At 43.4% G+C, this 94,393-nt stretch carries 56 protein-coding genes, 1 tRNA gene, 2 pseudogenes and 1 CRISPR repeat array; of the genes and pseudogenes, 19 read left to right on the forward strand and 40 right to left on the reverse strand.

Annotated elements, in window-relative coordinates; genetic code table 11:
- Positions 1-568: 568 nt before the first annotated feature.
- The 11 genes from D7D25_RS12805 to D7D25_RS12855 all read right to left on the reverse strand — a co-directional run bounded on the left by D7D25_RS12805 (position 569) and on the right by D7D25_RS12855 (position 22,136).
- Positions 569-1,648, reverse strand: coding sequence for an Ig-like domain-containing protein (locus tag D7D25_RS12805; RefSeq protein ID WP_158602617.1), 1,080 nt, complete (start codon positions 1,646-1,648; stop codon positions 569-571).
- Between the two features lie 23 nt (positions 1,649-1,671).
- Entirely contained in the window at positions 1,672-2,619 is a 948-nt protein-coding gene (locus D7D25_RS12810; protein ID WP_122969354.1) for a BT_3044 domain-containing protein, read from the reverse strand.
- Between the two features lie 154 nt (positions 2,620-2,773).
- A complete protein-coding gene (locus tag D7D25_RS12815; protein ID WP_122969398.1) occupies positions 2,774-4,801 on the reverse strand; it encodes a RagB/SusD family nutrient uptake outer membrane protein in 2,028 nt (675 codons plus the stop codon).
- Between the two features lie 43 nt (positions 4,802-4,844).
- On the reverse strand, positions 4,845-7,949 hold the full coding sequence (locus D7D25_RS12820; RefSeq protein WP_122969355.1) for a TonB-dependent receptor: 3,105 nt from the start codon (positions 7,947-7,949) through the stop codon (positions 4,845-4,847).
- Positions 7,950-7,975: 26 nt separating this feature from the next.
- A complete protein-coding gene (locus D7D25_RS12825; protein WP_122969356.1) occupies positions 7,976-9,613 on the reverse strand; it encodes an IPT/TIG domain-containing protein in 1,638 nt (545 codons plus the stop codon).
- Between the two features lie 799 nt (positions 9,614-10,412).
- Entirely contained in the window at positions 10,413-12,302 is a 1,890-nt protein-coding gene (locus tag D7D25_RS12830) for an FAD-dependent oxidoreductase (RefSeq protein WP_122969357.1), read from the reverse strand.
- A gap of 218 nt (positions 12,303-12,520) precedes the next feature.
- Complete coding sequence (locus D7D25_RS12835) at positions 12,521-14,992, reverse strand: hypothetical protein (protein WP_122969358.1); 2,472 nt, start codon at positions 14,990-14,992, stop codon at positions 12,521-12,523.
- Positions 14,993-15,159: 167 nt separating this feature from the next.
- Positions 15,160-16,953: a RagB/SusD family nutrient uptake outer membrane protein gene (locus D7D25_RS12840; protein ID WP_122969359.1), complete on the reverse strand. Its 1,794-nt coding sequence runs from the start codon at positions 16,951-16,953 to the stop codon at positions 15,160-15,162.
- A 12-nt stretch (positions 16,954-16,965) separates the two neighbouring features.
- Entirely contained in the window at positions 16,966-20,112 is a 3,147-nt protein-coding gene (locus tag D7D25_RS12845) for a TonB-dependent receptor (RefSeq protein WP_255417296.1), read from the reverse strand.
- Between the two features lie 344 nt (positions 20,113-20,456).
- A complete protein-coding gene (locus D7D25_RS12850) occupies positions 20,457-21,461 on the reverse strand; it encodes a FecR family protein (protein ID WP_122969360.1) in 1,005 nt (334 codons plus the stop codon).
- A gap of 123 nt (positions 21,462-21,584) precedes the next feature.
- Positions 21,585-22,136: an RNA polymerase sigma-70 factor gene (locus tag D7D25_RS12855; RefSeq protein WP_122969361.1), complete on the reverse strand. Its 552-nt coding sequence runs from the start codon at positions 22,134-22,136 to the stop codon at positions 21,585-21,587.
- A gap of 172 nt (positions 22,137-22,308) precedes the next feature.
- Here D7D25_RS12855 and D7D25_RS12860 point away from each other — a divergent pair, with 172 nt between their 5' ends.
- A complete protein-coding gene (locus tag D7D25_RS12860; protein WP_122969362.1) occupies positions 22,309-22,566 on the forward strand; it encodes a hypothetical protein in 258 nt (85 codons plus the stop codon).
- A 222-nt stretch (positions 22,567-22,788) separates the two neighbouring features.
- Here D7D25_RS12860 and D7D25_RS12865 read toward each other — a convergent pair whose 3' ends face one another.
- From D7D25_RS12865 to D7D25_RS12905, 9 genes and pseudogenes are all read right to left on the reverse strand, one after another.
- Positions 22,789-23,565 carry a Cof-type HAD-IIB family hydrolase gene (locus tag D7D25_RS12865; RefSeq protein WP_122969363.1) on the reverse strand — a complete coding sequence of 259 codons (777 nt, stop codon included), beginning with the start codon at positions 23,563-23,565 and terminating at the stop codon, positions 22,789-22,791.
- Between the two features lie 104 nt (positions 23,566-23,669).
- A pseudogene (locus D7D25_RS18560) lies at positions 23,670-23,969 on the reverse strand (prolyl oligopeptidase family serine peptidase); the annotation flags it as partial.
- A gap of 47 nt (positions 23,970-24,016) precedes the next feature.
- A complete protein-coding gene (locus D7D25_RS12875) occupies positions 24,017-26,710 on the reverse strand; it encodes a DUF5695 domain-containing protein (RefSeq protein ID WP_255417297.1) in 2,694 nt (897 codons plus the stop codon).
- Between the two features lie 276 nt (positions 26,711-26,986).
- Positions 26,987-27,547 (reverse strand): hypothetical protein, encoded by a 561-nt coding sequence (locus D7D25_RS12880; RefSeq protein ID WP_255417298.1) that lies wholly within the window; start codon positions 27,545-27,547, stop codon positions 26,987-26,989.
- Positions 27,548-27,560: 13 nt separating this feature from the next.
- Positions 27,561-30,878, reverse strand: a complete 3,318-nt coding sequence (locus tag D7D25_RS12885) for a beta-L-arabinofuranosidase domain-containing protein (RefSeq protein ID WP_255417299.1) — start codon at positions 30,876-30,878, stop codon at positions 27,561-27,563.
- A 9-nt stretch (positions 30,879-30,887) separates the two neighbouring features.
- A complete protein-coding gene (locus D7D25_RS12890) occupies positions 30,888-31,301 on the reverse strand; it encodes a hypothetical protein (RefSeq protein WP_148038926.1) in 414 nt (137 codons plus the stop codon).
- 78 nt (positions 31,302-31,379) lie between these two features.
- Complete coding sequence (locus tag D7D25_RS12895; protein WP_122969366.1) at positions 31,380-32,378, reverse strand: DUF4859 domain-containing protein; 999 nt, start codon at positions 32,376-32,378, stop codon at positions 31,380-31,382.
- A 27-nt stretch (positions 32,379-32,405) separates the two neighbouring features.
- Positions 32,406-34,079 carry a RagB/SusD family nutrient uptake outer membrane protein gene (locus D7D25_RS12900; protein ID WP_122969367.1) on the reverse strand — a complete coding sequence of 558 codons (1,674 nt, stop codon included), beginning with the start codon at positions 34,077-34,079 and terminating at the stop codon, positions 32,406-32,408.
- 9 nt (positions 34,080-34,088) lie between these two features.
- Positions 34,089-37,070 carry a TonB-dependent receptor gene (locus D7D25_RS12905; RefSeq protein WP_255417301.1) on the reverse strand — a complete coding sequence of 994 codons (2,982 nt, stop codon included), beginning with the start codon at positions 37,068-37,070 and terminating at the stop codon, positions 34,089-34,091.
- A gap of 401 nt (positions 37,071-37,471) precedes the next feature.
- On the opposite strand from D7D25_RS12905, the gene D7D25_RS12915 reads away from it, so the two are divergent.
- Positions 37,472-41,512: a hybrid sensor histidine kinase/response regulator transcription factor gene (locus tag D7D25_RS12915; protein WP_122969369.1), complete on the forward strand. Its 4,041-nt coding sequence runs from the start codon at positions 37,472-37,474 to the stop codon at positions 41,510-41,512.
- On the opposite strand, the gene D7D25_RS12920 is transcribed toward D7D25_RS12915, so the two are convergent.
- The 5 genes from D7D25_RS12920 to D7D25_RS12940 form a co-directional block, all read right to left on the reverse strand.
- A complete protein-coding gene (locus D7D25_RS12920) occupies positions 41,509-42,414 on the reverse strand; it encodes a glycyl-radical enzyme activating protein (protein ID WP_122969370.1) in 906 nt (301 codons plus the stop codon). The two genes, D7D25_RS12915 and D7D25_RS12920, sit on opposite strands and share 4 nt — an antisense overlap.
- Before the next feature lie 12 nt (positions 42,415-42,426).
- The gene (gene hypD / locus D7D25_RS12925) at positions 42,427-44,790 is read right to left on the reverse strand and encodes a trans-4-hydroxy-L-proline dehydratase (protein WP_122969402.1); all 2,364 of its coding nucleotides are present in this window, start codon (positions 44,788-44,790) and stop codon (positions 42,427-42,429) included.
- 367 nt (positions 44,791-45,157) lie between these two features.
- A complete protein-coding gene (locus D7D25_RS12930; protein ID WP_255417302.1) occupies positions 45,158-46,168 on the reverse strand; it encodes a S41 family peptidase in 1,011 nt (336 codons plus the stop codon).
- Positions 46,169-46,242: 74 nt separating this feature from the next.
- A complete protein-coding gene (rpiB, locus tag D7D25_RS12935; RefSeq protein ID WP_122969372.1) occupies positions 46,243-46,698 on the reverse strand; it encodes a ribose 5-phosphate isomerase B in 456 nt (151 codons plus the stop codon).
- A gap of 64 nt (positions 46,699-46,762) precedes the next feature.
- Complete coding sequence (locus D7D25_RS12940) at positions 46,763-48,787, reverse strand: transketolase (protein ID WP_122969373.1); 2,025 nt, start codon at positions 48,785-48,787, stop codon at positions 46,763-46,765.
- 202 nt (positions 48,788-48,989) lie between these two features.
- Between D7D25_RS12940 and D7D25_RS12945 the strand changes: the two genes are divergently transcribed.
- A complete protein-coding gene (locus D7D25_RS12945; protein ID WP_185140261.1) occupies positions 48,990-49,757 on the forward strand; it encodes an RNA methyltransferase in 768 nt (255 codons plus the stop codon).
- Positions 49,758-50,023: 266 nt separating this feature from the next.
- Here the strand turns inward: D7D25_RS12945 and D7D25_RS12950 are convergent.
- Positions 50,024-50,099 (reverse strand) — tRNA-His (locus D7D25_RS12950).
- A gap of 216 nt (positions 50,100-50,315) precedes the next feature.
- On the opposite strand from D7D25_RS12950, the gene D7D25_RS12955 reads away from it, so the two are divergent.
- On the forward strand, positions 50,316-50,909 hold the full coding sequence (locus tag D7D25_RS12955; protein ID WP_122969375.1) for a bifunctional nuclease family protein: 594 nt from the start codon (positions 50,316-50,318) through the stop codon (positions 50,907-50,909).
- Between the two features lie 10 nt (positions 50,910-50,919).
- Positions 50,920-51,627 (forward strand): 16S rRNA (uracil(1498)-N(3))-methyltransferase, encoded by a 708-nt coding sequence (locus tag D7D25_RS12960; RefSeq protein WP_122969376.1) that lies wholly within the window; start codon positions 50,920-50,922, stop codon positions 51,625-51,627.
- Positions 51,628-51,664: 37 nt separating this feature from the next.
- Here the strand turns inward: D7D25_RS12960 and D7D25_RS12965 are convergent, their stop codons facing one another.
- Complete coding sequence (locus D7D25_RS12965) at positions 51,665-54,304, reverse strand: MG2 domain-containing protein (RefSeq protein WP_122969377.1); 2,640 nt, start codon at positions 54,302-54,304, stop codon at positions 51,665-51,667.
- A 276-nt stretch (positions 54,305-54,580) separates the two neighbouring features.
- Between D7D25_RS12965 and D7D25_RS12970 the strand changes: the two genes are divergently transcribed.
- Positions 54,581-56,143, forward strand: coding sequence for a M81 family metallopeptidase (locus D7D25_RS12970; RefSeq protein ID WP_122969378.1), 1,563 nt, complete (start codon positions 54,581-54,583; stop codon positions 56,141-56,143).
- 132 nt (positions 56,144-56,275) lie between these two features.
- Positions 56,276-56,935, forward strand: a complete 660-nt coding sequence (nth, locus tag D7D25_RS12975) for an endonuclease III (RefSeq protein WP_122969379.1) — start codon at positions 56,276-56,278, stop codon at positions 56,933-56,935.
- A gap of 31 nt (positions 56,936-56,966) precedes the next feature.
- Here the strand turns inward: nth and D7D25_RS12980 are convergent, their stop codons facing one another.
- From D7D25_RS12980 to D7D25_RS18050, 10 genes are all read right to left on the reverse strand, one after another.
- Positions 56,967-57,185, reverse strand: coding sequence for a DUF5652 family protein (locus tag D7D25_RS12980; protein WP_122969380.1), 219 nt, complete (start codon positions 57,183-57,185; stop codon positions 56,967-56,969).
- 18 nt (positions 57,186-57,203) lie between these two features.
- Complete coding sequence (locus tag D7D25_RS12985) at positions 57,204-58,355, reverse strand: aldose epimerase family protein (RefSeq protein ID WP_122969381.1); 1,152 nt, start codon at positions 58,353-58,355, stop codon at positions 57,204-57,206.
- Between the two features lie 203 nt (positions 58,356-58,558).
- The gene (locus tag D7D25_RS12990; RefSeq protein WP_122969382.1) at positions 58,559-59,566 is read right to left on the reverse strand and encodes a family 43 glycosylhydrolase; all 1,008 of its coding nucleotides are present in this window, start codon (positions 59,564-59,566) and stop codon (positions 58,559-58,561) included.
- Between the two features lie 165 nt (positions 59,567-59,731).
- Positions 59,732-61,543: a glycoside hydrolase family 2 protein gene (locus D7D25_RS13000; protein ID WP_122969383.1), complete on the reverse strand. Its 1,812-nt coding sequence runs from the start codon at positions 61,541-61,543 to the stop codon at positions 59,732-59,734.
- 397 nt (positions 61,544-61,940) lie between these two features.
- Positions 61,941-65,948 carry a hybrid sensor histidine kinase/response regulator transcription factor gene (locus D7D25_RS13005; protein ID WP_158602618.1) on the reverse strand — a complete coding sequence of 1,336 codons (4,008 nt, stop codon included), beginning with the start codon at positions 65,946-65,948 and terminating at the stop codon, positions 61,941-61,943.
- A gap of 166 nt (positions 65,949-66,114) precedes the next feature.
- Entirely contained in the window at positions 66,115-67,068 is a 954-nt protein-coding gene (locus D7D25_RS13010) for a glycoside hydrolase family 43 protein (RefSeq protein ID WP_122969385.1), read from the reverse strand.
- Between the two features lie 58 nt (positions 67,069-67,126).
- Positions 67,127-68,692 (reverse strand): RagB/SusD family nutrient uptake outer membrane protein, encoded by a 1,566-nt coding sequence (locus D7D25_RS13015; RefSeq protein WP_019539916.1) that lies wholly within the window; start codon positions 68,690-68,692, stop codon positions 67,127-67,129.
- A 20-nt stretch (positions 68,693-68,712) separates the two neighbouring features.
- Entirely contained in the window at positions 68,713-71,733 is a 3,021-nt protein-coding gene (locus tag D7D25_RS13020) for a TonB-dependent receptor (protein ID WP_122969386.1), read from the reverse strand.
- A gap of 353 nt (positions 71,734-72,086) precedes the next feature.
- Positions 72,087-74,630, reverse strand: coding sequence for a glutaminase family protein (locus D7D25_RS13025; RefSeq protein WP_019539918.1), 2,544 nt, complete (start codon positions 74,628-74,630; stop codon positions 72,087-72,089).
- Positions 74,631-74,758: 128 nt separating this feature from the next.
- Positions 74,759-74,905 carry a hypothetical protein gene (locus D7D25_RS18050; RefSeq protein WP_019539919.1) on the reverse strand — a complete coding sequence of 49 codons (147 nt, stop codon included), beginning with the start codon at positions 74,903-74,905 and terminating at the stop codon, positions 74,759-74,761.
- A gap of 102 nt (positions 74,906-75,007) precedes the next feature.
- On the opposite strand from D7D25_RS18050, the gene D7D25_RS13030 reads away from it, so the two are divergent.
- Positions 75,008-75,727, forward strand: coding sequence for a TetR/AcrR family transcriptional regulator (locus tag D7D25_RS13030; RefSeq protein ID WP_019539920.1), 720 nt, complete (start codon positions 75,008-75,010; stop codon positions 75,725-75,727).
- Positions 75,728-75,877: 150 nt separating this feature from the next.
- Here the strand turns inward: D7D25_RS13030 and D7D25_RS13035 are convergent, their stop codons facing one another.
- From D7D25_RS13035 to D7D25_RS13045, 3 genes are read right to left on the reverse strand one after another with little or no spacing between them, the layout of a single operon-like run.
- A complete protein-coding gene (locus tag D7D25_RS13035; protein WP_026327383.1) occupies positions 75,878-76,549 on the reverse strand; it encodes a DUF3823 domain-containing protein in 672 nt (223 codons plus the stop codon).
- Positions 76,550-76,584: 35 nt separating this feature from the next.
- Complete coding sequence (locus D7D25_RS13040) at positions 76,585-78,426, reverse strand: RagB/SusD family nutrient uptake outer membrane protein (protein WP_019539922.1); 1,842 nt, start codon at positions 78,424-78,426, stop codon at positions 76,585-76,587.
- Positions 78,427-78,431: 5 nt separating this feature from the next.
- Positions 78,432-81,560: a SusC/RagA family TonB-linked outer membrane protein gene (locus tag D7D25_RS13045; RefSeq protein WP_019539923.1), complete on the reverse strand. Its 3,129-nt coding sequence runs from the start codon at positions 81,558-81,560 to the stop codon at positions 78,432-78,434.
- 937 nt (positions 81,561-82,497) lie between these two features.
- Here D7D25_RS13045 and cas6 point away from each other — a divergent pair.
- From cas6 to cas2, 11 genes and pseudogenes are all read left to right on the forward strand, one after another.
- Positions 82,498-83,271: a CRISPR-associated endoribonuclease Cas6 gene (cas6, locus tag D7D25_RS13050; RefSeq protein ID WP_122969388.1), complete on the forward strand. Its 774-nt coding sequence runs from the start codon at positions 82,498-82,500 to the stop codon at positions 83,269-83,271.
- Between the two features lie 15 nt (positions 83,272-83,286).
- On the forward strand, positions 83,287-83,910 hold the full coding sequence (locus D7D25_RS13055; RefSeq protein WP_122969389.1) for a plasmid pRiA4b ORF-3 family protein: 624 nt from the start codon (positions 83,287-83,289) through the stop codon (positions 83,908-83,910).
- A 68-nt stretch (positions 83,911-83,978) separates the two neighbouring features.
- Positions 83,979-84,704 carry a type I-PGING CRISPR-associated protein Cas5p gene (cas5p, locus tag D7D25_RS13060; protein ID WP_158602619.1) on the forward strand — a complete coding sequence of 242 codons (726 nt, stop codon included), beginning with the start codon at positions 83,979-83,981 and terminating at the stop codon, positions 84,702-84,704.
- Positions 84,697-86,238: a type I-PGING CRISPR-associated protein Cas8c/Csp2 gene (gene cas8c / locus D7D25_RS13065; RefSeq protein WP_122969391.1), complete on the forward strand. Its 1,542-nt coding sequence runs from the start codon at positions 84,697-84,699 to the stop codon at positions 86,236-86,238. Before cas5p ends, cas8c begins: the two co-directional genes overlap by 8 nt.
- A 21-nt stretch (positions 86,239-86,259) precedes the next feature.
- Positions 86,260-87,183 (forward strand): type I-PGING CRISPR-associated protein Cas7/Csp1, encoded by a 924-nt coding sequence (gene cas7p, locus D7D25_RS13070; protein WP_122969392.1) that lies wholly within the window; start codon positions 86,260-86,262, stop codon positions 87,181-87,183.
- The gene (gene cas3 / locus D7D25_RS13075; RefSeq protein WP_158602620.1) at positions 87,176-89,455 is read left to right on the forward strand and encodes a CRISPR-associated helicase Cas3'; all 2,280 of its coding nucleotides are present in this window, start codon (positions 87,176-87,178) and stop codon (positions 89,453-89,455) included. The genes cas7p and cas3 overlap by 8 nt, the downstream gene beginning before the upstream one ends.
- 34 nt (positions 89,456-89,489) lie before the next feature.
- The gene (locus tag D7D25_RS13080; RefSeq protein WP_122969393.1) at positions 89,490-90,044 is read left to right on the forward strand and encodes a DUF6155 family protein; all 555 of its coding nucleotides are present in this window, start codon (positions 89,490-89,492) and stop codon (positions 90,042-90,044) included.
- Between the two features lie 67 nt (positions 90,045-90,111).
- A pseudogene (rhuM, locus tag D7D25_RS13085) lies at positions 90,112-90,306 on the forward strand (RhuM family protein); the annotation flags it as partial.
- A 76-nt stretch (positions 90,307-90,382) separates the two neighbouring features.
- Positions 90,383-90,925, forward strand: a complete 543-nt coding sequence (gene cas4, locus D7D25_RS13090) for a CRISPR-associated protein Cas4 (RefSeq protein ID WP_122969395.1) — start codon at positions 90,383-90,385, stop codon at positions 90,923-90,925.
- A 14-nt stretch (positions 90,926-90,939) separates the two neighbouring features.
- Positions 90,940-91,956, forward strand: a complete 1,017-nt coding sequence (gene cas1b / locus D7D25_RS13095; RefSeq protein ID WP_122969396.1) for a type I-B CRISPR-associated endonuclease Cas1b — start codon at positions 90,940-90,942, stop codon at positions 91,954-91,956.
- Entirely contained in the window at positions 91,956-92,219 is a 264-nt protein-coding gene (gene cas2, locus D7D25_RS13100; RefSeq protein ID WP_122969397.1) for a CRISPR-associated endonuclease Cas2, read from the forward strand. Before cas1b ends, cas2 begins: the two co-directional genes overlap by 1 nt.
- Before the next feature lie 212 nt (positions 92,220-92,431).
- Positions 92,432-94,360: a CRISPR direct-repeat array (repeat unit 30 nt; unit sequence CTAATAATTGCACCACACTGGAATTGAAAT).
- The last annotated feature ends 33 nt before the right edge of the window (positions 94,361-94,393 follow it).

Here is a 94,393-nt window from a genome sequence, read left to right on the forward strand (position 1 = left end):
CGGGTTTTTTTTTTTTTTTTAAAAACAGAAACCGACAAAATTTTTTAAAATATCTGTCTAATTTAAGGGTAAAATTGACTGGTAAAAAACGGTTTTATCTATTAAATATTTCCCCCCCCCCCCCCGTTAACTTTAATTAACACAAAAGGGGGTTTGAATTTATTCTTGACTGTGTTTGTTCTCATTGACTACAAATTCAGTATGGCATTAATATCCTTAATTTCTGCAGTAAAAGCAGCTTTGCTTTCGTATAATTTATAAAGAAAAATAAAAAAAATTAAACAATAAAGACATATAAAAACAAATTATAAAAATATTTAGTGTATAAAGAAAACCTATAACTCGCCCTTTGCTACCGATTGTAAAAGCGTTTCAATGATAACAAAACGCTTGGTGACCTTCAGATGTCTTTATTTCCCATATAGAAAGCGTTTTATCTGTGATAACAGCCTGGATTAAGGGAAGAATAGATGATGAGAGACAACGTAATGGTAAGCGTTTTAAGGAATATGTATAAAAATATCGGGGGTATCATGATAGACACCCCCGATAGATATGTCAAACCTAATTAATCTTTAAAAATATAAACGCTGAAATCTCCGACCATGGCAAAATTATTACTACCTCTATATTTATCGTCTATAAATACCTTTATATAACGAGCCATTGGAAAATTGCTCAAAGGTTGTATCTGTATTCCATCTTTACCTGAATCGAAAGGAATATCGCCCTGATCCTGCCAATCCCATGTATCAGGATCTGTTAAATCTACTGCTCCTTCTTCCCTACAGGTAAAAACCTGATAGCCTTTTTGACCACGACCATCACCAGTGCGTCTGGCCATTCCTACCTGAGCTATTGTAACCTCTTCTCCCAAGTCAATGATAAACCAATGTGGATAATTGCTGGCAGATCCGCTCCATCTGGCATGCCAATATGTGTTTATATCTTCATCTATAATGGATGGTACACCACCGCCATCATTTCTTTGCTGCGAGCTATAACCGATAGTACCATCATCACTGTTCGGATCATAACCGGGAATGCTCCAACCCGATTTACTCATTTTCACCGGAGGTGCGGGAACCCAGACATCCACCGACTGCTCGATATCGCCATATTTTGCAGTTACAGTAGCTCTTCCTTCTTCCAATGTCTTAATCAACCCATTACTGTAAACTTCTGCAACACTTCGATCGGACGAAGACCATTCAATTGCCACATCGGTGGCATTATCAGGAATATATGTTACGAACACATATGTTGTATTTTGCCAAAATCCTATTACAGAATAAGTACTCAATGTAAAACCGGTAAGGGGAATATATTCCCTTACGTTCACGTCAATAATTATCTGGTCATCAGCCGACGCAACCGTAACAGTAGTAATACCCTCACCTACGGCTGTCAACAAACCCGATTGATTAACCGTAACCACGGAGGGATCCTGGCTGGTCCATAGATAGGATTTTCCTATAGGGCTACTTATAAGTTGAATTGTATTCCGATCGCCGGCATGTTCACCTATGTATAATTTTACTGATGTTTGATTCACATACGGTTTTTCGGTCACAACAAACGGATCGAAATTATTGCATCCTGCCATAATTGCAAGCATAACAATCGTTAGATATTTAAAATGCTTCATATTCATTGCTGATAAATGGTTTTTTAATATTTATCTCTCTCACTGAATTGCAATCTCAGTTCTTCCGACATTTCATACGTATTGCCATCATCCGGATCGATATAATTATACCGAAGCAGAAACGTTTTATATGTGTTGTATCCATCGTCGACTATACTGAATGTATTGGGAAAATCTGCATCTCCGTCTATTTGGGTAACTTTCATACCATACTCTGACTTATTCCAGGGCAGGATAGTTACTTTATTATCCTCACCCACCACGATTCGGATAGACCACCTGTTTATCAGCGCTTCCTCTGTTTGAAATTCCTTAATCCCTGCCATAATCCTCACCTCATTCCTTGCCGTAGGAAAGACTTTTTTCTGTACCATAGTGTTGGTCGTTCCTCTTTTCCCACGATGATTGTATATAGTAGCCCCATCTCCATCCTTCGTGGACGCATAATCATTTTTCAGATACAAGCGATACAGGACCGTACTCTTTTCAGAGTTAAATTCATAAGCAGAAAAAGTATTTACCCGGAAGGGGATAAAATAGACCGAATCGGGAGACAATCCTGCTGTATGCAGACGGATATGCATCCTACCCGTTCTTTCCCCGGCAGGTATGGTTATACTATACTTTTCGATCTCATACCTGTCAGAACTCAAATAAAGAGCATAACGTTCCGCATCAGTATCAAAATTACTCACATTGTATTGGTTAAGCAGGCTTGCGTCTTCAACGATACTTATGTCTATCGGCTCAGTCGTCGGCAGAACACCCCCGCAGGAAGCCGCAATATATCCGTCCGCTCCGTCTTCCGAAAATGGCAGTTCCTCTGCAAAAATATTAAAGCCGTCATCACTGAGTAAAGCAACCACAGCCTTGTATTGCTCCCGCTCAAAGATCTCGTCCCTGTTACATGACAACAAGACAAATACAAGGACAGGAACAAACAATAGGTGTATAAATCTTATATGTTTCATATTATTATTTTATTTTGGTATATGGAAACTTTGATGTTCAAAATAATCATTCCCTTCTGCTGTTTAATGATTATTTTAAACAGGCCGGTTTCACACGATTAATCCATTTATTTTCATTGTTCATTTTCATTGTTCATTAAAATATATGAATGAGTTACCAACCGGGATTCTGATCGAATGAAGGCAAACGCAGCATTTCTGCTTTGGGGATTGGCAAGAATATCATCTTCCGGTTGACAACCCTGTTAGAGATACGGTAACTGGTTGGCACAACACGCTGATAATAAGTATCCCTCGTACCCGCTGTGTTCATTCCTTTGATAGGTTCACTTTCTGATGTTTCATAATCGCCCCATCGGCGCACATCGAAATATCGTCGGTTCTCATACAGGAATTCCACCATACGTTCCTTTTTAATTTTATTCAGGACTATTGCTTGATCTGCTAAATCAGCATCCTGAAGTCCCGGCAGGCCGGCGCGATAACGCACTAGGTTAATCGCCTTTTTAATCTCGCCGATATCTCTGCTAAAAGTTTGTGCCTGTCCGTCAACCTCAATTGTAAAAGTTTCTCCTCCAAGCTGATTCACTGCCTCTGCGTATGACAACAGGATCTCGGCATAACGGATAATGGGGAATGGTTTATCAATCCTTCTCGCCGAAGTACCCGCCCATGCATCAATCGGGTTGACATATTTTCTCAAAACATAGCCCGTCATAGGATGGTCGTTCGGGTTAGGCGCTCCACTTTTCCCATTCGGAGAATCATTATAATAAGTAACTGTCAGGTTTTTTTGTGTATTGTCGGAGGTAGATCCCATCAACCAAAAGCCTTCACTAAAGCCGACTGATGCGTAGAAACGCGCCTCCCTGTTCACATACATATTGTAAACATTGGCATTCAGGTAATATTCGCGGTACAACTCTTTCCTCTCGTTTGTAAAACCGCTTTCGTCATAAGGATACTCTTCACTGGCATCATTGATAGTACGGCCGTCAACCATCTCATAGGCATCCACAATCTTCTGGGTCACGCACATACCATTCCAGCCTCCGTTGGCCACAGGGAAAGAATGTCTGGTATAATCTCTAAGAATAGTTGAATTTCTCGCCCAGATGAATTCCGGATTGATATTCATCACGGTTTCACCGTTAAACATATCCAGATAAGAATGGAAAGGATCGATACCCGCGGCTCCCTCCGGAAAAGTTTTAAGGTAATCCGGATCGTTCACATTGGTCGGTAACGGAGGCGTTTTGTCATCGGCCTCCACTGTGTGCAGACGGTACATTGGCAAACCATCCTGTTGAAGATCTATCACCCGTTTGGCGGCGGCGGCGGCAACTGCCCAGCGTCTTGGATCGTAAGTCTGCTGAATGTAGTGCTGTCCGTCCGTTTTCCGCGTCCAACTACCGAAATAGGTACGAGCCGAGCGCCCTCCATTGAAAAGGTCACTGGCATGTATTAGCCTGAGCCTGGCCACTAAAGCGAGCGCTGCACCTTTGGTAGGGCGTCCGTATTCCAATACCGAGTTGACTTTTGGCGGAAGATATAAGGCCGCTTCTTCAAACTCGGAACAGATATATTCCATACAATCGTCATACAGGTCACGCGGACGGTCATAATAGGTAATGTCTTCATTGTTGTTAAGCATCTCATCCCCAAGCAAAACAACCGGGCCGAAATTCATCAAGAGGTTATAATAGGCATAAGCCCTGATAAAGCGGGTATAAGATATCACATTCAGACGTTCCACGGCTGTCCAGTCGGAAGCCTCATCAATACGGGCAAAAATAGTATTACATTGCCGAATAATCCTGTACCATTGTCCCCATCTGTTGAAATTACCCAGATTCGCATCGTTCAGTTCGCCGAGGACAAACGCCATTCCCTGAAACTCCCCGGAACCAAACAGACAAAAAGCTTCGTCTGTCGCCATCGGCCCCGGTGTGTACATATTTCCACCACCGAATATGGCTCCCTCATCCGGGAATTGCGCTGCGGCATCCCACATAAAGGCCTCAATATACCGTTTGGACGCAAAGATTGAATCCAGTTTCAATTCATTGTCAACATAACCGTCGATATTCAAAAAATCGCAAGAGGATAGCGCCCATGCAACTGACAGAGAAAGAGTTATCAGCTTAATCACAACGGCTTTTTTTATATTATATATTTTCATATTCATCTTTGTATTTATTGCAATAATTATGTAATCCAATTCTTTAGAAATTCACATACATCTGAAAAGAATAAATGGCAGGGATAGGATAAACACGCCCCACCTTATCGGCCTGTTCCGGATCAAATATTTTCACCTTATCCCACACATAAAGATTATTGCCTACCAGTTGTAAATCCAGAGAAGTGATACCTGTTTTTTTCAGGAAGTCTTTTTTCAGGTTGTAGTTTATTGTCACCTCCTGGAGGCGCAGATAACGGGCATCCCCTTTCCAGAAATCTGACAATTGCGTATTGTTAGCGTTATTTCCATATTGCAGGCGCGGCAATTGAGCGTTCGGATTCTCTGCCAATGAAAGATCGATTCCATGCGCCTCGGCATAGGCTCTCGGGATCCATCGGGTGGAAGGATCTTTAAACTGAACCAGCACATTTCCCCTCTCTCCATCATTAAAAGGTATATACCCTGTATTATTTCTAAAATAATCAACTTTTCCCGTACCTTTAAACAGAATGCCTAACGTTATATTTTTATAACGGAACTGCCCTCCGAATCCATACATGAGTTGAGGATACATTTGTTGGTAAGAAATAGGAACTTGGTCGTTCTGGTCAACTTTTCCGTCCCCATTGATATCCTTGTATTTCAGGTCGCCGGGTTTCACTTCTCCCCAACTTTGTTTAGGGCTGTATTTTATATCATCCTCATCTTTAAAGAATCCAATGCACTGATATCCCCGCCATACATTGTTAGGCAATCCGGTATAATCCTGATAGGGATATTCATCATAAGTCTTTTCGTAGTTTAAGATTTTATTTTGCGCGAAAGTATAATTACCCCGCACAGTAAAATCCACATCTTTGTTGATTATATGAGTATAGGCAGCGTTACCGTCTGACCCCCAGCTCTCCATTTTTCCGACATTCCCGTATGGCATATTCGGAAGCCCTACAAAATCGGGAACCTGCACGCGTTGTTGGAAAATTCCATCCCGACGGTTTTTAAAAAACTCCACGGTACCCGTCAGGTTGCTATCAAAGAATGCGGTTTCAAGAGCTATATTCGCTTGTTTTGCAACTTCCCATATCAGATTATCGGCTCCAACACGGGCAATGCCGACTCTTTCCACTGAAGTTGAGGCACCCCATACAGAGGTGTACCCTTGGGAAACACGGTTCAGATAAGGGAAGCGTTCTCCACCGATACGATCGTTCCCCACCGTACCGTAAGATGCTCTGAATTTAATGAGATTGATCCATTTATAGTTATCCTGCATGTATTGATAGCCAGTCGGTATCCAACCTAAAGCTACAGAGGGGAAAAAACCAAATTGTTTGCCCGGTATAAAGTTTTCCGATCCGGTATATCCGAAGTTCACATCTACCATATAAGTATCCTGAAATCCATAGGTCAGGCGACTTGACACCCCCATATATCTTTTAGGAATTTGGGCAAGACTCATACTTAAATTTGCATTTTCATCATCTGAATATTGGTTAGTTCCCTGCTGATCACTGAGATAATAATAAACCAACCCTCCCACTCTGTGATCTTCATTGAATACCCGGTCGTAATTCAAAGTAGACTCAAAGTGAAATTTTCTCCACTGGGCCTGAGAACTTGCATATAAAGCGGAGGTGCTTTGCGATACTTGTTCCCGTGTCAATAATTCTCCATTTGGGTTACGTCCGATTGCCCTATATTGAGCCGGAAAGGTAAAACGCCTTTCCGTAAAGTCCCCATTCCGATTATAGGCTCCCTGGGCCCTTATCCTCAACCCTTCGGTAATATGTCCTAAATCCTGATTGACAGCTATGGTATACATGCTGCTGTTATGATTGATGGTGGTTTTACCCGTATGATTAATCAACACATAGGGAGACATACCGCTCCCTGTACCGGCAGCAGGAAGCTGGCCGTTGGAAAAACGTACTGGAAAGATCAAAGGAGTGAGACTTGCCTGTGATTCCCAAATATAATCCGTATTGATCTGTCCGGGACGATTATTGACGGAAATAAAGCCGTCCGCACCAAAATACAATACGGTGCTTTTGGTCAGATTAATATCCAAGTTCAAACGTAAAGAGTAGGTGTTATACCCTGTATTGGACGCATAAGGATTATTTTTTTCGGCTTTGTAAGCTGCAGATTCATTGGAGGCTGCAAGACTCACAAAATATTTTGCCACATTTCCTCCACCCCGAGCACTGACATAGTAATTCTGTTTAAACGATAAATCATTGATCATTTCATCCTGCCAACTGACATCCGGATATAAATCAGGATCCAAGCCATCCCTAATCACATTTAACTGAACATCATTATACATGGGATCTTCTCCGCGCACTTCCTTGGCCTCATTGACCAATAATGCATAATCATAAGCCCTCAGGTACTTGGGTAAACGGCGTATTTGCGAAATCGAATAATTTACCCTGGCAGTAAGGCTTAACTTGTCTGTTAATCCCCGTTTGGTAGTAATAAGTACCACCCCATTTGCGCCACGCACGCCATACACAGCTGTGGCCGAGGCATCTTTTAATACGGAGAAACTTTCGATATCTGCGGGGTCTATCGAGTTAATATTTCCTTCCAGACCATCTATCAGCACCAATGCGCTGCTATTTGCCCCAAAAGTACCTATGCCGCGAACCCAAAACTCGGCAAGATTCTTTCCCGGCTCACCACTGTTCACCATTGAAATAACTCCGGCCACACGCCCCCCCAACAGATTGGCGATGGAAGGTGTAGGCACTTGCAGTTCCTCTGGCGATACGGAGGAAATGGATGCCAGAGTAGAAATTTTACGCTGGGTCCCCATTGCCGTCACAACAACTTCATCTATCCCAATAGCAGTACTCTCAAGCTTGATTTCTAAATTCTGAACTTCTTCAGTTACCAGATACTCTACCGTTTCATAACCGACATATGAAAAAACCAATTTGTCTCCTTTGGATGCCCGAATTGTAAAACTTCCGTTCATATCGGTTACAGTACCTCCCATTTTTCCCTGTACCGTTATGGTCACACCGATCAATGGCTCCACATCGTCAGTGACTCTACCCTTAATCGTATAGAGGGTTTCCTGCGCTAACAATACTGAAGCTACCACTAAGAAAAAAATCAAGAAACAATATATTTTTTGCATATTATAAGAAATTTACCCGTTATTGTTTATTCAATAGCAATTCTGCGAATCCTTTTATTACCATAGTCAGATACAAAAATATTTCCTTCAGCATCCACAACAATCCCGTGAGGTTCACTAAAAAGGGCATCATCTTTGGAGCCGTCTTTAAATCCGCGTTGTTCAGGTATCCCTATCATCGTTTCCACCATCATTGTATGTGTGTTTATCATTCGAATACACTGATTTTGATTGTCTCCCACATATAAATTACCATCAGAATCGAAGCTGATTCCACGCGGTTGATTGAACTGAGCAATCGACAAAGGGCCATCACGGTGTGCACCGTTAGTAGCACCGGAGAGTTTTTGAAACGAGGCAAGTCGAACACCATCGCTTCCAACGGTACTATCGGTCACATCCACCTTGCAGATACTATTGGACACATCTCCTGCTCCGCTTGAATATGCAATCCACAATTCATTCTGATTGATCGGATGCATGGCCATACCATAGGCAATTCCACTCGGTGTCATCCCTACAATGGAAGCCTTCCACGTTGCCGGATTTATCCTTACCAATTCTCCACTGTTGTAACGGGTATAATAGTTTCCGTCCGCTTCGCTCAAAAGACAATGGTAATGAATAACACTGGTTGGCATATCATATTCTTTACCACTTACACTGTTAAAGCCCCGATCCCACTCTTTAATAAAATAAAGTTTTGGTATCCAGCCTGTCCTGGGATCCATAAAGCAAAAACGATCACGCTCTTGTTCCGAACCCGTCTGCAGTACATTTGTAAGAGGATTGGCGATAGGAGGACAACGATGGTTGTAGCCCTGTGCGCCGGTAGCCACAACCGTGGCGCTATTCTCTGCCACATTTAATCTTAACAGGTTATCATTTCCCAGCGACACGAAAATATTGAAATCTTTATCCATTCCAATATAAACTGGTACTAATTGTATCTTATCCAAACCTACTCCATAGTTAGGAGGATCAGTGGGATTATTCCCGTTACCGGCAACAGTGGTAACTGAAGCTGCGACTTTGTACAAGAAATGACCGGAATATTCCTTTTGCTGATCTCCAATTTCCACACTCAAAATACAGGTATCACCCGGAAGACGGGGAACCAATGCAAGTATACGCTTTCCATTGGAATTGACTACCGCGGCTTCCTTCGCATTGAAGAAAACTTTGATCTTAGAAGGATCCGTCCCAAAATTATCTCCATCTAACAGTACCATCTCGGAGATCCGCCCTGAATCGGGCATAAAGGAAGTAAGCACAATCGGCTTATTCGGATCGTGCGCTTCACCACCGGTTTCTTCCTCCCCTTTACAGGAACAAAGAAAAAACAACGGCACAACCATCCATAACAAGAACACAATATTCACATTTTTTCTCCTCTTTATTCCTGAAAAAAAATGAATCATTGTTTCCACATGTGTCGAAACATAATTTTGCTTGTTTTTCATATTCACCTTATTTATTAAAAAATATTTGTTTTTGTAATATGGAGTTATACTTTGTGCTTTCCCTGAACAGCCCAACAATCCGATCAGGATGACCACAGCCATGACAAAAGGCACGATCCACACAGAAACCCAGTTGTATGCACCCTGGGCGGTAATGTATTGATGCACCCCGTTCCCGGCAACCAGTGTTCCCAGGTACAAAAAACAAGCATTATCCAAACAGCAATTTGGATAGCTTTAGGTACTAGTTTGTGTGGGGCAGAAAAAGCTCGACAAATATTAATAAAAGATTGGTCGCCCAAAGGGAAGGAAAAAAATAAGAAATAAAGGTTTTGTTTTCCAAGTAAACACCTGGATAAAAGCAGATTATAAGTCAAATAAGGAGAATACCCCCCCCCCCGTTAACAGGTGTTAACATTCCAAGGGCTTTAAACTGGTTATCTATAGGACTTGTTCTCATCGAATAAGATTTTTATACGGTATTATAAACTTTTATTTCATGTATGAAAGGAAAAATTTTCATCCTCACAAAGAAAAATAAAAAAAATTAAACAATAAAGATATATAGAAATAAGCCATAAAACCTTTTCAACCATAAATAATATAAATAAGACATTATTAGCAAAAAGAAAGCCGAATTCCCGCATATTTATTCTTATTTAACCAAACAATCAGGAATAACTGAGAAACTGTGTTGAATTTGCCGAGAAATAATATCACACTTATTTCAAGACATTGTGGGCTTACCGGACGGACACTTTGATCCGCCCAGTAATATAACCGCCCAGTAATATAAGACAAGAAAGAATAAATAATTTAGAAGCTGTTTTGAATTTTTTCATCCATTGTTTTTTAGCCATTTTTTGATGGATTTGGATTTTCATTGATTGAAATGTGGCGGGCCACTTAAAAGAAATGAAAGTTCAAAGGCGCAAAAAAGAATATGAAAGAGTGGAAAAATAAGCGTAAAATAATCACTCGTAAAATTCAAAACAGTTTCTTAATCTTTATCATAAAGAGGTATCTCTATACTGTGTATTTTTGGCCCCAATGATCCGCCTAAATTATAATTTTGCATGTCCTCTACCTCATATTTCCCCACGCCCTTTTTCATCAGTTTTTTCAACTCACCCAGATAGTTATTATACACACCGCGCGGATTTGTATTGTTCCTGGCTGCTATCGACGCGGCCATTCCTACCACTTCTCCCATGATACCTGTCGTGCGCATTACCCTTACAGTACCTAAGGCGACATGAGTCACACTGATGTTCCTTCCCGCCATGAAAAGGTTGTCAATATTCCGTGAATAAAGACAGCGATAAGGAATCGGATAAGGATGAATGGGTTTATGTATGGCTATAGATAAAAATTCATTTTCAGGGAAATGTTCCGTGTTCTGAGGATCCGGATAATGCAGGTCAATTGTCCAGGTTGTGGGTGCGGAAGCATCGGGGTAAATAACGAAATCCGTCAGATCCTGTTCTTTCAAAATGTGGTCACCCAGCAACCGGCGGGATTCTCTTTTACCGGCAATATAAGCAACCCAATCCAGTCTCCGATTAGCGTATTTTTCTTTATCAGCACTGAAATTCTTCAACCATGACCAGTTGGAATAGACCACCATAAGGCCATAATCACGTATCCGTTCAAACTCATTGATCTGATCATAATTCATTCCGGTTTCCCATGTCCATTCACCCATAGCCACCTGTTTCACACTTTCGTCGTTGAATTCCACACCATATTGGAATACCGGGAAATCAACAGGTTGACTTTCTTCCGCCGAATACCATTGTACGGACGCACCCATGGTCATTTTGTCCGGTGTCTCGGGAGCAGTGGGTTCCCCGAACTCATCCTTGGACTCCCGCCCCATGGCATAATCGGCTCCGGCAAGGAACCCGATCGTCCCGTCGCCGGTACAATCCGCGAACAATGGTGCTGCAAAGGAGAGCTCTTCTGAAGTTTCAATATGCCGTGCCTGCACTTCGGTAATGGATGAACCTTCTGTTTTGACGGCAAATGCCCGGTAATTGGTAAAAAGCGAAATATTCTCCTCTGCCAGCACCATCTGCATTTTTTTCCCATCCTCATAATAATCTGCCGGCTGGGCATTCCCACCACGCGCGGGACCGATTTCCTTGACCACATCACCCAATGCAGGATAAGGTTCCACTTTAATTCTTCCCCCAAGATGCACACGCACTTCCGAGCTGTTGTTTCCTCCAAGTACGGGCCGATCCTGGATTAACGCGACTTTCAGTCCTGATCTTGCGGCAGATATGGCTGCTGTGGTCCCGGCCACTCCGCCGCCCACCACCACCAGATCAAATTCACCCGCTTGTTGCGGTTCTTCGGGTATATCCAGCATCTGTTTTCTGAAATGACCCAAAGTTGCCGGTTCGTTGGGAGGAGATATGTTATCCTGCGTAAAATAAATGGCATCCACCCGACCGTTAAAGCCAGTCAAATCCTGCAGGGTGATCACATTATCTTTTTTCCTGACCTCTACTTTTCCTGCTTTCTGCCAATACCATTCATTACCCCTACTACCCAGTACAGATCCTATTTTTTCTCCATTTAACCTGATTTGGAATTTGCCCGGTCCCTCACCCTCATACCATGGTGAGGTCCAGTTAAATGTACGGACATATACATCATATTCCCCGGTTGAGGGAAATTCGACAGATATTTCCGCATCGGCTACCGGCACGCCCATTCCATGCGCCATCAGGTAAGGAGAGCCCATCAGATCCATAAACTGTTGATCGACCACCCAACCGCCTTTCTTACTGAAATTCTCCGCCTCCACCAAAAGAGAAGGTGATTGTGCGATTATCCCATTCGCGACCATTGCGAACAATAAAACTAAACCATATTTCTTCATATAATTAAGGATTTAGACATAAGAATCAAGAACTAAGAACTAAGAACTAAGAACCAAGAGCCAAGAGCCAAGAGTCAAGAGCCAAGAGCCAAGAGCCAAGAGTCAAGAGCCAAGAACCAAGAGTCAAGAGCCAAGAACCAAGAGCCAAGAGCCAAGACTAGTACGATTATTTATTCAACTTTCTCATATTCATGGGTTGCGCATGCGACTAAGACGGGTTATCTATATTCCAACCATGCGGTTACGTTTGTATCGGTATCGGAAATAAACCGTATCCAGCGCGCATGGAAGGAGGAGGGGAACTGATGATGCTGCTGTTGTCCCGGTTCCACAGTATAAACCGCATATCCCATCCAGTCACCGTTTCCAGTCGGATCTACCTCGACTGAGATCTTTACCGCCTTTTCCGACGTATGAGACAAGGTTAATTCCCGTTGATCATAAAAACCGATCAGGTAAGGATCGGAAGCAACCTGTGCTTTTACGTTTGACCCCACCCACGGCCCCCCTTTTCCTGTGGGTTTTCCTAATTTCCACAGGTCGTCGATGACACCAGCCCATACGGCTGCTTTACCGTCTTGCGAAACAATGACATGAGCATTTCCCTTTCCTTCTTCCGGGCTAATACCCGTTAGTATAAGCATCCCGCGATAGGAAGCATAGTCATTGATACGGTAATGGTGGGTAGCTACCGGCCGGATCTTGGCATATCCGTCAGCATTCTCCGCCGGCAGCTCGTAAAAGGTTCCGTGGCAACTGAAAAGATCCCGCTCTGTGGCTACTTCACGACATACGCGTAACCGTCCCTCGTCGGTCAAAGAACTGTAAGCATCCTCCCCCAGGGGTAATCTCCACCGCCGGTTTTTATCATCGATCACCAGAACGGAACCTTTTTCTCTTTCCACTACCTGCCGGGGTATCGCAAATCGGTGACGGATAAAATCGGCTGTTGAAACATCCTCTTTTCGTTCCAGTTTCAGTTCTTCTCCCATTTCATAATATCCGGTTTCCCACACTTCCCCATCAGTAGTTGTATTCGCCAATAAGCCCAGTGCGCGGCGGTTTTCACCTAAACCATATAACAATCCGCCCAGATTAGATTCCGATTCCACATCAGCCAATCCCTTGAAAATTTTATCCGGAACAGTACTCCTTCTATCGTTATCTTTATAGGTAAAGGCAAGAGTAAGTGTAGCCGGCCTGTCCGGTTTGGCGCGTACCCACTCACCTGTTTCCGATGAAGAAAACTCAATGTGGGTCGATTCTCCCGCAGCCAGTTCTATATTTTTCAGCCTGCTCCATTCATTATTTCCCTTTTTATCCACTTCATAGGTGACCGTTACCGGAGCAGAGCCTTCATTCCTTATCCAACTGCCGCGATGCGGCCAACCGGAAAACAGGAATGGTTCCGAGTATTCATCAGCATCCACCTTCTCTGCCGCCCAAACAGCTCCCCCTGCCGTAGTAGGGCCCAACTCGTCTGGTGTGGAGACGGAAGTAAACCAGAGATTTGAATTGGATTGGCCAGGACCTTCAATATATCCTTTTGCCTCACGCCTGTTAAGGAATTCCCGTTGGGCCGAGTCATCACAGCCGAAAACCAACTGATTCTCCCATCTTGCAAAATCACCGATCACTTTCAGATAAGCGGAACGGGGACGTATGCCAGCGCTGTTCGTCGCTGTGAACGTACCGGGAAAATTCCAGAACATACCATGCATCATCATCAGATAATCCGGTCGCTTTTGGGTGCCTATATCGCGAATACGGGGCCACTCGGTATTCCATCCGTGTGCGCCGTCGTAACTGTGACTTGCTTTGGGCAAACGGTAAAATCTCCATCCCCGCGTCGCATCCCGCACACCGAGGAGAAGGGACTTATGGTCCCACCCCGTCGCCCAGATCGGGTCGGTTTCAGGATCCGAATTACCATATATTCCCCCCGGACCGGTTACCTCAACAAACTGATTCCGTCGCACTAATTTCCACTCTTTTCCGTCCCATTCGGAAAGGGATCCGGCCTCCACATCAAATTTATGCAACGCTTCCTGTGTGGCTTCCCCGTTATTGGAATAGACCAGTACTCCCTGCCCCGAATAAAGGCCTTTACCGTGCGCACCGGGCAACAACGCTGCTTCCTGAGCCATTTCCCCGGGCTTGCGATCCACATTACCGTCACGGAACAGTTCTTTTACTTCGAGCGTATTCACATCCACTTCATAAAATCCCTCTTCCATTGTGCCGTAGTAGATCTTATTGGCAGGGTCCGTCAAATGACGCGCGTTCCCCGTATGCCTTCCGGGCATAACGGTATATGGAATAACACGCACGTTCCCTTCCGCGCTAATGGCATAGGGTCCGATAAAAAGCTGGTTACTTTCTTTGTGTATCATCCGGTTCGCAGGAGTGCCTCCGACACTTTCTTCACGGACTATCTTCTCCAAACCCGACGTGATCTGGTATAATTTGTCGGATGAACCGAAGGGCAAATGAGGGCCATAGGTAATCATCCACAGGCTCCCCGCCCAGGGGACTACTGCCCCTGTACCACACTCGCCTTCGTCATTATAATAAGCCAATCGAGGATAAACACCCGAAATAGAACCAGATAATCCTGTATTGTTTTTTTGCGCCGTACATGCTAAGATCCATATCGTTCCAACTGCAAAAAACAATTTCTTTAAATCCATAAAATTTCTAATTTAGAAAATATCAGATCCCTCAAATTTAAGCATATAAATAGAGGGATCTGCATTCATTGATTAATTTTCGCCAAAATATGGCAATATTCCCATTGGACACCGTTATTTTGAATACCTATAAAATCTATCGGATAAGCACCGACAAGCATTTTCCACTACCATTCTGGATTTTGGTCGAGATTTTCGTTGATCAAACGGTCAGCAGCAGGCACAGGCCACAGGTAGTCGCGCTCGGCATTGAACTTACGCTCACTCGCCACAACGATATAACCCGCATTAACCATATACCTGAGATCCGCTATACCGTTTTCATCAATCGCGGGTATGCCCCCGATAGGATAGTTTCCGTCTTTCCAATTTTGGATCAACTGACGATATTCTACTGACACAGAGGATTCGTCACCATCCCATGAAGCTGAACCTGACCATGCGCGACGCAGGAAATAACTGGGCGTATTGTAAACCTTTTCGGCCAGTCTCCAACGTATCAAATCGGCATAGCGATGTCCCTCCCAGGCAAGTTCGATGAAGCGTTCAGTACGGAGGATCGTGCGCATAGCGCTCCGCGAGCCAACCATAACGCGAGGGTATGTAATTCCTGTACCGGCATAAGCTCTTTCACGCAGTTTGTTGATTGTGGCATCCAGCACGTCCTGAGTACATCTGTCAAGTTCGATCATAGCTTCGGCATACATCAGCAACACGTCACCGTAACGCAACATGGGATATGTGGTTGGCGCTCCCGCACGTCCGTTTTCAAGGAATGATTCATCAATATACTTTTTAAAGCAAAAGCCATTGTAAGCGGCGTGTTCGGCCCGTGCTTTCGAATCGGTGTTACTCACTTGCGCGCCGTCTGAAGCACGGTAGACAGTAGTCCGGGTCGGATCCGGAGAATATTCATAGCCAAGCCATACATAATCCCTGGGATCATACGTTCCGTCGAGAACGCTCTTATTGTAAGCCGTAGCAAAAGGTACAATGGTCATGGCCATACGCGGGTCCCGGTTTTCAAAAAAGTCTTTTGGATTATAAAGTGGCGACTTGTCGATAGGTTGGCCGTCGATACAGGGATAGGCGCATACCAATTCGAAAGAGGGAGCGGCCACGCCACCCCATCCTCCTGCAAGACGGGTAATACAGTTCAGTACGTCGGAAGCAGCCCAATAATACCTTCTCAGGGCCACATCACCACGGAAGAAAAATATCCATTCATCCGACCACGAGGCAGTGAATAAATCCCGGTAATTATCGTGGAGTTTATAGACATTCAGATCCATACAAGCTTTTGCTGCCGTTGCTGCCGTTTCGTAATCACCGTTTCTGAGGGCGATACGCGCTTTGAATGCAAGAGCCGCACCTTTTGTAGCTCTTTGTATTCCCGCGTAGCTGGTCGGTAGACGCTTGGCAGCCTCATCCAAACACTCGTAACTGTACGCCAGTACTTCAGCTTTTGGCGAACGTGACATAGCGTAGGCCTGATCAAGTGTCATACCTGACTTATCAAGGATGGCATCCCCCCAGTGGAACGCCAACATGCCATAAGCATATCCTATATAAAAATAAGCTTCACCCTCATACCGGGTGATATCCGCTTCCGGCACTCCCATGGCACGCGCATTATCCATATTATTCAGGAGGCGTAACGCACGGGCAATACCTTTATAGAAACTTTGCCAACGAGTGGCCACGGTACCATTCTCAGCCGTCATTGTCCCATTCTGCACGCTTGTACTGGTATTGCGCCACACCATATCGTCGCTCCAGCCCCAATGGTCAATAGGGAAAAAATCGGTACGGTAAAAGTCGTTCAGCGACATTTCGATCTCTTGCTGCGATGAATACCAACTTCCACTTGATCCTTCAGACAACGGATTAAGATCAAGATCGACACAACCCGAAAGGATGGACATTGATATTATGTTGATAATTAGCAATATCTTCTTCATATAAATAAGTATTTAAAATTTAACATTCACTCCCAAAACGAAAGAAGTTGATATGAAGTCTGACGATGAACCGACCTCGGGATCCCATCCTTTCGGAAAGTTACTAATGGCCGGCAGGTCATTTATACTGAGATATAAACGCATATCCTTGACCCTCATTCCACTCAACAGATCATTGGGCAGTGAGTAACCAAGCGTGATATTTTTCGCGCGGAAATAAGCACCATTGAAGAGCCAGTAATCTGATCCGGCATAAGTATTCGTTGTATTGGTATAGGTCAGACGCGGATACTTGGCATTGCGATTTTGCTCTTCGGTGTTGTGCTGGCTCCAGTAGTTACCCAATACAAGTTCCGGGACGGCGCCCCATTGTTCTTTGAGAGGTTGAATCCAGTCCGAATTAAACAACACACGCTGGTGACCTACACCTTGAAATGAAAAACTGAAATCAAAATTTCTCCAACCTAAAGAGATATTACCTCCATAAAGGTATTCCGGTTGCGAGTTTCCCAGAGGCACCTTGTCATCAGCGTTAATAATACCGTTTCCATCCACATCGACATACTTAATGTTACCTGCCTTATCATTCGGTGTAAGTGTCGGATACTTTTTGCCGTTCGCATCATAGAGATCCGCATCGGTCAGGAACAGACCATCACTTTTGTACATATACCATTCATAGTAATATGATCCCTTTTCGTAGATACGGTTACCATCGATAGTACGCTTGTCACCCAGGTAACCCATTTTTGAACGGTAATCCGACAGATTCGCCGAAACGCTATACCACAGATCACCCAGTCTGTCAGACCAGCCTACTTCCAGGTCCCAGCCTTTGGTATACATATCACCGGCATTCTGTTGAGGAGCTGAAAATCCGGCATAGGAGGGAAAACCGAGTTCAAGTAACATATCGGAAGTCTTTTTGTAATAATAATCGCCGGTAAAGCTCAAACGGTTATTCAACAATGCCAGGTCGAGACCCATCCCATAGGTTGTGGTGGTTTCCCATGTAATATTCTCAAATGCATAATGAACTTGTGCGGCATTCTGCAAAGCCGTCACGGTTTGTGACGATTTATCGTACATATAACTGTTTCCAAAGGTAATGGCAGCCAGATAAGGGAACTCCGAACCAATACGCTCGTTGCCGAGTTGACCGATAGAACCGCGTATCTTCAGGTAATCTGCCAGATTATTTTTGAACCACGACTCTTCCGACATGACCCATCCGGCAGATGCAGAATAGAATGTGCCCCAACGGTTTTCCTTGGCAAATCGTGACGACCCGTCGGTGCGTACATTACCCTGAAGCATGTACTTGTTTTTATAGGAATACATCAATCGCCCGAATACCGACTCATAAGCGTTGTGTCCGGCCTTACCCTTATTATATTGATAATCTTCTGGGCCAATATTGAGATAAGGATAGCTATCAAGCAGGTAGTTTGAGCGTGAAGCTTCCGTTTCTTCCCATTTATAGGAATACCCCTCGTAACCAACCATGGCGTTGAACGAGTGACTACCCCAGATATTCTGGTAATTACCATAGAACTGGTATGTCTGGCTGTTATTATCGTTTCTCTTTTCTTCAAGGTTCGTTGTCTTGTGCAGTTGCATATAGGTATAAGATCCGTCTTCGTAATAGACAGGGACGGCGCGTGAGAATTTCTTCCCTTTGGTGAACGAGAAGCGGGGAGCAAAGATAGCTGTCAGGGTAAGACCTTTCAATGGAGTGAGATCTATTTGCGCCTTACCCCCAAACTTATAATAACCTATTCTATTGGAACCTCCTTGTTGCAGCCCGGCAAGCGGATTGGCTCCATCTTTCGAATCGGCGTAGCGACCGTCTTTCCAGAATGGGGTATAATAAGGTGCCGCCAAATAGGCCCAATATATGACATCCATTTGCGAGGGACTGATCGAATTGGATTTTGAGAAATCGACGTCGATATTGGCACGAAGCCAATCCGTTATGTTATAATCATTGTTGACACGGCCAGCAATACGCTCATAGGATTTGTTTTCGTAATATCCGTCGCCTTTTTGATAATTGAAGGTTGATTTGGTCCGGAGTTTTTCAGTGCCCCCCGAAACACTCAACACATGTTGCTCATGTGTAGTCGACTTCTTCAATAGCAGATTAACCCAGTCCGTATTGGGATAATGATAAGGATCGGTAGCATTTTTATCGAGCCAGGAGGCAATAGTCTCCTGTGAATACTGAGAATAAGGATCCGCGGCACCGTCATTCCATTTTATTTCGTTTTGTATGTTCATCCAGTCGATCACGTCACCGTTTTTGGGTCGGGTTGTGGGTCTGTCAATGCCATATTCATAGTTGTAATCAAAAGTGAATTGGCGATCTTTGGCCCGCTTGGTAGTGATAAGGATGACACCTGCCGCTGCCCGTGATCCGTAAATGGAGGCAGAAGCAGCGTCCTTCAAGACAGTCATCGTTTCCACATCGGATGCCACCACATCATCAAGAGACGACGGCACACCGTCGACAATTACCAGAGGATCATTGTTCGAGAGTGTAGTAATACCCCGGATACGCACAGTGGCCGAAGCACCCGGCGCACCGGAATCCCGGGTCACCTGAACGCCCGCAATCTGTCCCTGCATGGCAGTAGATATCTGCTGGGTGGAACGATTAGTCAAAGTCTCGCCTTTTATACTTGATATGGCACCGGTGAGATCCCCCTTGCGGGCAGTACCGTAACCTACCACCACTACTTCTTCCAATGTTTTTGTATCTTCCTGAAGAATGATATCCATAGCCGTTTTACCAGCCGTACTGACATTTTGGGGCAAATAACCGATATAGGAGATATGAAGAACGGCATTATCTGCCACCTGCAGGGAGAAACTTCCACTTATATCGGTCACGGTACCGTTCGTTGTACCTTCCTCAACAATATTGGCCCCGATAATGGGATCTCCCTGTTCATCGACAATCGTGCCGTTTATGGTCTTTCTCACCACCTGTGACACTACCGGCGCCTTGGTGATAATTATATGGTTCTCACGCACGGCATAAATACATCCCGTATCCCGAAGTAATGCTGTCATAATATCAGCTAAGGAACCGTTTTTTTGAGGTATTGAAACCGTTTTGCTTACATCAATGATTTCACGATTATAGTCGACTGACATCTTCGTTTGCTTTTCTATCTCGGCAAAAGCGGTCCTGAGTGTTAATCGGGTATTTGTCAGGGAAACAGATTGTCCCCAAGAAAGTTGTGCCTGAAAAAAAGAAAAGGTTATTAACAGAAATAAGAACCGACACAAATAATTTATTCTTAATCTGCCTTTATTGTCATTTATTTTCATAATTTTGTAAGTTGATTGTTAGTATTTTATACAACTATCCCTGTATTGACTCCATGGATATGAACTGTGTAAATATTTAACGATTTCAATCCGGGGAGCTTTTCACGACACAAGCTTCCCGGATCTTTTTTTCATGAGCCTACCTCCTCTTGTTCAATTCATTATTTTTATTTTATATAAATCACATCATCTTCGATTGTCCACTGTAATTCCGGATTCAAAGCCTCCAAAACGGTCAATACCTGGTTTACATTTTCATAAGGCATGTATTTGATAGAAAAAACTCCTCCGCCGTATTTTCTTATGTCATAAGAGACGGTAACATTGAAGCGACGTTCCACAGTACGTATAATCTCCTCAAAGGATGCATCATTGAATACAAGATAGCCCTCTTTCCACTTCGAAACCAGTTCCGCATCAATCTCCAACTTTGATATTTTCCCTTTGCGATGATCGTAAACGAGCTGCTCGTTGGGACTGATTACTTCCGATACGCTCACTTTCCCGGCGACATCCACTCTCACCGATCCTTCTTCCAAGGTAACTGCCATAGTACCCAGATCCACGTATGACTTCACATTAAATGTTGTTCCCAGCGCCTCTATATCCATATATTGGGTTTTCACGATAAAAGGCCTTCCCGGATCTTTTTCAACCCGGAAAGTGGCTTCTCCATTCAGAAACAGGCGCCGTGTCGATCCCGAGAAGTCACCCGGGTACAGTAACATGGAGCCGGCATTCAACCACACTTCAGATCCGTCGGGCAAAACCACCTGCCTTATTTCTCCGTCGGGGACAATATGTTCCACCATTTCTGTCTGGGGTGTGGCCGGCACCGAAGACCCCGATTGATTATTCATCAGCCAACAGGTAAACAATCCACCTGCAACCGGCAACAGGAGTATGGAAGCGATGCGAAGCAACCTTCGGGATAATGGCGGTTTCACCGTTTTCTCGTCCCTCCCGATTCTTTTATTCATTTCCTTTAAAGCCAATAAGGTGCGGGCGTTAGCTTCAGCCGCTTCCCGGTTCCACACTTCTTCCAGCACCTCGTTCTTTACCACGTTGTCCTCATTACGTGTAAACCAATGTTGAAATTTAAGAATCGACTCTTTGGGAAAATCATTCTCGAAAAAACGGGTCATCAATATGCGGATACGGTGCTTATCCATTGTATATAATATCTATTCTTCACACCGGTTATTGAAAGATCGTTTCAATCATGCCGGATTCATTCTCTATATCATGGTAGACAAGAAACCCGGGAGTAACGCACAAACAAATGTGTGATTTTTTCAAAAAAATAAAAAAGAAATACGCTGAAGTGCTTTTCTCAAATCGCTCAACGCATGGGAAATATGATTCTCTACCGTTCGTTTATTGATATTAAGACGGCAGGCAATTTCATCACTTGAAAAGCCATCTTTGCGGCTCATCTTAAATACTCGCTGACGCTGTTCCGGCATTTGTGAAATCACCAGGTCGATTAATAGGGAAAGGTCTTTGGCAAACATATCCTGTTCCGGCTCATACGTCGCCGGCTGATCCAACCGGCTGAGGGTATATTTTTCCTCCACAAGATTATGTTCGTAGTGATTATAAATCATGTGCCTTGCCATGGTAAATAAATATGCTTTAAACGATTTGATTTCTCTCATCATTTCACGGTTCATCCATACTTTATAAAATATCTCCTGGGTCATATCATACGCCTCCTCTTCATTTTTTATAAAACCACATAAAAAATGATAAATCTTAGGGTGATATGCTAGAAATAATAATTCGTACGACCGATGGTCTCCCTCAGAAAGATTTGTCAGGCATTCTATTTCAAGTTGTTTGTCCATGTAAAACTACTCACATGCAAAAAGAGAGTTCCCATAGGGGATAGATCTCATAGATTATCATCAGGATATCAAACCAGAACTATTTCGTTAAGCAATGCAAACAGAAGACAAGTTCACTTGGATTATATAGTTACGAGAAAATGTCTGATGTAATCGAACATATTTTGCAAAGATGCAAAAATATTATGAAAATAAGAAAACGCTTACACCGATTTTGTACCTTTGGTATCTGGAACAACTTGAAAATAGGAATACATCATCCTTATTCCGTTGTGATTGGCTCTCAAAAGTTTGTACCTTTGTTTGGTATCTGGAACAACTGGATTTGAAGCGAAAGCACCACCTCTACTCCACTTACCTATATCAAGAGGCGGGGGCAGTCAGCCAGGTTAGAACCTTTACCGCCGGTGCAAAATATCAACTCAATTAAAAGAGGCGGGAGCGTCTCTTGTTATCCGATGAGACATTGCTGCCGCTCTTCAGGGCAGGCACACTCAAAGAAGCATCAAAATAAAAAAAACATTCAAACCTTGAACTCTCTAACCCCACTGTTCTGGTAAGGGAGCTTTTAGTGAAGTAGATATCCAGAGCTCAGAAATCGTAATAACCAGGCAATGTAATATTATTCTAAATACGGGATAGATGCTCGGTCTTACACCAACCCAAAATGTTGTAATGCTTTTAGCACGCCGTCATCATCGATAGAGTCGGTCACATGATCTGCCGCCTGTTTGACATCCTCCTTTGCATTTCCCATTGCCACCCCCACACCGGCATGACGGAGCATCTCAATGTCGTTTCCTCCATCACCGAAAGCCATGGTCTCTTCCAGGGAGAATCCATAATAATTACAGAATTGGTCTATTCCGACACCTTTATCCACCCCTTTGGCTATGACATCGGCAAAAGTAGGATACCATCGCATAGCTGAACAGTTCGGCAACAGGCTCATCACTTCCTCTTCCTGAGAATCTTTGAAAAACGCCGTCAATTGGAATAATTCCTTGTCCCGGTAATAATCAAGATCATTGATCTGAGGCATCTCCTGTTTCAACAAGCTTATCAGAAATTTCACATCTTCATCGATATAATTAAAAGAAAGACGATGTTCTTCCACAAAGAGGCAGGGAAATTCCCTTTCCTGTTGTAAGTAATCGATAAAGCGATTGACATCCGACCGATCGATACTTTTTTTGAATATGACATTATCGTTACCCTGCAAACAGTAACAACCGTTCAAGGTGATATATCCGTCAAACTCCAAGTTTCCCAGATTATTGATTACCGAAAAATGCCTGCCGGTGGCGATAAATACTTTGATCCCGTTACTCCTGATCGTCTCGATCGCTTTCCGGGTAGAATCGGGTATCCGATGCGTTTTGAAACTGACTAACGTGCCGTCAATATCAAAAAATATTGCTTTAACCATAAATGTCTATAACCTAAATTTTGTACAAAGATACAAAATATATAACGAACAATAGGTGTAAATATCAGAGTAATAATAAATTTAGGGTATGAACAGGAAGAATTCACCTTGCTCATGCCCTTTAAGTGGCAACCACAAGAGGCTACGCCCACCTTGTAAAAATCAGGATGGAACAAAAGCGCCGCCATGGCATTCTGCCCTCCGGCAGATCCGCCGTAGATCCCTACCCGATCGATATCCATCTCCGGATATTTCTCTGCAGCCGCCTTTATCCAAGCAATCCTGTCAGGGAAACCTGCATCTTTCAGGTTTTCATTATAACGATCTGCCAATTGGTATAAACTATCCGTGTTCTGTGCGGAAACGCATAGCACAAAAATAGGGAAGAAAAAAAACAGGTAAATACAAGCTTCATTTTATTCATTGTTTATGATTTTATTGTCTAACTGGTCTATTTAATTTTGACACTTAAAATATTTTTCTTTCCTTTTGAGGATTTTACTTCATAATATCCTCTTGTATTTTTTATAATTCCGGTTGGGAGTATTACTTCTTTGCCCTCAGGCACCTTTACCCCGAACAATGCATCTCCGTTAAATTCGACAATCGTTTCTCTCGTTTTCGGATTATAATCAACTTGTTGCATCTGTCCGGCAACAGTTGTCAGATGAAGGGATTCCGGTGCAATAAATACGCTGTTTTTCCCTGCCGTAGTAATTTCTGTCCTGACCCATTCTCCCTCTTTTTCAATATTGCCACTGAAGGCAACCCATCCGAATTCAGGATGATGATAGATATAGGTAGCTGAATTGACCGCATAGCCATAAAATCCGCTGCCGTAATCTCCGGCATAACCGTCGATAGCCAGCGTGGAAGGATAGGAATGGAAAGCGGCCGAGCCGAAGCCGTCTTCAGTCACATTGGCCAATGGCCCCATCGATCCGGCATGTCCCACCCTCAGCAGGTAGAAATCATCCGGATTAGCCCTATAGGCAGAGAGTACGGGTATCGCATTTAATCCTGAACCGTAATGATGTAACTGGCGTTCAATCCGGGCCAGTTTCCCGCCATACACAAAATCCCAGTATCTGCGGGCGCTCCCGTTATACCCCCAATGGGGAAGCGTTGGCATATAGGCGAGGATCGCGTTGAGGGTGACATCCGCTTTATCGGCATAACCGAAGTAGGATGTCCACATATACACTTCCTCCTGTCCGGTAGAATCCCACGGCATCTCACTTCCAAACGGATAGTTCAACGAACGCCAGTGATCCGCCCGTTTTTTCATTTCCGCCTCCAGATCGGCAGCCATTTCCGTAAATCCTTCCCGTTGCAGATCGAGGAGGATATAGAGGAAAACGGAACCTTCCATTTGTCCGAATTGTGCATAGTAGGGAGCGAATTTCATCATCGCAATGGCTGTATGATAAGCGTTTTCCAGACTTTGCCTCCAGTCGATACCGGTAAAACCTCGATTTCTACCCAAATGGTACATCACCCAATGGGCGGCGGCCACATGCGGATAGTTATAGGAACGGCCAAGGTCTTCGGCATTTTCTTTCGACCAAGCTTCCCATCCGCTAAACCGGATGGAATCGCTATAAGTACCTTTCGGCATCAATTCCGGTTCATAATAGAACAGGCTCTTTCTCACGCCGTATTTTGTTGAATCGGAGTTATGCTGGATCCGGCCCCACATTGTTTCATTGATGAATCTTTTTATTTTCTCAACCTCCTGATGGTCGGGCCGTACAAGCTGCTTCATCACGGCAGCCAGCCAACTCCCGGCTCCCGCTTCGTCACTCAGGCCAACAAACCAGGAACGCCTCTCCTGTGTAAGTATCTGTTTCCTGTCATAATCATAGTTTATAATGGAGGGTGAACGTCCGAAAGGATCATCCCTGTTTTCATACCATTGTGCTGTAGTAAGGAAGTTTCCCAAGTCATCCACCACTTCTTCCTGTGATTTAATTACCTTATAATTAATCGTCTGCAACGTATTGTCTTCATAACGGACGGAAAGCCGGGCTCTTCCCCAACTATTCCCTTTCACTTCATATTCCAACCATCCATTGGGTGTTTCTCCTTTTTTTGTCAATGTCAGCGCATTTTCGGGATGGACGGAAATGCTGCTTATCTTTTCCGGATATTTTATAAATAGCCTGCCTATTTCGTTTATGGGCAGAACATACCCGGGAAGTCCGATTGCCACAGGCCTTTTCCGACGGATCAACTCATCTTCTATTTTCCTGATAGAAGGTGCAAGTACAAACTTGAGAGAAAAGCTCTTCGATTCTCCCGGAACCAAGTCGGTCGAGGTCGGCTCGTTCCATTGTTCAACACCTTTCCATTCTGTCTCCGCATTTGCCTTGCTATGGATAAGCCATTCATGGAATCCCTCAAATACCACGCCTTTTGGCGTCGGATCGTCATTGAGAGGGTTGTAAGCCTCAAACGAAGCATTTTCCTGAGGTAGCACCAATAAACTGGGTCCCTCGCCATGTAAACGGTTTACCTGAAGATAGCCTGCATCTTTTCCTATATAAGGATCAAAAAATACATTTTCATGATGCGCCTGATCCAGATTTTTTCCTTCCAGTATATTATTAAAAACAAGTGGGATGCCCAACGAGCCTATTTCTATATTACCGGTAGAGATATTTGTAATCTCAAACCGCAGCACCAGGTCTCCGTTATCTGTCTCCCAGAATCTTTTTATGCCAACGGGTATGTCCGCGGGCAAAGTGGCGGCAAGGTCGGCCGCGGCAATTACATTGCCATTCACGGCCAATTTCACAACCGGTTTACGATTATACGCGGTAGCATATTGTTTCCAGTTCCCTTTTCCTGATTCTCTCAGAGTAATATTTATATCTCCCAAATGGTACAATCCATCTTTATCCCTTTGTGCTATCCTGTCAGCGGGTGTATAATCAAATGATGTATCTGAAAGCGGTTTCAGATGTTTCACCGTTTGGGAAGCATTCACTAAGGTCAGAGAGAAGTTTTTTGTCATAAACGTCTCCGCCCCCATCCCCATAAAAAGCGTCGAGGGCTTTTGTGCCATTCTTTCCCAGGGGGACTGGGCAAAAGAGACAAGGACAAAAGCAAAAACAGAAAAGATTATTACTGTTATTCGTTTCATACGATAATAAATTAGACACAAGACTTTATAAACTAAAAGCTAAAGTGATTTATTCCTATTCTCTATTGATTTCTCAATTTTTCACCACGCACGTGAATTTTCTGTCGTCACTCGGTATATTCGAATAAACTCAGTTGTTTTCTTTGCTCAACATAGTAAGACAAGTTTTTCCCCTCTGTTCGCTTATCAAAAACATTCAAAACAAGTTTTTTCCTCTGCCCTCATTCTTAAGAAAATTCACTATTAATTTTTCACTTTTAACTTTTCATTTTTCACTCAATTATCCCAATTATACAAATTTTCCGTTTTATGACGGCTGATCCTTTTATCCGTTTCAGGAAAGTATTCGGACAAGATCCCATACAATCCGGGATCATATACTTTCAGCTCTTCCCGGGTATTCACTTTATTATGCTTCCCGTCACCTCCGTCATTATCTACTTCAGCATTGACATTAAACCAACTCTGCACGCCTTCCGCCCAATATTCCCAGATATTGGTCGCGGCATACGTATTCAGCCATCGTCCGTTTTTGAGGGCGGTATCCAGCAATGTTTTCAGACGATCGTTGAAATCATGGTTTATCGGAGATATACCGACATCGTGTATCGTATGCGCGAATTCATGGATCAGAATATCTTCCGCATGATATTTATCGATCTGATACGCCAGGATATTCTCTTCGGCACAGGTAGTCAGTGGTAAATCAAGCGTTCCTCCCAATCCCCTGGCACGCACATCCCAATTCAGGGAAGTGTCATTGGCGAGATGGGCATGTTCGGGTATATCGGTGGTTCCTTCGTAACGCGCGATTGTCAAACAGTGATTGAAATCCATTGACATTCAATATTTAGTTAATAAATTTCCTCAACCTTTCAGTCGCATTTTGTATCATATCATGGGTACCGCTACCGTCGTTTACATAAGATACAACCATCCTGGCGTATTCAACAGCCTCATGCAAGTCCGTCGACGTCTCACTGGAAGTAAGCCTATCAGCCTGCCTGAGTAAAGTAGACAACGGATAAAGATCTTCCGGTTCGGGCAAATTCCCCGGCCTCATCGTGTTGATAGCGGCATTGAGGACCGAAGCCGCCAGGTTAACTTCATTTTGACTGTAGTTTTTACCCCTGTTCTCGTATATTTTTTGCGATTCCCGAAGTTGTTCCTCAAGACGTCTGAAAGCATGCGGGGCCCAAGGCGAATATTCCGGTATCTTTACAGTAAGGGCATTCCATGCTTCTTGCATCTTTTTTCTCTCGATAGCAAGGTTCAGTACTTCACCAAGGTAACTTTTATCGACGCTACTTGCCAATACCAAGTCGTTCATGGCTTTACGTACCAGTAGTATTTGTCTATCGACTGATAACTGAGATTTCCCTTTTTCTTCCACTTCCTTTGCCGCGGTTATTGCCATTTGCAGTGCGAGATACTTGTCCCATGTAAAATCCTTTGCATCCTTCGATTCTGCCTCTCTTATAGCGGCAGACAGTCGTGATTTATCCAGTTTGACAGGCTGCAGCCCATGCACGCTATTATCTATCGCAGCGATTTGGGCAACGATTTGTTTTTGGGTAGCGTTTTCGGAGCGACTCAGTTCCCGGCCGGCCTCAACAGATACTTTCAGGGCCTCATAAGACTCTTTGGTATAATTATCAGGCAGGAATACAGTCGCCTCTTGTAATTTGTCCGACAGCATTGTCTTGAACTCGGCAAGAAGGTCGTCAACAATATCTATCCTGAAATAATGGGTAGAATTCTTGTCCCTGTAATAATCCGGCTCAAACGTCCTATCGCCCACCGTCAATGTATAGAGGTTGCCATCAGTGCCGTGCGAACCGCCGCTGGGACCATTGAGCACAATATTATTCAAATAAGGATCGATCGCAAGCGTTGCCTCTTCCCAACTGTTTACGCCTGTAGCGGTCATGGCCAGCGGACCGTACATAATAGTACCTGTCCACATAGGATCAAACCGGATATCGGGTTGTTTTTCTCCAGCAGTGGCTGTCTCCATTTTATCGGGGCCATAATCGATATGCTTGCCAAAAGGCATGATGATCTCCACGATGTCGGAGTCTGTCCAGTCACGCGCGGGAATGGTCACATAAGAACTTGGCTGATAGGAGGAAGCAATGGGAACACCATTCAGCCGGATATCGAACCCTTCAGTAGCCCAATACGGCACACGCAGCTTCATCGCAAAATTCGCCTTACCATCTGTAACCCTGATAGTAGAGCTTTCAGCCGGCCATAAACAATCCTGCCGGATAGTGACACCTTTGGCATCCCACTGGAGGACAGTAGGCATATACAAAGCAAGCCAAAGCGTATTCTCCGACACGAAATACGTGGCTTCCTGATACTTGACATGGTTTTCGGATCCCGTACCTCCACAACATGTAGATTGAGGAGTTCTATTGCCCCAGGGCTTTGAAGCGTTGAGTCCCACTGCATAATGATAGATCGTAAGGTAGCAAGTACTGTGGAGTGATCCCACGAGTTGGTTATACAGGACACGTTCGTAGTAATCCATATATCGGGCATCGTCAGGATCAAAGCAGTTTAGGTCCTTAGTCAGTTTAGCCAAATTATAAGCACAACAAGTCTCGTTTAAAGTGGGGGTAGGATTGGTGGCCATGCTTAGTATCTGGGTATAAGGTTGCCTGAACATCTCACCATTACCCACACCGCCGGTAGAGTAGCGGTAACGCCCCTGTATCATTTCCCAAAAATTTTGAGACAAATGATAATAATACGGATTATGGTTTCCTCTGAAACTGCGAAGCGCGCTGGTGATCTTGGGAATATGTTGGTTGGCATGCCGCATGCGTATATCATCAATGTTGCTTGCCAACGGATCATAGAAAGCCGGACTATCGAAAAAATTCGATGCTTCGAGCAGGTGTGCTTTCTCAACGGGATCGTCCACCATTTCGGAGAGCCTCGCCAACGATTCTCCGGTTCCGCCATCTTCCCCCGCGATATACATATTCCACATTTCATAACGGTTGCCGGGGCGGGTCCTCCGCTCCTCCTGCGTCCCGTCTGTCATCACGTAGGTGCGGTAATGCAACCGGTTCCATATCCATAGGCCCATGTCTTTGGCTATGAGAAGGGCTTTGGCCGCCACTTCCGGATCATCGACATAGGTGGCGATATCGATCAGTCCGGCCAACTGTTTATGGATAGAGTAATAAGGCGCCCACACCCAACTCTCGTTGTTATACGCGCGGTACATCTCTATCAGAACCGCATGGTGTGCAGGAATTGCGTTGAGATAACCGTAACCGTATTTCGTCCATTCTGTTTTATGCACGTTGAAATCCTCCCAGGTACCCTTCATGTCCCGTAGTTCGGCTTCGGGTGCAAAGTCGCGTGCCTCCCAGTACCTGCCGAGCTCCTCATTCCAGACAAACGTCCTTTCCTGGCATTCCCGCAACTCGTTGACCATCCGGGTCATATTGTCACGCAGTTTATTTTTTTGTTCCGGGTCGGCAGCGCTGGCGAAAGCCAAAGCCAGCGCAGACATATAATGTCCCGACCCGTGTCCTTTCAGCTTGGTGGTGGGAGAATCCCAGCCATCGGATTTCGTGTACCCTTCGGTACTCAGGCCATACGTATCCCTGTAATTATAGAGTTGCTGGGTAACATCCCAGCTTATAATTTCACGGATGGCCAGTTCCCTATTGGAAGTCAGTCGGTTGTCGCCGATGATCATCACCTTGTTTAACGGAACCGCTTCAGCCACCGGAACAGGAGATGGAGCGGCCTGTCCTCCTGAAACCACTTTAACATTGGCCGTGACCGGATAACCGTGGGGCGTGGTATTATCGCCTGTGATAAAACCACTGACGGTATATTTATGGCCGACAGGGTTCATATCCGGATTGGCCTGGTCTTCTTCCACGTTACGCGCCGAATTGGACCATCGGGTCTGGCGGAATTCCGATTTCCCGTCGGAATAAGTCACCCAAAGCTGATAAGGTAATTTCGGCGCCGTACCAACCGGGCATTCCACTAACACCGGTTCAACCCGGACAATTTCCCTGGATCCGGAGGGATTGGAGATTGTTACAGCAAAAGAAATTGAAGCGACACCAAACAATGGTATCAGCAACAATACACCGGCCAATACAACCATTATACGGTTTGATCTGTTCATCATCACTTATTTTTATTTAAATGAATTTTCATTTTGCATATTCGCTCTAATCGCCTCCAAAGGATTAAAAATACAGGAATTTAACATCATTGCTGAATCCGACATATATCCGTAGACATTGCATCCGAACTGGCAATTGCCCATAAAATAATAATATTTCCCATCATCCCCTTTCAAGACGTCTGGTGCCCAACAGTTTGTCAACCCGTCGGGGAGGTCGATCTCCATCTCATAGTTATACCAATTCACAAAATCCTTACTGATCCAAACCTGAGGATCGAGGATCAGCACATCAGCTTCATCCGGTTGTTCCGCCTCTCCATTCCCTTCCGGTTTTTCCGGATCAATCAGTGGTTCATCTGAATTACAGTTATGAAAACTGATAAAGAGGCAGAATAAAAGATAACATGTAAGCCGTCTTTTCACAAAAAAAATCAATCAAGTTACATATCTATGCGTAGGAGGATAAATGCTTGTAGGCATATATCCTCCTGTTTAATTTAATTATGCCAAAGTAACGCCAATAATAAAGCGGAAGAAATAATTTACACTCTCCATATTCCGGTAACCGATGCTTATCGCATACTTATTCCCGGCAGTCAATTCCGGCGCTCTGCCTATATAGAGAAGCTGATCGTCTGTATTCAATTCGGCAAAGACGGTGAAGCCCGTATCTCCCCAATTGCATACAGCTCCCGAATTGTTCATCCAGTATCCGGGAGCATTTGCCGTATAACTACTGGTTTCATCCCATTCCCCACTTTGAGGATTGACGGCATACATACGAATTTTTCCTCCGTTCGTATCCATATTTGCAAGGAATTCCTCTACAGTCATCTCCATGCAAAGAGCGATCGTTTCCGCATAATTATTCAAGTCTATACCGTAGGATGCGTAATCGCCGGCAGGAATCGTTATATTTAACATTACGATTGTCGGATCAGTATAAGAAACCTGAAATGAGAAACGGACATAGTCGTCATAATCGTCCCCATTGACTGCAAATCCCACATTGAAAGCAACAGATGTCCCGACGGCCACATTTTCTATAGGAGTTACAATAAGGGTTTTGTTGTTGGTATCAATATCCAGACTGGCCGTTTTGGCGTTATCTGACTCTGTGGTTACTCCACCGGCTGTATTATAATACCACCCGGTGTTTCCCTTTGTTTTTCCGGACTTATTCCAATGGTTCCTCGTTGTATTGATGTTGTAAAACACAACCGAACCATTGTTTAAACCACTTATCACCTGTTCTACAGTCATACCCATTTTTTCCTGAAACAATTCATTGTGATCATCCAGACTGACAACATAAGGCTCTAAACGCTCAACCGCAAACTCAATATTTGTAGTGATGGTTGCCTCCTGGTCTACCCGTAAATATGGGTTTTCGTCTTCACCGTATACATGTTTACTCGTGGCCTCTTCGTAGTGGTCACTACATGTTAAAAAATTAAATGACAGTGAAATAGCAAATATATAAATTAAAATTCTTCTCATATGATTTATTTTTTACATTAATCTGAATTATTCACCATAACCAGGATTCTGCACCAGATTCGGATTTCCATCCAAGAATGTTTTATAAATGGGAAAAATATCACAATGGTTATCCGACGGATCTGTTTTAGCCGTTTTACAAAACCAGGACTTTCCATTGTATACATTCTGGTTTGTCCCTCTGATACGGAAACGGATCAGATCCTGCCGGCGGTGATGCTCCGCAACAAATTCCCAAGCCAGGTCGTCCAACAATCCCCCCAACTCAATATCGTCTCCGCCTTCATAGGTAGTGACCCATTTATCCTCTTCACCCATTTTCCCCTGGTTTTCCCGGTATCCGTAGGCATACACGCTTCCGCCTTTCAATTGCTCCACCGTACGAACCGCTTTGCCCGGATTATTCTTAAAAGCACGTTGCCGTACTGCCGTCACCAAGTCCGCAGCAGTTTGTTCAGTTTCTCCCTTATATCCTCCCAAACGAAGCAAACATTCGGCTTTGATCATGTAAGCATCTGCCAAGCGGAAGAAAGGAATATCATCATAAGCGGAACCAAAATCACCCGACAAAATTTCATATTTTATCAAACGTCCACCTTCAAACGGATAGCACCCCGGATTATCAATACTATGTATTTCTTTGGTATAGCTTAATGGCTCTCCTTCCACCATGATAGGGGCTCCGCTACGATCATATTGCTGTCCTAATGTCCAACACGCCGTATAGCGTCCGTCGTCTTCATCATAAGTATCAAGGAATTGGGGCAATGCGGTACTCCCTCCAGTAGCCCAACCGTTAAAATCCCAGACAGCCCTGCCAGCAACGTGTATCCATTTGTTGGCATAGTAATTTCCGCTTGCATATTTATTTTCAAAAGGAATTCCAAATATAATTTCAGGAGAACCGGAAATATCCTCCTTAAAGTTATCCGAATAATTGGCCGACAAAGAAAAACGTCCACTTTCAATAATCTCATTCACTTCATCGATGGCTTTTCCGTACCAAGAACTATCCGAATGATCATTAAACCAAGCATTGTGATTCAGGTACATTTTTGCAAGAAGCATATTGACGGCATAATCGTTAATTTGTCCCATTCCATTGTCCGGTCCGCATTTCCCTTTAATATCAGTCAATTCATCAATAACAAAATCCCATGTTTCCTGCGGATCTGCCTGTTCCGGCATCCAACCGGCCGGGTGATCATAGGTGGTATCCAAAGGAATATTGCGGAACAAATCAAACAAAATATAATAATACAAAGCGCGGTAAGCTCTTAACTGGGAAGTCGCCGCTTCCGAAGCCTGTACAGCTTTATCTGCCAGCAGTTTATTACAGGCATTGATACCGGCATACGAATAATTCCACTCTGTCCAGAAATGCCCTATCTGTGAATGAAACTGATGTTTATGTAAAGAGACATACAAGTCTCCCCAGCCAATACCGATACGGTAAGGGGTACACCAAAGGTCTGAGGATTCGTCCTGGATATCGCAATAGCCGTTCCATCCCCAATAAACATTTCTTAAATTACTGTATACCGGAGCAAACATACTGGCGGCATCTTTCTCCGTAAATTCATATTTCTCTGCGGCAAGTGTATCATAAATGGTCTCACTTAAATCAGTACAACTGTCGAAAGATAACACAGAAACCCCTATGACTATAGCTAAAATGGATTTATATATTTTCATGATCATTTTATTTTTTTAGAATGTAATATTCACTCCGAACGTAAATGAACGAATAGACGGGTATCTGTCGCGCCAGTCGATACCGGCAGAGCGCGGGTCGCTATTTGACAACTCTGGATCTAACCCGCTATATTCAGTAATGGTAAACAGGTTATCTCCTGATATATAAGCCCTCAAACCCTTCACATAGGTAGTATTACGCAAAGGCACGCTATATCCCAGTGTAAGATTAGTCAACTTCACAAAATCGCCTTTCTCCATGTAGTAACTTACAATGGTCTGTTTTTGCGCGGTTGAAAGCGTATATTGTCCGCCATAAGGAGCCTTTTCAACTGATTTCAGACGGTTATAGGCGATGGAGTTATTTTCATAAAATGCACGCGGTTCATTGAGTATATCGAATCCGAATTGCCCGGTAAACTGCATGGATAAGTCAAAATTCTTGTAATAGAAGGTATTGCTCCATCCCATGTATATTTTAGGAAGAGAATTTCCCAAATACTGGCGATAGTCATCGTTATTCAGCATGTTATCGGTAAATTCTTCCGCTTCTCCTGTTGCCGGGTTTTCAATCAACCAAAGTCCGTTCTCCGATACTCCTACCGATTTCAGGCCAAAGAACTGTCCGACGGTCTTCCCCACGATCAATCGTTGGGTTGCAATTGTAATGGGTTCTCCTAACCAGGCATCGTCCTTCTCGTTTGAGGTTTCATAAAGATCATTAGACAAACTCAACAGTTTATTAGTAGTATAAGATCCGGTAAGAACGCTCTTCCACTCAAAATCTTTCGAACGTACCGGCGTTGCGTTAATCGCGACTTCAATCCCTCTGTTCCACATTTCGCCTACATTCGCTAATGTTTCCGTATGCAAATTTGGAGGAGCAGGAACCGTGTACCACCATAACAAATCGGATGTTTTCTTGTGGAACACATCAACAGATGCCCCCAAACGGTCATTCAATACACTTAAATCGACTCCGATATTAATTTCTCCCGATTTTTCCCATTTAAGGTCTGGATTGGGATTGGAACCCACGACAAGGCCGGGCTTCCACACACCATTTTCATAATAGTAGGAAGTTCCCAGTTCATATCTTGTCAATGATTGATATGAATCATTGGGTATTACTCCGGTAACACCATATCCGGCACGTAGTTTCAGATGATTCAACCAAGTAAGGTTCTTCATGAACTCTTCATTGCTTACTGTCCAGCCCAGAGAAACGGAAGGGAAAGTACCCCATTTGTGATTTTCACCGAATTTGGATGACCCTTCCTGGCGAACACTTAGCAACACGTTGTATTTATCGGCGTAGCCATAACTGATGCGGCCGAAAAAACCGATCAGTTTATTGTCGTTCTTATAACTTCCCATTCCTGCTTTCCCGTCTTTGAGCGCTGCTCCTACACCCAGATTATTATATTGAAAAAAGTCATTCTGAAAATCATAGTTATTGGCATTGAATCCCTCATTTACATCATACTGGTAACTATAACCCACAAGTCCGTCAATACGGTGCTGTCCAAGAAGGTTGTGGTATTTTGAAGTTACCTCCAGATTGTCTGTACGGCTTCCTGAGAAAGAATGATACGCATACCCGGTGTGGTTTTCCATCTTTTGGCTGTAATACTCAGAAGTATAATACCCTTTATTGTGGGCATTGAATCGACGGGTAGCCACCATCAGATTTGTTTGCCAGCCGGAGATCGGCTCAAAGGTAATATTCCCTGTCATCCGGGTCCATTCAGTGTCGTATGAGCCGGTACGTTCCTTGATCATTCCTACGGGATTATAGTAATAGTTTACCTGAAAATTCTCAAAATAAGTACCGTCATTGTTCCATATCGGTTCTGTGGGATTGTGGATAATGGCCTGACGGTAGATGTTAGAGGCATCTGCATTACTCGCGTTTGTTGCACTGTTCTTGTGCAACCCCTTTACCACGTTCAGTTGAATCTTCAGCATATCATTGAACATCCAATGAGACAGGTCAAGATTTGCTTTTATATCCCTACTATAGGTATCCATGATTACCCCATCTTCATTGCGAAAGGTAAAATCGGCGGCATAGGTTGTTTTACTGGTTCCACCGCGCATATTGATGTTGTGGTTATGCGTCATGGCCGTTCGCGTTACGGCATCCAGCCAATCGGTATCATACCCTTTATCCACAAAATTAGTTTTCCCTAACCTGATATCTTCCGGACCGTAAAAATCCAGCGTTTTCCCAAACCGGGACAGGGAAGCATAAGCGGAATAATTGGCGATTGTCTCCGCGCTTCTGTTACCTGATTTCGTAGTAATTAGAATTACTCCGTTCGCTCCCCGGGTACCGTAAATTGCCGCGGCGGAAGCATCTTTCAAAACATCGATTGAAGCAATATTCTCTGGTGCCACAGTACCCAAATTACCCTCAATTCCATCGATCAGCACTAAAGGGGTGGAACTTCCCTCCAATGATATTACACCCCGCAGACGAATGGTAGAAGAGTGGTTTGGATCACCTGATCCTTTGGTAATGTTCAACCCTGCCACTTTACCTTTGATCAGATCTGCGGCATCACCAATCTTACCTACTGTAAAATCTTCCGATTTAATACTCGAAATGGCACTTGTCACATCCCCCTTTCGTTGCATACCATATCCAATCACCACCAGTTCATCGATCAATTCCGTATCTTCGGTGAGTGAAATATTCAGATTATCCGAAGCCGCTATCTCCACCGTTTGATAACCGATATAGGAAATGACAAGAGTAGCCCGACCATCCTTGACCGTCAGACTAAAAGAACCGTCGACATTCGTCACTGTTCCGTTTGAGGTTCCTTTTTCAATCACATTTGCTCCGATAAGCGGCTCTCCGGAGGCAGCATCCTCCACTCTTCCTTTTACCGTAAAAGGATTCTGTGACACCTCTTCATGTACTATACCGGTAGTGGCATACGAAGAGAAAACAGGTTCAACACTTCCAAAGAAAGCAAGTATTGAAATCATTAATACCAATTTTCCCATCTTTAAAGAATGGGAATGATGAATAGACGTGTCCACTTTCATAGATTTTAATCAATTTTACGTTATTTACTTTCCTTTCATTCTCTCTTTTCAGCTTTCGTTATCAAATGGTTACCCAATCGACACAAGATCCACTATTTATTTCATTCCATGTTTGTTGTTTTTTGAATTTGCTCTCATAGGGTTAAAAATATAAAAAAGTAAAAAAAATAATACTCGAAGCAATGTACAACTCCCTGATCCTGTTTGCAAATTTGAGGTAAAAAAAAAACTTGCAATACAAAAAAAATCCAAAAAAATAACACAATTCTATTTTAAGTGTCAATTCAACACTATATATTTGTAGAAAATTTAAAATGAGCCTGATATAGACGTAAAAATCCATGCGAACAATACTTTCCATATTCTTTCTATTTTCGATATCGTGTTTGAAATCATTCTCCATTGAACTGAATTTCAAATATTACAAGGTAGAGGACGGTTTATCCTCGAATACGGTGTATGCCGTTCTCCAAGACTCGAAAGGATTTATGTGGTTCGGGACCGAAAACGGGTTGAACCGATTCGACGGTTACACGTTTACCGCCTACCGGAATATACCCCGGAATGAAAATTCCCTGGTCAATAACTACGTATATTGTCTAATTGAAGATGAGGATCAAACACTCTGGATCGGAACCGAACGGGGCGTATGCACGTTTGACCTGGGAAAAGAGGGGTTCAATCCATTTATATTAAAAACTGAAAAAGGGACTCCGGTTTCAGGAAGAATACAAAACCTGATCTCCGATAACGGGAAAATATGGATCGCATCCGCAAGGCAAGGGGTTTTTGTGTATGAAAACAATAAGCTATTCCTCCATTCTTTCGAGAAATTCAAAACGAACCCGGACGAACAGATATGGGTAACATATATCTATAAAGACAAAGAAAATATTATTTGGACCTCGGTAGATAATACCCGGCATCAAATATACAAGTTTGACAGGAAATCAGGCCAATTTACTCCCGGCTTTCCGAATATGCCCTTCAACGAACAAAAGGAGTTACGCGCATACAGTATGCTGGAGGATACTTTCGGCACATTGTGGTTCGGAACATGGACAAACGGCCTGATCGCAGTAGATAAACACAAAGGGATCATCACCGAAAGACATTTACATATCCCCGGTAAAGACCGGATCCTGCATATCCATCAATTGACGGAATACGATGCGGGCACCCTACTGATCGGGTCGAACGACGGGCTTACTTCCTTCAAAATATCACCCATAGCTGGCAACCGGCCGGACCAGCATTTCCGGGAACCGATGCTCTCCAATTGTTTTGTGTATCCCATTTATAAGGATAACGAAGGCGGGCTCTGGATCGGGACATATTATGGTGGAATAAATTATGCGTCGCCCAACAGGAACTATTTCACAGGATATACGTATATCAAACATGAAAATTCTGTTACGGGAAACGTGGTCAGCTGTTTTTGCGAAGACCCGTACGGCAATATATGGATCGGAACGGAAGACGGGGGATTAAACGAAATGAATGTAAAAACCGGAAAATTCCACGCATATAGTTATAAGGATAAAACGAATGGCCTCTCCTTTGATAATGTGCATGCCCTCGTGATAGATAACAACAACCTGTGGGTCGGAACATATACGGGAGGACTCAATGTGATGGATCTTCACACGAAGAAGATCAAACATTATGTTTCGGTTCATGCAGATAAAAACACACTGGATGCGAATAACATCTATTCGATATATCGTGATTCGCTGGCAAATATCTGGATTGGCACCTCGTCAGGAATAAACCTGTATAACCGGCAATCGGATAATTTCACCCGTGTCCGTCTCCTGAATGAAATAGTAATGGATATTTTACAGACAGGAAACCATATCTGGTTTGCGACGATCAATAGGGGATTACAAAAGCTCGATCTCGAATCCGGCCAATGGACGGAATATCTGTTCGAATCTGATGACGAGAATTCATTAATCAGTAACGATGTGATTTGCCTGGGAACCGATGAAAAGCAACAACTATGGATCGGAACAAACCACGGCCTATGCCGGTATGACCCCGAAAAGGATATCTTTATCGATGAAAAGATGGAATTCCAAAGCAATTATATCTGTAAGATCTTAGCCGAAAACGAAAACCTGTGGATTGCCACGCTGAAGGGTTTGATCTGTTATACACCTTCCACAAAGCAATACCGCCAATTCACCAAAAGCGATGGATTGCTGAGCGACCTGTTCACGCCAAACTCCGGATTCAAAACCTCTTCAGGAAAAATTTATATAGGCACGCCAAACGGATTCAACACCTTCTACCCCAAACAAATACCTAAGAACACGCACGTGCCTCCTATCGCGATAACAGATTTTCAACTGTTCAACAAGCCGGTGAATATGGATAATTTTATCACCGGAAATAAACACAATCAACTTGTTCTTACACTGGCACACAATAAAAATTCATTCAGCTTTGGATTTACGGCGTTAAGTTTTTTTGCTCCCGAGAAAAACCTGTATTCCTTTATGTTGGAAGGATTCGACAAGAGCTGGAATGATGCCGGGAAAGAACGGAGAGCGACATACACGAACATTCCACCCGGAAACTACACTTTCAGGGTAAAAGCATCGAATAACGACGGGGTATGGAACGACGAAGGATATGCGCTGGGCGTCGTTGTAAAACCACCCCTCTGGTGGAATGGATGGTCGATTACGCTCTACATGCTGTTTCTCATTACCGGAATCTTATTCCTATTTCATTTTCTTCGGGAGAAAGAGAGACGGAAAAACGAGGAGAAAATCGCCAGTATCAGAAGCGAGCAGGAAAAAGAGATGTATCGCTCCAAGATAGAATTTTTCACCAATGTGGCCCATGAAATACGGACACCGCTAAGCCTGATCATTGCTCCTGCAGAACAAGTGATTGAAGCTTCAGGTGCAATGCCCGATACGATAACGGAAAACCTGGATATCATAAAAAGTAATAGCCAGAGGCTTTTAACATTAGTAAACCAGTTACTCGATTTTTCAAAGATTGAAAAGGGATGCGTTCAGATTTCATTATCATGGCAAAACATTCATCACTTACTGGTAGAGATATATAAACGATTCAGGCCGTTTGTGGAAAGTAAACATATCCGGTTCGAATATTTCTCCGACGACACAGATTTCGAAACGATGGCCGATGCGGAAAATCTGACAAAAGTGGTCAGTAACCTGCTGGGCAATGCATCAAAATACACGACCGACCTCATCGTTCTGAGACTCCAGGCCCATCTCGCCCCAGATTATTACAAAATCTCGGTAACTGATAACGGCATCGGCTTACCTGAATCGGAAACCGGACATATATTCAAGCCGTTTTATCAGGTATCGGGACAATACAATTCCGGCACGGGACTCGGGTTGTATCTGGTAAAATCGATCGTGGATGCGTTCGAAGGAAAAATAGAAACGGTGAATCATCCCGGTGAAGGCTTTTCCATTTCGATCATCCTTCCTAAAATGAACAGGCAGGATGAAGAGCATCTCCCAGGGGACTATTTCCCAGAGACACGGTTAAGTCACGATATAGAAACTGAAGATGATGATTCAGGAGAGGTCTGTTCCGGTCCGAATACCGGTGAAAAACCATCGTTGCTGATCGTGGAAGACGATGCGGACATGCAGGCTTTTATCCGTAAACAGTTCCTTAACGACTACCTCGTTTATATGGCAAACGATGGAAAGGAAGGCTTGAGCGTCCTGGAAAATCATCCAATAGATATCATCGTTACAGACATGATGATGCCGAATATGGACGGCATTGCATTTTGCAAAACCGTCAAACGAAATTTTCTATGGAGCCATATTCCGATTATTATGCTGACGGCAAAAACAAGCGTGGTTTCAAAGATCGAAGCGTTTGAAATAGGAGCGGACGCATATCTTGAAAAGCCTTTTCATATGTCTTATTTGTCCGCACGTATCCGTAATCTATTAAGATCAAGGCAATTGTTATTCCAAAAATTCACCCAGACCCCTTATGCCACCCTGAAAAGTATTGCCGGAAACAAAACAGATGAAGATTTTCTGGTAAAACTAAATGAGATCATTGAACGGAATATAGAAAATTCCGATTTTTCCATCGACGACTTGGCGAAAGAGATAGGCCTCAGCAGTTCGGGGCTGTTCGCAAAGATAAAGCAGATATCGGGAGTGACACCCAATAAGCTCATCCAGTCCATGCGGCTGAAAAAATCTGCCGAACTGTTAAGCGAAGGAAGATACCGGGTGAATGAAGTGTGTTACCGGGTAGGTTTTAACAATCCGTCTTACTTTGCAAAATGTTTCCAGAAACAATTCGGGAAACTTCCAAAAGATTTTATCAGTGATCTCGATCCGAATGAAAAAACGGAGGATTAACCTCCAATCACCGCATTCAACCCATTTGCTGTGAAAACAGAGAGAATTTGAGTCATACGTTCTTTGGATGGTTCCGCCATACCGTTTCCGTTGTAGGTCTTCCCCAGCTTCTCATATTTTTTGGAAGCGATATTATGATAAGGCAGCAATCCCACAACGGTCGGTTTTCGTTTCAACCCATTCAGAAAATCTATCGTCTTTATTATATTTTCATCATCGGTATTTACCCCTTCCACCAAAGGAATACGGATATGATATTCTTTATCGTGATCGGAAATGAGTGCGAGGTTTTTCAGAATGAGTGTGTTATCCACTCCCACCCATTTACGATGATTCTGTGCATTCATCAGTTTCAGGTCATACAGGAAAAGGTCGGCATGGGGCAGGATATCTTCCACCACCGGCGATTTCACACAGCCTGAGGTATCGATTGCCCGGTGGATACCCTCCATTCCGCACCGGATCAACAGGCTTTTCAATGCTTCGGGATACATCAACGGTTCACCGCCCGAGAAAGTAACCCCGCCGCCCGAAGCATCCATGATATGGGTCTCTTTTAAGACGGCAGTCATCACTTCATCTTCGGAATAATCCCGCCCGCTCATCTCAATGGCTTTGGTGGGACACACTTCGGCACATTTCCCGCAAAGGACACATTCCCCGGAATCCGTAACGACGCCACTCGTTTTAGTCAGCGTAAGTGCGTTTTCAGGGCATACGGCCACACACGATCCACATCCGATGCATTTGCTTTTATCATACAACTTCTCGGTTTTAAAGGAGATGCTCTCAGGATTATGACACCATCTGCACGAAAGCGGGCATCCCTTGAAAAAGACCGTCACCCTCACCCCGGGACCATCATTGATCGAATACCGTTTTATGTCAAATAGGAAAGGCATCGACTTTCGTTTTTAAAACGATTCGTTTTCGGTACGTTCGATGATCTCCTGCTTCAGGTTTTCGTGCATGTCATTGAAATAATCACTGTATCCCGCCATCCTCACCAACAGGTCCTTGTACTCTTCGGGATTGTCGCGGGCAGCAATCAACGTGGCCGTATCCACAATATTGAATTGCACATGGTGCCCTCCTTGGGCAAAATAACTCCGGATAAGATTCCCGAGTTTTACCACATCTTCGTCACGTCGAAGCAGACTGGGGAGGAATCGTAAATTCAACAGTGTTCCACCCGATTTCACCTGATCCAGTTTACTCAAAGACCGGATCACCGCGGAAGGACCATGCGTATCGCATCCGTGCGAGGGGGACGTACCATCTGAAATGGCTTTTCCGGCCAAACGTCCGTTGGGCATAGCTCCCATCACGTTCCCGAAATAGTTGTGGCAGGTGGTGGACAACATGTTCAGATGGTATTTACCGCCTGGCTTTCCATTCGGACGGTTATCAATCAGGTCGAACATATCATCATATACCTTCACCGCGATCTCATCAGCGTAATCGTCGTCGTTTCCGAAGAAAGGGGTATGGTTGATGATCCGCTGGCGCAACACCTCTTCTCCTTCAAAATTGACGGAAATCGCATACAGCAACTGATCCATTCCGATATCTTTCATCTCGAAGACATGTTTCTTGAGAGAAGAGAGGGAATCGGTTACTGTTCCCAGGCCGGTACATTGGATATAGGTGGTATTGTAACGCGGGCCGCCGTTGTAATAATCCCGCCCCTTTTTAATGCAATCGTCCATCACTACGGACAGGAACGTCGCCGGATAATAGCGGGCATACATCCGGTCAATATAGTGATTAATCCTTATCTTCAGGTCGATGATATATTTCAACTGGGCATGGAATGCGTCATACAACTCATCATACGAGGTAAAACCGCGCGGATCACCGGTTTCAATGCCCACCTTCTTGCCTGTCACCGGATCCACACCATTAAAGAGTGTGATTTCCAGTATCTTTGGGACATTCAGATAGCCGGTCAGCAGATAAGCCTCTTTCCCGAATGCGCCCACCTCGATACATCCGCTGCACCCTCCCTCCCGCGCGTCGCACAGTGATTTTCCGGAACGCAGCATCTCCTGGATGTAGACGTCGGGGTTGAACACCGACGGGTAACCATGCCCCTGACGGATTACTTTGATCGCCGCGTGCAGGAAACGGTTAGGGGTTACTGAGGCGATATGCACCGAATTGCCCGGTTGAAGGATATGCAACTCCTCGATCACCTCAAGCATCAGGTAGGAAACATCATTCACACCATCCGAGCCGTCAGGCTTCACACCTCCTATATTGATATTGGTGAAATCGTTATAGGTGCCGCTTTCATTGGCGGTAATTCCCACTTTCGGCGGAGCCGGCTGGTTGTTCACCTTGATCCAGAAACAGCAGAGCAGTTCCTTTGCCTCCTCGCGCGTCAACGTGCCGTTTTCAAGGTCGTTTTGATAGAACGGCGCCAGATGCTGGTCGAAATGTCCGGGATTGAACGCGTCCCATCCGTTCAGTTCGGTAATCACCCCCAGATGAATAAACCAATACATCTGGATCGCTTCCCAAAAGTTGCGCGGTGCATGGGCCGGCACCCTCCGGCATACCTCGGCGATACGGTTCAATTCTTCCACCCTTGCCGGGTTCTTTTCATGGCGGGCCATCTCTTCGGCTTTCCCGGCATGACGCTCGGCCAGCCGGATGATGGCATCGCAGGATATGGCCATGGCATGTAACTGGTCTTCTTTGTCGAGTGCTTCCGGATCATTGCAATAATCGAGTTTTGCCATTTCTTCCTCTATCTCCCTTTTGAAATCGAGCATCCCTTTCCGGTAGATCTTACCATCCATACAGGTATGTCCCGGTGCCCGCTGCTCCATGAACTCGGTGAACATGCCGGCTTCGTAAGCCGCTTTCCACTCGTGGGGGACATGCTCAAAAATACGGTCTCGCTGTGAACGGCCTTTCCAATAAGGGATCACCTCATGCCGGTAAATATCGATATCCTCCTCACTGATCACATAACGTTGCTGTTCACGTGTATTCAACACATGCAGATCTCCCACAGAATGGCAGGTCAGTTCGGGAAATGTGTATACTGCCTTGGGTTTCTCTCCGCGTTCACCGACGATCAGCTCATTCGTTCCGATGTAAATGCTCTTTTTTTCGCAGATCTCTAAAAAATTCAACGCGCGCATCACAGGAATAGCATATTTCCCGTCGTTCTCTTTATAGAATGCGGTTTCTATCAGTGCACGCTCGATAGAAAGGGACGCCGGGGTTGAGATACTCTCTTCCCTAAGAATACGTATCCGGTCGTTCATACCCGGCTTCAGAGAACTATTTTTATAGAAATTACCTTCTTGATTTGATTTTCGTTGAGGAATACGATTTTTTGTTTTAAGCTCTTCAAACATATTCGTAAGTTTTAAGATGGATGGATAAAAAGGAAACACCCGGACAGGTTCCGAGTAAACAAAAAGAACGAATATAAAGAGAGCATATCAACACATCCAACAGCAGAACAAGCGCTTGCCGTTGTTATGGTATAGGGATATTATGTGTTGACTACCTGTATTATTTGTTTTATGGTCTCTTGGCAAATCCATCATTACACAGTACTATATTATCGCACGAAACGCATGATCTTCCTATCGGTGAAGCCACATCAGGAACCGCTATTACGCGGGGTCACTGATTTTTCAACCATGTCCGTGCCCTCTCGATTATCGTATCCCGTTTTTTTTCCCTGTCTTCTCCCAGCATATCCACATAGATATGGGGTTCTACGCCAAATTCAATATGCTCTTTCTCCGCGTTGAACATGGGGGAGGCTGAGAAACGGATCGACCAGCCGTTGGGTAGTTCGGAGGTGAATGGCAATCCACTGCCTCCACCTGTCTTGTCGCCCATGACCGTTACATTCGGGGCGTATTTCATTATGCTGACAAATTCATTGGTGGCACTGTAACATCCCCTGTTGGTGAGAACGACTACCGGCTTCTGATAACGCACCCTGTCGGAACTCTCCACATATTTCGGATACAGGGAGGAGAAATCGTTATGACCGGGTCCGACTTTATGGGAGATATAACCGATAAGCCGGCGCTCGTTGAAAAAGCGGCTTGCAATCCTTTCCACATTGGTAAGGCTCCCTCCTCCGTTGTTTCTTATATCAATGATCAGTCCCTGGCAAATAGCCATCCTGTTCAACACCTGATCAAGGTTTCCATGTCCCACATCATTGGAAAAACTTCCGTAATAGAGATAACCGATGTTGTCTTCCAGTATCTTATACCTCATTCCGGAGGCAATACTGTAATCTTTCCCCAGATAATATTCCTGGATCGATGAGTCAAAATTAGCAGGATACTCCTCCTGCCATTCCCAATAACGGGTTACATCATGGGCAGCGGATAAATTCACATGTCCGTCCTTTAATTCTGCGAGCATCTGTCCCATGAGCTTAAAGAGGGCGTCATTGTCCATCTCGGAAGTAACGCGCGCGCTGTACTTCTTGTAGACTTCACCCCAATCGATATCCTTATATTCAAAAAAACAGTAATTCCTGTCCAGAATAGTCCATAACGCGTCGAAATTACCTTTCGGATGGTTATCGAATTGCATACCCATATCATTACAACCCAGCCAAAAGACAAGTTGCAATAATAAAAGTGCAACGTACATTCTCCTCTTCTTCATGCGCATATTGAATTAGGGGAAGAGAGTTCCAATGATAGAATTGAGCCGACTATATGAGCCGGACAGCATAACGTCTATCCGCAAGGGATCTTACTCACTCTCCTTCCGTGGCGTCCTCCTTCAAAAGGTGTATTCAGGAACATCACCAGTATTTCATAGATTTCCTCCTCACTCAGCAATCTGCCCGGCAGTGCCAGCACATTTGCATCATTATGTGCCCTTGCCAGGGAAGCCACTTCGGGATTCCAGCACAAAGCGGCGCGGACTCCCTGGTGTTTATTCAGCGCCATGCTGATTCCTATTCCTGTCCCGCAAATAGCCACTCCCGGGTAACATTCGCCCTCCTCGATAGCCTTTGCCAAAGGATGCGCGAAATCGGGATAGTCACTGCTTTCTTCAGAGTAGGCGCCAAAATCCCTGTAAGGGATTCCTTTTTCTTCAAACACCTTGATGATGAATTGCTTTACTTTATAGCCCGCATGATCGGACGCCAATCCTATAGGCTTTTCTGAATTATCGAATAAAGACATGCTGATCAGTTTAAGTGGGAACGGTCATCCGCCATAAACGCCGACAACCGTCCGAGTCTTCTTATTATAACAGTTTTTTCACCTGTTCGTAAACATTCTTTCCGGTATATCCCAGTTTCTCGTCGAGGACCTTATAAGGGGCGGAAAATCCAAAAGAGGTCATTCCCCATACTGCTCCGTCAGCACCGACCAACCCTTCCAAGGTCACGGGAAGTCCCGCGGTAAGGCCAAACTTTTTCTTTCCTTTGGGCAACACGGAATCCTGGTATTCGGCGGATTGAGCTCTGAATAATCCCTCTGAAGGAACGGAAACTATGCGTACTTTCACTCCATCGGCGCGTAACAGGTCCGCTCCTTCCACCAAAGTAGCCACTTCCGATCCTGACGCAAGCAATATCACCTCGTAATTCGTATCGTCCTGTACAATATAGGCTCCCTTTGCCGCATTCAGCGCCTCATTGAAACGCGACTCAACGGCCGGAAGGTCTTTGATATCCTGACGGGAGAGGATCAGCCCTGTTGGCGTTCCACTGTTTTCCATTGCCATTTTCCAGGCCACGGTCGTCTCATGGGCGTCGGCCGGACGAAGCACCAGCATGGAATTTCTACCGTGATGATTCTGCAATTTCTCCAGCAGGCGTATCTGCGCCTCTTGTTCTACCGGTTGATGGGTAGGCCCGTCTTCCCCCACACGGAACGCGTCGTGCGTCCAGATAAAAATAACCGGTGTTTCCATTAACGCTGCTACCCGGATGGATGGTTTCATATAATCGGAGAAAGCGAAAAATGTTCCGCAAGCGGGAATAACACCTCCGTGAAGGCTCATTCCGATGCACAGGCAGGACATGGTAAATTCAGAAACTCCAACCTGCAGGAAAGCGCCAGAAAAATCATCCTTTGCCAAAGCTTTGGTATATTTCAAAAAACCGTCTGTTTTATCGGAATTGGAAAGGTCGGCCGATGCCACCACCATATTTTCCACCTGTTTAGCCAATTCGCCCAACACCGCGGCCGAAGCTGCGCGGGTGGCGCAATTGGGTTTTTGCTGAATGGTTGACCAATCGATTCGCGGCAGTTCCCGGGCAAACCACTTACGTTTTTTCTCCGCCAGTCCGGGATTGGCTTTGGCCCATTCCTCCTGTTTCGCCCTTTTTGCCGATACGATCTCTTTCAGTTGCTCTTTCCGTCCGGCATACAGTTTTTCCGCCTCCGGGAAGATCACAAAAGGATTTTCGGGATCACCGCCTAAATTTTTGATTGTTTGGCCGAAATCAGCGCCCGCGGCACTTAATGGTTGTCCATGTGTGGATACCTGGCATTCGAACGAAGTACAGTCTGCCGCCAAGGCGCCGCGTCCCATCACGGTATCCCCTATGATCAGTGTCGGTTTCTCTTTTTCGGCTTTCGCCTCTGTCAATGCGCTGCGGATCTCCTCCACATCATTACCATCGATAGATATCACTTTCCAGTTCCATGCTTCATACTTTTTGGCCACATCTTCACTGGTGACCACGTCCGTGGTAGTGGAGAGCTGTATATTGTTGGAATCATAAAACATGATCAGGTTACCCAATCCCAAGTGGCCGGCAATACGCCCCACTCCCTGCGAAATTTCTTCCTGGATGCCTCCGTCGGAGATATAGGTGTAAATGGTATGATCTATGGGATCATCCAATCTCGCCTTCAAAAATCTGGCGGCAATAGCCGCACCGGCGGCGTACGCATGGCCTTGTCCCAACGGGCCGGATGTATTCTCCACACCCCGCATCACATCGATCTCGGGATGCCCCGGTGTGGGGCTACCCCACTGACGAAACTCTTTTAATTCATCCAGTGAAAATTTGCCGCTGAGACAAAGCACGGAGTACAGCATCGGCGACATATGTCCCGGATCGAGGAAAAACCGGTCTCTCGATTCCCATGCCGGATCTTCGGGATCATATTCCAAAAACTCAGAAAAAAGGACATTGATAAAATCGGCTCCCCCCATTGGTCCGCCGGGATGGCCTGATTTAGCCCGCTCTACCATCGATGCCGAAAGAATTCGAATATTATCGGCCGCTTTGTTCATTAAGGTGTTATCGTTCATAAAATATCGGTAAAATATAAAGTCTTAATTTACAATTCACATGTAATTTAATATCGAAAGGGTTATTATTCACAAAGGTAATTCTTTTTTTAATTTTCAAACTTAAATAATTGATATGTTTGAGACTTTTTTTGGCAGGATCTCACCGATTTTCATGTTAGATTGCCCATCTTACCAAGGAATATTGCTATTTTTGCGGGTGATGAGTTTAAGTAAAAGCAAAATAAAATATATCCGGTCGTTGAATGAAAAGAAATTCCGCAACGAACACAATACTTTCGTGGCCGAAGGGACAAAACTGGTTTTCGACCTGTTAACCACCTGCCGCTGTCAACTTATCGCGGCACTACCCTCCATCTTGTCGTCTCATCCCGAATTAAAGGCGGAGGAGGTTGTCACGGCGGATGAAAACGAATTAAAAAAGGCTACTTTTTTGAAAACAGCACCGCCAATCATGGCCGTCTTTTATCGTCCATCGCGACAGATTGAAAAAACTGATTTCGACAACCGGCTATCCCTTGTGCTGGATGGCATTCAGGATCCGGGCAATATGGGAGCCATTGTCCGTATTGCCGACTGGTTCGGGATTGAGCATATCATCAGCTCTTACGATACGGTGGATATCTTTAATCCCAAAACCGTACAAGCTACCATGGGAGCCATTGCCCGGGTAAACGTATTTCACACCGATCTTGTTGAGTTCCTTCGGCAACAATCGCATCTTCCCATTTACGGCACTTTCCTGGAAGGAGATGATATTTATTCTACCGCGCTTTCCGATAACGGTTTCATTGTGATGGGAAGTGAAGGCAGGGGTATTGGCAGTGAAACGAAGAAGTTGATCAACAAAAAACTTTTTATCCCGAATTTCCCGGAAGCAAGAGCTACTTCCGAATCATTGAACGTGGCGGCAGCCACGGCTATCACTTGCGCGGAGTTTCGGCGCAGGGCACGTTACAATTTACTGTAAAGTAAGCCGGCAGGTATATCCAAGATTTTGGCACGGTTATCCTTCCTTATTTCTCTGTTTTTACTGATTTCTTGTACTGGATCAAAGAAGGAGCATGCCGTTCAAACAACAAAGATCGAGGCCATGAATGTGGAACCGCCCCATACGAAAGCGGCTCCAACGGATACCTTGTCGGATGTGCGAAAGAACAAAAAAAATCACGTATGTAAAATACGTGATCACCTAAAACAAATCTAAAAAGGATAAAAACTCACTTCTGTGAGAGTGGGTGGAAAACGGGGCTCGAACCCGCGACCTTCGGAACCACAATCCGACGCTCTAACCAGCTGAGCTACATCCACCGTGTTTCAAATCGAGTGCAAAGGTACATATTTTTTATAAATTCCCATACAAATCAGCAAAAATTTCCTCTGATATATTCTTCTTGCACGAAAAAAATATTATATTTACAGAATATTAAATATTCGATGTGCCTGGGACAAGCTCCCACAAGTTTGGCTTGTCTGTCGGCATTCACTATATTTGAAGTTGTTTTAATCAAAAAAAAACGAATAGACTGTGTCAAAAAAAGTCAAACTGTCCGTATTGGGAATATCTTTCAGTCAGGTGCAGGCCGGAGCTTACGCGCTTATTTTTGCGGAGGAGAACGGTATACGCCGGCTACCGATTGTCATTGGTACACCTGAAGCACAATCCATTGCCATTGTAATGGAAGGAATTATCCCACCCCGACCTCTTTCGCACGACCTTATTTGTGCTATCTGGAATGAACTGGGAGTTGAATTGTTGGAAGTGCTGATCCATAAGTTTGAAGACGGTGCATTTTTCTCGGAATTACTCCTGTTGCAGAACGGCAAAGAGTACCGCATCGACTCCCGCACCTCCGACGCGGTGGCATTGGCGATCCGCACCCACTCCCCGATTTTCACCACGGAGGAGATCATGCAGAAAATGGCGATCGTATTTGACGAACAGACACCCGCTGGTTCACCGGAATTGAAAAGCAGCGAGCCCGTCCAGGAGGACGAGGAATTGTCGGATCTTCGGTTAGATGCCCTCAAAAATCGTCTTAATGATGCAGTGAAGGAAGAAAATTACGAGCTGGCGACCCGCTTACGTGATGAAATTAACCGAAGGGAGAATAAATCCTGAATGTAGGCTTATGGCTGATACACTCTTCTACTCTCCCGCCATCGGGCAAAACTCCCTGCTTCCCGAAAAGGAATCGCAACACTGTGTCAAAGTGCTCCGTATGCGGGAAGGGGACAAGTTGACCGTCACCGACGGGAAGGGTTTCTTTTACGAATGCATACTCGTCCAGGCCCATCCAAAGCAATGCATGGTGAGTATCCAAAACAGCATCGCGAAACGTAAAGGGTGGGATTATGATCTCCGGGTGGCTTTTGCCCCCGCCAAACAGACGGATCGAAACGAATGGTTTGTTGAAAAAGCCGTGGAAGTAGGGATTGACACCGTTATACCGATCCTTTGTCACTATTCCGAACGGAAAGAGATCAAAACAGAACGTTTGGAAAAAATTGCCGTTTCGGCAATGAAACAATCACAACAGGCCTTCCTTCCTGAGATTGAAAAGTTAAAAGGATTCAAGGATATCATATCCCGGCCGTTTAACGGTAAAAAATGTATCGCCCATTGTCATGATCTTCCCAAAGTCCCCCTGGCACAACACTACAAAAAGGGTGAAAACCTCCTTATCCTTATCGGGCCCGAAGGAGATTTCAGCCAGGAGGAGGTAGAAGAAGCAATTGCCGCCGGTTTTGAGCCTGTCACCCTAAGCGAATCGCGCCTTCGGACTGAAACGGCTTGCCTTGTGGCAGTACAGACTATACATGTGATAAACTCCCTATGATAACCTATCCCCTGACAAATCACCTTGCCACAGCAGCTTAATAGCTGCTTTCTACCGTGACTTCTTTTTCCCACCGGATTATTTTGCCGGCACTTGTAACGCCTTCGCCAATGAGCTGATAAGTGGTCGGCGTATCGGCAGAATAAAATTCCACCACCGCTTCCCCCTCCTTAGAGAACTGCACATTCGGTTTCCAAAAGATGGTCGTCCGCAGATCGGGTGTCGATGACTCTCGCTGCTCTTGTGTCTCATAGGCCGGCATATAAAATTCCGCGGGAAGCTGGTAGCCGAGGGGTCTTATCCTGTCGATATTCAACGATTTCACGTTTTTCTGAACAAAACCATGTTTTGTGGTTATTACAACAGCACCCTCGGTATTAGGAGCATAAGTAAACAAACCCAAATTATTTTTAAGAACAAACAAGTTATCGATATCACTTATATCAATCGATTCAATCTGGAAATCTTCGTATTTTACACCATCAATAATAAATAACACGGGCTTACCAGATTGAGTAGTAGTCACTTTATCGGAGCCACTGACAACCAGACTGGGGTTAGAGACCAGCAACGACCGGAAGCTGCTATAATTCCGTTTTTCCATATCTTCCGCGGTAACCAGTCCCGACGCATAGAGAGAAGAATAGTACATCGATTCTTTGTATTTTTCTAATTTTGGAGCAGAGACAGTAACCTCTTCCAGCATAATTGTACGTATACCGTATTTCAAACTATACTCTTCATTGGCCTTCTTCATATAAGCATCCAAATCAACAGTCGGCTGCTCCGCCCCCAGGCTGCCCAGGGGGATAGTAGAGAAAGTGTGATCAGGAAAAGTTTCCTGGTCTAAATGAATAGTATTACCTCTTCCTCCCTTCTTACTCAAGGATTGCACCGTAATTTCGGTGTTTTCAGGATATTCCACTTTAAACATAAAGCGCCCTTTCTCATCCGCCGTCGTTGTTTCCCCGCTATACAGCGAGTCCAGGGTGGCATACAGGCTAATCTCTCCTTCCTTCAAACTGCCAAACAAAGCTTCAGATCTTCCACTTACTTCCTGAAATTCCTCAGGACGAAACTGACCGGGAACAGCTATATTCCCCTTAAGTACTTCTGGAATATCGTATCGTCTCCATCCCTGGGTCAGCATTAACGCATCGAGCGCATATTTGTCCGCAACAGCATAGCCATTAAAATAACTGGCCGGTGATTCTATAAAACCTTTCAGTTCCGAAGAGAGTAAAAGGGTAGAAAGTAAATTGTTGGTCGTGTCCTGCCTGACAACGTTTTTATCGGTCACCGCCACTGCCATATTGTCGGAGAAGGCAATTGTGTCGGAATCTGCCAGTCGCAGCCTGAGACGGATGAGTTGTCTCCGCTTGTATGCCGGGGATGATAATTCTGTATCCAAAACGGCAAAATCATTTCGATTCAAATTAAATATCATCCGTTCGCTGAGAATTTCATTCTTATCACTCAACAGGAGAATACTTATGATTCCGGTTGGGAAATTATTAGTAGCAAAGGAATAGGCTCTTGAGGGGTTTTCCCAGAGCTGATGGAAATAGACCACGCCTTTGCTGTGTATGAGGATATATACAGGATCCTCCGGCGCCGCATTTCCTTTCAGCATCGAGACTACGATTCTATTTTCGCCGTTAAGCCTGGCAGAAACCGTTCTTGAGCGAAAGTCGGGAATAGGGAGATCGATCCGTTTTGTGTCACTTCTTTTCGTCTTGCAGACAGCGTAATACTTTTCATTTGCCTGGGGAATAAAATTAAAAAAACCCATGCCGAATTTCAAGGTTCTGAATTGTACGATCTCCTCGTCTTTCGAATTGAACAGGGTACCGGTCACCTCTTCACTCAATCCCGAAGGATTAATGGCTTTAAAACCCACCTGGCATGTCTGACCGGGAATGAGATAACCTCCCTCGGGGTGGAAAGTGATGTCAAAATCGTTTGTATCATACGGTATCGGATAATATTTGTTATATTTTCTTCCGTTATGCACCACACCTAAGAGCAAGTTGCGGTTATTCCTTTTTCCCTTGAACATGAAATCCCATTTAAAATTGCTGTTTCCATCCGGAGAGATTCTCCTTTCAGCTTCATCTAAGAGTTGAAAAGTCACAATATCGGGGGTTATGGTATCTTTGCCAGCAGTGTCCACGAATTTGAAATTCACATTTACCCTGTTTCCGTTTACCACAAAATGGGGGACAGGCTCAATCTGCAAGGAATAAGGATCCAACACCTGAATTGTCTTCTTAAAGAAAGCCTCATTCCCCTGATTTCTCATGTACCGGGTGTATGCCCTTATGGTATAATTGCCTTCGGGGAGCTCTTCATTCAGATCGAGATAACCCGAATAAACACCGATACTGTCGGGTCTGATTTTGATCCGCTGTATCACCTGGTCAAAAGGACTGAACAATTCAACATACACATACCTGCTTAAAAAAGCGGGCATATTGGTGGTGGCTTCCACCAGATGACTTCGGAGCCAGACACGTTCGCCCGATAAATAAGCAGATTTATCCGTTTGGACGTGTATTTTCTCATGGGAAAACCTGGCCAGTTGTTCCATAAACCGGGTGGCCACCTCATCGGGCTCCTGGGCGAAAATAATCCCGGCAATACCCAGAAGGAAAAGGATGGAGATTAACTTTTTCATGACACAAGAAATTTATCACCAATCACTAAGGCAAATATAAGGCATTTTTCCGACAAACGTAAAGATTTCGTCGGATTTTACATCCCTTGAGAAAGTTTGCCTCTTTCTGACCTTGTCAGACTTCTTTCCTTACCCGTACAGGAAAAAATGATATTTTTTTTTGTATTTTTGTCTTAGTATTATGCTTGGGTAAATGTTTCTCTGATTCAACATTTTGATAATCAAAATTTTACTCAAAATATCCAACTTTTATTAATTTTTTCAGGTATTACCGCAATGAAAAAGAATTTTTTTATCCTCACTCTTGGCCTGTTATTTCTTGCCACAGGTTGCCATGTTGACAGTGCGAAAAAAGAGTTGCCGAGAATTGCCATCGCAGGCATTGCCATCGAATCCAGCACATTTTCACCGGCGGTGACCCATGAAGAGGCTTTCAGAGCGCGCACAGGGGAAGATATCTTCTCTTACTATCCCTTTATGTCCCCCGACTCGGGAATAATTAACCGTGCCGAATGGCTTCCCACCCTCCGGGGACATGCCATGCCTGGAGGTATTGTCACCCGAGAGGCATATGAATCGTTGGTGACAAAGACTTTGGACATGTTGAAAGAGATATTGCCTTTGGACGCAATTTTCTTCGATATTCACGGCGCAATGAGCGTGCAGGGGTTAGATGATCCGGAAGGTGATTTTCTGGTTCGCATTCGTGACGTGGTAGGCACTGATGTATTGATCTCCACATCGATGGATCCGCACGGAAGTGTCTCACCCCGCCTGGCACAGAATACCGACCTGATAACCAGCTACCGGCTCTCTCCCCACGAAGATGCTATCGAAACGAAAAAAAGGGCCGTCACCAACCTGCTCGACAGGCTGGAAGGCGGAAAGGGAAAACCGGCTTATAAAGCGTGGATCCCTGTTCCCATTCTGCTGCCGGGTGAAAAAACAAGTACCCGCATCGAACCGGGGAAGACTCTTACCGGCCAGATTCCCGGGCTGCTTGAAGGGGATAAGGTGATCGATGCCTCCGTCTGGTTATCTTACCCTTGGGCTGACGCGCCGCGGAACCATGGAGTGGTAATGGCATATGGAGACGATAAGGAAGCAGTAGCCAGGGTGGCAGAAAAGCTGGCCCATCATTTCTGGGACGTAAGGAAAGAATTTGATTTTGTAGCTCCCACTACTTATCTGGACGATGCGTTGGCACGAGCATTGGCAAGCGATAAAAAACCATTTGTCATTAGTGATATGGGAGATAATCCCACTGCCGGTGGCGCGGGAGATGTCACCTGGACATTGCATGAGCTTTTCAAACGCCCCGAGTTCCGGTCGTCCGGGAACAAGACTTTGATCTATGCGTCCATTCCCGGCCCGGAATTGGTCAGACAAGCCATTGAAGCGGGGGTTGGCGGACAGGTCGATGGCCTGGCAGGTGCCGAAGTGGATAATCGTTATGCGCCGCCGGTTCGCCTGAAGGGAGAGGTCACGGCCATTGATGAAGATGAGGACAATGCCAAAGCTGTGGTGAAAAGCGGCAACATCCACACCATTGTGACGGAAAAAAGGACGGCCTATCACTACGAGAAAAACTTCACCGACCTGGGATTAAATCCGAGAGACGCGGATATTTTAGTGGTGAAGATAGGATACCTTGTGCCGGAATTGTACGATATGCGCGGTGATTGGGTGATGGCGCTTACACCCGGCGGTGTGGATCAGGATCTGTTGAGGTTACCTTATGAGAGAGTTCAACGCCCCATCTATCCGCTTGACCCGGATATGGAAGATCCCGATCTCAGTGCGCGGTTTATTCCTCTTTCAGACGAAACGAGCAGATAACCGTTCTCACAAAAGAAGATAATTAGGAGCGAGTTCCATTTGATACATTTGAAAATCAATAATGCTAATCAAATGAAATAAAAAGATAAAGTGAGTTGGAAAAATGATAGTGCGGAATTAATCAGCTGAATAATGACCAAAAAGGAGCGTTACAGAAAAGTACTCGACTGGTTTATGGAAAATGCGGAATCAGCCGAGACGGAATTGCATTACCAAAACGATTATCAATTGTTGGTGGCGGTAATACTCTCCGCGCAGTGTACCGACAGGCGGGTGAATATGGTCACGCCTGCTTTGTTCGAAGCGTTTCCCACACCTGAGGTGATGGCTGTTTCAACCCCCGAAGCAGTTTTCGAACACATCAAATCCTGCTCCTATCCCAATAACAAAGCAAAAAATCTGGTCGGGATGGCAAGAAAGCTGCTCTCCGACTTCGGGGGTGAAGTGCCCAACGATATCGACTCGTTGCTTACCATCCCGGGCGTTGGCCGTAAAACAGCCAACGTGATGTTGGCTGTCGCATTTAATAAACCTGCCATGCCCGTGGACACGCATGTTTTCCGGGTGGCAAACCGCATCGGATTGACCGACAATTCCAAAACACCGCTTGAAACAGAACGGCAACTGGTGAAACATATTCCGGCAGAATTGCTCTCAAAAGCACATCATTGGCTTATCCTGCATGGGCGATACATCTGCCTGGCGCGAAGACCGAAATGTGAGATCTGCGGTCTCAGTCCATGGTGCAAGTATTACAAGAAAAAAGAGGAGGGTTATCCGGTGTTACGATAATCCCTCCTCCATAAGCCCTTCATTTTTCAGTCTATTCTGCTTCAGGTATTTCTTTTTTCCTATGCAGCACCAGGTACACGATCGGCAGAATTCCAACGGTATTGAATATCGCAATAAGGATAAACCACACCAGATGGTTGTTTCGTGCCGATTTCCACATAGCGATCACTTTCATCACCGCATCGAATAGTGCAAGCACCACAATTACAATGATGCCCCAAATCGGGAGATTGGCTAAGCTGTCGGGCATAATTAAAAACTTTTTAAATTATTGAACTGAAAATTTGTAAATACACCGGCTGGTATATTTCTCCCCAGGCTTAAGGTAGGGCGATGGCCAGTCCGGCTTGTTAGGAGAGTCCGGATATTTTTGTGTTTCCAGACAAATAGCATTGCGTTTATTATATACGGCACCATACTTGCCGGTTACCGTTCCATCAAGGAAGTTTCCTGTATACACCTGCACTCCCGGTTCAATTGTGTATACTTCCAGCTGAATGCCCGTAACAGGTGAATAAACCGTAGCCGCCACCTGCGAAATGTCGCCTTTGGTATTCAGCACCCAATTGTGGTCGTAACCGTCACCATTTTTCAACTGATCAAAATCATACCAGTCGATACGCCCACCTATGGCAGTAGGTGTCCTGAAATCCATCGGCGTACCCTCCACTTTTTCGATTTTCCCTGTCGTCATGAACGTGTCATCCACCGGAGTGTACTCATCCGCATTGATCATCAACAGGTCATTGAGTACAGTGTTATTGGCGTCACCCGACAGATTGAAATAAGAGTGATTGGTCAGATTAACCACCGTCTCCTTGTCCGTTTCAGCTTCATATTGCAGATCGATGGCATTATCATTTGTCAACGTCATCGTCACCTTCACATTCAGGTTACCGGGAAATCCGGCTTCTCCGTCTTCCGACAGGTAAGTGAATACCACTGACTGGTCGTTAGGCTGGACAGCATCGAAAACTTTAGAATCAAATCCTTCCGGCCCCCCATGCAGGGTATGTCCGAAATTGTTCTGGGGCAATTCATATTCCACACCGTCCACCGTAATCTTTCCGTGTGCGATCCGATTGCCGTAACGGCCGATAGTTGCACCGAAATTATTGTTGACATTGATATAGTCCCGTATGTTATCAAACCCAAGCACTACATCCTGTAATTTACCATCCCTGTCGGGAACCATCACCGAGACAATTCTTCCACCGTAGTTGGTTACGGTAACCTCCACACCGTTGGCATTCTTCAGCACATACAGGTCGACCGAGTCGCCGTTTACGACAGTCTGAAAGTCGCCCTTCTTCAATCCCGACAGTGTTGTTTCCTCCGCGGGAGCCTCTTTTTGTCTGTTGGCACATCCGGCTATGGCCATGATTGCCAGCAGCAGGATGAATCGATTGATTTTTATCATTTTTCCTTTATATTTAATAAATTCTCTCGCAAATTTACATGATTTTATTTATGTACCGATGATTTACTTCGATAAAAATTTTTCAGCGCTGCCGGGAGATAGCGGTTCCCGGCATCGAGAATTGAAATCGGGGATCGAAGGCGACTCAGATAGCGCAACCTTAGTGATCACGGTTATCATGCTCGTTTCATACAAAACTTATCTTATTTGAATAGGGGTTTTTCGGCTTCAAAAGAGGGGCTTCCCCCTTCAATATAAGGCCAGTGGTTATCCCAACGCACCTGATCCATTACCAGCACCCGCCCTTTGGGATTATCCACGGATACAGCGTGATAGAAGATCCAGTCCTGACCTTTTGAATCCTGCACAATCTCCGAGTTATGCCCTGTTCCCACAAATTTCTGATTTTTTTGGATAATTATTTCATGATGGTTATCCATCATCGGCCTGCCCTGCTTGTCAAGATAAGGGCCGAAAAGATTATCGGAGCGACCTGCCACAGTGGTATAGGTGCTGTTGAGTCCTTCACAGCAGGATCCGGTAGAGGCAAACATATAATAGTAACCGTTCCGTTTGTGTATATACACTCCTTCGTACGCTGTCCCGGCCACCTGTTGTTTCTCTGCTCCCGGCTTCAGGGAAAGGCCATCGTCCGAAAGTTCAATGGCATAAATGCCGCGGAAACTTCCCCAAAAGAGATATTTCTTCCCTTCCTCATCGATATAAAAAGGATCGATAGAGTTTTGCACATTGATCTCGTTGCTGCGGAAAAGCTTGCCGTGATCGGTATAAGGTCCTTCGGGCTTATCCGCTGTCGCAACACCGATGCCGCATGTCCATTCGCCACCCCAGACCGACATGGAATAGTACAGCACATACTTTCCGTCGATGAAATTGATATCGGGTGCCCACAATCCGCCATTGGGTTCAAACGTGGGGCGGGTCGCATTGGTAAATGCGGTGCCTGTCATTTCCCAGTTGACCAGATCTTCAGAACGGTGAATAGGTATGTTCCTGATATCTTCTGTTGCAAAGAGATAGAAATAACCGTCATCCGCCCGTAGAATGGTGGGATCAGGAAGACTGTAATTAACTACGGGATTTTTATAAAGGTTCTCTTTACCATTAACAGGTTTATTATCTACCGGTTCAACACTTTTACATGAAGTAAATGCGGTGATTATAAAAAGAAATGTAATTAAGCGAATCATTTTTTATTTTTTAACGATTTTCCCTTTGATCAACAATGGTATAGCCACCCTCATCCGCGATGCAGACGAGGGTATTCTTTTCCCATTCAATGAAATAATCCTCACTTCCCTGATTTTCCTCACTTTGACAAGTAATGAAAGTCAAAAACAGGAACAGAAATAGAATTATTTGCTTAATATGTTGCATATCTCCTGATTCACTTTTCTCACTCTATCCTCATCCACTTTCAGCAGTTTCCTGTCATAAGTCAATAACCCGTTTACTTCGACTTCGACATCGGTAGTCTGGGTATACACAGCGGCGGAGAATCCCTGACGGATCAGTTGTTTCAGTTGTTCGGCATATTTGACATACTCATCGGTCACTTCTTTGGCACTGTTGAACTGTATATAACCCCAGTTGCGATCGGGTTCCCAGAGATGTTCCTTGTTAGCCCATCCGATCCCGCCATATTCACCAAGCACGGTAGCCCGTTGGGCATCGTAGAGATAGAGCTGGGGAGCAGGATATTGGTGCAGGTCGAGTATATCCCCTACCGGATAGTGGTTACCACCGCTGGCCGGATTCACCAGGCGGGAGGGATCGTATTGCTTGGTCCATTCGGTAATCTCCCGGGTTTTGAATTGCCCCCACGCTTCATTAAAGGGCACCCACACACCTATCGACGGATAAGAATAGAGATAGTCCATAATCTCTTTCCATTCTTTACGGAAATTAGCTTCCGACTCGGCGGAGCGCACCCTTTCCACACCGTCGAAATACTTTCGCATCTGCCATTCGGGCCCCCTGTCACCATTGGGCATATCCTGCCATACAATTATTCCGTGACGGTCGCAGTGTGTGTACCACCGTGCCGGTTCCACTTTCACATGCTTACGGATCATGTTGAAGCCGAGTTCCTTGGTTTTCAACACATCGTACTCCAAAGCCTCATCGGAAGGCGCGGTATAAAGTCCGTCGGGCCACCATCCCTGGTCGAGGGGGCCGAAATGGAAAAGATCTTTGTCATTGAGTTGCAAACGCACAATTCCCTTATCGTCGCGCTTCATGGAATATTTACGCATAGCGGCATAACTTGCCACTTTATCGAGTTGCTTATTACCATCCCAAAGAGTAATCTCCAAGTCGTAGAGATGCGGACTGTCAGGCGACCAGAGTTTTACATTTTCCGGCATCGCGATCTCCACTGGCAGGTTATTGATGGCCTGTCCCGTCGCGACCACACGGGAGCCTTCCTTTACTTTCACCTCTATTTTGGCGGCAGAAGCGCGCCCATTAGTGATAGCCCGCACCGCTAACATATTTTTATCGACATCAGGCGTGATCCTGATATTTTCGATATGGGTTTCAGGCACCGGCTCCAGCCATACGGTCTGCCAGATCCCGGTCACGGGCGTATACCAGATACCTTCCGGTTTATTCACTTGTTTTCCGCGGGGTTGGTACCCCTCGTCAGTGGAATCCCACACTTTTACCACGAGTGTGTTATTGCCATTGACCAGTGCGGGAGTAATATCGAAAGAGAAAGGGGTATATCCACCGGTATGTTGTCCTACTTTCACACCGTTCACCCATACATCCGCTTTCCAGTCCACCGCCCCAAAATGGAGGAGTATCTTATGGTTTCTCCATTTGGACGGTACGGTAAACTCACGCTGATACCATAGTTCATTGTCGCTGCCCACCCTTTTTTGTACTCCCGAGAGGCTTGATTCTACGGCAAACGGCACCAGGATCTGGCCGTCGAAATGAGTCGGTTTTTGTTTTCCAACCGGAAGGATGGCATAATTCCACAACCCGTTAAGATTCTGCCATTCACCGCGCTCCATAATAGGTCTTGGATACTCCGGTAACACATTATCCACATCGATTTGTGTTGCCCACCGGGTTTTAATCTTGTCTCCAGCCGGTTGCCACTGGGCTGAGAGAGTAAAAGTTGCTACAAGTAAAACAAATAAAACTAGTTTCGATTTCATAAGACAATATTCATTATTCACATTAAAGTCATAGGGAACTCGCGTTGAATCATTATCCTTAGTGTAATAATCTTCCCGCTCATTTCATGTGGATATTATTTTAGAAACTGTTTTGAATTTTACGAGTAATTATTTCACGCTTGTTTTTTCACTCTTTCATATTGTTTTTGCCCTTTTTCGCGCCTTTGAACTTTCATTTCTTTTAAGTGGCCCGCCACATTTCAATCAATGAAAATCCAAATCCATCAAAAAATGGCTACAAAACAATGGATGAAAAAATTCAAAACAACTTCTAAATAAAATTATAATTTTGAGTTTACGAAAATAGATGTTTATAAATAAACAAAAAAGTACAAATTAGTCAAAAAGTAAAAATATAATCTCATTCTGACTTCTTTTATTCAAAATCTTTGGGTAAAACCCCGAATTGCTGTTGAAAACACTTGGTGAAGTAAGAAGGTGAATTAAATCCAACCATATAACTGATCTCATTTACTTTGTAAACTTTTTCCTTGAGCAACTGTGCCGCTTTTTTCAGACGCTCCACCCTGATATATTCGTTAGGGGTCAGATCCAGCACACCTTTTATTTTCCGGTAAAAACTGGCACGGCTCATATTGAACTGTCCCGATATATCTTCCACAATAAATTCGGAATTGTCGATATTTTCCTGTACGATGGCATGTAGTTTTTTAACAAATTCTTCATCCGATTTGGTACGTACTATGCTGTTGGCGCCGATAAACGGATTTTTCAGAAATGTTTCGCGTAGTTTTTCCCGGTTCTGCAGCAGATTGGCGATCTGCGCCATCAGCACTTCCAAAGAAAAGGGTTTATCGATATAGGCATCGGCGCCTGTCTCAAATCCCTGTACTTTGGATTCTACATTTACTTTTGCCGTGAGCAGTATCACCGGTATATGGCTGAATTCAACATCGAGTTTCACCCTCTTGGTCAGTTCCAGACCATCCATTTCTGGCATCATAATATCGCTCACAATAAGACTCACATTTTCCTCACGGAGTATTTCCAGGGCCTGTATCCCGTTTTCCGCCGTCTTTATATGATAATGTGACGAGAGAAACTTTTCTTCAAACCGCAACAATTCCACATCATCGTCGACCAAAAGTATGGTATAAGCCGCTACCGTTTTTTCAACATGTGTATCCGGCTCCCTTTTTCCCAATTCTCTCGCTGGTTCAGATACAGCTTTATCGGTCTCACCAACCGGCAGTGTGAGGTGAAAAAGAATCCATTCATCGTCATTTTCCAAAACCAGATTTCCTTTATGCAGTTCAGCCAAAGATTTGGAAAGGGCCAACCCGATACCTGTGCCCGCAGTTTTACCATCTTTCTCCTTATCGAGATGCACAAAAGGTTTGAAGATCTCCTCCCTGTATTCATCCGGAATTTTCTCTCCGTCGTTTTCCGTAAGCAGATGAAACATGCCGTTCTGTTCATCGGTTGAAATATACGCCTTCATCCGCACACAGCTATCGCAATACTTAATGGCATTGTTCACCAAATTACTGACTATCTTCAGGAAAGCTTCTTTGTCAAGCAGCATAAAGATATCATTATCAGGCAGATCAAGTTCAAAGGTCAAATTACGTTGCCTCGCCAGAGGGGTGAACCGCAGAAATGTCTCCCTGATCAGTCCCGAAGCATTCTGCCTGCGGAGGTTCAGAGAATAAGCATCCGATTCGGTCTTGCGGAAATCCAACAACTGATTGGCCAGATTGAGCAGTCTATCGGTATTCTTACTCATAATTTGAAGGTTCTCCTTTATGTTATCGGAGACCTCTCCAGTCATGATCACATGATCGAGTGGCGCTTTAATTAATGACAAAGGTGTGCGTATCTCATGTGCCACGTTGGTGAAAAAATCGATCTTCGACCGGTATAATTCCCGTTCTTTCTCATTCTCAAATATCCTCATTTTACGTCGTTGGACACGTTGTTCACGCATCTTTAAAACACGGAATAAGAGTATCATTGAAAATGCAACCAGCAAGAAATAAATTAAATAAGCCCATCCGCTTAACCAGAATGGCGGACGTATCTGAATGGCAAGCGTCTTTATATTCGCCGCATTTTCATTTTCTTCATCTCCATTCAATTTGACTATAAGCCTGTATTTCCCCGGCATCAGATTTGAATATATGATATCTTGTTTATCCTTTACACGAATCCACTCTTTATCAAACCCTTCCAGTTTATATAAGATATTATTGGCATTCAAGTTGGAATAGTTGAGCACGGCATATTCCAATCTGAAAGAATTCTTATTGTAGGGCAAGATCAATTCATTGGCATAGAGAATACTTCCCTTCAATAATGATCTTTCGTCGGCGGGACTTACCCGCTCATTTTTCACAAATAACTCCGTAAAGACAATGGGTACGTCAAGTTTTGTTTCACTAAAAGCGGAAGGATTAAAACGGACAAAACCATCGGTGGAACCGAAATAGATCGTCCCATCGGATGCCTTGTAACTCGATTTATAATTGAACTGATTGGTTTTTAACCCATTATCCACCGTGTAATTTCTGAAAGTTCCCGATAAAGGATTATAACAGACAAGCCCTGAATTAGTGGAGAGCCATAAATTGGCATCATCATCCTCCACTATTTGATACACCACGTCGTTGGGCAATCCCTTGGCACTGTTGAATGTAATAAATTCTTCAGTCTGTTTATCGAAGCGATAAAATCCTCCGCCTTCCGTGGTAACCCACAACCGTTTCCGGCTATCCTCAAAAACGCTTGTCAACTTATTGTATAACCTGTTTCTTGCACCGGAAGGATCATACAGGAAAACATCCCACTCACGGGTAGAAGGGTCATACCGGTAGAGTCCCTTGGTAAAGGTAGACACCCATATCTTCCCATCCGTGTCTTCAAAAATATCCTGAATATAAATTCCCTGAAATTCCTCAATACGGGTAAAGTTGTCTTCGTTATAATTATAAATATTCAACCCGGAGAGGTTGCCTATCCACAATGTATTCTGACGGTCTTTATGGATGGCAAAAGTACTGTTATGGCTGATGGAGTTGGGGGCTTCAGAATGGAGGTAAGTAACCAACTCTCCTGTTGTCAGGTTATAACGGTTCAATCCTTTCGAAAAGGTGCCAATCCATAAATAATCTCCATCAGCATACAGGGCATGAATATTCGTATAGAGCGATTGCAAGGGGGGCGGTAACGGCAAAAACTCCTTCCTCGCCGGATCGAACAAATTCAAGCCGTTATCTTCCGTGCCTATCCACATTTTCCCGTCGGGAGCGCTGCAGAACTCACGCACACGGCGGCCTTGCATACGGTTATCCTGTGCCACAGGATAGAATAATTCGAATTGATTGTAATGATTGGAATAATAATCGACCCCTCCAAAAAACGAGCCGATCCAGATTCCTCCCTCCCGGTCTTTATAAATGGAATAAATCGCGTTGTCGGATAAGGAGTATGGGATATACCTGTTGTGACGGAGATTGTCGACTTCTCCGGTTTCAGTATTATAGATATACAATCCCGACTCACTACCGATCCAGATCGTCTGCGGATCAATCCTTGCCAGACACCGGGCAAATATCGGCTCGCCATATGCGTCTTCATCCAATAAAACACGATGGGTCATATTGACCGTATTCACACTTATGACACCTTTCGCGGAAGAAGCGATCAGCAGCTGGTTATACTCATCTGCCACCACTTTCCATATCTCCCCTGTATTATACACCAGATCTTCGTCGTCTCTCAGGCGATGCTCGGAAACCTCTCCCGTCTTTTTATTGATCCGGATAAAAGGCAGATTATACGGAAACGCCCAGATGTGTCCGTCCCGGCCGAGACAAAGACTTATCATTCTCATTCCTCCCGGGCTCTGGGGTATAGGATAATAGGAAAGCGTGTCAGCCTTGGAATTATAACAAAAAACACCCTTTTCCTCCACCGAAATCCACATGTCACCGTCGTTATCCAACAAAATATCGCTGACAACTCCATCCATTGACACATGGTCGGCCGGAGTCTTTTCGAAACGGTTGAACTCCTCACTACGGGGGTTATAAATATAGATCCCGTCATCAGTCCCTACCCAGAGGTTATCATTTGTATCCTGAAGAATACGGTGGAACACATTGTCACGCAGGTTTCCACCGGGAGAGAATTTAAAGATTTTGAATGAAGTGCCGTCGAACCGGTTCAAACCGTCTTTTGTACCGAACCACATAAATCCCTGGTTATCCTGAAAAATGGTAAAGACGGTGTTCTGAGACAACCCGTTATTGATATTGTAATGCTTGAAGGAGTAGCCTGGTAAACAGAATAACTCTCCGCAGTTCATCATAAAAATAATGAACAACAAAGTGATGGGGTAAAAATTCTGTTTCCCTTTTTTCATAATGATTATTCTATTTTTCCCTTCAGGGGTATTGAACTCCCAAATAATCATACTCTTCTGTGTAATGTTTTACAGGCTCGTTTCATTGCACTAAGGGCACAAAACACCTTCCATATATTCCGGAAACCATTCAAAAGTTTTCCGACAACAAGATAAGCAAAAATTTTTATTCAGCCAGTACCGGTATCTCGTATTGTTCTTCGATATACATCTTATCCACGCCATCGACCTTTTCAAATCCGGCTCTTCCGATATACATTTTTCTTGGATGAATATTATTTTCATCATGGTGCGCGTGGAAGACAATACGTAGATCGCCTTCTTTGTCCCAGAACATCGCACTATGCCCTACGCCAACCAGATCTCCGGGTTTTTGCAAGAGGGGATTGTCCGGATATTTTGTCCATTCCCCGAAAATATCTGTAGCGGTGGCACAGCCGATCCCGTAAAACTGGCTTTCATAACTGTTTGCAGAGTAAGTCATATAGTATATTCCATTGTGCTTCACAATAAAAGCTCCTTCATTGACCCGGGGCCAGACCTGTTCCCACTCCTGAGAAACATGAATACAGGGATGCAATGTTTCCGTTTTGATGGTCATCAGATCCTCTTCCAATTCTGCAACCCAGATATTTAAACCATCGTTGAACCGGTCAAAAAACAGATATGGTTTGCCATCGTCATCAATAAACAGTGAATTATCAATCGTTTTTTCACCTTCGAGCATGGGTTTTTGAACAGGTTGTTTAAAAGGTCCAAAAGGTGAATCTGCTATTGCAACACACATGTGTTCTTCAGCCGAATAATACATGTAAAACTTTCCGTTGACATAATAGACTTCCGGTGCCCAAAACCATCTGTCACCATATGAATTATCTTTATGCAGAGCCAGTTCCGACGCTTTTTTCCACTCTTTCAAATCATCCGATGTATATACTTCAATTCCGTCATTGGCATTGGTGCCGTAAGCATAATAGACATCATCGTGTAACATAATGAACGGGTCGGCCAATCTTACGGGGGCTGGATTATGGATAGTCTCTTCCGGTTTATCAGTTCCTTTACAGGACGACACTACGACAAAGAAACATATAAACAGCAGATACCGGTATTTTTTCATCTCTATTGTAATTTAAAAAACCTTCCTGACCCGAAAGCCAGGAAGGTTTATCATTAATTTAATAATTAGGATTTTGTTCAATATTAGGATTATTACTCACTTCATCAGACGGGATAGGCAGACGGCTATGACGGCCGATCACGAAATTGTTGAAATCGGAATCACGCGATTTCAGTTCGTCTATGCCAGCCTGGCTGTCGACCAATCCCCAACGTTTGATATCGGCCCAGCGTTGACCTTCCGTGGCCAACTCAAGCGCTCTTTCCATCTGCAAACGCTTCAGGAAAGCATCTTTATCGGAAGTCGCAGCAGCGTGGTTTACAGCAAGTGCCGGCATATTCACCCTTGCCCTTACCCGGTTGACATGTGCAACAGCATCAGAGACACTTCCTCCCGATTGAACGATACACTCTGCATACATCAACAACACGTCTGCAAAACGGATAAGTCTTACATTGGTCGGATTATGATAATCATCAAAATCACGATAATGCTCCGAACTGTATTTCCGGTAAAACACACGCCCTTTCCAGTTGTCCCTGTTCCACGTTGCTTCGTTGCTGACCTCACCATATATCCGTTCGTTATCAGGAAAATCCAGATGTTGCTCACTGTAAAATGCAGTATGCCTCAAACGGATATCGTACCCATCATTCAGATTTTTCTCTTTTTTGAATTCGGCAACGAGCCACGGGCGTATTTCACCATCCGTCCATCCTATTCCGGGAGGAGCGAAAAATTGTCCGCGATTCAATCCCAGATTGGGATTTACATCAAAGTCACCATCACCTGCGGGCGCCTTATTCACATCGGAATATTGAATCTCAAATACAGACTCTCTATTATTTTCAGTGTCTCTCCTGAAATTATCGGCATAATTGGCGGTAAGATCGTAGTACTTCTGGCCTTCACCTTCCACTAACCATTGTAAATCATTCTTGGCTTCATTCCATTGGTGCAGTTGCATATAACATTTTGCCCTGAAAGCCAATGCCGCTCCTTTTGTTGCGCGTCCCTTATTGGCATCGTCCCACTCTTCCGGTAAAAATTTCTGCGCTTCAGTAAAATCACTTATAGCCTGTTGATATACTTCGGAACCAGTATGCCCTTCGGGTTGCATTCCTGGAGTAGACGGTTCGAGTACGATAGCCAGACTCTTATTATCACCTCCCCATAACAAAGCGAGATTATAATAGTAAAGCCCCCTCAGAAAGTATGCCTGGCTAAGAATCCTGTTTTTTTCATTTTCGTCGGCAAACGTTATGTCAGGTACAAAATACAATACCTGATTGGCTCTGAATATTGCTTCGTAGCAATCCCTGTATGTCCAGGCGTTACCTTCCCAGAAATTGTAGTTATTATACCTGAAATCGGTCCATTCTTTCAATTCTGCCCAGGGACTTTGACTAAACCCTTCATCCGAGGTAAGATCCAGCCGGAACCATATCCACCGGCTATATGTTCCCGGTTTATAAAACATATTGTACACTGCATTGATGCCATATTGTGCATCGGTCTCCGTTTTCCAGAATGTTGCCGTAGTGATGGTATTCGGATTCTCCACAGTCACATCACAAGCATTTAACAAGAAAACAGCAAATAATAAATATATGATTCTTTTCATTGTAATAAGTTTTCTGAGGGTTAGAATGATATTTGTGCTCCAAAAGTTACTCCGTAGGGATTTGGGAAATATCCGCCATCATAGCTGCGATCCCAGATATTGGTATTGAGGAACTCAGGATCCAATCCCGTATAAGAAGTAAATGTGATCAGATTCTGTGCATTTACATATACACGAATATTACTGAACGTACTGCCAAGCATTGATTTCGGCAGGTTATATCCCAACGCCATCTGTTTTACTTTGAGATAGCTTCCGTTCTCTAACCAGCGGTCCTGATTGCCTCGCACATTACGGGAATCAGCATAAATGGGACGTGGATCTTTGGCATTCGGGTTTTCCGGAGTCCATGGGTCGTAACTCACGCGGTAATTCGAATTGTCGTCAAAACGGTCGAACGCGCTTCTCGGGCCATTGAACGATTTATGTCCGAACGCGCCTCCCATCTGGATTTGAAGATCGAAGTTTTTGTATTCAAAACCAAGATTCATGCCTAACTCGAATTTCGGAATGGTAGATCCGCAGTGCTGCCTGTCGTCATCGGTTATTATTCCGTCATCATTGTAGTCTATATACTTCACATCACCGGGTTTGGCATCGGGTTGAATGATTTTCCCTTCACTATTGGTATGGGCATATACTTCTTCCTGGGTACGGAATAACCCATCTGTTTTGATCAGATACCATTCGCCTATCGGCTCTCCGGGAAGAGATTTCGTATCCCATTGAGTGAATTGTTTCAAATTATAGGCAATCTCCGTGATCTTATTCTTCAGGAAAGAACCGTTTACATTAATGCTATAACCAAAATCGCTATTTATCCTGTCGCGCCAGGTAGCAGAAAGTTCCACACCGGTATTCTGCAGGGTAACAGCATTCACATAAGGATTTCCACCGTTATTGCCGGTCACCATCAGTATCTGCATAGGAGCCAGTACATCCTTTGTTTCTTTCAGGAAGTAATCTACTGCAAGATTCAACCTGTTATTAAGCAACATGGCATCGAATCCGACATTCAACTGAGTCAGCCTTTCCCACTTTAAGTCATTATTTGCCAGTCTGATCTGCGTCATACCGGTGTGTACATTCTGGCCTGTTCCGAAGACAGCCTGAGGGAATGTGGTAATAAATGACACCCAATCCCATACACCGATATTTGAATTACCCAGCACCCCGTAGTTGGCCCTTATCTTCAGATCGTCTATCCAGGAAGATTCAAAGAAATCTTCATTACTGATCCTCCACCCTGCCGATACGGAAGGAAAATATCCTACCCTGTTGTCAGGCGAAAATTTAGAAGACTCGTCGCGACGCATAGTGAAACTCAACAGATACCTTTCGTCGTAGTTATAGTTTACACGGCCGAATACCGAAAATAATTTCTGTAAGTCCCTGTAATTTCCTGTCTTTGGATTTGAAAGCGCTGCATCAAGCGTATCAAAATAGCGACCATCGCTCGTCATCAACACATCGTTCTTTGTTCCCCAGATTTGCTCATAGGTGGAGGTAAAATAGCTTGTACCCAATACCGCAGAGATATCGTGTTTGCCAAATTTTTTGTTATACTCCAGCGTATTATCAAATACCAATCCCTGGTATTGAGCCTGGTTTTTATTTAAAGAAGAAGGGTCATAGGGTTGGTTGTATGTCCAATAGCCTTCTTTCCGTAAATAAGAATGTCTGTCATTACTGAAATCAAATCCGAGATTAAACCTGTATTTCAAGGCTTTCAGCAATTCAAGTTCAGTGAAGAGATTTCCCCTGACGCGTAAGTTGCTGTTTTTGGTATCTTCAAAATCTTCCTTTGCAAAAGGATTTGTTCCAAAAGTAACATCCCTGCTTCCATCACCGTAACCATATCCACCCCTGGCTGCATTGTTCTCATCATAAACAGGAATGGTGGGGAGCATACGATATACATCGACAATAGGATTCGTATTCAGTTCATCTACAGCAAAATGGCTTAACGTAATATTTTCCCCGATACGGAACGTAACATTGTCCCCAAAATCACGTGTAGCCGAGGTATTTGACCGCAAAGTAAAACGTTCGCTTTGGGTCCCAATAGTTGTCCCGGAATTGTGCTGGTAGTTACCTGAAATAAAATAGCGGCTACCGCTATTACCCCCCGAGAAAGATATATTGTGATCCTGTACGATACCGGTCTTAAATACCTCTTCCTGCCAGTCGGTATTTCCATCGAAATGGTTGGCCGGCTGCCGTCCGGCATTGGCAAAAGCCAAGTCGTTCAGCTCAATCCATTGATCCCGGTTCGTGAGGTTGTATCTGGGCAGCCATTGCAGGGTGGCACGCGAAGAGACATCGATTTTCATCTTGCCTTCCTTCCCCTGTTTGGTGGTGATAATAATTACCCCGTTACCGGCTCTTGAGCCGTAAATAGCTGCGGCTGAAGCGTCTTTCAACACCTGAATGCTTTCGATATCGTTAAAATTAAAATCCCGGTTGGCGCCGGAGACCACCCCATCCACCACATACAATGGAGTACTGGTTCCAAATGTACCCGTACCACGAATTTCCACTTTTCCTTCCCTACCCGGTGCACCGGCAGTACGTACGGTTACCCCGGGAAGAGTACCCAATGCGTCACCCACCGTACCGGTTACGATCGTATTTTTCATCTCGTCAGGATTAAATACGGAAACAGATCCTGTCAGGTCGGCCTTACGGATTGTCTGGTAACCGATGACTACTACCTCTTCCAACAGTTCTGCATCTTCTTCTAATGTAATGCTTACGGATGTTCTTCCGTTAAGAGCGACAACCTGCGTTGTCATTCCTACATAGGATACTTCCAATGTTGCATTTGAAGGCACATTCTGCAAGGTAAAATTACCATCTATATCAGTTACGGTTCCGGTAGATGTACCTTCTACCTGCACTGTTACGCCGATCAGTGGTTCTCCTTTGGTATCAGTAACCACACCTCTTACGGTAATTCCCTGTGCATACAAACATAAGGATAATGTCCACATCAGTACGAACAAAACCCCATTCGATAAATTGAAAATTTGTTTTTTCATTCTCACATTTTGTTTAGATTATGAATTAAGTAAAAAAGATTTACAAAAAATAAGTGCTAATCAGACGCTTATCTTCTCTATTGTTTGAAGAAATAAATGGATTTCCTCCGGATGGAATAGATTAATGCCTCGCCTTTCATTTTTTGCAATTATTATATTAGCAAAAGAACCTTCTTCTTTACACTTGTCATGTCATAATCGTCTCAAAATGTATTAAAAATTTATCATAAATTCACATGTACATGATTAATAATTGTTTAAGGAATACACAGGAATGCCGATATCCTCAAACATGATAAACCCCAAAAATTTCACCAACTTTTGGGGTTTATATTTTATTTTACAGATAATTACTATTTACCTTTCTCCAATAATTTCTGTTCCAGCATCTTCATAAAATATCCGCCGACCACGGAGCGGGCTTTAAAGTTCATTCTTTCTGCGGTCACCGTATCATGCCAGTCGCTGACAGGTACACGGGACGAAGTTTCATCCGCATATTTATAGACGAGATCGACCAATGCATTAAAATCATTCATATCACCTGTAAGAGTCGCCGTCCACATGATCCAGTCCGATTTGGTATACGTGGCCCGATTGTCCAGAGGCAAGCCATATTCATTCTGTTTAGTGAGATAATAAGCCATTTCTTTCCGGGCAATTTCCGGATCAAAAACATTAAACCCTAACAATTTATCCCACACTAAATTATATTTCTGACTCCAGGTACCTGCCTGATCGAAAGTGAGCTTATAGTGGTGATCGCCGTCGCGGGCCATCTTCTCCCACTCCACAGCCATTTCAGCAGCGATATTCAAATACCTTTCCGACACATCGGTTTTCTCCAGCATCGAAGCCAGTTTCCCATAGGAAGCAATTCCCATGATCGCTTTGACAGAGAGGTTCGCGTTATGGGCAAGATGTCCAGCAAAGTCATCGGTACAGAGCTGATCATCGGGATCCAATCCTTCCTCAACCAGATAATCGGTCCAGGTGGTCAGCACATCCCAGTGTTGGGCGGCATAACCGGCATTTCCTTCCATTTCGGCAATGGCAGCCGTCAAGATCAACATATTACCAGCCTCCTCTACCGGCATATCCTCTCCGTAAGTCTGACCATTACCAAGGGGATAGGTACCTATATCATGTGCGGGAAAGGGTTTAGTCCATCTTCCACTTTCACTGTAATAGAAAATATGGTTCATCAGCCCTTTTACCAATTCGGGGTTATAGAGCAGGAATAAGGGAGAGGAGGGATAGGTTATGTCTACCGTACCGATAGAACCGTTGCTATTGTTCTCTTTCGACAGGAACAGGAGTGTTCCGTTTTCATCCTTCACTAACTTATGGGCTGCAATTGCCTGCCGGTAAGCCAGCGCAGCCAGTTCGGCATATTTCCTGCCTCCTGCCTTTTCGGCATCCGCCATCATGGTCCGGTTGAAATCATCGCAACGTTCCAGGATCGATATATAGTCAATTTCCGCACTTTTGAACGCCTGGAAAATATCCACAGTTCCGTCGTTAGTCCAGTAACCTTTCAGGTTCTTCCCGAAATATTGTATGGAGTAGATATCATCGTAACCCAGCATAATGAATCCGGCTCTCTTTTCGGATGTCACTTCACCCAGATCACGGCTGTAAGCGAGTACCGTCATCTCTTGCGTCATATTTGCGGAAAGTTCTTGGGCCAATGCCCCGGAGATCTGTCCGGTCGTTTGAAAGGCTTCCTTGGTATCCCAATTATCACCGAAATTCAGGGTTGCGCCGTCATTACCGGTACCGGTCAGATAAAAATACCCCCAATCGATGCGCACGGCGTCACCACTCTTCCGGAGCATGGGTTGTTCAACGGTGCCGGTTTTGAGGAAGGTTCTTCCTTCTTTTTCGATCTTCTCAAAATTGACCGGCTGGCTATCATCGTGTACCGCCCACTGAGGGGTTGCCTCAAAATAGACCTGCACATCATGCGATGCTCCGTCGTTAGATCTTACCTGATAAGTGATGTAACTTACCGGCCGTGAAACAAGTGTCAGGTCGTTCAGAAGTAGGGGTGTGGTAAAGATTACATCCAGTTCTACCGGGCCGCAGTCAAACGTATAAACGGTTTGCGTAGGCAGCAGGCTTACCGATTTCTGCTCTGCAGTACGTTCAAACGATACCTTATTCTCTTCTTTCTCATACAGGCCGAAATCCACATAGGCTCCACCTGTTCTGTTATGACCATGGGCGGTAATGATATTCTCTCCTTTTCTGAGTGTAGCTTTCACCTCTTCTGAAAGTTCCTCTATCACGTTGTACTTCCACGTGTAGCCGGTTTTTACAACCGGGATCCCGTTAATGTACAGCTCAAAATCATCGTCGTGCGAATAGTGCAGATAGATGGTTTTACCGCTCAAGTCTTCGTCCAGATTGAACGTACGTCTTACCCAAATATCTTTTGTTTCCCAAAGAGTGGAGAGATGGGGTTCATTTGGCGTGCCGAAAGCAGCCTTACCCGTTTGCCAGGATACATCATTGAATTCCAGGCTCTTCCATCCTTCTCCCGCAGGTTCATCAAAAGTATATTTGCCTTCCCATTTTTCTTCACGGACCGTTGAAAGAAGCGGTTTCAACGGCAGACTTTCTTTTCCCATAAACCTATACACTTCGCCATTCACTCTTAAGGCTCCCAACAACGGAAACCCTTTATCGGTCCAATGGCGGGGCTGGTCATCATAGAGATTATCGGTATATGACCATGCGTTAAAATAAGGATCCACCGTAACCAGTGGATAGGCCGGTGCACGGAGCCCAGTGATAAGATCGGTGGAAACTATATTGATTGTGGATGTATTTTGCTGACATGCATATAAAATGAAAGTTGATAAAAGTAGTACCGCTAAAAATTTATTGTTCATACGTTCCTGAGATTAAAAGAATTAAATTATTAGAAAAATTATTCATGCAAAGCTACCACAAAGATAAAGAAATAAGTACACAGGAGCCCCCTTTTTACAGAGAACTCCTATGTAACACTCGTCATTTACTATTCAATGGCCTGGTCTTCATCCGGAATTTGCGTATTGATAACACCACCGGTCTCCCCTCCTGAGAATTCAGCAAATACCTTGTAGTTACTGCGATCGGTACGATCTTCATCGATGGTTGGGACGAGCGAAGCTAATATTCGCAATTATGTCGAAAATGGGAAGTCACCGAAATTCGATGGACAAATTGGTCTATACATTAATGTTAGCAAGAATATTATTGGTGCATTTTAATATTATCTATCGAGATGTCAACTAAGCGAAGAAAAAGAAGATCAAAAGAAGAAATAGACGAAATAATAAATAAAGCGGCTATTGCGCTGATCGAATCCGGAGGGTTTACAAACGTAACAGTAAGGAACATTGCCGAAGAAGCAAAAATTGAAGCAGTTGTATTCTATAACAGATATAGCAATATTGAAGATTACATCGATGAATTTGTAAAAAAATATGACTATTGGTTTACGAATGTCGCCAAAACTGATGGGGAAATTAACGATAAAGAGGAATATCTTCATATAATAAAGAATCTTTTCATTTCTTTAAAAGAGAACAAGGTGATGCAGCAGTTACTCCGTTGGGAAATTTCCAACCATAATGATACGACCCGACGTACTGCAGGATTAAGAGAATTTCATACAATCCCCTTAGTCGAGAAATACAAAGAGATTTTCAAAAACGCCCCGTTCGAGATAGAAGTCATTTCAGCATTAATTATCGGAGGCATCTATTATCTTGTGCTGCATGCAAACTTAACTCCTTTCGCCGGTATAGATGTAAATTCAGAGGAGGGACATGGAAAAATATGCAAAGCAATCGAATTTATGGGAAATTTCTTCTTCGATAACATGTCGCCATTTGACAACAAAATACTGGAAGTTGCAAAGAAAATGAGAGAAAAAGGAATTGAAAGTGATATTATTACAGAATGTACGAAAGTGCCAAAAACTGTTTTACAAAAACTTTAAGTTTTTATATCGCTTTTTGATACTGTCCAGGAAAAAACGATAACTTTTTTTTAAAATTAGAGATCAGTTTTTTATTTTATTATTAAAATAGTAAAACGAACGAGGGGTTGTAATTTTTTTGCATCACAACCCTCGTTTCTTGATTTTATTTTATTTCAATTGAACAACTTTGGAATAAATGGCCTGGTCTGCACCTTTGGCTCTTACACCTACTCTTGCATAGAGATGTTTAGCAGAAGTAAAATTATTATTACCGGACATATCCATTGACAAGTTTAATGTACCAGCCTGTAGATCTGTGAAATCCTTACGGGCAAGATAAGACACATCATCCACAAAAGAGGTCTTGCTGACCAATAAACAAACATAGTCTATTTCAGCCGTATTCACAATCTGGGTTACATTGAAGGTTGCATTCAACACAGAACCGCTAAGAGACAGGCTTTCGTTGGATATGGTAAAATAGGGAGTTACTTTTACTTCCACATTGGTCGATCCTTTGAGATTGACGACAAGCGTGTCCCGCGTATTCACCCAGGGTCCATTCTGGTTTCTGGTTACTAATTTATATTCACCGTCAAACAGTGTTGCCTGAAAAGTACCGTCTTGCTTCACATACACCCGTATATGATCTCTCAGTTCATACCCGTCCTGATAAAGCTGCAACTGTATCGCTTCCCCGGTACCGCGTAATCCCAATGTCTCTCCGTTGTATGTTATTTTGCCCTGCAATGTCGATTGAGGAGCATCATAGTTATCAAATCCACAGGCGGTAAGTGTAGCCGCTGCCATTATTATTACGAAATATTTATAAAGTCTCATATTTATCATCGTTTACAAATTTACAATTTGAATTTTTATTGATAAGGATTCTTTACCAATTTAGGATTATTATTAATCCATCCCTGATCAATAAAATTATAATAGTTCCTCATCTCGAAACGTCTTGGATAAGGCGACATGTGTGTGGGGAACTTATCAAAAACCCATTTACCATTGTTGGGATTACCGGGATCATTAATCAGATAAGGGAATAAAGCCATCTGTTGGGCATACTGTTGACCAACATACTCATTTTGTCCGTTTCCATTCCAGATTTGATGCGCCAGCCTCCAACGTTTCAAATCCCAATAACGATGATCTTCAAAAGCAAATTCCACCCTTCTCTCGCGAACGATATCATTGAAGGTTACAGTTGCAAGTTCTTGTATGCCGGCTCTATTACGCACTGCATTGATATATGTCAAAGCTTTTCCTGATTGTCCCAGTTCAAGTGCCGCTTCAGAAGCGATCATATAAGCTTCCGCGATACGGAATCGGGGAAACCACATTTCGCTCCTGCGTCCGCGGGTAGAGGCACTGGGTGTTTCATCCATAAATTTGCGGAAGAAGAAACCTGATTTATTCACAAATTGGTTGTTGGTAGTTGTCGGACCATTCACAGATGTGATAAGAACGTCATTATTATCTCTTTCACCCGGTTCACTGGTTCTTATTTCCCATTTTCCATCTCTCAAATATTTCTGTCCGGCTTGTAATACTACAGGCGTACCTTTAAAGATAGCACCAGGATAAATAACAGTACCCCATAAACGTGGATCTTTATTGGCAAAGGCATCTTCCGGATTGTCATAATAAACATAATCCCCGTTAGCCTCTTTCGTCCTGATTTGTCCGTTCCGGTCATTGATATATTCAAAATCCTCCACCAGATTCAATATTGGGCCTGCATATGCACGGTCGATATCTTCTGCATGCGAAGCAGGAATATTAGATTGTGTGAATCCGTTCGTTTGTCCGGGGTATTTGTAATCACGTGCCCAGATCACTTCTTTATTATTCTCTTTTACCGAAAGGGCTTCATAGAAATTACGTCCCCTATCGTCAGGTTTAGTCAGCTGTAATTCATATTTGCCACTGGCTATCACCTCTTCAGCAGCTGCAAGTGCAGTTCCATAATAGCCTGCTGCCAAATCAGCCGGAATGCCCACTTCCTCACCGGTAGTCCGGACCGGAGCAGTCATTTTGTTGTTATAGTTTGCTATTGAACCGGCATAGACGGCAGCACGGGCTTTCAACATCAAGGCAGCCCATTTGGTGGCCCTTGCGGCATTAGTAGAAGGATCTGTCGGCAGGAAATTTTTAATGGCTTCACATTCGGAAATGATATAGTCATAGAGGCCAGCCTCAGTGGAACGGGCATATTGCATTGTAGTAATATCCATACCGGGCGTGTATTCAAACACCTCGTCACCAATAATAGGCATACCACCCATTCCCCGTCCCATATTAAAATAGAGCCATGCCCTGATAAACCGGGCTTCACCCTCCAACTGATTCCGGGTTTCGTCATCCAACACAGTCGATGCGCGTACCCCTTTTAGGAACTGGTTCAAATTGCGGAGTAACGTATAGTCATATACCCGCCAACGATCATTTTCAAAATCCTGACGGGTATCCGGACCTCCATCCGATTTGGAAGCTTCATCCAGAATAGTATACGGATAAGAGTCATCTATATGCTGTCCCCAGGTTATTCTGCCATAAAAATTGGAAAGTACAGATTTGATCATTACAGCATCTCCGAATATCTGATCATCCGATAAGATGGTATCAGGTTCCCGTTCCAGAAAATCGCTGCAACTGTTGAACGAGAAAAGAATTATAGCCAAGGCTACGAATATATTTTTTATCTTCATAATTTTCAGAATTTGAGAGTTAAACCAACGTTAATAATCCGCATAGTCGGATATGCCAAACCATTTGTATCCTGGATTTCCGGGTCAACATTAATTAAGTTGGTCAATCCAAACAGGTTCTGTCCCGCAAGATACAAACGCAGATCGGATATGGAAGCTTTATTTACAATGGATTTGGGAACCGTATAGCCAAACTCAAGATTCCTTACTTTGATATATCTCACGTTTTTCTTCCAGAAAGTACTGTTCCAGTAATTACTATGGCTGCTATTACCGATTAACAACATGGGATATTTACCCGGGATCAGTTCACTATTGGCATCCCAAATATCGGTAAGGCGCCATGTATCTTCCATATAATACTGGGGATTGTTTCCTCCATCGTGGAATGGATTTCTCTGTTCCCACTCCTGATACCAGGTAGACATGCCACCACCTGTCAAGTCAAATGCAAGATCAAATCCTCTCCATAAGAATGAAAAATTCAATCCGAAGTTTAAAACAGGTGTAGAATCCTGGCGATAACCTATCGGACGCTCATCCATCCCGTTAATAACACCATCGCCATTCACATCCTTGTATTTTATATCACCCGGACGGAGTGTCCTGTTACCCTGTCGGTCGTTATCGATCGGCCACGATGCAATCTCTTCCCAGCTCTGGAACTGTCCGTCAGCTTCCAATCCCCAGTTAAGGTATCCAAAACGATGGTTAATGGAATTCCGGTATACATTCCATGAGTTACTGAAACGGGGTTTATATTGTTCCCAATCATAAAAACGGGAATAGGTCACATTGGCTCCAATGGAATAAGTCAATTCATTTATTTTATCGCTCCAGTTAGTAGCAAAATCATATCCCATGTGCATATCCGAATTCAAATTTTCACTTGGCAGACTGAATCCTACTTCCGATGGCAATAAAATGTCATACCTTGAGGCAGGTAATCCTGTACGCATACGACGGAAGAAGTCGAAAGAACCAGAGAGTTTTCCGCCCAGGAAGCTGGCATCCAATCCCACGTCCAGGATTCGAGCCTTAATCCATGAGAGTGTTGTAACGGGAAGGCCACGGGGTTGCGTACCTATCGTATATACTCCGTCAATCACGGAGGAGGCAGTACCGACCCAATCTCCATTATTATTTCGGTATTGTTTGTAATTATATCCGCTCATATAGTCAAATGGATTATAACCGCTCACATTGTCATCTCCAACCAATCCATAAGACGCCCTCAGTTTCAGATCACTGAATATCCCGGATACCTTGCTGTCACGCCAGAAATTTTCTTCAGAAATTCTCCATCCAAAAGAACCTGAAGGGAAGAATCCCCAGCGGTGGTTTGGTGGAAATTTCCATGAGCCGTCATAACGTCCGGATAATTCTACCAGGTATTTATTGGCAAAATCATAGTTGATACGTCCCATGTAACCTAACCGAGCCTGTGTATTATTGCCTCTGTCATCATAAGTATCCATGGTCTCGTAATCGATCAGATGCAGGGCGTTAGACGTAGGAATTGAGTGTACCCATGTTGAGGGTTCATCACGTTTAATGGCTTCCAAACCAAGCACTGCGGCGATATTGTGATCGGCGAATCTCTTATTGTAAGACAACTGAATATTAGAGGTCACCTCTTCATTATAACCTTGCCGCCTTTCTCTCCAGGGATTGGTATTTTCAAACATCACCGGATAGGTATCTGTTTTTTCGTCGTAATCATACAACTTATAAGTATATTCCTGGTTATCCAACTTTTGATTTGCCAGGTAATAACTTGCCAAAGCACGAGCCTTTAAACCATCCATAATCTCATATTCAGCATCGAAAGTCAACTGTACAACCCTCCAGGCTTCCTCATATTTTCCGGATAAATCGTAATTTAACCAGGCAAAATTAGTTCCTGCTTCTGTGGAAGTCATGGTCGGATAAAGTGGATTATCGTTTGCAAACGGCCTTCTGGTAGGCAGGTTACGGAACGTACCAAAGCGTGGCAACCAATAATCATCTCCACCGGGTACGCCGGGATTTACACGCCTCTCGATACGGCCGTTCATTCCCCCACCAATTTTCAAACGATCCGTGATGTTGGCATTCACATTCATTTGCACGTTGGTACGGTTGAATCCTCCATAATTTACGATAATGGCATCCTGGTTCAGATTCCCCACACTGAGGTAATAGTTTATTTTATCTGATCCACCGGATACATTCGCGTTAATGTAGGTCTGCGGTGATGTTTCCCAAATGTAATCATACCAGTCAAAAGGTACATATCCTTTCTCGGTACCCTGCTGCCACTTCTGATAGTCTTCTTTGGTATACCTGTAATCAGTTCGTCCCTGGACAGTTTCAGACTGTATATAATTTTTAATATAGGTAACAGCATCTGCCGGTCTTGGAAAATCATACAGGCTCTGCATTCCGTAATAAGCATTCAAAGTCACTGTATTCTTGGTATTACGTGACCCTTTCTTGGTATTTACCACAACTACCCCGTTGGCAGCACGCACACCGTATATAGATGCGGAAGCATCTTTCAACACTGATATTGATTCGATATCATTGAAGTCAATATTGTTGAACTGACCTTCGTCTGACTGTATACCATCTATCACAAACAATGGCCTTCCCATATTTCGTATTTGGATATTGGTAGTAGAGCCGGGGCGACCATCCGTCTGGCGTGAATTGATACCGGCAATCTTACCGACCAGGGCACCCGATGAAGTGGAAGCTTTAGACCTGCTGATATCTTCGGCACCAATTACAGCAATTGCAGATGTCAATGACTCCTTTCTCTGCGCCAATCCAAATCCGGTCACAACCACTTCACTCAAAACTTCCGAATCTTCTTCAAGAGTAACACTCAACGTATGTCTTCCGTTAACATTCACAACCTGAGTTCGCATACCCACATAAGAAACTTCCAACACAGCATCCGGTGCAATATTGGACAATATAAAATTACCATCTATATCGGTAACCGTACCAATAGCTTTCCCCTGCAACTGCACCGTCACTCCCACAAGAGGTTCACCATAGGTGTCAATCACCGTACCGCTCACATTAATATTCTGAGCAGACACACTAAAACATACTATCCCCAAAAATATGGATAGTATACTTTTCATTAAATTAAACGAAACTTTTCTTCTCATCCTTCATTTTGTTTAGATTATAAAATAAAAATAAACACACAACAATTTAAGTGCACTTAATCTTGCACTTCATCTTTCACATCAAACAAGAAACAATTGACAACTTTTGCGTTTTTTAAATTAAAAATTAGATTTCACTTACTTAACGGTCTGGTCTTTTCTACATAATAACTTACTCAATTTTCGCCTGTAAATTTGGAATGTATGCAACTAAATCGGAGATATTCAGATATTTTGTGGGGACCCATAGTGCGAGTTGAACGTAAAAAGAGTAGTTGTCTGAGCGAAGCGGGTTCTACTCTTTTAGTGAATATTTGCGTTAAGCCAAATGAGCAGAACCAAGCTTGCTTGAGCTATGCCATGGCGGGCAAATATCTAACTTTATTGAACGAGGACTATTATGGGGCATAAAACATTCGTCAGTTGGAGGATTTAGTTGCAAACATACGACTTACAAAATGTGAATAACTTATAACCTCAGTCTAATGTAGATAATGAAAAACTGCAAAACCAGGTCTTTTGATTATTATATTTATTTGGCAAAAGTCTTCTTTTTTTTACAGAATTAATGCCATTTTCATCTCAAAAAATAGCAAAAATTCATCATTATATTTTCAATAACATTTAACCCATTGATTGTCTGCTTATTGCTGGTTCCATATGATTTCATATGGTAATATAAAAAGTATTAACTTTGGGCTGTGGATTCTATCCGTTCATTTACCTTGGCCTTGGGTTTAGAAAAACCTCGCCATATTGCAAAAGTGGATTTAGAGCCCGATTCATTCCGGTTAGGAATTCATATGGATTTTGAGCGAGGTTCAAAATTTTTTATGGAACACCGCGTGAAATAATGATTTTTTGTGTAAGTTTGCCCTTGAACTTAAAATAATACGGAAACAATTGTAAAATGCGCTTTAAACTCACCTTGTCCATTGATAAACAAGCTCTAGGCAACCGGCTTTCTTTCAATTACATGTATGAATGTTCGGCTTTGATTTATAAAATTCTTTCCAAATCCGATGCCGAGTTTTCTTCCTGGCTTCACGAAAATGGTTTTGCGGTGAACGGGAAGCGGTTTAAACTTTTCACCTTTTCCCGCCTTCAAATACCGTCGTATCGAATCGACGGAGCTTTTATATCCATACAATCCGATACGATTGAGTGGCTTATCTCTTTTCTGCCGGAAAAAAGCACGCGGGAATTTGTTCAGGGACTTTTTCTCGAACAGGAGTTTGAATTGGGAAACAGACAGGCTAATATCCGATGCCGGGTGCGGGGCATAGAGGTGTTGCCGCCGCCGGACTTTACCGGGTGCATGCGTTTTGAGACTCTTTCGCCCGTCTGCATTACATTGAAAGGCGATGAGGGCCGCCAGCAATATATTCCCCCCTCGCATCCCGAAGCCGAAAGGCTGGTTCGCCTGAATTTGCTCGATAAATACCAGGCATTGCGCGGAGAGGAATTTCCGGCAAGGGATTACCCGTTTGCCTTGAATGCGCTTACCGCCCCCAAACCCTCCTTGATAACCATCAAAGCCGGCACCCCGCAGGAAAGTAAGGTGCGTGGTTATCTCTGCCGTTTATCGTTGACCGCGCCGGCCGAGTTGATAAAAATCGCGTATGAAGCGGGAATCGGTGGAAAAAACAGCATGGGGTTCGGCATGATTAAATTACTGGAATAAATAACTGAAAAAATTATGGCATTCTTATTTAAAATCAAAATTCACGGCAGTCAGAAACCGCCCATCTGGCGGAAAGTATTGGTGAACGAAACCCTTTCGTTCGACGATTTTCACGTGGTCATCCAGATTCTGTTCGGGTGGGAAAATGCCCACATGTACCGTTTCTCCCCCAAGGGTTGGACAGGCAGGCCCGAAATCAGTTACCATTATCAGGGTGATTCCTTCATGGAAGCGCCGTTATCGCCCGCCGACACCTTTCCGCACGGTAGGCGATACGATGCCGAAGAAATTAAATTGAGCGATTACTTTGCCGCACCCAAAGATAAGATAACTTACATTTACGACTTTGGCGACAATTGGGAACACATTGTCGAACTCGTCGAAATCGGCCATGAAGCTGTCATTTATCCCATTTGCACAGGCGGTAAAGGTTCTGATCTGGTTGAGGATTGCGGCGGAATATGGGGGTTTTATGACATGGTTGAAGCCGTGAATAATCCCAAACATCCCGAGCACAAACAATACCGTCAATGGCTCGACATGAAACGGGGCGAAAAATGGGACTTGCACGCCTTTGACTTGGAGGCCACCAACGAGATTCTGAGGGAGGTGTGGAAGCTGAAAGGGAGGGAAAAATAAAATGATTTTTGAGCCCATAGAAGCTGGCGAAATGAAGAGTTTAATTTGTAGAATGAAAATAAATGGACATGGACACATTAAAAATTGATATAGAGATTTTGAGGAAAATCCCGAGCAAAACGATTAAAGTGGAATTGTTAATAGAACCTTTAGCTCCATTATCTATGGTATCTGGTATGCCCGGTTCTTTTTATAAAACCCTTAATGTTCCAAGCAAAATAATGATATGTGGACTAATAGAAAATCTTCTCGGGTGGCATATTGCGTGGAAAGATAGAAGGGCAATACAAAATGATATTGGAAAGTTAAGGAAAAAACAAAAAGTAACCTATTCAAGTAATACAAAAGGTTCAACATATATTCCTCTTTTGATGGAATACTTTGATGTTATTGATGAACCAATAATAAATTTTTCAGAAGTGTATTTTTTTGATGATTTATGGAGTAGGTGTTATCGTCGTTCTGATGAAGTTGTACATCCAAAAGGAACTGACAATATAGACTATAGATATATTCCTCAAAAATGGAAGTTAAAACGAGATGAAAAAAATCAAGAGAAAGTAGATGATAAAGCATTAAAAGAATTCTTTAAAGAGAAGATTGATTTTTTTCCTATCTATTATACAACACCTACTGTTCGAGAATATATTTATTTACAAGGTTGGTATGTTGTCCAAATGATTATGGACGAAAAATTGTTTACGATGTTGATGGAAAAATTAGAGATAAATAATATCGGATACTTGGGTAATAATGAGGGTTGGGTAAATTTAAAACTATCGAAAAATGAATAAACATCCTTATATTAGATATGCGCAGGCATTATTAATGGTTGAAAATGAATTGTCCTCTATCAATGAAATAACTTTAGATCATATTAAGGCTGAAATAGAAAAGGGGTTAAACTCATTTCGTGTGCATCCATCCGAGTCTATTGAGGGTAAAACAAAAGTGCAATATGTTTTTGATAAAATAGAAAAAGGAGATACAAAGAAGGGTGTTTTCCTTTCTCCTAATACGATTTCAAGCGATAAACAAGCCAAGAATCTTTGGGGTGCAGCAAATAAATATCTATCAGAAATTGATAATAGTAATTGTGGTGATTTGTCAAAATATACAGATATAGGGATGTCCGAAGTCCCAATTTCTGGTGAATTTCTTTCGTTTTCCGATAAAGGGAATATTGGCAGAGGTAAGCCTAAAGCATCTATTAAAGAACAAGGTTTTGGAATCGTATCAACACTCACGCCATTGAAACCTTGTCTTCAATATAGAATTGGGAAAAAGGGTCAACCGGAGATGTTTAATGTTTGTATTATTCCCGATTTGCCGATTGATAAAATGATGGATTTCATTCGTGTTTTTAAGCAAATACGGATTCAAAAATTGGAAGGTGAATTATTAGTTGGCAACGTAGTGATTCAAGTTGACAAACAGGGTGAAATTAAAGATATTTCGCCCAAACGACCTTTGATTTATAATGGCAATTTCCCAAATCCACCGAAAAGCAGTGCTTTAGGAAACATTTCATTATTGGGAGCTATTGGTGAGTTTGCCAAACAATCAGAGGTATCTGATAGGGCATTAAGCGTATTGGAAGGTCTTAAGAGTGCAACCATGTATATGATAAAATATGGCGGTGCTACAACTTTTACCTACAACCATCATATAGTTAACATGGCAAAAGAAGCCAAATTGAAAACAGTTGTTGACAGTCTCTACTATTCAAAATTATATAATCAAGATACACGCACAAGCATTAATACCGAATATCAAAAGTTTGATTTGTTTACAAGTCGTTTTTTGCAATTATTCACACAACCTGCATTTAAAGATTTTCTATCGTTTCGTGCAGAATATCCTGAACCGGTACAATTATTACTAAACTTATATTTTATCAAAATGGAAAAAATAGATCCTAAAATTGTTGCTTCTGCCCGACAATTGGGTAGATGGCTAAACTTAGTTGCTTATTTTGCAGCTAAATCTGAAATTAAAGATGGTGCAAATAATTATTGGGGGGAACTCCGAAAAGTAAAGGCAAAAGTTCTTGTGGAAATGGAGAGTTCTGCTTTTGCAGCAAAAACTGGAGATGGTTTAGTTGCACAGGTGATAACTCGTGCGGGGCGTTTGTCGGGTATGGATGCTCCAGAGTCGGCATCATTATTTATGGAAAAAACGATGAGCGGAGAACTACCTCTTGATTGTGCAAAAAATTTACTCATTGCGTTTTCAAGATTGAGAAATAAGAAACAGAAAGAAGAACAGCCGTCAAACATAACAGCTGAATACGGGGAAGATGATTCGGAAGATTTAAGTGAAGAATAACAACATTAAAAATACATTGACATGGAAATTAAAGGAATTTTAGTAACAACACTTGCACCATTTGAAAATCACATCGCAAATGGTGGTGAAAAATTATTAGGCAATGCCTCTTCCATCAAAAGAAGGCCGGATGGGCGTGTATATATTTCCGGACAAATGCAACGTCACGTATTGTTTTCTGCGATAGACCGTATTAATATTAGTGATCCAAATCACGGAGATACATTTGTGTCAAATGGAGATGGAGTCAGTAATAAAATTGAAATAGATTTACGCGCTGATATGGGCGGATTTATGCATCCATCAAAAGGAGATTATTCAGGGCGAAGAACAGCTCCTCTTTCTGTAACGCCTGCCGTTGCTATGAAAGAGAGTGAAATTGGGCGTGATTTATTGGTACGTTTAAAAACGGATATAACTGAATCATCTCAAGATCAAGCACTGGCTACAAAAGAATTTAGTGAATATGATTTAATGCACATGAATTTTTTTCTTGATATCAGTGCTTTGAGTATTTCAAAGGCATTTAAATATGAAGGAAGTTTTAATTTAGGTACGCAATACTATAAACATGCCAATGAAGAAGAACGTAAACGCCGCGTTCGCTTGTACTTGGAAGCCACTAAATCGATGAATGATTATGCCAACCAAGCGCGCAATGCTGTAAGTGGCGAACCTCAACAAGTCCTTATTGTGTTTGATACTATATTAAGTCGTAAGGCAAGTAGATATTTCACAGCAAATGAACAAGAACGGAATAATATCTTAGAAGAACTAGACGCAAGAGGGGCAACCTATTTTATAGGTGATGATAAATCTGAAAATAGTGTTTATCGTGCATACGAAGAAGCGTTAGCCTTTTTGGAAAATAATGATAATACGCTTTTTGATCCTTCAAATAACGCAGAAGTAAAGACTTTCCAAGAAGTATTTGCCAATGCCTAAATTTAAGTTTCCAATATTAGCAAAACCTTCGGGTGTTACATTAGATCAGCATAGATTTAATGTAGTGTCCGAGGGTATGCTATTGGTGGAACAAAGACCATTTGTTGTTGAAAAATATAAGCAACGAGTCGGAAAGAGTTTATCGAGAAGGCTAAGTCTTGTTTGCCAATACCATGATGACGGCAAAATGAATGAAAAATGGCAATATGCTTGTCAAAAGGATTTTGAGGATTTTTTTGAGTGGCAAATAAAGCACAATGGGACTTTTAAAGATTATGCTCAACATAATATTGATAAAGCCGGTAAAAACATTAGACTTGCCGGTGTCCGACATGAGTGGCAATCTTTGCTCTTGAATAAAACCAAGAACATGTCTATTGTCCTTCAGGCTGCTATCGCAGCTCATCATGGAAAATTAGGTTTTAGTTTTGAACAACGATGGATCGAAGAAAAGGTTGAATGTTTTTGGAAAGACTTTCAAAGAGAATCGAATCGTAAAAATGAAACTTTGAATTTAGCACAACTAGCAAAGGTTCAGTATGAATTTGCAGGCGTAAGGGGCTTATTGCAATTGGCAGATCATAGAGCAAGTGCAAAGGAGGACGAAGATGTAGTGCCGGATCATACTCGTTTTAATTATCAATTTCCATTTCCTTCAAAAAGAGGTGTTCAAGAATTAGTGGAAAAACATTGGAAAGAAGATCTTCTTTTGGTAAGGGCACCCACCGGTGCCGGCAAAACAGATGCTTCGTTATTGTGGGCTTCATTACAAATTGCAAACAAACGTGCCGACAGGCTCATTATTGCCATGCCCACAAGGTTTACATCCAATGCACTATCCATCAGTGTTGCTGAGAATCTTTCAGATACAGGGTTATACCATTCAAGCGCTTGGTTTAATAAATTTCAAAATAAAATTGAAAATGGTGAAATAGAAAGACAAAAAGCAAAAAAAATACATGAATTTGCACGTTTGCTTGAGACTCCGGTAACCATTTGTACTATTGACCATTTGTTGATGGCTCTAACATTGACAAGAGAAGATCACCATTTGATAACATTTAACTTGGCAAATTCTTGCCTAGTCATTGATGAGGCCGATTTCTACGATGAATTTACACAAGCCAATATTTTGGTACTCTTTGAAATTCTAAAAAGTTGGAATGTCCCAGTATTGCTGATGAGTGCTTCTCTACCGGAATCAGTTCTGGTTGAATATCAAAATATTGGATATTCTGTAAACGAAATCCTAGAGGATGTATCAGATAATACTCGAAAACGTTTTAAAATAAAAGATATTTGTGAATATGAAAAGCCTGATGATATTGCCGATATATTGATTTTGATGGCGAAAAGAGGAAGTGGGATTATTTATGCCAATACGGTGGATAAAGCGGTTTCTTATTATAAATGGTTTCAAGAATATAATAATAACTCTTTAGAAAAGATTGAGGTTTGTCTTTACCATAGTCGGTTTACCGAGCCGGATAAAGAGAAAAAAGAAAAAGAGATTATCGCAATGCTCGGACGTAGTGCATGGGAAAATAATAATGCTCATGGCATCGTAATTATGACACAAATTGGTGAAATGAGTATTAATATTAGTGCTGATATGATGATTACTGAGGTTTGTCCGATTGATAGGCTGACCCAACGAGCCGGAAGAATGTGCCGTTTTGATAAAACAAAAATTGGAGAGCTTTATGTGCTTATACCCCAAAAAGATGATGGCTTATATCCTGCGCCTTACGGTTCCTTTGATTTACATACGAAATCATGGTCATCATGCGAACCTTTATCAAAGACGATTCAATTATTGAAGAGAAAATCTTATAGCGCAGAGGAATTAGTGGATTTGCTTAACGTGATATATGAACAGAAGGTTAATTATTCCTCGAAATCCATAGAAAATGCAAATAATCTGAAAAGTTATTTTATGATGAATTGGCTTATTAATCCACAACAAAAAAGTGATGAAGATGCTGATTCTGTGAATTTTTGGAGAAGTCGAGACATAATGCCTCAAGACACAGTATTTGTTCAAAAACCTGATTCGAGATTCTTTTCAAATTATCTGGAATTTCAAAATTGGAAAATTTATTATTCTGTAGAACTGCCTATTTATATTATTAATAGTGGAATGATGCAGCATAAAATTGACGTTATTAACATTAGAATAAAAGATGAAGAAAAGAGTATTTATGTAATACGAGAAAATTTTTACGGTAATGAAATGGGAGCAATGTTTACAGAAGAAAATATCTTTCTGTAAGTCTTTATAAACTTCAATTTAAATTTTTATCACCATGTCCAAATCCTCCCTCAAAAAACACCTCCAATCCCTTACTCAGGAACAAATCATAGAGGTGATATTGGAAGCGTACGGCAACAGCAAAGCCGTGCAGGAGTATTTCGACTTTTACTTGAAGCCGGATGATAAAGAGAAAGCAAAGAAATACAAAGCCATCATCGAGAAAGAATTCGGCGTAAAGAATCCGATGAAAGCCGGTTTGAAATTCTCCGTTGCGAAAAAAGCCATTTCGGAATTCGCTTCGTTCAAGCCCTCGCCTGAAACGTTGGCGGATGTCATGCTTACGCTGCCCGAGGCGGCTTGCTGGTTCACATACGAATTCGGCGATATGGATGAACCTTTCTACAATGCTGCCCATAACAATTTCAAGCGGGCTGTGGAGTTTATTCACAAGCACGGATTGCTCGACAAGTTCAAGAAGCGATGCAACGACTGCGTCATGTACGCGTCGCCCTGCGGATACGGGTTTGCCGATGAAATCGCCGAGGTGTTCTACGAGTATTATGGGGAAGATGCAACATTCGTGAATAAATACGGAGATAAATCTTGAATTTCATCCTCCTTAATAATATGACCGGAGCACTCAATCTGTCAAAAATTATTTCTCAAAAGATGTCGGCCTCTATCTTTATCTTGTAGAATTGCAAGCCACAACGCATAAAACCATCTACATGATCGACCGGATCAAGAAATTGGACGATTTTTTGAAGCTTCCGGGAAAGGAGTTGCCGGCGCATTCCGGGAAAAAACACAAAGAGGTGGCAAAAGAAAAGGCAGATGCCGAATATGATAAACTAAAAGAGCGTTCGTAGTATCAATTATCACCCGTGGAGATGCATTTTTTGCAGTATTTCGAAGAAAAACAAACTGAAGTCAACGTCTTAAAATATGAACCTCACGGCAACCCATATCAACTATTATCAGCTCTGTCGGCGAAAACTTTGGCTTTTTTCCAACGGAATCAGTATGGAGCACACCTCCGACACGGTGTACGACGGCAAATTGTTGCACGAGAGCTCGTATCCTCAACGTGCCCAGCGTAATGAGGAGATGCTTATCTCCGCCGAATACGAAGGCATTACCTTAATCGGGAAAATCGACTATTTCGACGCCCGAAATAACGTTATTCACGAGATTAAGCGCAGCGACAAGGTGGAGGAAGCGCACATCCGGCAGGTAAAATTCTACCTTTGGCTCTTGGAACTCAATGGCGTTGAAGGAGCTACGGGCTTGTTGGAATATCCCAAATTGCGAAAAACCGATGAAGTGTTTCTTTCGGAAGACGATAGGGGGCAGCTCAAAAAAGCGGTATCGGTAATCAAATCGCTTCTCGATAGCGACACCTGTCCGCCCATTTTGGGTGCAAAAATTTGCAAAAGTTGCAGCTATTTTGATTTTTGTTATTCGCGGGAAGAAATTTCCGACCGCTAATCAATGATTTTTGTATGAAAAAGACCTACTACCTTTTCAATCCCGGTCGCTTGTCGCGCAAAGACAACACCCTGAAATTTGTGCCCATAGAAGAAGATGGAAACGGCATAGAGCGAGAGGGGCAAGCCCGTTATATCCCTGTTGAAACCGTCGATCAGTTCTATGTGTTCGGTTCGCTCGATGCCAACAGTGCGCTGTACAATTTTCTCGGACAAAATGATATTGCCTTGCACTTCTTCGATTATTACGAGAATTATACCGGATCGTTTATGCCGCGGGACTCGTTACTTTCGGGGCGGATGATTCTGGCGCAGACCAAAGCTTTCCAAGATAAAAAACGCCGTATGGAAATTGCCCGACAATTTATTCACGGGGCAGCATACAACATGCAAAAAAACCTGCAATACTACAATCGGCGGGGAAAAGATATGGAGCCTTTCCTGGAACAGATAAAAAACCATGCCGAAGGTATTGAACAGGCTTCCGCGCCCGAAGAGCTTATGGGTATTGAAGGGAATATCCGGCAGGTATATTACGACGCATTTAACCTTATTCTCAACGATTTCGAGATGGGAAACCGCAGCAAACAGCCACCCCGTAATGAAGTAAACGCTCTTGTTTCGTTCGGCAATATGATGTGTTATTCACAATGTTTACGAGCCATTCATCAAACGCAACTTAATCCCACGGTCAGCTATCTGCATACCCCCGGCGAACGTCGATACTCCTTGGCGTTGGACGTTGCCGAAATTTTCAAGCCGATTATTGTCGATCGGGTTATTTTCAAGCTGCTCAATAAGAAAGAGATACAAGAACGCCATTTCGACAAACGCCTGAACAGTTGCCTGTTGAATCCCTCCGGAAAGAAAATTTTTGTGAAGAGTATGGACGAACGTTTTGACGAAACCATCAAGCACCGTTCGCTTAACCGCAATGTGAGCTACAAGCATCTGATAAAACTCGAATGTTATAAACTTGCGAAGCATTTGCTCGGAATGGAAAGCTATAAACCGTTTAAAATGTATTGGTGATGTATGTAATTTTGGTTTACGACTGTGGCGAAAAACGAGTCGGCAAAATGTTGAAACTTTGTCGCAGATATTTAAATTGGATACAAAATTCAGTTTTCGAGGGTGAAATTTCCGAAGTTAAACTAAAAGAATTAACTTTGAAAGCTGGGAAAATAATGAATCTGGAAGAAGACAGTTTGATTGTTTTTTCGGGACGGACCGAAAAATGGCTGGATAAGCAAATAGTTGGAAAAGAACGTAGTAGTATTGATAATTTTCTTTAAACGATTGTCGGTAACATCGCTTTTTCTGGGTAAAACGATAACTGTTGGAATAAGAAGTTCTTTGACATGTTGAAAATCAATAAATAAAACAAGTTGTCGATAGTCCGGATTTTTTATATCAATGGACATCGACAACTTTTCTTGTCATTTTTTTGTATTTTGTTATGGTTGAATGCCTGATATTCAGCCATATTTTTCACCGTTTATAGCGGCTAATAATTGCACCACACTGGAATTGAAATGCTCTTTCAGCGCCTCCTCCTCGCCCCGCAATTCCTAATAATTGCACCACACTGGAATTGAAATCGAATAGAATGTGCATTCATTTTTCACCCCTAGACTCTAATAATTGCACCACACTGGAATTGAAATAAATTCCAACTCGTTTTTCTCAACTCGTTTTCGCGTCTAATAATTGCACCACACTGGAATTGAAATGTGCGAATATGTCATAATCCGCCGGGTAATTTGCGGCTAATAATTGCACCACACTGGAATTGAAATATACAGCGCACGAAATAGGCGTGGGCGTGAAGTTTTCTAATAATTGCACCACACTGGAATTGAAATTGAAATTCGACGCCAACAACAATCCGCTGCCCGCAACTAATAATTGCACCACACTGGAATTGAAATCCGCAATTGACAAGGTGTTGATGTTTGGAGACGACTTCTAATAATTGCACCACACTGGAATTGAAATCACCCAACGGGCTGCTCTGGCACGACATAGTGAACTAATAATTGCACCACACTGGAATTGAAATGAAATACTACTTAGTGAACAAGTGGAATATAGTTGTCTAATAATTGCACCACACTGGAATTGAAATCGGGAGCCTGGACGGGATCAATCCCGACCGTGGCCGCAACTAATAATTGCACCACACTGGAATTGAAATATATCAGGCAACAATCATGCGAAAAATATTCCTGCTAATAATTGCACCACACTGGAATTGAAATCACATCGAAATATCTGACAAAGTTCACAGAGCATTTCTAATAATTGCACCACACTGGAATTGAAATCGGCGGAAGCCATGAAATACGACGGCAACAACAACTAATAATTGCACCACACTGGAATTGAAATCGGATATCTTGCCCTCGTAGTCCGCCTGAACGTCCCTAATAATTGCACCACACTGGAATTGAAATATCCTATCTCATTGAAATAGAATTTATCTGGATTCTAATAATTGCACCACACTGGAATTGAAATCAAGATTGAGCGTTGTTCAATCAGTCGGCACGAACTAATAATTGCACCACACTGGAATTGAAATCAGGTACTGGTTTGCGCCCACGGTCGGGATTGATCCCGCTAATAATTGCACCACACTGGAATTGAAATGATCGTATACCTTCATATTTCGGATGTGCTTCCGCACGCTAATAATTGCACCACACTGGAATTGAAATATATCTTCGTTTCAGCAAAAGATGTAATTCAAGTTCTAATAATTGCACCACACTGGAATTGAAATGTTGTTTTATTCGGTCGCACAATCGCACGCGCTTCTAATAATTGCACCACACTGGAATTGAAATACGATCAAGGGGTTGGACACCTCTATAAAGAAGTACTAATAATTGCACCACACTGGAATTGAAATTTGTGAGTATATCCCACACGTGCACTTCTCTCGTCTCTAATAATTGCACCACACTGGAATTGAAATTGAGCTCCACTATTGGGTTACGGTACAAATCCACACACTAATAATTGCACCACACTGGAATTGAAATTTGTACACCGCCCTTAACACGACTGTGGCGTTGTCTAATAATTGCACCACACTGGAATTGAAATTTGCATGAGAATTTTGTCCTCAAATGTATTGTTTTCTAATAATTGCACCACACTGGAATTGAAATGCGGATGGGAAATTGTAATATCGGTGATGTAGTCCTAATAATTGCACCACACTGGAATTGAAATCTTCGTTTAACCGTGACCTTGCAGATGAATTAGGCGCTAATAATTGCACCACACTGGAATTGAAATGTCGGCAAAGAAACATTTGAAACGGTCTATTGGACTAATAATTGCACCACACTGGAATTGAAATATCTGCGTCAGAGATCGAGATATAAGACAGGGGCGACTAATAATTGCACCACACTGGAATTGAAATCATGAGAGGCGAGACCTAGTTAAATACGCGGAG

It is taken from the genome of Proteiniphilum sp. X52 (assembly GCF_003712195.1).
Lineage (GTDB): Bacteria > Bacteroidota > Bacteroidia > Bacteroidales > Dysgonomonadaceae > Proteiniphilum.

Coding starts and splice junctions, on each gene's coding strand:
- D7D25_RS12805 (WP_158602617.1), bottom strand. CDS start 1,648: ATGAAGCATTTTAAATATCTAACGATTGTTATGCTTGCAATTATGGCA.
- D7D25_RS12810 (WP_122969354.1), bottom strand. CDS start 2,619: ATGAAACATATAAGATTTATACACCTATTGTTTGTTCCTGTCCTTGTA.
- D7D25_RS12815 (WP_122969398.1), bottom strand. CDS start 4,801: ATGAAAATATATAATATAAAAAAAGCCGTTGTGATTAAGCTGATAACT.
- D7D25_RS12820 (WP_122969355.1), bottom strand. CDS start 7,949: ATGCAAAAAATATATTGTTTCTTGATTTTTTTCTTAGTGGTAGCTTCA.
- D7D25_RS12830 (WP_122969357.1), bottom strand. CDS start 12,302: ATGAAGAAATATGGTTTAGTTTTATTGTTCGCAATGGTCGCGAATGGG.
- D7D25_RS12835 (WP_122969358.1), bottom strand. CDS start 14,992: ATGGATTTAAAGAAATTGTTTTTTGCAGTTGGAACGATATGGATCTTA.
- D7D25_RS12840 (WP_122969359.1), bottom strand. CDS start 16,953: ATGAAGAAGATATTGCTAATTATCAACATAATATCAATGTCCATCCTT.
- D7D25_RS12845 (WP_255417296.1), bottom strand. CDS start 20,112: ATGTCAGTCGACTATAATCGTGAAATCATTGATGTAAGCAAAACGGTT.
- D7D25_RS12850 (WP_122969360.1), bottom strand. CDS start 21,461: ATGGATAAGCACCGTATCCGCATATTGATGACCCGTTTTTTCGAGAAT.
- D7D25_RS12855 (WP_122969361.1), bottom strand. CDS start 22,136: ATGGACAAACAACTTGAAATAGAATGCCTGACAAATCTTTCTGAGGGA.
- D7D25_RS12860 (WP_122969362.1), top strand. CDS start 22,309: ATGCAAAAATATTATGAAAATAAGAAAACGCTTACACCGATTTTGTAC.
- D7D25_RS12865 (WP_122969363.1), bottom strand. CDS start 23,565: ATGGTTAAAGCAATATTTTTTGATATTGACGGCACGTTAGTCAGTTTC.
- D7D25_RS12875 (WP_255417297.1), bottom strand. CDS start 26,710: ATGAAACGAATAACAGTAATAATCTTTTCTGTTTTTGCTTTTGTCCTT.
- D7D25_RS12880 (WP_255417298.1), bottom strand. CDS start 27,547: ATGGATTTCAATCACTGTTTGACAATCGCGCGTTACGAAGGAACCACC.
- D7D25_RS12885 (WP_255417299.1), bottom strand. CDS start 30,878: ATGATGAACAGATCAAACCGTATAATGGTTGTATTGGCCGGTGTATTG.
- D7D25_RS12895 (WP_122969366.1), bottom strand. CDS start 32,378: ATGAGAAGAATTTTAATTTATATATTTGCTATTTCACTGTCATTTAAT.
- D7D25_RS12900 (WP_122969367.1), bottom strand. CDS start 34,079: ATGATCATGAAAATATATAAATCCATTTTAGCTATAGTCATAGGGGTT.
- D7D25_RS12905 (WP_255417301.1), bottom strand. CDS start 37,070: ATGATTTCAATACTTGCTTTCTTTGGAAGTGTTGAACCTGTTTTCTCT.
- D7D25_RS12915 (WP_122969369.1), top strand. CDS start 37,472: ATGCGAACAATACTTTCCATATTCTTTCTATTTTCGATATCGTGTTTG.
- D7D25_RS12920 (WP_122969370.1), bottom strand. CDS start 42,414: ATGCCTTTCCTATTTGACATAAAACGGTATTCGATCAATGATGGTCCC.
- hypD (WP_122969402.1), bottom strand. CDS start 44,790: ATGAACGACCGGATACGTATTCTTAGGGAAGAGAGTATCTCAACCCCG.
- D7D25_RS12930 (WP_255417302.1), bottom strand. CDS start 46,168: ATGAAGAAGAGGAGAATGTACGTTGCACTTTTATTATTGCAACTTGTC.
- rpiB (WP_122969372.1), bottom strand. CDS start 46,698: ATGTCTTTATTCGATAATTCAGAAAAGCCTATAGGATTGGCGTCCGAT.
- D7D25_RS12940 (WP_122969373.1), bottom strand. CDS start 48,787: ATGAACGATAACACCTTAATGAACAAAGCGGCCGATAATATTCGAATT.
- D7D25_RS12945 (WP_185140261.1), top strand. CDS start 48,990: ATGAGTTTAAGTAAAAGCAAAATAAAATATATCCGGTCGTTGAATGAA.
- D7D25_RS12960 (WP_122969376.1), top strand. CDS start 50,920: ATGGCTGATACACTCTTCTACTCTCCCGCCATCGGGCAAAACTCCCTG.
- D7D25_RS12965 (WP_122969377.1), bottom strand. CDS start 54,304: ATGAAAAAGTTAATCTCCATCCTTTTCCTTCTGGGTATTGCCGGGATT.
- D7D25_RS12970 (WP_122969378.1), top strand. CDS start 54,581: ATGAAAAAGAATTTTTTTATCCTCACTCTTGGCCTGTTATTTCTTGCC.
- nth (WP_122969379.1), top strand. CDS start 56,276: ATGACCAAAAAGGAGCGTTACAGAAAAGTACTCGACTGGTTTATGGAA.
- D7D25_RS12980 (WP_122969380.1), bottom strand. CDS start 57,185: ATGCCCGACAGCTTAGCCAATCTCCCGATTTGGGGCATCATTGTAATT.
- D7D25_RS12985 (WP_122969381.1), bottom strand. CDS start 58,355: ATGATAAAAATCAATCGATTCATCCTGCTGCTGGCAATCATGGCCATA.
- D7D25_RS12990 (WP_122969382.1), bottom strand. CDS start 59,566: ATGATTCGCTTAATTACATTTCTTTTTATAATCACCGCATTTACTTCA.
- D7D25_RS13000 (WP_122969383.1), bottom strand. CDS start 61,543: ATGAAATCGAAACTAGTTTTATTTGTTTTACTTGTAGCAACTTTTACT.
- D7D25_RS13005 (WP_158602618.1), bottom strand. CDS start 65,948: ATGAAAAAAGGGAAACAGAATTTTTACCCCATCACTTTGTTGTTCATT.
- D7D25_RS13010 (WP_122969385.1), bottom strand. CDS start 67,068: ATGAAAAAATACCGGTATCTGCTGTTTATATGTTTCTTTGTCGTAGTG.
- D7D25_RS13015 (WP_019539916.1), bottom strand. CDS start 68,692: ATGAAAAGAATCATATATTTATTATTTGCTGTTTTCTTGTTAAATGCT.
- D7D25_RS13020 (WP_122969386.1), bottom strand. CDS start 71,733: ATGAAAAAACAAATTTTCAATTTATCGAATGGGGTTTTGTTCGTACTG.
- D7D25_RS13025 (WP_019539918.1), bottom strand. CDS start 74,630: ATGAACAATAAATTTTTAGCGGTACTACTTTTATCAACTTTCATTTTA.
- D7D25_RS13030 (WP_019539920.1), top strand. CDS start 75,008: ATGTCAACTAAGCGAAGAAAAAGAAGATCAAAAGAAGAAATAGACGAA.
- D7D25_RS13035 (WP_026327383.1), bottom strand. CDS start 76,549: ATGAGACTTTATAAATATTTCGTAATAATAATGGCAGCGGCTACACTT.
- D7D25_RS13040 (WP_019539922.1), bottom strand. CDS start 78,426: ATGAAGATAAAAAATATATTCGTAGCCTTGGCTATAATTCTTTTCTCG.
- D7D25_RS13045 (WP_019539923.1), bottom strand. CDS start 81,560: ATGAAAAGTATACTATCCATATTTTTGGGGATAGTATGTTTTAGTGTG.
- cas6 (WP_122969388.1), top strand. CDS start 82,498: ATGCGCTTTAAACTCACCTTGTCCATTGATAAACAAGCTCTAGGCAAC.
- D7D25_RS13055 (WP_122969389.1), top strand. CDS start 83,287: ATGGCATTCTTATTTAAAATCAAAATTCACGGCAGTCAGAAACCGCCC.
- cas5p (WP_158602619.1), top strand. CDS start 83,979: ATGGACACATTAAAAATTGATATAGAGATTTTGAGGAAAATCCCGAGC.
- cas8c (WP_122969391.1), top strand. CDS start 84,697: ATGAATAAACATCCTTATATTAGATATGCGCAGGCATTATTAATGGTT.
- cas7p (WP_122969392.1), top strand. CDS start 86,260: ATGGAAATTAAAGGAATTTTAGTAACAACACTTGCACCATTTGAAAAT.
- cas3 (WP_158602620.1), top strand. CDS start 87,176: ATGCCTAAATTTAAGTTTCCAATATTAGCAAAACCTTCGGGTGTTACA.
- D7D25_RS13080 (WP_122969393.1), top strand. CDS start 89,490: ATGTCCAAATCCTCCCTCAAAAAACACCTCCAATCCCTTACTCAGGAA.
- cas4 (WP_122969395.1), top strand. CDS start 90,383: ATGAACCTCACGGCAACCCATATCAACTATTATCAGCTCTGTCGGCGA.
- cas1b (WP_122969396.1), top strand. CDS start 90,940: ATGAAAAAGACCTACTACCTTTTCAATCCCGGTCGCTTGTCGCGCAAA.
- cas2 (WP_122969397.1), top strand. CDS start 91,956: ATGTATGTAATTTTGGTTTACGACTGTGGCGAAAAACGAGTCGGCAAA.